General features: G+C 50.7%; 98 protein-coding genes, 1 rRNA gene and 1 pseudogene (1 of these 100 only partly in view). 64 read left to right on the top strand and 36 right to left on the bottom strand.

The features are described 5' to 3' along the window. The 20 genes from cra to mutT form a co-directional block, all read left to right on the top strand. A protein-coding gene (gene cra, locus JK198_RS10250) for a catabolite repressor/activator (protein ID WP_212709367.1) crosses the window boundary here: on the top strand, positions 1–586 show its 3' portion. Its footprint begins 425 nt before the window's first position; only the last 586 of its 1,011 coding nucleotides appear in the window; its start codon lies off the left edge, out of view; its stop codon occupies positions 584–586. Between the two features lie 397 nt (positions 587–983). Next, positions 984–1,439: a division/cell wall cluster transcriptional repressor MraZ gene (gene mraZ / locus JK198_RS10245; RefSeq protein WP_212709366.1), complete on the top strand. Its 456-nt coding sequence runs from the start codon at positions 984–986 to the stop codon at positions 1,437–1,439. A gap of 3 nt (positions 1,440–1,442) precedes the next feature. Continuing rightward, a complete protein-coding gene (gene rsmH / locus JK198_RS10240; RefSeq protein WP_212709365.1) occupies positions 1,443–2,384 on the top strand; it encodes a 16S rRNA (cytosine(1402)-N(4))-methyltransferase RsmH in 942 nt (313 codons plus the stop codon). Beyond that, the gene (gene ftsL / locus JK198_RS10235; RefSeq protein ID WP_212709364.1) at positions 2,381–2,701 is read left to right on the top strand and encodes a cell division protein FtsL; all 321 of its coding nucleotides are present in this window, start codon (positions 2,381–2,383) and stop codon (positions 2,699–2,701) included. Before rsmH ends, ftsL begins: the two co-directional genes overlap by 4 nt. A gap of 15 nt (positions 2,702–2,716) precedes the next feature. Beyond that, complete coding sequence (locus tag JK198_RS10230) at positions 2,717–4,483, top strand: peptidoglycan glycosyltransferase FtsI (RefSeq protein WP_212709363.1); 1,767 nt, start codon at positions 2,717–2,719, stop codon at positions 4,481–4,483. Continuing rightward, entirely contained in the window at positions 4,470–5,957 is a 1,488-nt protein-coding gene (murE, locus tag JK198_RS10225) for a UDP-N-acetylmuramoyl-L-alanyl-D-glutamate--2,6-diaminopimelate ligase (protein WP_212709362.1), read from the top strand. Before JK198_RS10230 ends, murE begins: the two co-directional genes overlap by 14 nt. Continuing rightward, positions 5,954–7,318, top strand: coding sequence for a UDP-N-acetylmuramoyl-tripeptide--D-alanyl-D-alanine ligase (gene murF / locus JK198_RS10220; protein ID WP_212709361.1), 1,365 nt, complete (start codon positions 5,954–5,956; stop codon positions 7,316–7,318). The genes murE and murF overlap by 4 nt, the downstream gene beginning before the upstream one ends. Continuing rightward, entirely contained in the window at positions 7,312–8,394 is a 1,083-nt protein-coding gene (mraY, locus tag JK198_RS10215; RefSeq protein ID WP_212709360.1) for a phospho-N-acetylmuramoyl-pentapeptide-transferase, read from the top strand. Before murF ends, mraY begins: the two co-directional genes overlap by 7 nt. A 2-nt stretch (positions 8,395–8,396) precedes the next feature. Then, positions 8,397–9,713 carry a UDP-N-acetylmuramoyl-L-alanine--D-glutamate ligase gene (gene murD / locus JK198_RS10210; protein WP_212709359.1) on the top strand — a complete coding sequence of 439 codons (1,317 nt, stop codon included), beginning with the start codon at positions 8,397–8,399 and terminating at the stop codon, positions 9,711–9,713. Beyond that, positions 9,713–10,939, top strand: coding sequence for a cell division protein FtsW (ftsW, locus tag JK198_RS10205; protein ID WP_212709358.1), 1,227 nt, complete (start codon positions 9,713–9,715; stop codon positions 10,937–10,939). The genes murD and ftsW overlap by 1 nt, the downstream gene beginning before the upstream one ends. Beyond that, positions 10,936–11,994, top strand: coding sequence for an undecaprenyldiphospho-muramoylpentapeptide beta-N-acetylglucosaminyltransferase (gene murG, locus JK198_RS10200; RefSeq protein ID WP_212709357.1), 1,059 nt, complete (start codon positions 10,936–10,938; stop codon positions 11,992–11,994). The genes ftsW and murG overlap by 4 nt, the downstream gene beginning before the upstream one ends. A 65-nt stretch (positions 11,995–12,059) precedes the next feature. Then, the gene (gene murC / locus JK198_RS10195) at positions 12,060–13,535 is read left to right on the top strand and encodes a UDP-N-acetylmuramate--L-alanine ligase (RefSeq protein ID WP_212709356.1); all 1,476 of its coding nucleotides are present in this window, start codon (positions 12,060–12,062) and stop codon (positions 13,533–13,535) included. Then, complete coding sequence (locus JK198_RS10190) at positions 13,528–14,448, top strand: D-alanine--D-alanine ligase (RefSeq protein WP_212709355.1); 921 nt, start codon at positions 13,528–13,530, stop codon at positions 14,446–14,448. Before murC ends, JK198_RS10190 begins: the two co-directional genes overlap by 8 nt. A gap of 1 nt (position 14,449) precedes the next feature. Next, positions 14,450–15,289 carry a cell division protein FtsQ gene (gene ftsQ / locus JK198_RS10185; protein WP_212709354.1) on the top strand — a complete coding sequence of 280 codons (840 nt, stop codon included), beginning with the start codon at positions 14,450–14,452 and terminating at the stop codon, positions 15,287–15,289. Then, a complete protein-coding gene (gene ftsA, locus JK198_RS10180; protein ID WP_212709353.1) occupies positions 15,286–16,542 on the top strand; it encodes a cell division protein FtsA in 1,257 nt (418 codons plus the stop codon). Before ftsQ ends, ftsA begins: the two co-directional genes overlap by 4 nt. A 71-nt stretch (positions 16,543–16,613) precedes the next feature. Continuing rightward, positions 16,614–17,768: a cell division protein FtsZ gene (gene ftsZ / locus JK198_RS10175; protein WP_212709352.1), complete on the top strand. Its 1,155-nt coding sequence runs from the start codon at positions 16,614–16,616 to the stop codon at positions 17,766–17,768. 100 nt (positions 17,769–17,868) lie between these two features. After that, positions 17,869–18,786 (top strand): UDP-3-O-acyl-N-acetylglucosamine deacetylase, encoded by a 918-nt coding sequence (gene lpxC, locus JK198_RS10170; RefSeq protein ID WP_212709351.1) that lies wholly within the window; start codon positions 17,869–17,871, stop codon positions 18,784–18,786. Between the two features lie 253 nt (positions 18,787–19,039). Next, positions 19,040–19,546 carry a secA translation cis-regulator SecM gene (secM, locus tag JK198_RS10165; protein WP_212709350.1) on the top strand — a complete coding sequence of 169 codons (507 nt, stop codon included), beginning with the start codon at positions 19,040–19,042 and terminating at the stop codon, positions 19,544–19,546. Between the two features lie 63 nt (positions 19,547–19,609). After that, positions 19,610–22,315 (top strand): preprotein translocase subunit SecA, encoded by a 2,706-nt coding sequence (gene secA, locus JK198_RS10160; RefSeq protein WP_212709349.1) that lies wholly within the window; start codon positions 19,610–19,612, stop codon positions 22,313–22,315. A gap of 149 nt (positions 22,316–22,464) precedes the next feature. After that, on the top strand, positions 22,465–22,860 hold the full coding sequence (gene mutT, locus JK198_RS10155) for an 8-oxo-dGTP diphosphatase MutT (RefSeq protein WP_212709348.1): 396 nt from the start codon (positions 22,465–22,467) through the stop codon (positions 22,858–22,860). Positions 22,861–22,916: 56 nt separating this feature from the next. Here the strand turns inward: mutT and yacG are convergent, their stop codons facing one another. The 8 genes from yacG to nadC form a co-directional block, all read right to left on the bottom strand. Then, entirely contained in the window at positions 22,917–23,108 is a 192-nt protein-coding gene (yacG, locus tag JK198_RS10150) for a DNA gyrase inhibitor YacG (protein WP_212709347.1), read from the bottom strand. Positions 23,109–23,117: 9 nt separating this feature from the next. After that, complete coding sequence (gene zapD, locus JK198_RS10145) at positions 23,118–23,861, bottom strand: cell division protein ZapD (RefSeq protein WP_212709346.1); 744 nt, start codon at positions 23,859–23,861, stop codon at positions 23,118–23,120. Further along, a complete protein-coding gene (coaE, locus tag JK198_RS10140) occupies positions 23,858–24,475 on the bottom strand; it encodes a dephospho-CoA kinase (RefSeq protein ID WP_212709345.1) in 618 nt (205 codons plus the stop codon). Before coaE ends, zapD begins: the two co-directional genes overlap by 4 nt. A 365-nt stretch (positions 24,476–24,840) precedes the next feature. Continuing rightward, positions 24,841–25,500 (bottom strand): type II secretion system F family protein, encoded by a 660-nt coding sequence (locus JK198_RS10135; RefSeq protein WP_212709344.1) that lies wholly within the window; start codon positions 25,498–25,500, stop codon positions 24,841–24,843. A gap of 59 nt (positions 25,501–25,559) precedes the next feature. Then, the gene (locus JK198_RS10130; protein ID WP_212709343.1) at positions 25,560–26,039 is read right to left on the bottom strand and encodes a type II secretion system F family protein; all 480 of its coding nucleotides are present in this window, start codon (positions 26,037–26,039) and stop codon (positions 25,560–25,562) included. Continuing rightward, positions 26,032–27,414, bottom strand: a complete 1,383-nt coding sequence (gene gspE, locus JK198_RS10125) for a type II secretion system protein GspE (protein WP_212709342.1) — start codon at positions 27,412–27,414, stop codon at positions 26,032–26,034. The genes JK198_RS10130 and gspE overlap by 8 nt, the downstream gene beginning before the upstream one ends. After that, positions 27,411–27,857: a prepilin peptidase-dependent pilin gene (gene ppdD / locus JK198_RS10120; protein WP_212710487.1), complete on the bottom strand. Its 447-nt coding sequence runs from the start codon at positions 27,855–27,857 to the stop codon at positions 27,411–27,413. The genes gspE and ppdD overlap by 4 nt, the downstream gene beginning before the upstream one ends. Before the next feature lie 166 nt (positions 27,858–28,023). Continuing rightward, positions 28,024–28,902: a carboxylating nicotinate-nucleotide diphosphorylase gene (gene nadC / locus JK198_RS10115; RefSeq protein WP_212708370.1), complete on the bottom strand. Its 879-nt coding sequence runs from the start codon at positions 28,900–28,902 to the stop codon at positions 28,024–28,026. Between the two features lie 204 nt (positions 28,903–29,106). Between nadC and ampD the strand changes: the two genes are divergently transcribed. Both ampD and ampE read left to right on the top strand, forming a co-directional pair. Then, a complete protein-coding gene (gene ampD / locus JK198_RS10110; protein WP_212708369.1) occupies positions 29,107–29,661 on the top strand; it encodes a 1,6-anhydro-N-acetylmuramyl-L-alanine amidase AmpD in 555 nt (184 codons plus the stop codon). Positions 29,662–29,693: 32 nt separating this feature from the next. After that, positions 29,694–30,548 (top strand): beta-lactamase regulator AmpE, encoded by an 855-nt coding sequence (gene ampE, locus JK198_RS10105; protein WP_212708368.1) that lies wholly within the window; start codon positions 29,694–29,696, stop codon positions 30,546–30,548. A gap of 121 nt (positions 30,549–30,669) precedes the next feature. On the opposite strand, the gene aroP is transcribed toward ampE, so the two are convergent. Beyond that, positions 30,670–32,025 (bottom strand): aromatic amino acid transporter AroP, encoded by a 1,356-nt coding sequence (gene aroP / locus JK198_RS10100; RefSeq protein WP_212708367.1) that lies wholly within the window; start codon positions 32,023–32,025, stop codon positions 30,670–30,672. 462 nt (positions 32,026–32,487) lie between these two features. Between aroP and pdhR the strand changes: the two genes are divergently transcribed. The 4 genes from pdhR to lpdA all read left to right on the top strand — a co-directional run bounded on the left by pdhR (position 32,488) and on the right by lpdA (position 39,309). Further along, the gene (gene pdhR, locus JK198_RS10095; RefSeq protein WP_212708376.1) at positions 32,488–33,252 is read left to right on the top strand and encodes a pyruvate dehydrogenase complex transcriptional repressor PdhR; all 765 of its coding nucleotides are present in this window, start codon (positions 32,488–32,490) and stop codon (positions 33,250–33,252) included. A gap of 116 nt (positions 33,253–33,368) precedes the next feature. After that, positions 33,369–36,032: a pyruvate dehydrogenase (acetyl-transferring), homodimeric type gene (aceE, locus tag JK198_RS10090; RefSeq protein ID WP_212708366.1), complete on the top strand. Its 2,664-nt coding sequence runs from the start codon at positions 33,369–33,371 to the stop codon at positions 36,030–36,032. Between the two features lie 13 nt (positions 36,033–36,045). Beyond that, positions 36,046–37,626 (top strand): pyruvate dehydrogenase complex dihydrolipoyllysine-residue acetyltransferase, encoded by a 1,581-nt coding sequence (gene aceF / locus JK198_RS10085; RefSeq protein ID WP_212710486.1) that lies wholly within the window; start codon positions 36,046–36,048, stop codon positions 37,624–37,626. Between the two features lie 258 nt (positions 37,627–37,884). Next, positions 37,885–39,309, top strand: coding sequence for a dihydrolipoyl dehydrogenase (gene lpdA, locus JK198_RS10080; protein ID WP_212708375.1), 1,425 nt, complete (start codon positions 37,885–37,887; stop codon positions 39,307–39,309). 72 nt (positions 39,310–39,381) lie between these two features. Here lpdA and mgtA read toward each other — a convergent pair whose 3' ends face one another. After that, entirely contained in the window at positions 39,382–42,081 is a 2,700-nt protein-coding gene (mgtA, locus tag JK198_RS10075) for a magnesium-translocating P-type ATPase (RefSeq protein WP_212710485.1), read from the bottom strand. A gap of 763 nt (positions 42,082–42,844) precedes the next feature. On the opposite strand from mgtA, the gene acnB reads away from it, so the two are divergent. Both acnB and JK198_RS10065 read left to right on the top strand, forming a co-directional pair. Then, complete coding sequence (gene acnB / locus JK198_RS10070) at positions 42,845–45,442, top strand: bifunctional aconitate hydratase 2/2-methylisocitrate dehydratase (protein WP_212708363.1); 2,598 nt, start codon at positions 42,845–42,847, stop codon at positions 45,440–45,442. A gap of 202 nt (positions 45,443–45,644) precedes the next feature. Then, on the top strand, positions 45,645–46,007 hold the full coding sequence (locus JK198_RS10065; protein ID WP_212710484.1) for a YacL family protein: 363 nt from the start codon (positions 45,645–45,647) through the stop codon (positions 46,005–46,007). 55 nt (positions 46,008–46,062) lie between these two features. Here JK198_RS10065 and speD read toward each other — a convergent pair whose 3' ends face one another. From speD to JK198_RS10050, 3 genes are all read right to left on the bottom strand, one after another. After that, positions 46,063–46,866: an adenosylmethionine decarboxylase gene (speD, locus tag JK198_RS10060; protein ID WP_212708361.1), complete on the bottom strand. Its 804-nt coding sequence runs from the start codon at positions 46,864–46,866 to the stop codon at positions 46,063–46,065. 30 nt (positions 46,867–46,896) lie between these two features. After that, positions 46,897–47,757, bottom strand: a complete 861-nt coding sequence (speE, locus tag JK198_RS10055; RefSeq protein WP_212708360.1) for a polyamine aminopropyltransferase — start codon at positions 47,755–47,757, stop codon at positions 46,897–46,899. Between the two features lie 93 nt (positions 47,758–47,850). Beyond that, the gene (locus tag JK198_RS10050; protein WP_212708359.1) at positions 47,851–48,201 is read right to left on the bottom strand and encodes a YacC family pilotin-like protein; all 351 of its coding nucleotides are present in this window, start codon (positions 48,199–48,201) and stop codon (positions 47,851–47,853) included. Positions 48,202–48,357: 156 nt separating this feature from the next. On the opposite strand from JK198_RS10050, the gene cueO reads away from it, so the two are divergent. Both cueO and hpt read left to right on the top strand, forming a co-directional pair. Then, positions 48,358–49,995 (top strand): multicopper oxidase CueO, encoded by a 1,638-nt coding sequence (gene cueO / locus JK198_RS10045; protein ID WP_212708358.1) that lies wholly within the window; start codon positions 48,358–48,360, stop codon positions 49,993–49,995. A 177-nt stretch (positions 49,996–50,172) separates the two neighbouring features. Continuing rightward, positions 50,173–50,709, top strand: a complete 537-nt coding sequence (hpt, locus tag JK198_RS10040; RefSeq protein WP_212708357.1) for a hypoxanthine phosphoribosyltransferase — start codon at positions 50,173–50,175, stop codon at positions 50,707–50,709. Between the two features lie 218 nt (positions 50,710–50,927). On the opposite strand, the gene JK198_RS10035 is transcribed toward hpt, so the two are convergent. Continuing rightward, positions 50,928–51,104 carry a hypothetical protein gene (locus JK198_RS10035; RefSeq protein ID WP_212708356.1) on the bottom strand — a complete coding sequence of 59 codons (177 nt, stop codon included), beginning with the start codon at positions 51,102–51,104 and terminating at the stop codon, positions 50,928–50,930. Here JK198_RS10035 and JK198_RS10030 point away from each other — a divergent pair. Together JK198_RS10030 and JK198_RS10025 are read left to right on the top strand one after the other, a co-directional pair. Then, positions 51,092–52,015 (top strand): ABC transporter ATP-binding protein, encoded by a 924-nt coding sequence (locus JK198_RS10030; protein WP_212708355.1) that lies wholly within the window; start codon positions 51,092–51,094, stop codon positions 52,013–52,015. The genes JK198_RS10035 and JK198_RS10030 overlap by 13 nt on opposite strands. Continuing rightward, the gene (locus JK198_RS10025) at positions 52,015–52,785 is read left to right on the top strand and encodes an ABC transporter permease (protein ID WP_212708354.1); all 771 of its coding nucleotides are present in this window, start codon (positions 52,015–52,017) and stop codon (positions 52,783–52,785) included. Before JK198_RS10030 ends, JK198_RS10025 begins: the two co-directional genes overlap by 1 nt. Positions 52,786–52,827: 42 nt before the next feature. Here the strand turns inward: JK198_RS10025 and panD are convergent, their stop codons facing one another. The 9 genes from panD to thpR all read right to left on the bottom strand — a co-directional run bounded on the left by panD (position 52,828) and on the right by thpR (position 59,837). Then, positions 52,828–53,208, bottom strand: coding sequence for an aspartate 1-decarboxylase (gene panD / locus JK198_RS10020; protein WP_212708353.1), 381 nt, complete (start codon positions 53,206–53,208; stop codon positions 52,828–52,830). Positions 53,209–53,222: 14 nt separating this feature from the next. After that, a complete protein-coding gene (gene panC, locus JK198_RS10015) occupies positions 53,223–54,095 on the bottom strand; it encodes a pantoate--beta-alanine ligase (RefSeq protein ID WP_212708352.1) in 873 nt (290 codons plus the stop codon). Positions 54,096–54,110: 15 nt separating this feature from the next. Continuing rightward, positions 54,111–54,905 carry a 3-methyl-2-oxobutanoate hydroxymethyltransferase gene (gene panB, locus JK198_RS10010; protein ID WP_212708351.1) on the bottom strand — a complete coding sequence of 265 codons (795 nt, stop codon included), beginning with the start codon at positions 54,903–54,905 and terminating at the stop codon, positions 54,111–54,113. A 103-nt stretch (positions 54,906–55,008) separates the two neighbouring features. Then, the gene (gene folK, locus JK198_RS10005) at positions 55,009–55,488 is read right to left on the bottom strand and encodes a 2-amino-4-hydroxy-6-hydroxymethyldihydropteridine diphosphokinase (protein WP_212708350.1); all 480 of its coding nucleotides are present in this window, start codon (positions 55,486–55,488) and stop codon (positions 55,009–55,011) included. A 2-nt stretch (positions 55,489–55,490) separates the two neighbouring features. Beyond that, positions 55,491–56,900, bottom strand: coding sequence for a polynucleotide adenylyltransferase PcnB (pcnB, locus tag JK198_RS10000; RefSeq protein ID WP_212708374.1), 1,410 nt, complete (start codon positions 56,898–56,900; stop codon positions 55,491–55,493). A 40-nt stretch (positions 56,901–56,940) separates the two neighbouring features. Further along, the gene (gene gluQRS, locus JK198_RS09995) at positions 56,941–57,873 is read right to left on the bottom strand and encodes a tRNA glutamyl-Q(34) synthetase GluQRS (protein WP_212708349.1); all 933 of its coding nucleotides are present in this window, start codon (positions 57,871–57,873) and stop codon (positions 56,941–56,943) included. A gap of 69 nt (positions 57,874–57,942) precedes the next feature. Then, positions 57,943–58,398: an RNA polymerase-binding protein DksA gene (gene dksA, locus JK198_RS09990; protein ID WP_038022990.1), complete on the bottom strand. Its 456-nt coding sequence runs from the start codon at positions 58,396–58,398 to the stop codon at positions 57,943–57,945. 179 nt (positions 58,399–58,577) lie between these two features. Then, entirely contained in the window at positions 58,578–59,282 is a 705-nt protein-coding gene (gene sfsA / locus JK198_RS09985) for a DNA/RNA nuclease SfsA (protein ID WP_212710483.1), read from the bottom strand. A 12-nt stretch (positions 59,283–59,294) separates the two neighbouring features. Continuing rightward, positions 59,295–59,837 carry an RNA 2',3'-cyclic phosphodiesterase gene (gene thpR, locus JK198_RS09980; RefSeq protein ID WP_212710482.1) on the bottom strand — a complete coding sequence of 181 codons (543 nt, stop codon included), beginning with the start codon at positions 59,835–59,837 and terminating at the stop codon, positions 59,295–59,297. A gap of 131 nt (positions 59,838–59,968) precedes the next feature. Here thpR and hrpB point away from each other — a divergent pair, with 131 nt between their 5' ends. Further along, positions 59,969–62,416: an ATP-dependent helicase HrpB gene (gene hrpB, locus JK198_RS09975; RefSeq protein WP_212710481.1), complete on the top strand. Its 2,448-nt coding sequence runs from the start codon at positions 59,969–59,971 to the stop codon at positions 62,414–62,416. 95 nt (positions 62,417–62,511) lie between these two features. Further along, positions 62,512–65,010 carry a bifunctional glycosyl transferase/transpeptidase gene (gene mrcB / locus JK198_RS09970; protein ID WP_212708345.1) on the top strand — a complete coding sequence of 833 codons (2,499 nt, stop codon included), beginning with the start codon at positions 62,512–62,514 and terminating at the stop codon, positions 65,008–65,010. 67 nt (positions 65,011–65,077) lie between these two features. Here mrcB and hemL read toward each other — a convergent pair whose 3' ends face one another. Further along, positions 65,078–66,358: a glutamate-1-semialdehyde 2,1-aminomutase gene (gene hemL / locus JK198_RS09965; RefSeq protein WP_212708344.1), complete on the bottom strand. Its 1,281-nt coding sequence runs from the start codon at positions 66,356–66,358 to the stop codon at positions 65,078–65,080. 155 nt (positions 66,359–66,513) lie between these two features. Here hemL and clcA point away from each other — a divergent pair, with 155 nt between their 5' ends. Together clcA and erpA are read left to right on the top strand one after the other, a co-directional pair. Beyond that, positions 66,514–67,926, top strand: a complete 1,413-nt coding sequence (gene clcA, locus JK198_RS09960; RefSeq protein ID WP_212708373.1) for a H(+)/Cl(-) exchange transporter ClcA — start codon at positions 66,514–66,516, stop codon at positions 67,924–67,926. Positions 67,927–67,998: 72 nt separating this feature from the next. Next, positions 67,999–68,346 (top strand): iron-sulfur cluster insertion protein ErpA, encoded by a 348-nt coding sequence (gene erpA, locus JK198_RS09955; protein WP_087489465.1) that lies wholly within the window; start codon positions 67,999–68,001, stop codon positions 68,344–68,346. A 300-nt stretch (positions 68,347–68,646) separates the two neighbouring features. On the opposite strand, the gene mtnN is transcribed toward erpA, so the two are convergent. Beyond that, positions 68,647–69,348, bottom strand: coding sequence for a 5'-methylthioadenosine/S-adenosylhomocysteine nucleosidase (gene mtnN / locus JK198_RS09950; protein WP_212708343.1), 702 nt, complete (start codon positions 69,346–69,348; stop codon positions 68,647–68,649). A 96-nt stretch (positions 69,349–69,444) separates the two neighbouring features. Between mtnN and dgt the strand changes: the two genes are divergently transcribed. Both dgt and degP read left to right on the top strand, forming a co-directional pair. Further along, positions 69,445–70,932 (top strand): dGTPase, encoded by a 1,488-nt coding sequence (gene dgt / locus JK198_RS09945; protein WP_212710480.1) that lies wholly within the window; start codon positions 69,445–69,447, stop codon positions 70,930–70,932. Positions 70,933–71,070: 138 nt separating this feature from the next. Continuing rightward, positions 71,071–72,501 (top strand): serine endoprotease DegP, encoded by a 1,431-nt coding sequence (gene degP / locus JK198_RS09940; RefSeq protein ID WP_212708341.1) that lies wholly within the window; start codon positions 71,071–71,073, stop codon positions 72,499–72,501. A 66-nt stretch (positions 72,502–72,567) separates the two neighbouring features. On the opposite strand, the gene JK198_RS09935 is transcribed toward degP, so the two are convergent. The 4 genes from JK198_RS09935 to map all read right to left on the bottom strand — a co-directional run bounded on the left by JK198_RS09935 (position 72,568) and on the right by map (position 77,609). Further along, positions 72,568–72,954, bottom strand: coding sequence for a DUF3461 family protein (locus JK198_RS09935; RefSeq protein ID WP_212708340.1), 387 nt, complete (start codon positions 72,952–72,954; stop codon positions 72,568–72,570). A gap of 197 nt (positions 72,955–73,151) precedes the next feature. Then, the gene (gene dapD / locus JK198_RS09930) at positions 73,152–73,976 is read right to left on the bottom strand and encodes a 2,3,4,5-tetrahydropyridine-2,6-dicarboxylate N-succinyltransferase (RefSeq protein ID WP_212708339.1); all 825 of its coding nucleotides are present in this window, start codon (positions 73,974–73,976) and stop codon (positions 73,152–73,154) included. 112 nt (positions 73,977–74,088) lie between these two features. Continuing rightward, positions 74,089–76,752 (bottom strand): bifunctional uridylyltransferase/uridylyl-removing protein GlnD, encoded by a 2,664-nt coding sequence (glnD, locus tag JK198_RS09925; protein ID WP_212710479.1) that lies wholly within the window; start codon positions 76,750–76,752, stop codon positions 74,089–74,091. A 62-nt stretch (positions 76,753–76,814) separates the two neighbouring features. Then, positions 76,815–77,609: a type I methionyl aminopeptidase gene (map, locus tag JK198_RS09920; RefSeq protein WP_212708337.1), complete on the bottom strand. Its 795-nt coding sequence runs from the start codon at positions 77,607–77,609 to the stop codon at positions 76,815–76,817. Between the two features lie 392 nt (positions 77,610–78,001). Here map and rpsB point away from each other — a divergent pair, with 392 nt between their 5' ends. The 22 genes and pseudogenes from rpsB (at position 78,002) to tilS (ending at position 104,968) form a co-directional block, all read left to right on the top strand. Continuing rightward, positions 78,002–78,727 (top strand): 30S ribosomal protein S2, encoded by a 726-nt coding sequence (rpsB, locus tag JK198_RS09915; RefSeq protein WP_212708336.1) that lies wholly within the window; start codon positions 78,002–78,004, stop codon positions 78,725–78,727. Between the two features lie 195 nt (positions 78,728–78,922). Then, positions 78,923–79,774: a translation elongation factor Ts gene (tsf, locus tag JK198_RS09910; RefSeq protein WP_212708335.1), complete on the top strand. Its 852-nt coding sequence runs from the start codon at positions 78,923–78,925 to the stop codon at positions 79,772–79,774. Between the two features lie 160 nt (positions 79,775–79,934). Then, positions 79,935–80,660, top strand: coding sequence for a UMP kinase (pyrH, locus tag JK198_RS09905; RefSeq protein WP_212708334.1), 726 nt, complete (start codon positions 79,935–79,937; stop codon positions 80,658–80,660). 150 nt (positions 80,661–80,810) lie between these two features. Next, the gene (frr, locus tag JK198_RS09900; RefSeq protein ID WP_212708333.1) at positions 80,811–81,368 is read left to right on the top strand and encodes a ribosome recycling factor; all 558 of its coding nucleotides are present in this window, start codon (positions 80,811–80,813) and stop codon (positions 81,366–81,368) included. Between the two features lie 131 nt (positions 81,369–81,499). Then, entirely contained in the window at positions 81,500–82,693 is a 1,194-nt protein-coding gene (gene ispC / locus JK198_RS09895) for a 1-deoxy-D-xylulose-5-phosphate reductoisomerase (protein ID WP_212708332.1), read from the top strand. Between the two features lie 173 nt (positions 82,694–82,866). Then, a complete protein-coding gene (gene ispU, locus JK198_RS09890; protein ID WP_212710478.1) occupies positions 82,867–83,619 on the top strand; it encodes a (2E,6E)-farnesyl-diphosphate-specific ditrans,polycis-undecaprenyl-diphosphate synthase in 753 nt (250 codons plus the stop codon). An 18-nt stretch (positions 83,620–83,637) separates the two neighbouring features. Further along, complete coding sequence (gene cdsA, locus JK198_RS09885) at positions 83,638–84,495, top strand: phosphatidate cytidylyltransferase (RefSeq protein ID WP_212708330.1); 858 nt, start codon at positions 83,638–83,640, stop codon at positions 84,493–84,495. A gap of 12 nt (positions 84,496–84,507) precedes the next feature. Then, entirely contained in the window at positions 84,508–85,860 is a 1,353-nt protein-coding gene (rseP, locus tag JK198_RS09880; protein ID WP_212708329.1) for a sigma E protease regulator RseP, read from the top strand. Positions 85,861–85,909: 49 nt separating this feature from the next. Continuing rightward, positions 85,910–88,324 carry an outer membrane protein assembly factor BamA gene (bamA, locus tag JK198_RS09875; RefSeq protein WP_212710477.1) on the top strand — a complete coding sequence of 805 codons (2,415 nt, stop codon included), beginning with the start codon at positions 85,910–85,912 and terminating at the stop codon, positions 88,322–88,324. A gap of 109 nt (positions 88,325–88,433) precedes the next feature. Beyond that, positions 88,434–88,934: a molecular chaperone Skp gene (skp, locus tag JK198_RS09870; protein WP_212708327.1), complete on the top strand. Its 501-nt coding sequence runs from the start codon at positions 88,434–88,436 to the stop codon at positions 88,932–88,934. Between the two features lie 4 nt (positions 88,935–88,938). After that, entirely contained in the window at positions 88,939–89,964 is a 1,026-nt protein-coding gene (gene lpxD / locus JK198_RS09865) for a UDP-3-O-(3-hydroxymyristoyl)glucosamine N-acyltransferase (protein ID WP_212710476.1), read from the top strand. Positions 89,965–90,130: 166 nt separating this feature from the next. Beyond that, on the top strand, positions 90,131–90,586 hold the full coding sequence (gene fabZ, locus JK198_RS09860; protein WP_212708325.1) for a 3-hydroxyacyl-ACP dehydratase FabZ: 456 nt from the start codon (positions 90,131–90,133) through the stop codon (positions 90,584–90,586). Positions 90,587–90,588: 2 nt separating this feature from the next. Beyond that, positions 90,589–91,377, top strand: a complete 789-nt coding sequence (gene lpxA / locus JK198_RS09855; RefSeq protein WP_212708324.1) for an acyl-ACP--UDP-N-acetylglucosamine O-acyltransferase — start codon at positions 90,589–90,591, stop codon at positions 91,375–91,377. Positions 91,378–91,380: 3 nt separating this feature from the next. Then, positions 91,381–92,526 carry a lipid-A-disaccharide synthase gene (lpxB, locus tag JK198_RS09850; protein WP_212708323.1) on the top strand — a complete coding sequence of 382 codons (1,146 nt, stop codon included), beginning with the start codon at positions 91,381–91,383 and terminating at the stop codon, positions 92,524–92,526. Next, positions 92,523–93,122, top strand: coding sequence for a ribonuclease HII (rnhB, locus tag JK198_RS09845; protein WP_212710475.1), 600 nt, complete (start codon positions 92,523–92,525; stop codon positions 93,120–93,122). Before lpxB ends, rnhB begins: the two co-directional genes overlap by 4 nt. Positions 93,123–93,159: 37 nt before the next feature. Further along, positions 93,160–96,642 carry a DNA polymerase III subunit alpha gene (gene dnaE, locus JK198_RS09840; RefSeq protein WP_212708321.1) on the top strand — a complete coding sequence of 1,161 codons (3,483 nt, stop codon included), beginning with the start codon at positions 93,160–93,162 and terminating at the stop codon, positions 96,640–96,642. Between the two features lie 12 nt (positions 96,643–96,654). Continuing rightward, entirely contained in the window at positions 96,655–97,614 is a 960-nt protein-coding gene (accA, locus tag JK198_RS09835) for an acetyl-CoA carboxylase carboxyl transferase subunit alpha (RefSeq protein ID WP_212708320.1), read from the top strand. A gap of 134 nt (positions 97,615–97,748) precedes the next feature. After that, complete coding sequence (locus JK198_RS09830) at positions 97,749–98,138, top strand: VOC family protein (RefSeq protein WP_212708319.1); 390 nt, start codon at positions 97,749–97,751, stop codon at positions 98,136–98,138. A gap of 72 nt (positions 98,139–98,210) precedes the next feature. Further along, entirely contained in the window at positions 98,211–99,704 is a 1,494-nt protein-coding gene (gene cadC / locus JK198_RS09825; protein WP_212710474.1) for a lysine decarboxylation/transport transcriptional activator CadC, read from the top strand. A 262-nt stretch (positions 99,705–99,966) separates the two neighbouring features. After that, complete coding sequence (cadB, locus tag JK198_RS09820) at positions 99,967–101,286, top strand: cadaverine/lysine antiporter (protein WP_212710473.1); 1,320 nt, start codon at positions 99,967–99,969, stop codon at positions 101,284–101,286. Between the two features lie 71 nt (positions 101,287–101,357). Next, positions 101,358–103,498, top strand: a pseudogene (cadA, locus tag JK198_RS09815) (lysine decarboxylase). A gap of 141 nt (positions 103,499–103,639) precedes the next feature. Then, positions 103,640–104,968: a tRNA lysidine(34) synthetase TilS gene (gene tilS, locus JK198_RS09810; protein ID WP_212708315.1), complete on the top strand. Its 1,329-nt coding sequence runs from the start codon at positions 103,640–103,642 to the stop codon at positions 104,966–104,968. Positions 104,969–105,009: 41 nt separating this feature from the next. Here tilS and rof read toward each other — a convergent pair whose 3' ends face one another. After that, positions 105,010–105,270, bottom strand: a complete 261-nt coding sequence (gene rof, locus JK198_RS09805) for a Rho-binding antiterminator (RefSeq protein ID WP_212708314.1) — start codon at positions 105,268–105,270, stop codon at positions 105,010–105,012. A 346-nt stretch (positions 105,271–105,616) separates the two neighbouring features. Here rof and JK198_RS09800 point away from each other — a divergent pair, with 346 nt between their 5' ends. Beyond that, on the top strand, positions 105,617–106,162 hold the full coding sequence (locus JK198_RS09800; protein WP_212708313.1) for a YaeQ family protein: 546 nt from the start codon (positions 105,617–105,619) through the stop codon (positions 106,160–106,162). Next, on the top strand, positions 106,159–106,578 hold the full coding sequence (gene arfB, locus JK198_RS09795) for an alternative ribosome rescue aminoacyl-tRNA hydrolase ArfB (RefSeq protein WP_212708312.1): 420 nt from the start codon (positions 106,159–106,161) through the stop codon (positions 106,576–106,578). The genes JK198_RS09800 and arfB overlap by 4 nt, the downstream gene beginning before the upstream one ends. A 107-nt stretch (positions 106,579–106,685) precedes the next feature. Here the strand turns inward: arfB and proS are convergent, their stop codons facing one another. The 6 genes from proS to metN form a co-directional block, all read right to left on the bottom strand. After that, positions 106,686–108,404 carry a proline--tRNA ligase gene (proS, locus tag JK198_RS09790; protein WP_212708311.1) on the bottom strand — a complete coding sequence of 573 codons (1,719 nt, stop codon included), beginning with the start codon at positions 108,402–108,404 and terminating at the stop codon, positions 106,686–106,688. A 93-nt stretch (positions 108,405–108,497) separates the two neighbouring features. Next, the gene (gene tsaA, locus JK198_RS09785; RefSeq protein ID WP_212708310.1) at positions 108,498–109,205 is read right to left on the bottom strand and encodes a tRNA (N6-threonylcarbamoyladenosine(37)-N6)-methyltransferase TrmO; all 708 of its coding nucleotides are present in this window, start codon (positions 109,203–109,205) and stop codon (positions 108,498–108,500) included. Further along, a complete protein-coding gene (rcsF, locus tag JK198_RS09780; protein WP_212708372.1) occupies positions 109,202–109,606 on the bottom strand; it encodes an Rcs stress response system protein RcsF in 405 nt (134 codons plus the stop codon). The genes tsaA and rcsF overlap by 4 nt, the downstream gene beginning before the upstream one ends. 126 nt (positions 109,607–109,732) lie before the next feature. Beyond that, the gene (locus tag JK198_RS09775) at positions 109,733–110,551 is read right to left on the bottom strand and encodes a MetQ/NlpA family lipoprotein (protein ID WP_212708309.1); all 819 of its coding nucleotides are present in this window, start codon (positions 110,549–110,551) and stop codon (positions 109,733–109,735) included. A gap of 33 nt (positions 110,552–110,584) precedes the next feature. Next, entirely contained in the window at positions 110,585–111,238 is a 654-nt protein-coding gene (locus tag JK198_RS09770; protein WP_212708308.1) for a methionine ABC transporter permease MetI, read from the bottom strand. Then, the gene (gene metN / locus JK198_RS09765) at positions 111,231–112,262 is read right to left on the bottom strand and encodes a methionine ABC transporter ATP-binding protein MetN (protein ID WP_212710472.1); all 1,032 of its coding nucleotides are present in this window, start codon (positions 112,260–112,262) and stop codon (positions 111,231–111,233) included. Before metN ends, JK198_RS09770 begins: the two co-directional genes overlap by 8 nt. Positions 112,263–112,791: 529 nt before the next feature. Between metN and gmhB the strand changes: the two genes are divergently transcribed. Next, a complete protein-coding gene (gene gmhB / locus JK198_RS09760; protein WP_212708306.1) occupies positions 112,792–113,358 on the top strand; it encodes a D-glycero-beta-D-manno-heptose 1,7-bisphosphate 7-phosphatase in 567 nt (188 codons plus the stop codon). A gap of 416 nt (positions 113,359–113,774) precedes the next feature. Further along, positions 113,775–115,316: ribosomal RNA gene (locus tag JK198_RS09755) — 16S ribosomal RNA — on the top strand. Positions 115,317–115,343: the final 27 nt, after the last annotated feature.

The raw sequence follows: 115,343 nt of genomic DNA, 5'->3' as shown, positions 1-115,343 counted from the left end.
GCCAATAATTGCCCTCGACCGTGCGCTGGATCGTGAGCATTTCACCAGTGTGGTCGGTGCCGATCAGGAAGATGCCTTCGCGCTTTCCAGTGAGTTACGTAAGCAGCCGGTAGATAATGTCCTGTTTCTTGGCGCACTGCCTGAACTGTCCGTGAGTTTTCTGCGTGAACAGGGCTTCCGGGATGCCTGGCAGGGCGATGAACGTAGCGTAAGATTTATTTATAGCAACAGTTTTGAACGCAGTGCAGCCGCTGAAACCTTTGTCCGCTACCTGGAAAATAATCCGATGCCGTCAGCCTTGTTTACTACCTCTTTCGGGCTACTGCAGGGAATGATGGATGCCTGTTTACGGGTGAATGGTCATTTACCCGGCCATGTCTCAATTGCTACCTTCGGGGATAATGAATTGCTGGATTTCCTGGAATGTCCGGTATTGTCTGCCGGGCAGCGGCATCGGGATGTTGCTGAGAGAGTGCTGGAACTGGTGCTGGCCAGCCTGGATGAGCCCAAACGGCCTAAACCCGGATTGACCCGTATCCGTCGTAATCTTTATCAGCGGGGTAAACTGGGGCGTCGTCCCCGCTGACGCCGTCGTATTGCAGGTGTACCCTCCGGTCTGCAGTAGGTTCTGGCCGGGGTTGTTTACTTTTCTCCGGCGAAAGGTGCTTTGATCCCGTTAAGAAATTCCTTAAAATGCCGCGGGTGAATACATTGCCCGAAGTTAACAATTCCGTCGTTCTCGCCGATATTTTTTAACCTTTCCCCGCCGTGTTTTCAATTTATTGTAGTTATTCATTGGGTTAATTCTTCTGTCTCTGCATTTTGTCAGTAATGCCTCTGGAATTACGTGAATTTACCGCAGGAAATAATGTTATTAAGCGACCGTTGTCGCTTGACAAGGATTTCATCCGCTCCGTACACTCAATTAGTGGTAAAATGTGGGGTAAAGTGGTGAAACAGGTTTACTGAGGGGTACAACAGTCATGTTTCGCGGGGCAACGCTGGTTAATCTCGATAGTAAAGGCCGGATAGCAGTGCCTACACGCTACCGGGAAATACTGATCGGAGAGTCTCAGGGGCAAATGGTCTGTACTATTGACCTCCATCAGCCCTGCCTGCTGCTTTATACCCTGCCTGAGTGGGAAGTGATTGAACGAAAGTTGTCACGTCTGTCGACCATGAACCCGGCAGAACGTCGCGTACAACGCTTGTTGCTGGGGCATGCCAGCGAATGTCAGATGGACAGTGCCGGACGGTTATTACTGGCCGGGACACTCAGGCAACATGCCGGTTTACAAAAAGAAATCATGCTGGTCGGCCAGTTTAATAAATTTGAACTGTGGGATGAACAGACTTGGTATCAACAAATCAAGGAAGATATCGAAGCAGAAACTGCTCAGGACGTGTTATCTGAGCGTTTGCAGGATTTATCGCTATAGCTTATGTCGGAAAATTTTAAACATACCACAGTGCTGTTAGACGAAGCGGTCAACGGACTTAACCTTCAGAATGATGGCATCTATATCGATGGCACCTTTGGCCGTGGTGGCCATTCACGTCTGATCCTTTCACAGCTCGGGGAACAGGGGCGTTTAATCGCGATCGACCGGGATCCGCAGGCGATTGCCGCTGCTGCTGAGATAGACGATCCGCGATTTTCTATTATTCACGGGCCTTTTTCAGGGCTGGCGGAGTATGCAGAGTCGCTGGGACTGAACGGAAAGATTAACGGCATATTACTGGACTTAGGGGTTTCATCGCCGCAACTGGATGATGCAGAACGCGGATTCTCTTTTATGCGTGACGGGCCGTTAGATATGCGAATGGATCCTACCCGTGGCCAGTCCGCCGCGGAGTGGCTGTTACAGGCAGAAGAACAGGATATCGCTTTTGTGCTGAAAGCTTATGGTGAAGAACGTTTTGCTAAACGTATCGCCAGAGCAATTGTTGAGCGTAATCGTGAACAGCCGATGACCCGCACCAAAGAGCTGGCGGAGGTTATTTATAACGCGACTCCGGTTAAAGACAAATTTAAGCATCCGGCGACCCGCAGTTTTCAGGCTATCCGTATCTGGGTAAACAGCGAACTGGACGAAATCTCGCAGGCATTGAAAGGTGCACTGACGGTGCTTGCCCCGGGCGGACGTCTTTCGGTGATCAGTTTCCATTCACTGGAAGACCGGCTGGTAAAACGCTTTATGCGCGATCAAAGTCGGGGAGCGCGGGTGCCTGCCGGGTTACCGCTGACCGAAGATCAATTGAAAGCGCTGGGCGGCCGTGAATTAAAAACCCTCGGTAAACTGGTGCCCGGCGAGCAGGAAGTTTCAGATAACCCGCGTGCCCGCAGTTCGGTGTTACGTATCGCCCAGAGGACTGCCGAATGACAGGCAATGAACGTCACAGTCTTCCTGCGATTATCGGTGGTGATCTGTTACGTCATGGCAAATTACCGTTGCTGTTACTTATTGCGGTGCTGGCCTCGGCAATTATGGTGGTGATTACTACCCATAAAACCCGGTTACTTACTGCTCAGCGCGAGCAGTTGGTGCTGGAAAAAGATTCGCTGGATATTGAATGGCGAAATTTGATCCTCGAAGAGAATGCTCTGGGGGATCATAGCCGGGTCGAACGGCTGGCTATCGAAAAGCTTCATATGCAGCATGTTGATCCTTCTCAGGAAAATATTGTGGTTCAACCATAGGAAATCGGTAACGGCATGAGCAGCGCGAAAAAAACGCTGAATTCCAGAAAGTCAGAAAATAAGGCCAGCTTTATAAGCTGGCGTTTTGCGTTACTTTGTGTCGGTATTCTGGTTGCCTTGCTGGGGCTGGTATCACGGGTCGGATATTTACAGGTCGTCAACCCGGATCGTTTAGTTAAAGAGGGGGATCTGCGGTCATTACGGGTGCAGGCTGTCCCGGCTTCCCGTGGCATGATAAGTGATCGCGGTGGCCGGCCTTTAGCGGTAAGTGTGCCGGTGAATGCCGTATGGATAGACCCGAAAGAGCTGAATGAAAAAGGGGGGATCACGCTCGACAGTCGCTGGAAAGCACTGGCTGATGCACTTTCAATGACTCAGGACCAGCTCTACGCGAGGGTCAAAACCAATCCTAACGGCCGTTTTATCTATCTTGCAAGACAGATTAACCCGTCGATTGGCGAATATATTCAGAAACTCAAACTGCCGGGGGTTTACCTGCGGCAGGAATCCCGTCGTTATTATCCGGCAGGCCAGGTAACGGCCCATTTAATAGGTTTTACCAATATCGATGGTATCGGTATTGAAGGTGTCGAAAAAAGTTTTGACCAGTGGCTGACCGGAACGCCGGGTGCACGCACGGTGCGTAAGGATCGCCAGGGGCGGGTAATTGAAGATATTTCTTCCGTCGACAGCCAGGCCGCCCATAACCTTACCCTGAGTATTGATGAACGTCTGCAGGCGCTGGTGTACCGGGAGCTTAACAATGCTGTTGCATTTAACAAGGCCGAGTCAGGCTCTGCCGTACTGGTGGATGTTAATACCGGTGAAGTGCTGGCAATGGCTAACAGCCCCGCATACAACCCGAATAATCTCGGAACAACCACCAAAGATGCGATGCGTAACCGGGCGATCACCGATATTTTTGAGCCGGGATCGACCGTGAAACCAATGGTGGTTATGACCGCGCTGGATCGGGGAGTTGTCCGTGAAGGCAGTGTAATCAATACGGTGCCGTACCGGATTAATGGTCATGAAATTAAAGATGTCGCCCGCTATAACGAGCTGACCCTGACCGGAGTATTACAGAAGTCGAGCAATGTCGGGGTTTCCAGGCTGGCATTAGCCATGCCTTCTTCTGCTCTGGCTGAGACTTATGCTCGTTTTGGTCTCGGCAAGCCGACCAACCTCGGTCTGGTGGGTGAAAGTACGGGGATTTACCCTAAAAAACAACGCTGGTCTGATATCGAAAGGGCTACTTTCTCGTTTGGTTATGGCCTGATGGTGACACCATTACAGTTAGCCCGTGTCTACGCGACTATCGGCAGCTACGGCATTGCCAGACCGTTATCGATTACCAAAGTCGATCCTCCGGTCGCCGGTGAACGGGTATTCCCTGAAGCGACCGTGAAAACCGTACTACATATGATGGAAAGTGTCGCACTACCAGGCGGCGGTGGCGTGAAGGCGGCAATTAAAGGGTACCGGATAGCGATCAAAACGGGGACGGCCAAAAAAGTCGGCCCTGATGGTCGTTATATTAATAAATATATCGCCTATACGGCAGGGGTAGCTCCCGCCAGTCATCCGCGTTTTGCTCTGGTGGTCGTGATTAACGATCCACAGGCCGGTAAGTATTACGGCGGGGCAGTTTCAGCTCCGGTATTCGGCGCGATTATGGGAGGGGTGTTACGCACCATGAACATCGAGCCTGATGCCTTACCGGCCAATGAAAATAATGATTTAGTGATTAACCGAAATGAGGTTTCAAGTGACAGATCGTAACTTGCGTGACCTGCTGGCGCCCTGGGTGCCTGGTGCGCCGGAACGTCAGCTGAAAGAAATGACACTGGACAGCCGTACGGCGGCTTCCGGCGATCTGTTTGTGGCAGTGACGGGGCATAGTGTCGACGGGCGCCATTATATTCCCCAGGCCATTGCCCAGGGGGTAGCGGCAGTGATTGCCGAGGCTGACGGTGAGGCCACCGACGGTGATATCCGTGAACTGCATGGCGTGCCGGTGATTTACCTGAAACAGTTGTCTCAGCGTTTATCGGCACTGGCCGGGCGATTTTATGGACAGCCAGCAGAAAAACAGACGCTGATCGGTATTACCGGTACTAACGGAAAAACAACGACCAGCCAGTTACTTGCCCAGTGGGCTCAGCTGTTGGGAGAAACATCCGCAGTTATGGGTACGGTGGGTAATGGTCTATATGGTCATCTTATCCCGAGCGACAATACCACTGGTTCAGCGGTAGATATTCAGCAGCAACTGGCTGGATTAGCCGCACAGGGTGCAACCCTGACGGCCATGGAAGTGTCTTCTCACGGGCTGGTGCAGCACAGGGTTGCAGCATTGCCATTTGCTGCGGCGGTATTTACTAATCTCAGCCGTGATCACCTGGATTACCATGGTGATATGCAAAGCTATGAAGCTGCCAAGTGGTCACTGTTCTCTGAGCATCAGGCCGGGCAGGCCATTATTAATGCCGATGACGACACCGGCCGGCGCTGGCTGAGGAAACTGACAGATGCCGTGGCTGTGACTATGCAGGGGCAGATTCCGACAGATCACCATGGCCGCCGTCTGGAAGCGACTCGTATTGAGTATCTGGATAAAGGGGCGAAGGTCTCTTTCCGCTCTGACTGGGGAAGTGGCGAACTTACAAGCCCGCTGATGGGAGCTTTCAATGTCAGCAATATGCTGATGGCGATGTCAACATTACTGGCTCTGGGCTACCCGTTAGCTGCCCTGTGTGAAACGGCGGGGCAGTTACAGCCGGTCTGTGGCCGTATGGAGGTGTTCCATGCACAAGGACGTCCGACGGCGGTGGTTGATTATGCTCATACGCCGGATGCTCTGGAGAAAGCGCTGACGGCGGCCCGTTTACACTGTCGGGGCAAACTGTGGTGTGTGTTTGGCTGTGGCGGTGATCGGGATAAAGGCAAACGCCCGCTGATGGGGGCCATTGCCGAGCAGCTGGCTGATCATGTCGTGATTACGGATGATAATCCTCGCAGTGAGGAACCGCAGGCTATTGTCAGGGATATCCTCAATGGCCTGTTGGATGCAGGCAAGGCTCAGGTCGTACCGGGCCGGGCACGCGCGGTAACCCATACCCTGATGCAGGCTGGTCCGCAGGATATTGTACTGGTGGCGGGAAAAGGCCATGAAGACTATCAGATCATTGGTCAGCGGCGGATGGATTACTCTGACAGAACGACCGTTGCCGCATTGCTGGGGGTATTGGCATGATCAGTGTAACACTGCAACAACTGGCAACATTAGCCCGCGGACAACTGTCCGGAGACCCGCAACTGAGTTTTTCTGCGGTAACGACCGATACCCGTAAAGTCACAGCAGGCTGCCTGTTTGTTGCTTTAATCGGGGAACGCTTCGACGCACATGATTTTATTGCTGACGCCATTAAGGCCGGAGCCTCAGCTCTGCTGGTCAGTAAACCTCTGCCTGTGGATATTCCGCAGGTAGTGGTCAGAGATACACGTATTGCGTTTGGCGAACTGGCGGCTTTTGTTCGCCAGCAGGTACCGGCCCGGGTTGTAGCCCTGACCGGTTCTTCGGGAAAAACCTCCGTTAAGGAGATGACGGCTTCGATCCTCAGACAATGCGGTAATACCCTGTATACCGCCGGTAACCTGAATAATGATATCGGGGTGCCGATGACCCTGTTACGGCTGACCGGAGAACATCAGTTTGCCGTTATTGAACTGGGGGCTAACCACCAGGGAGAAATCGCCTATACCACGGCAATGGTTCGTCCGGAGGCAGCGCTGGTGAATAACCTGGCTGCGGCACATCTGGAAGGGTTTGGTTCTCTGGCCGGGGTGGCAAAAGCCAAAGGTGAAATTTTTGGCGGATTAACAGAACACGGGATCGCGATACTGAATGATGACAGCAACGACTGGCCGCACTGGCAGGCTCAGCTGTCTGATAAAACGGTCTGGCGTTTTTCTCCGCTGGCAGGCTCCGTCGCCGACTTTCATGCCAGTGATATTGTTGTCAGCGGTGCAGGGACCTCATTTACTTTACATTCTCCTCAGGGAACAGTTGCGATACAACTGCCTCTGCCGGGACGACACAATATTGCGAATGCACTGGCCGCCGCGGCACTGGCGCTGGCTGTCGGTGCGCCGCTTCCGGCGATTGCTGCCGGACTGAGTGAGCTGACACCGGTTGCAGGACGTTTATTCCCGATCAGGCTGTCAGAACATCAGCGTCTGCTTGATGACAGCTATAACGCTAATGTCGGTTCAATGACCGCAGCGGCGCAGGTACTGGGCGAAATGCCGGGCTACCGGATTATGGTGGTCGGGGATATGGCGGAGCTGGGAGACGAAGCCGAACAGTGCCATCGTGCTGTTGGCCTGGCTGCCTGTGAAGCCGGTATCGATAAAGTTCTGAGTGTCGGATTCCTGAGTCAGTACATTTCTCAGGAAAGCCGCCACGGTGAGCATTTTTCCGATAAACCGGCACTGGTTGCCCGGTTACGGACATTATTATCTGAACATCAGGAAGTTACCATTTTGATTAAAGGTTCGAGAAGTGCTGCTATGGAAGATGTGGTTCAGCAATTACAGGAGAAAGTTACATGTTAGTCTGGCTGGCTGAACACCTGGTGCCGTTTTATTCAGGATTCAATATCTTTTCGTACCTGACGTTCCGGGCGATTGTCAGTTTACTGACATCGCTGTTTATCAGTCTGTGGATGGGGCCACGCTTAATCGCCTGGCTGCAAAAATTACAGATTGGCCAGGTTGTCCGTAACGATGGCCCTGAGTCACATTTCAGTAAACGTGGCACGCCGACGATGGGCGGCCTGATGATTCTGACGTCGATTACTATTTCTGTATTAATGTGGGCTTACCCGTCTAACCCTTATGTCTGGTGTGTGCTGGTGGTACTGATTGGTTACGGTATCGTCGGTTTTGTCGATGACTACCGCAAAGTGGTACGTAAAGATACCAAGGGACTGATCGCTCGCTGGAAATATTTCTGGCAGTCAGTGATCGCCCTTGGGGTTGCTTTTGCCCTGTATGCCATAGGTAAAGACACCCCGGCCACTCAGCTGGTTGTCCCTTTCTTTAAAGATGTGATGCCTCAGTTAGGGATCAGCTATCTGCTGCTGACCTACTTTGTGATTGTCGGTACCAGCAATGCGGTTAACCTGACCGATGGGCTGGACGGTCTGGCGATTATGCCAACCGTATTTGTCGCGGCTGGCTTTGGTCTGGTCGCCTGGGCAACCGGTAACGTAAATTTTGCAGAGTATCTGCATATCCCCTATCTGCGTCATGCGGGTGAGCTGGTGATTGTCTGTACGGCGATTGTCGGGGCAGGGCTGGGCTTTCTTTGGTTTAACACTTATCCGGCACAGGTGTTTATGGGTGATGTCGGCTCACTGGCCCTGGGCGGTGCATTAGGGACGATTGCCGTATTATTACGTGAAGAGTTTTTGCTGGTGATTATGGGAGGGGTCTTTGTCGTAGAGACACTTTCGGTCATCTTGCAGGTCGGGTCATTTAAGCTTCGCGGGCAGCGTATCTTCCGGATGGCACCTATTCATCACCATTATGAATTGAAGGGCTGGCCTGAGCCGCGCGTGATTGTACGCTTCTGGATTATTTCATTAATGCTGGTTCTGATTGGGCTGGCGACCCTTAAGGTACGTTAATTATGACTGACTATCGGGGCAGGAAAGTTGTCATTATCGGACTCGGGCTTACCGGCCTGTCCTGTGTTGATTTCTTTTTAGCGCGCGGGGTTATACCCCGCGTGATTGATACCCGAGTCTCTCCGCCGGGGCTGGATAAATTACCGGAAGCCCCGCAGCGTCATCTCGGGGGGATCAACGAGGACTGGCTGCTGGAGGCAGATTTGATTGTCGCTAGCCCGGGAATGGCGTTGTCACACCCGGCACTGGCGTCGGCCGCTGACGCCGGTGTGGAAATTGTGGGCGATGTCGAGTTGTTCTGTCGGGAAGTTCGTGCCCCGGTAGTGGCTATTACCGGTTCTAATGGTAAAAGCACGGTGACCACCCTGGTCGGTGAAATGGCCAAAGCGGCGGGCTGGCAGGTGGGGGTCGGCGGTAATATTGGTTTACCGGTACTGTCCCTGCTGGATACTCCAGCTCAGCTTTATGTGCTGGAACTGTCCAGCTTTCAGCTGGAAACCACCCATAGCCTGGCGGCAGCGGCGGCAACCATTCTGAATGTGACCGAAGACCATATGGACCGTTATCCGCTGGGAATGCAGCAATACCGCGCAGCAAAATTACGTATTTATGAAAATGCCCGCGTCTGTGTGGTAAATGCCGACGATGGCCTGACGATGCCGGTGCGCGGTGTGGATGAGCGTTGTATCAGTTTCGGGGTGAATATCGGTGATTATCATCTGAATACCCAGCAGGGAAGTACCTGGTTACGGGTAAACGGCGAAAAGGTACTGGATACCCGCGAAATGCAGCTGACCGGACAGCATAATTATACCAATGCATTAGCCGCGCTGGCGCTGGCGGATGCCGTCGGTTTACCCCGCGCCACCAGCCTGAAAGCGCTGACCACCTTTCCGGGGCTGAGCCACCGTTTCTGTCTGGCGTACCGCAACAACGGGGTGGACTGGATTAATGATTCAAAGGCGACCAATGTCGGCAGTACCGAAGCCGCGCTGAAAGGGTTAAAAGTTCAGGGTACATTATGGCTGCTGCTGGGCGGTGACGGTAAATCTGCGGATTTTTCACCGTTACAGGCTTATCTGCAGGCGGACAACCTGAAAATTTATTGCTTTGGCCGGGATGCTGCGGCATTAGCGGCATTGCGTCCTGATGCCTCGGTATGTACCGACACGCTGCAGCAGGCGATGGTCAGGATTGCTTCCCTGACCCGTCCGGGAGATATGGTGTTGCTGTCTCCGGCCTGCGCCAGCCTCGATCAGTTTAAAAATTTTGAGCAGCGTGGTGATCTGTTTACCCGTTTAGCGAAGGAGTTAGGCTAATGCGTATTCCTGGCCTGGCACTGCCGGGCGCATTGTTGATGTCGATTGGCAGCCGGTTAAGAGACTGGGTAATGGGTGCCAGAGAAAGTGATGATACTGCCATTATTCTCTATGACCGAACCCTGTTATGGCTGACCTTTGGCCTGGCGATTATTGGTTTTGTAATGGTGACTTCGGCTTCTGTGCCGGTGGGCCAGAGAATGAACGATGATCCCTTCTATTTTGCCAAACGTGATGCCTTTTATCTCGGGCTGGGATTTGCCATCTCTTTGGTGACCTTACGGTTACCGATGTCGTTCTGGCAGCGTTACAGCAACGTGATGTTACTGGCGTCGGTGGTGATGTTACTGGTGGTACTGGTGGTCGGCAGCTCGGTTAACGGGGCATCGCGCTGGATTGCCCTGGGGCCATTACGTATTCAGCCGGCAGAGTTTTCCAAACTGTCACTGTTCTGTTATCTCGCCAGTTACCTGGTCCGTAAGGTCGATGAAGTCCGGAGTAATATCTGGGGCTTTTTAAAACCGATGGGCGTCATGGTAGTACTGGCAGTGTTATTGCTGGCTCAGCCTGACCTCGGGACAGTGATTGTTCTGTTTGTAACTACCCTGGCCATGTTGTTTCTGGCCGGGGCCAAGCTATGGCAGTTCCTGGCGATTATCGGCTCCGGAATCTTTGCCGTAATACTGCTGATTATTGCGGAACCCTACCGTATGCGGCGTGTCACGTCGTTCTGGAATCCGTGGGCGGATCCTTTTGGCAGTGGTTATCAGCTGACCCAGTCATTGATGGCTTTTGGCCGCGGTGAATTCTGGGGGCAGGGGCTGGGGAACTCGGTACAGAAACTGGAGTATTTACCCGAAGCGCATACGGATTTTATCTTCTCGATTATTGGTGAAGAACTCGGCTTTTTCGGTGTAGTACTGGCACTTTTGATGGTATTCTTCGTCGCTTTTCGTGCTATGTCCATTGGCCGCAGGGCCCTGGAGATGGAACAACGTTTTTCGGGATTCCTGGCATGTGCCATTGGTGTCTGGTTTAGCTTTCAGGCTCTGGTCAATGTCGGGGCGGCAGCCGGTATGTTACCGACCAAAGGTCTGACGTTACCGTTGATCAGTTATGGTGGTTCCAGCCTGATCATTATGTCGACAGCAATAGTGTTGTTATTACGAATAGATTATGAAACACGTCTGACCAAAGCTCAGGCGTTTACCCGGAGTGCTCGATGAGTGGCAAACGACTGATGGTCATGGCCGGAGGCACTGGCGGACATGTGTTCCCCGGCCTGGCGGTGGCCCATTATCTGATGGAGCAAGGCTGGCAGGTACGCTGGCTGGGAACCGCAGATCGCATGGAAGCCGATTTGGTACCAAAACATGGTATTGATATCGACTTCATCCGTATCAGCGGGTTACGTGGTAAGGGCGTTAAAGCACAGTTGCTGGCACCCTGGCGGATTTTTACCGCATGGCGTCAGGCCCGGGCAATCATGAAAGCCTGGAAACCGGATGTTGTGCTGGGGATGGGGGGATATGTCTCCGGTCCCGGCGGTCTGGCAGCCTGGAGTTGCGGTATTCCGGTGGTACTGCATGAACAAAATGGTATCGCGGGCCTGACAAATAAAGGGTTATCGAAGATAGCCAGCAAAGTGATGCAGGCTTTCCCCGGTGCGTTTGCGGATGCGGAAGTCGTGGGTAATCCGGTGCGTACTGATGTACTGGCCCTGCCCGGCCCCGCGCGGCGTTTTGCCGACAGAGAAGGCCCGATCAGGGTACTGGTGATTGGCGGTAGCCAGGGGGCGAGGATCCTTAATCAGACAATGCCGCAGGTTGCCGAAAAAGCCGGTGACAGTATTACCCTCTGGCACCAGACCGGGAAAGGTGCCCTTGAGGCGGTGAATGCTCTCTATGCCAGTGCCGGACAAACAGGGCATCGGGTGGCGGAATTTATCGATGATATGGCCGAAGCCTATGCCTGGGCGGATGTGGTGGTTTGTCGTTCCGGGGCTCTGACGGTCAGCGAGATAGCCGCCGCAGGCCTGCCAGCGATTTTTGTGCCTTTTCAGCATAAAGACCGGCAGCAGTACTGGAATGCCTTGCCTCTGGAAAAAGCCGGTGCGGCAAAAATTTTTGAACAGCCGGATTTTACTGCGCAGGTTGTGGCAGAGACTCTGGCTGGATGGGATCGTCAGCAATTACTGGCGATGGCCTTAAAAGCCCGCGCAATAGCGATCCCTGATGCAACAGAACGTGTAGCAAATGAAGTGGCGAAAGCCGCCGGATGAATAATGCTCTTAATGAGCGGCTGCCCTGCGAGGCGGGGAACAGTGATAACAGGTAGTGTGAATAAATGAATACTCAGCAATTAGCAAAACTTCGCTCTGTTGTGCCTGAAATGCGTCGGGTCAGGCATATCCATTTTGTCGGTATCGGTGGTGCCGGCATGGGCGGTATTGCTGAAGTGTTAGCCAATGAAGGTTATCAGATCAGTGGTTCTGATCTGGCGCCAAATCCGGTCACTCAGCATCTGAGCGCTTTGGGTGCAACCCTCTATTTTAATCATCGTCCGGAAAATGTGATCGATGCCAGTGTAGTGGTGGTATCCAGTGCCATTTCGCAGGATAACCCGGAACTGGTGGCGGCCCGTGAAGCCCGGATTCCGGTGATCCGCCGCGCAGAGATGCTGGCCGAACTGATGCGCTTCCGTCACGGTATTGCGGTTGCCGGTACCCACGGCAAAACTACCACGACGGCCATGGTTTCCAGTATCTATGCCGAAGGTGGTCTTGATCCGACTTTCGTGAATGGCGGACTGGTAAAAGCAGCCGGTACTCATGCACGTTTAGGCAGCAGCCGTTACCTGATTGCAGAAGCCGATGAAAGTGATGCCTCATTTTTACATTTGCAGCCGATGGTTGCGATTGTGACCAATATTGAAGCAGACCATATGGACACTTATCAGGGGGATTTTGAGAACCTGAAACAGACGTTCGTTAATTTTCTGCATAACCTGCCGTTCTATGGTCGGGCGGTGCTCTGTGTGGACGATCCGGTGATCCGCGAACTGATACCACGTATCGGGCGGCAGATTACGACTTACGGATTCAGTGAAGATGCTGATGTCAGGATCGAAGATTATCAGCAGCACGGAGCGCAGGGGCATTTCCGCGTCATCCGCCAGGATAAACCGGTGCTGAATGTCACCCTGAATGCACCCGGCCGGCATAATGCGCTGAATGCAGCTGCAGCAGTCAGTGTTGCCAGCGAAGAAGGTATTGATGATGCTGATATTCTGGCGGCATTAGAAAGTTTTCAGGGCACCGGACGGCGTTTTGATCTGCTGGGGGAATACCCGACAGAGCCGGTAAATGGTCTGCCGGGGAGCGCTATGCTGGTCGATGATTATGGTCACCATCCGACAGAAGTGGATGCCACCATCAAGGCGGCACGTGCCGGATGGCCGGATAAAAAGCTGGTGATGATCTTCCAGCCTCACCGCTATACCCGTACCCGCGATCTGTTTGATGATTTCGCCAATGTTCTGTGTCAGGCCGATGCACTGCTGATGCTGGATGTTTACCCGGCCGGTGAAACACCGATTGCCGGTGCCGACAGCCGGGCGCTGTGCCGCTCTATCCGTAACCGTGGCAAGGTCGACCCTATCCTGGTGGCCGATAACGAAATGCTGTCCGAGATGCTGGCTCCGGTACTGAGCGGAAATGATCTTATTCTGGCCCAGGGGGCCGGGACAGTCGGACGTATTGCCCGTACCCTTGCCGATCATAAATTGCAACACACTGACCGGGCGGAGCAGCAGCATGACTGAGAAAATTGCTGTTCTGATGGGCGGTACTTCCGCCGAACGTGAAGTGTCACTGGATTCCGGACGTGCGGTGCTGGCCGGATTACGGGCTGCCGGACTGGATGCCGCCGGCATTGATACCCGTGATCATTCGGTACTTGAACTCAGGCAGCAGGGGTTCACCAGAGCATTTATTGCGTTGCATGGCCGTGGCGGTGAAGATGGTACCCTGCAGGCAATACTGGACTTTACAGGGCTGCCTTATACCGGGAGCGGGGTGATGGCTTCGGCCATCACTATGGATAAAGTGCGTTGTAAGCTGTTATGGCAGGGGGCCGGATTACCGACCAGCCGTTTCGTATGGCTGACCCGTCAGCAGCTGACCGCAGGTCTGGATAACGCCGTCAGTGAACAGATCGCTGCACTCGGGCTGCCGTTATTTGTAAAACCTGGTAACGAAGGCTCCAGCGTCGGTATTAGCCGGGTGAATCATCCGGATGAGCTGATGGATGCATTAGCACTGGCGTTTCAATACGATAACGATGTTCTGGTGGAAGCTTTTCTCAGCGGTGCTGAGTATACGGTTGCAATTGTTGGCGATAAAGTTCTGCCTTCGATACGAATTCAGGCTAAAACAGAATTTTACGACTACAATGCAAAGTATCTTGCTGATGACACAGAATATTTTTGCCCGTCAGGATTAGATGAGCAACAACAGAATTTACTGAATGAATTAGTGATGGCGGCATGGCACTCTTTAGGCTGTCGTGGATGGGGCCGTGTCGATGTAATGATGGATGCTGAAGGTCATTTTCAGCTGTTAGAGGTTAACACATCGCCTGGTATGACCAGCCATAGTCTGGTGCCGATGGCGGCTAAGCAGGCAGGTATCGATTTTTCGCAGTTGGTGACCACTATTCTGGAGTTAACAGACTGATATGTCTCAGGCGGCTTTAAATACACGGAACCGGGAACCACAGGATCGTATGGGATCCGGACGTAGTAATGGATCGCGCCTGTTCGGAATGATCTTCTTATTACTGGTTGTCGGTACCATGGTACTGGGCGGAGTGATGGTACTGAAATGGATGGATGATGCGTCCCGCTTACCACTATCAAAACTGGTAGTGACCGGCGAAACCCGTTACACCACCCATGATGATATTCGCCAGGCCATTTTGTCCCTCGGGCCGCCCGGCACTTTTATGTCGCAAAATGTTGATGTGATACAGCAACAGATAGAGCGGCTTCCCTGGATAAAACAGGTAAGTGTACGTAAACAGTGGCCTGATGAATTAAAGATTCATCTGGTTGAATATGTTCCCGTAGCCCGCTGGAATGATCAGAATGTTGTTGATGCGGACGGTGTTTCTTTCAGTTTACCGGTGAACCAGGCCGGGCAGCAGTCCATGCCGATGTTGTATGGGCCTGAAGGCAGTGAGAAAGAAGTGATGGCCGGATTCTATCAGATGAGTGATATGTTAAAGCCATCAAAAATTACCCTGAAAGCCGCATCCATGACAGCAAGGCGTTCATGGCAACTGGTGACCAGCGACGATATGAAAATCGAACTGGGACGTGATGAAACAATGAAGCGCCTTCAGCGCTTTATTGACCTCGACCCGGTACTGCTCCGGCAGGCACAGGCAGAGAACAAACGGATAGGTTATGTGGACTTGCGCTATGAGTCCGGTGCGGCTGTTGGTTGGGTGGCCGCCCCGGTCGATCCACAAAACAGTAATCAGCAACACAAGCAGGCACAGGCTGAACAACAATGATCAAGGCAACGGACAGAAAACTTGTAGTAGGACTTGAAATCGGCACCGCTAAGGTTGCTGCCCTTGTTGGGGAGATTCTGCCCGATGGTATGGTAAACATTATCGGGGTAGGCAGCTGCCCGTCCCGCGGGATGGATAAAGGCGGAGTGAACGACCTTGAGTCGGTAGTGAAGTGTGTTCAGCGGGCCATTGACCAGGCTGAACTGATGGCGGACTGTCAGATATCGTCAGTTTACCTGGCACTTTCCGGTAAACATATTAGCTGTCAGAACGAAATCGGGATGGTTCCGATTTCAGAAGAGGAAGTAACCCAGGATGATGTTGAGAATGTGGTGCATACGGCGAAATCCGTGCGTGTCCGTGATGAACATCGTATTCTGCATGTTATTCCTCAGGAATACGCCATCGATTATCAGGAAGGGATTAAAAACCCGGTAGGATTATCGGGGGTCAGAATGCAGGCGAAAGTGCACCTGATCACTTGTCATAACGATATGGCGAAAAACATTGTCAAAGCCGTGGAACGCTGCGGACTGAAAGTTGACCAGCTGATTTTTGCCGGACTGGCATCCAGCTATGCGGTATTAACCGAAGATGAGCGCGAGCTGGGTGTCTGTGTGGTTGATATTGGTGGTGGTACAATGGATATGGCGGTATACACCGGTGGCGCTTTGCGTCATACCAAAGTTATCCCTTATGCGGGGAACGTGGTCACCAGTGATATTGCCTATGCTTTCGGTACACCGCCGACAGATGCTGAAGCGATTAAAGTCCGTCATGGCTGCGCGTTAGGTTCGATGGTTGGCAAAGACGAAAATGTCGAAGTGCCGAGCGTTGGCGGACGTCCGCCACGCAGTCTGCAACGTCAGACTCTGGCAGAAGTTATCGAACCACGTTACACGGAATTGTTAAACCTGGTGAACGACGAAATCCTTGAATTACAGGAACAGTTACGTCAGCAGGGAGTGAAGCATCATCTGGCGGCCGGTATTGTGTTAACCGGCGGGGCAGGGCAGATAGAAGGTCTTGCCGCCTGTGCACAACGGGTATTCCATACCCAGGTGCGTATTGGCCAGCCATTGAATATTACCGGTCTGACTGACTATGCGCAGGAACCTTACTATTCAACAGCCGTGGGCTTGTTGCATTACGGTAAGGAATCGCACATGGGGGGTGAGGGCGATAACGAAAAAAGAGCATCGGTCGGCGGCTGGTTTAAACGAATCAACAGCTGGCTGAAAAAAGAGTTTTAATTTTTACTAAAGGAGATCATGCTAACAGCATTTATGGTCTCCAGGCGACAGGCACATAACGGAGAGAAATCATGTTTGAACCTATGGAATTAACCAACGATGCGGTGATAAAAGTCATCGGCGTTGGCGGTGGCGGCGGTAATGCCGTAGAACACATGGTACGTGAGCGTATCGAAGGTGTTGAATTCTTTGCGGTAAATACCGATGCTCAGGCGTTGCGTAAAACGGCTGTTGGCCAGACTATCCAGATTGGTAATAACATTACCAAAGGTCTGGGGGCCGGTGCTAACCCTGAAGTCGGCCGTAATTCAGCCGAAGAAGACAGGGAAGCACTGCGTGCGGCCCTGGATGGCGCTGATATGGTATTTATCGCCGCCGGTATGGGTGGTGGTACTGGTACCGGTGCCGCCCCGGTTGTGGCTGAAGTGGCTAAAGACCTGGGTATTCTGACGGTAGCGGTGGTCACTAAACCGTTTAACTTTGAAGGCAAAAAGCGTATGGCTTTTGCCGAGCAGGGAATTGCTGAACTTTCCAAGCATGTGGATTCATTAATTACTATCCCGAATGATAAGCTGCTGAAAGTGCTGGGGCGTGGTATTTCATTACTGGATGCTTTTGGCGCGGCGAATGATGTATTAAAAGGTGCGGTTCAGGGTATTGCTGAACTGATTACCCGTCCGGGTCTGATGAACGTCGACTTTGCAGACGTACGTACCGTGATGTCAGAGATGGGGTACGCCATGATGGGCTCAGGTGTTGCCTGTGGTGAAGACCGTGCGGAAGAAGCCGCTGAAATGGCAATTTCCAGCCCGCTGCTGGAAGATATCGATCTGTCCGGTGCCCGCGGAGTACTGGTTAACATCACTGCCGGCTTTGACCTGCGTCTGGATGAGTTTGAGACGGTGGGTAATACTATCCGTGCTTTCGCTTCAGACAATGCGACCGTGGTTATCGGTACGTCTCTGGACCCGGAAATGAACGACGAACTGCGCGTGACTGTGGTAGCAACCGGTATTGGTATGGACAAACGTCCTGAAATCACTCTGGTGACCAATAAAACGGCCAGCCAGCCAGTGATGGATCATCGTTATCAGCAGCACGGTATGACTCCGTTACCTCAGGAGCAGAAACCGGCGGCGAAAGTGGTTAATGACCCGGCAGGCCAGGCGAATAAAGAACCTGACTATCTGGATATTCCGGCATTTTTACGCAAGCAGGCTGACTAAGAATATACCGATATTTGGCCTTGCTCGCTCTTTGTGCTAAAATGGCGGCCATTAAGTAGTGTATAGTCACGAACAAAAGTAATATTGCGAGATTAATACGATGATCAAACAAAGGACATTAAAACGTATTGTTCAGGCGACAGGTATCGGTTTACATACCGGTAAGAAAGTCAGCCTGACACTGCGCCCTGCGCCGGCCAACACCGGGGTCATCTATCGTCGCACTGACTTGAATCCACCGGTAGATTTCCCGGCTGATGCAAAATACGTGCGCGATACCATGCTGAGCACCTGCCTGGTTAACGATGAAGGGGTGCGTATTTCAACCGTTGAGCATTTAAACTCAGCGCTGGCCGGACTGGGTATCGATAACATTATTGTTGAAGTCGATGCGCCGGAAATCCCGATTATGGATGGCAGTGCTGCGCCGTTTGTTTACCTTCTGCTGGATGCAGGGGTAGAGGAACTGAACAGTGCTAAGAAATTTGTTCGTATTAAACAAGCGGTTCGTGTTGAAGACGGTGATAAATGGGCAGAGCTGACTCCTTATAATGGTTTCTCTCTCGACTTTACTATCGATTTTAAACACCCGGCGATTGATTCAAGTTCACAACGTTATCAGCTGAACTTTTCCGCCGATGCGTTTGTTCGCCAGATTAGCCGTGCCCGTACCTTCGGTTTTATGCATGAAATTGAGTATCTGCAGTCTCGTGGCCTGTGCCTGGGCGGAAGTCTTGACTGTGCGATTGGCCTTGATGAATTTCGTGTCCTGAACGAAGAAGGTCTGCGTTTTGAAGACGAGTTTGTACGTCACAAAATGCTGGATGCTATCGGTGACTTATTTATGTGTGGCCATAATGTGATTGGCGCTTTCAGCGCTTATAAATCCGGCCATGCTCTGAATAATAAGTTACTGCAGGCAGTACTGGCAAAACAGGAAGCCTGGGAATGGGCGACCTTCGAAGATGACAAAGAATTGCCACAGGCCTTCCAGGCACCGAATCTGGTTCTGGCCTGATAGCCTCTGATAACAGCAGGTATTACTGATACTCTCTCCGGTCAGTAAGCCTGCTGTTTTTTTTACCTCTCTGTTTCGCTGAAAAAAACATCATAAACACCTGATTTCTGCCCCCGTTTCTTATTCTCTGATGTTGAAAACCACCATTAGTGTTACTATCTCTTCTCTATCAGATGACATATCCGGCCGGCTTTCGCAGGGATAGCTGAATGTACCCCCGGAAATGCAGGTATCAGTTTTCAATGGACAGACAGTGATCGGAATTTTTGCACGTTGGCGACAACTTGGCATGCGTTATTTCTGGCCGCATCTCCTTCTGGGGATGGTCGCGGCGAGTCTTGGCTTGCCGGTAGCAAATGCTCAGGTGGTTGAGTCTGGTAACGGTACCGATGTCCCTGCCAATACATTATTCATTGGTCATGCCGCCCGGTTTGAGAACCTGCTTCGTATTCGCGATACGGTGCGCCGTCCGGGGCTGAGTGTTGACTACTGGCATCAGCATGCCATCAGAGTGGTGATACGCCACCTGTCTTTTTCTTTACCGCAGCTTCAGCCCGAAGCTCAGCAGCAATTACTGCCGCTGACAGTTCAAAAAATCGCGGTATTACAATCGCTGCATGCATTACTGACTAACGGGCGACCAGCCGTCAGTCCTTCCCCCGGGCGGACGTTGATCTATACCGGTAAGCTTGCTGTTTTTAATAGCGGCCTTTGGCTGGCGGGCGTTCAGGGTATCCGGGCCGGGCCTGTTAGCGTCTGAACCCTGATATTCGTTGATTCCCTGATTTTTTGCAGCCCAAATTGCTGAATTGAGATTATAAAAATGGTCATGAAATTATTAACAAAAATTTTCGGTAGCAGTAATGATCGTACTTTACGCCGCATGCGTAAGACGGTTGATATTATTAATAAAATGGAACCTGAGTTCACCGCTCTCTCGGATGAACAATTAAAAGCAAAAACAGTTGAGTTCCGTGAACGACTGGAAAAAGGTGAAGCTTTAGAAAGCCTGATTCCGGAGGCTTTTGCCACCGTACGTGAAGCCAGCCGCCGGATTTTTAACATGCGTCACTTCGATGTGCAGTTAATGGGCGGTATGGTCCTTAATGAGCGTTGTATTGCAGAGATGCGTACCGGTGAGGGTAAAACCCTGACGGCAACCCTGCCCGCTTATCTGAATGCCCTGTCAGGGAAAGGTGTACACGTTGTTACGGTCAATGACTATCTGGCCCAGCGTGATGCGGAAAATAACCGTCCGCTATTCGAATATCTCGGACTGACTGTGGGTATCAACCTGCCGGGTATGCCTGCCCCGGCGAAACGTGAAGCTTATGGTGCCGACATTACTTACGGTACTAACAATGAATATGGCTTCGACTATCTGCGTGACAATATGGCATTCAGCCCTGAAGAGCGTGTGCAGCGTAAGCTGCATTATGCGCTGGTGGATGAAGTTGACTCCATTCTGATCGATGAAGCCCGTACGCCGCTGATTATTTCCGGTCCTGCCGAAGACAGCTCAGAGCTGTATATCAAGGTCAATAAAGTGATCCCGCATCTGGTACGTCAGGAGAAAGAAGACTCCGATACGTTCCAGGGAGAAGGTGATTTCTCGGTAGACGAAAAATCGCGGCAGGTTCATCTGACGGAACGCGGACTGGTAAAAATTGAACAACTGCTGGTCAGTCAGGGAATTATGGAAGAAGGTGAGTCTGTATATTCACCGACTAACATTATGCTGATGCACCACGTGACCGCAGCACTGCGTGCCCACGCTCTGTTTACCCGTGACGTTGATTATATTGTGAAAGACGGTGAAGTTGTTATCGTCGATGAGCACACGGGACGCACTATGCAGGGCCGTCGCTGGTCTGATGGTCTGCATCAGGCAGTAGAAGCCAAAGAAGGGGTTGACATCCAGAACGAAAACCAGACTCTGGCTTCAATTACTTTCCAGAACTATTTCCGCTTGTACGAGAAACTGGCCGGTATGACCGGGACTGCGGATACTGAAGCCTTTGAATTCAGTTCAATCTACAAACTGGATACGATCGTTCTGCCGACTAATCGTCCGATGGTGCGTAAAGATCTCCCTGACCTGGTCTATATGACCGAGAAAGAAAAAATCGATGCTATTATCGAAGATATCCGCGAGCGTACGGCGAACGGTCAGCCGGTACTGGTGGGGACAATCTCCATCGAAAAATCTGAAGTGGTCTCCAGTGAACTGGCGAAAGCAGGTATCAGGCATAATGTACTGAATGCGAAGTTCCATGCCAGTGAAGCGGATATTATTGCCCAGGCCGGTCAGCCTGGTGCGGTGACGATTGCTACCAACATGGCCGGTCGTGGTACCGATATTATGCTGGGTGGCAGCTGGCATGCGGAAGTTGAAGCCCGTCAGAATCCGGATGAAGAAGAAATCAGTGCTATTAAAGCTGAGTGGCAAAAACGTCACGATGCAGTACTGGAATCCGGTGGTTTACATATTATCGGTACTGAACGTCATGAATCACGCCGTATTGATAACCAGTTGCGTGGACGTGCCGGTCGTCAGGGGGATAAAGGGTCTTCTCGTTTCTACCTGTCGATGGAAGATGCCCTGATGCGTATTTTTGCATCAGACCGTGTGTCGGGCATGATGCGTAAACTGGGAATGAAACCAGGCGAAGCGATTGAGCATCCGTGGGTAACCAAGGCAATAGCAAACGCACAGCGTAAAGTTGAAAGCCGTAACTTTGATATCCGTAAACAGTTGCTGGAGTACGATGACGTTGCAAGTGATCAGCGCCGTGCTATCTATACACAGCGTAACGAACTGCTGGACGTCTCTGATGTGAGCGAAACTATCAGTGGGATACGTGATGATGTCATGGCCGCGACCATTGACAGTTATATCCCGCCACAGTCTCTGGAAGAAATGTGGGATGTACCGGGGCTGGAAGAACGGTTACGTAATGATTTCGATCTGGATTTACCGATTGCAGAATGGCTGGATAAAGAGCCTGAACTGCATGAAGAAACCTTACGTGAGCGGATCATGCAGCGTGCTCTGGAAAACTACAATGAAAAAGAAACTGTCGTTGGCACCGAGATGATGCGTAACTTCGAAAAAGGCGTCATGCTTCAGACTCTGGACTCATTGTGGAAAGAACATCTGGCGGCCATGGACTATCTGCGTCAGGGGATCCATTTACGTGGTTATGCACAGAAAGATCCTAAGCAGGAGTATAAACGCGAATCTTTCGCTATGTTTGCCAATATGCTGGAATCACTGAAGTATGAAGTGATTAGTACTCTGAGCAAAGTTCAGGTACGTATGCCGGAAGAAATTGAAGCCCTGGAGCAGCAACGTCGCGAAGAAGCGGAACGCTTAGCCAGTCAGCAACAGCTAAGCCATGTGGATTCTGAAACCGAAGCCGCTGAAGAGTTAGCAGCGCAGGGCGGTGAACGTAAAGTCGGGCGTAATGATCCCTGCCCGTGCGGGTCCGGCAAAAAGTATAAGCAATGTCACGGCCGTATTGCCTGAGTGTCAGCGACCCGGCCTTGTGGCCGGGTTCTCAGGAAATAAACACAAGGTCCATGGCAACATGGACCTTTTTAGTGGCTGTCAGAAGGGGCTGTTGCAGTTAAACCTTGTAATAGCAACACTGCAGAGTGAATCAAAAAGGGTAATTAATGAAACATCTTCAGGTAGCGGTGGGGATTATCCGTGATCCGGTGCGTGGTATTTTTCTGGCACAACGCTCATCAACTTCTCATATGGCGAACAAATGGGAATTTCCCGGTGGAAAGCTTGAGCAGGGAGAAACGGCTGAGCAGGCACTGAGGCGCGAGCTGATGGAAGAAACCGGCATTGAGGTCGTTTCAGCTCAGCCGGCAGGCAGTGCCGATCACACTTACGATGATGTGCGGGTCACACTCTATTTCTTTATTGTTGATCAGTGGCAGGGCGAGCCGTGGGGTAAAGAAGGTCAGCCGCAGCGCTGGGTACAGCCACAGGATTTATGTGCCGAAGAATTTCCGCCGGCAAACCATCGGCTGGTCGAAAAACTGGTAACAGGGCAGCTGTAAAACAGGGACCGGCAATAGGTCATTCTATTGCCGCTGAGCATTCAGTCTGTTGCGGATTATTCGCCGCTCCACTCTTCATCTTCAGAAAGTTTATCGTCTGCCGGGATCCGTTTTTCTTCGGCAGCCCATTCTCCCAAATCGATCATCTGGCAGCGCTTTGAGCAAAACGGCCGCCACGGACTGAGTTGATCCCAGATGACGTCTTTACGGCATTGTGGGCACTGAACCGTGGTAATCTCTTCCTGCATACATTCCTCTTAACAACATGCGAGTTCAAACGATAATCGCGAGGGGATCTCGCTCTCCCCGGTATCCATCGGCAAAAAACGGATGGCATAGCGATTTTTATGGCCGGAGATTTGCGGATACAATGTGACAGCGCTATCCAGCGTTAGCCGTAACAGGTCGGCATCTTCGGCCGTATCCTGAAAGAAACCATTCAGGCTTATTTGTGGCTGAAAACTACCAGACTGACGGATCAATTCCAACACTGAGGTTAAACTTTCCTGTAATGGCCGCAGAGTGTCGTACCATTCTTCGGTCTGCTCCTGACGTTCATTGTCCGGCAGGTTTAACCATATATGAAGGGCCGGCAGGTCAAAGCTGCAACATCCGCCGGGGATACTCAGACGCTGGCGAACCTGGCTGATAAAACGATCTTCTCTGAGTTGCTGACCCATACGCGGTGCAGTCAGTAGCTGCACTGACTGACTTTTCAGTTTCTGCTGTAATTCTGTGACTCTGGCCGTATCCACTCCGCTGACATTCAGCCAGCTCTGTAGCTTGTGCTGTTGCCTGTCCAGTTCTTTCACCAAATCTGCCCGCATATCTCCGCGGTCGAAGATATCCAGTAAGTCAGCGATGCCCCGAAAAAAACTCAATGCAGAGACCGGACTGCTGACCGGCATACTGCCGGTTAACTGTTGTAACAGGTATTCAATTCTCAGCCAGGTGCGCATTTTTTCGTTTAACGGATATTCAAACAAAACAACACTGCTCATGGTACAGATCCTTTTTTTGCGGATGCCAGTGACTGATAGCGCTGATACAACATGGCCACCTTTTGCTGTTGTTCGGCAGGAGAGCCTGAATTATCAATCACATCATCGGCAATCTCTAACCGGGATTGCCGGCTGGCCTGGGCCGCCAGAATATCAGCTGCCTGCTGACGGGTAATATTATCTCTGGCCATTGTACGCCGGACCTGAGTTTCTTCATCAACATCAACCACCAGAACCCGATCGGCGCGGTTATGCAGCCGGTTTTCGGCCAGTAATGGCACGACCCACAGGCACCAGTCATCGGCAATTTGGTCAATTAATTGTTGTGTCCGTTGCTGGATCAGCGGATGCAGCAGATTGTTCAGCCAGTTTTTACTTTCGGCGTCAGCAAATATCTGCTGTCTCAGCCAGCTGCGGTTCAGCCCGCCATCGGCTAATAAGACCCTGTCGCCAAAGTACTGATGAATTTTTTTGAGGGCCGGAGTACCGGCTTGTACAACCTGACGGGAGACTATATCGGCATCAATAACTTTTACCCCGCAACGGGCAAACATCTCTGCAATTGTGGTCTTACCGCTACCGATCCCCCCGGTGAGCGCAACAACATAGGGCATATCACATATATCCTGACAGTAAGCGGAGTGACGGTAATCAGCAGAGATTATTGACTGGCTGACTGGGCGTAATTATCTCTGTCTGACGGGCAAATTGTAGCGCAATAAAAACTAAAAACGCAGTCTTGTTGTTGCTTTATTGCGGGCTGCGGCCTGACCAGCGAATACAAGGTGTCTGATCATAGCAGCAGACCCGAACCTGTGTATTGACGGAGATATTACGCCGGGACTGACCGGTGTTCTTATCTGGCCGACGTGTTCGACACGACAGAACTGCTCTCAGTCAGAACCTGTGCTGGCTTTTATCTCCGGGCCCCCGGACTGCATGGCTGCCGTACCCGCTGGCCTTCAGGGCGGGGAGCGTATCAAAATAGCGCATCACCGAGGCTGAACATTGGCAGATACATAGCAATCACAATGCTCCCGGTAATGATTGCGGTAATAATCAACATGACTGGCTCTACTGAGGCTGCCAGGCTGCCCGCTTTTTGTCGGACAATATTTTCGAACCAGTCCGCCAGCCGGACAAACAGTATATCTGATGCACCGGTCTGTTCTCCGAGCCGTGTCAGTAAGTAACATAACTGTGGAAATTCGTTCCGCAGCCGAAGGCCGGATGACAGAGGTTGTCCTTGCTCAATATGTTGCTGCAGTGCACAGAGAGCCTGCTGCCATAAACCCCGGCCGTGAAGATTTTGCGTAATTGTCAGGCCTTCACGTAACGGGAGTCCTGCCCGCTGGGTCAGAGCCAGTACGCTGAATATCCGGGCCAGTACCGCAGCCTGCCACAGGCAACCCGCGAGAGGGACTTTCAGCAGCAGGCGCTGTTCAGTGACTATCCAGTCAGGAAAGTGTTTTCTCGCGGTTCGCCAGAACGCTGTCAGTATCACAGTGAGCACCAGCACTGCCGGAGCTACCGATAACAGGAAATCTGACAGATTAATCAGCTGACGGGTAAATGCGGGCAGGGGAGTATCTGATGAGCGATAAATGGCTGCAAACTCCGGCAGAACCCATAGCAGCATCGCGGTACTGATCAGGCATGTCAGCAGCAGAATAAATAGTGGATAGCGCAGGGCTTTGGTCAGTTTTTTTTTAACTTCATTTCACGTTGTTGCTGTTCTGCCAGCTGTCTACAACATTGTTCCAGGTGACCTGTTTGTTCACCGGCATACACCAGCGAGATACATAACAGGGGAAATATTTCCGGCCAGCAGCGCAAAGCGGCCGAAAAGGTAACGCCGGACAGTATCTGCTGCTGTAACTGTATCAGTAACGCCTGCCAGGCTTTTTGCGGGTGGCCTTCTGCCAGCAGTCCCAGCCCGTCGGCCAGCGGCAGGCCGGCCTGTAGCAGGATACTGATTTGGCTGAAAATCAGTATTCTTTGCTCGCATCGCCAGTAACCGGGCGGACAGAACTTTTTTTTTGTGATTCTGACGGGGACCAGGCCATCATCGTTCAGTATACGGGATAACTGATGACGGTGTCTCACCAGCCTGTACCCCTCACAAGGCTGCCCTTTACTGTTTACGGCTTGCCAGTAAAACAAAGCATAGTTACTCACGATTGCCCCCGATCACCCGTAATATTTCGGACCATGAAGTGATCCCTTTTTCGACCGCATTGATACCGGTGCTGAATAATGATCGGCCTCCCTGACGGCAGGCGATTTCACGCAATGTCTCCGGAGAGGCATCACTGGCTATCGCCTGGTGTAATGCACCACAGACCGGCAGTATTTCAAACAGTGCGATACGCCCGTAATAGCCGGAAAAGCAGTGGTCGCATCCGTCGGCCAGCCAGTGCCCTAAAGGGGATTTCCGGACAGAAGCGGGGAGCCTGATCTCCGTTCCGGCCGGATGACGGCAGTGAGTACAGAGTTTTCGTACCAGCCGCTGTGCAATGACCAGCCGGAGTGATGCGGCCAGCAGGTAACCGGCGATACCCATCTGCCGGAGGCGTATCAGCGTCTCTCCGGTAGAATTGGTGTGCAGGGTTGAAAGGACCAGATGTCCGGTCTGGGCGGCCTTTACCGCAATATCTGCCGTGTCGTTATCCCGTATTTCTCCGATCATAATCACATCCGGATCCTGGCGGAGTAAAGCCCGCAGGATAAGGGAAAAATCGAGTCCGGCTTTACTGTTGAGCTGTGTCTGGTTCACGCCTTCCAGCGGTATCTCGATGGGATCTTCAACCGTAGAGAGGTTTTTATCCGGGGTATTCAGCTGGCTCAGCAGACTATATAGCGTGAAGGTTTTACCGCTGCCGGTCGGGCCGGTCACCAGAATCATTCCCTGAGGCTGGCGGAGAATAGTAAGCACCTGTTGTAAGTCATCTTTATCAAAACCAAGCTGTGCCGGGGCCAGAGCTTGTTTGACTGAGCGCAGACGTCTGATAACCAGTTTTTCACCACAGCGGGTCGCCAGTGTCGAAAGGCGGAAACTGTGGTTTTCACCGTCCAGAGTCAGGCTCAGCTGACCATCCTGCGGGAGCCTGGTTTCGGCAATATCCAGCCCGGCCAGTACTTTAAACCGTGCAACCAGCGCCTCTGCCGTGCAACTGGCCGTCAGCGGAGTAGGATGCAGTAAACCGTCTATCCGTAACCTTATTACCGGCCCCAGCGGGGTCGATTCCAGATGTATATCTGATGCCCGTTGCTGAATTGCGCGGGATAATAACTGTTCAGCGATCAGCGGTACTGTCTGCGGTTCAGGTTCAGCTAACGACAATGAATGTGACGATTGTTGCCTGCGCTGACTTTCGATACGGGCCTGCGGCCAGTATTCGAATTCGATCTGGCGCTGGCTGGCAAAGCGTAAGGCATCAGTAATATCGGGCGGCGGAGGGGTAACGACCGCGAGCCTCAGATATTTTGTGTCATAAGAGATAATGCAGGCAGGCAGCTGGCGGCAGAGAACTTCCAGTGGCAGGGAGATCATAGTCCCTCCTGCTGATCATCAAACCGGAACTGTGACTTACAGTTATTAAGTAGCAGGCTGTTTTCGCTCTGGCATTTTTTTTGCCACCGGAAATCGCCTGACTGAGGATCCCATTGGGGGAAAAGTCTGACGGTTAACCCGCTAAGGGTTTCCAGCCCCCGCAGTGTCATTTGCCCATCGCTGATTTGTACTTTTTCAGCATAACGGGACCCCTTAACGCCCGGAATGCCGTAGCTTTCGGCATTGCACCCCTGCACAGTCCCTTTTTCCATACTGCATAATTCAATGGCCGTTTTGTAGGGCATCATCAGTTGCAACATATCGGTGATTGCTGCTTTCTGCAGGTAATTCTGGTAAGCGGGCAGACCGATAGCACTGAGGATGGCGATAATCGCAATAACAATCATCAGCTCGATCAGGGTAAATCCTTGCTGGTTATACATGCGGCTCTCCTTATGGACGGGAAAAGGAGAGTAACTCAGAGATACTCAGTGCCGGGCAGCGAAAATAACAGTACCGGGGATGGCTCAGGGTTAACCGGCTTGTGTTGCATTGAGTTTAAAATCTATAGGGGACAGCTTCAGAAAAAGTCCCCGTTATTCGCGCCGTTTAGCCGGCAGTGGCGATAAATTGCAGGGAGATATCCAGCGGGCGATAATGGCGGATCAGTGAATCTGCAGAAATGTAATCGATACCCGTCAGGCTTAGTTCCTGCAGCTGATCCGGTGAAATATTCCCCCCGGCTTCGAGGAGTATTTGTACGGCACTCTGCCGGACGGCCGTAATAGCATCAAGGGTGTCGCCCCGGGTGAAATTGCGCAGCAGGATAATGTTTGCCCCGGCGCGGATAGCCTCTGCCAGTTGCTCACCGGAAGTGACTTCAATCTCAACTGGCCGATCGGGGTCTATCCAGCGGGCATTTTCTATCGCCTCAGAGACTGATCCACAGGCAATGATATGGTTCTCTTTCAGTGGGATCGTATCGCAAAAATCCAGCCGTTTCGATTGTCCGGCGCCGGTCAGCAACGCATATTTCAGGCTATCGGTCCCGCTGATATTGCTGAGAGTATCGATAAAGCGTGTCACGTCGCCCGATAACAGGCTGATACAGTGCGCTATATGGGTTGCCGCGCCGGATAAGGTCTTTAAAAAACGTAACAGGGTACTTTCTGCACTCAGCAGTACAGCCGCAGGGCCACTGACTGTAGCCAGTGTCTGACCGGTGCGGATATTGTCCGCATCATTTACCTGCCACTGTACGTTAATGCCGGGATCCAGCTGACTAAAAAGTTCATCGACCCATGCTTTGCCACAGAAAATACCGTCTTCCCCGCAACTGATTATCGCCTGACCCTGCCTGTGTTTTGGGATCAGACGGCTGGGGCGGGTATCTTTCAGTGCCTGTTTTACGTATTCGGGAATTTCGGTTTTGATTCGTTCGAGTAACAGCTGATGGCTGTGCTCTGCAGCGTAATGGCTTATCGGCATAAGGAAGTTTGCTCCTTTAGTCACAGGAATAAATACTGTAGCCCGGTGTCTGCCGCGCTGCCAGTTGAATAGCGTAACCAGTTAAGTATTTGGTAACCATATGAATCGTCACAATAAGCATCCATGACTGGCCTCCAATGACGTGAAACAATATCATGGCAGTATTTATGATATTCTCGAACCCTGGCGGAGAACAGCGCGAAGATGAAAATAGAATCAGGCTGGCTGGCAGAGGCCAGAAAGGTACCTTCAGAACATTTTAACCTGCGTCCGGAAGATACCAGCCCCTGGCTGTTGGTGGTACATAATATCAGTCTTCCGCCAGGGGAATTCGGCGGGCCGTGGATTGATCAGTTGTTTACGGGGTGCCTTGATCCTCAGGCTGATCCTTATTTCAGTGAAATTGCCGCCCTGAAGGTGGCCGCCCATTGTCTGATCCGCCGTGACGGGGAAATCGTCCAGTATGTTGCTTTTGATAAACGCGCCTGGCATGCCGGACAATCGTCTTATCAGGGGCAGGACAATTGTAACGATTTCTCCATTGGTATTGAGCTGGAAGGGACGGATGTTCTGCCTTATACAGAACAGCAGTATCATGCCCTTTGTCTGCTGACACGGACACTGATGAAGTACTATCCGATTAAAAGTGAACATATCACCGGACACAGTGATATTGCACCGGGCCGTAAGACAGACCCGGGAGAGGCTTTTGACTGGCAATATTACCGGCAACAACTGCTTGCTATGACGAATAAGTAAACCGGAACCCAATGAGATAAAGGCTGGAAAGCATGACGTTATTTACTTTGTTACTGGTACTTGGCTGGGAGCGTTTATTTAAGCTCGGCGAACACTGGCAGCTCGAACACCGCCTTAAACCTGTATTTCGTGGCCAGACCCATTTTTCGCTGGTGCGTACCGGCGGCATGGTGATTCTGGCGATGCTGATTACACTGGTTGTGGTACACAGCTTGCAGGGGCTGTTGTTTGGTGTTGCTTCGTTAGTACTGTGGGTGCTGGTTGGCGTATTGTGTATTGGCGCCGGTATTACCCGCCAGCACTATCATGCTTACCTGAAATCCGCCAGTACGGATGATAATGCCGCACATCAGGCGATGGCAGAAGAGTTAAGTGTGATACATGGTCTGCCGGAAACCGTGAACCAGCGGGTGTATTTGCGCGAGTTACAGAATGCATTACTGTGGATTAACTACCGTTTTTACCTGGCTCCTTTGTTCTGGTTTGTCGCCGGCGGTCCCTGGGGACCGGTGACTCTGGCAGGTTACGCTTTTTTACGTGCCTGGCAGGGATGGCTGGCGGCCCATCATACGGCGGCTGAACGTGAACAGTCGGGAGTCGACCGTCTGCTGTTTATCGCAGACTGGATTCCGGTTCGCCTGGCGGGGCTGGCCTATGCTTTGCTGGGCCACGGGGAAAAAGCGTTACCGGCATGGCTGAAGTTTCTGACTGATTTTCGTCGTAAACCTTATCAGGTACTGACACAGCTTGCTCAGTTTTCGCTGGAGCGTGATCCCTGCAACGATAAAGTCGAAAAGCCGCGTATGGCGGTGGCGCTGGCGAAACGTATTACACTGGTACTGGTGGTGGTGGTGGCACTGCTGACTATTAGCGGTGCATTGTTATAAGTGTGTTGTCCCCGTCAGCCAGTAAAAAAAACGGGCCCGCTAAGTATTACCGGGCCCGTTTTTTATGGTGTCCTGCCGGTCCCCCGCAGACGGGAGAGCGCGTCTTTTTCTGCAGTAATGGTCAGAGAGTGCGACGCTTAACGGTGAACAGATAGCCGATGGCCAGAATTATCAGCCAGACCGGGATGAGCCAGACCGAAATAGCCATACCGGGAGTGATTGCCATAACCACCAGGATTGCAGCGAGGAACAGCAGGCAGATCCAGTTACCAACCGGGTAGAACAGTGCCCTGAAACGGGTGATAACACCCTGCTTATCTTTCGCTTTACGGAACTTCAGGTGTGCCAGACTGATCATTGCCCAGTTGATTACCAGTGCGGATACCACCAGTGACATCAGTAAACCAAAGGCTTTCGCTGGCATCAGGTAATTAATCAGGACACCGATAGCAGTGGCAAACGCCGACAGCCCTAAAGCTATATAGGGGACGCCACGACGGTCAACTTTCAGTAACGCGCGCGGACCATTGCCCTGTTTTGCCAGACCGTACAGCATACGGCTGTTACTGTATACACAGCTGTTATATACAGATAAAGCGGCTGTCAGGATCACCACGTTCAGGGCGTTAGCCACCAGGCTGTCGCCCAGTTCATGGAAGATCAGTACAAACGGACTGCCGCCTTCAACAACTTTGGTCCACGGATATAAGGATAACAGTATTGTCAGAGAGCCAATATAAAAAATCAGGATCCGGTACAGGACCTGGTTGGTGGCTTTCGGAATACTTTTTTCAGGGTTGTCTGCTTCAGCAGCCGTAATCCCTACCAGTTCAAGCCCGCCAAACGAGAACATTATGACTGCCATCGACATCACCAGTCCGGTGATACCGTGCGGGAAAAATCCGCCTGCCTGCCATATATTGGTTACTGAAGCATCGGGTCCGCCAGTACCGCTAAACAGCAGCCAGCCACCGAATATAATCATACTGACCACTGCCACCACTTTGATAATGGAAAACCAGAACTCCATTTCACCATAGACTTTAACGTTGGTCAGATTGATGGCATTAATCAGCACAAAGAAGATAGCTGCAGAAACCCAGGTAGGGATTTCCGGCCACCAGTACTGGATGTAAACACCGACAGCCGTAAGTTCTGCCATGGCGACCAGCACGTACAGTACCCAGTAATTCCAGCCGGAAGCAAAGCCGGCAAAACTGCCCCAGTATTTATAAGCAAAGTGGCTGAATGACCCGGCAACCGGTTCTTCAACTACCATTTCGCCCAGCTGGCGCATAATCAAAAAGGCGATAAATCCGCCAATGGCATAACCCAGCAGAACAGAAGGCCCGGCCATTTTAATTGTTTGTGCAATCCCCAGAAACAGGCCGGTACCAATAGCGCCACCCAGAGCGATCAACTGAATATGGCGGTTTTTCAACCCCCTGTTCAGTGTGTCCTCTTGCTGTTTTTCCATAAAAACCTCGTAATAATGAATAACACTGCGATCCGCAGTAACAGATGCAGCTATTTATTGACTATGATTATTATTTTACCCTGTGACCCCCGGTAGCAGTACCTGTCGGTCCGCGCATCAGAATAGTGATAAGTCAGGTGCTTTGCACCTTGCTTTTGTTGTTTCGTGCGCAAAAGGAGAGAATTGTCATCAGCTTGCAGAGTGGAGAATATAACACAGGGTGGCAGAGCATTTGTTTTCAAACATATTTATCCGGAAAATAAATGCAGATTATCTGCACAACCGCCGAATACTCCTCTGAATGCTGACCTGAAATCTGACAATAACCAGATTTGATCCTTCCGGAAACGTGATTGCAGAATATAGACACCTGGTAAATAGTTTGTTACTTTACCGCCATATTCTGTCAATTGGTAATACCAATTATCCGGAACCCGGTCAGGAAGATAAAAATCATCTGTGATGGCATATAACAAAATCCGACAACCTAAGCTGTCTGATGTGATTGAACAGCAGCTGGAATCGCTTATTATGGAAGGTTCCCTGTGTCCGGGAGAGCAACTCCCCCCGGAGCGTGAACTGGCCCGCCAATTTGAAGTGTCGCGTCCCTCGGTACGTGAGGCTATTCTGCGTCTTGAGGCCAGAGGCCTGTTGCTACGTCGTCAGGGCGGAGGAACCTTTGTGCAAAGTGACCTCTGGCACAGTGTAAGCGATCCGCTGGTCGGTTTACTGGCAAACTCTTCTGAATCCCGCTTTGATCTGCTGGAAACGCGCCATGCGCTGGAAGGGATCGCTGCGTATTATGCAGCATTACGCGGGACCGAAGAAGACTTACTGCGCATTCGTGAATACTATCTCCGTATCCGTCAGGCACAGGATAGCGGGAATCTGGATGCTGAAGCCGATGCTGTCATTAAATATCAAATAACGGTCACTGAAGCCGCCCATAATGCGGTATTACTCCATCTGGTACGTGCGATGGGGCCGTTACTTGAGCAAAATGTCCGGCAAAATTTTGAAATCCTCTACTTACGCCGCGATATGCTGGCGAAAGTGAGCGGGCACCGCGCCAGAATATTTGAGGCGATTATTGCACGAGAGCCGGAAAAAGCCCGTGAAGAATCACACTCACACCTGGCGTTTATTGAGGAAATATTGCTGGACAGAAGCCGGGAGCAAAGCCGGCGGGAACGTTCATTAAGGCGTCTCCAGCAACGCAAGGATTAGGCACATTGAGGTGTGCAATAAAGATAGGGTTATCGCGGTTCTGTACCCTGAAAGACGGCCGTTACAGATAACCTTATTAAAAATCAACGTAATAGACACAGATAAGGAATAACCCCATGTCAGAACGTTTACCTAATGACGTGGATCCGATTGAAACCCGCGACTGGCTACAGGCGCTCGAATCGGTCATCCGTGAAGAAGGTGTTGAACGCGCTCAGTACTTAATTGATCAGGTACTGGATGCTGCACGCAAAGGTGGTGTGAATGTTGCAGCCGGAGTAACGGCACACAACTATGTCAATACTATTGCTGTTGAAGATGAACCGGAATACCCGGGGAATCAGTCACTGGAGCGACGCATTCGTTCAGCCATTCGCTGGAATGCTATTATGGCCGTATTACGTGCTTCCAAAAAAGATTTGGAACTGGGCGGACATATGTCGTCTTTCCAGTCTTCGGCAACTATCTACGAAGTGTGTTTTAACCACTTTTTCCGTGCCCGTACGGCACAGGATGGTGGCGACCTGGTGTATTTCCAGGGACATATTTCTCCGGGAATTTACTCCCGTGCGTTCCTGGAAGGTCGTCTGACCGAAGAGCAGATGAATAACTTCCGTCAGGAAGTACATGGCAAGGGATTATCTTCCTATCCACACCCGAAACTGATGCCGGATTTCTGGCAGTTCCCGACCGTCTCTATGGGGCTGGGGCCACTGGCTGCGATCTATCAGGCTAAATTCCTGAAATATCTGGAACATCGCGGGCTGAAAAAGACATCAGCGCAGACGGTGTATGCCTTCCTTGGTGATGGTGAAATGGATGAGCCGGAATCCAAAGGGGCCATTACCATTGCGACCCGTGAAAAACTGGATAATCTGGTCTTTATCATTAACTGTAACCTGCAGCGACTGGATGGTCCGGTGACAGGTAACGGTAAAATCATTAATGAGCTGGACGGTATTTTTGCCGGAGCCGGCTGGGAAGTGATTAAAGTCATCTGGGGCGATCGCTGGGATGAACTGCTGCGTAAAGATACCAGTGGTAAGCTGATCCAGCTAATGAACGAAACCGTGGATGGCGATTATCAGACCTTTAAATCGAAGAACGGCGCGTATGTCCGTGAACATTTCTTTGGTAAATATCCGGAAACGGCTGAGTTAGTCAAAGATATGACCGATGATGAGATCTGGTCTCTGAACCGTGGTGGTCATGACCCGAAAAAAGTCTATGCGGCACTGAAAAAAGCACAGGACACTCAGGGCAAACCGGTGGTTATTCTGGCGCATACTGTGAAAGGCTACGGTATGGGTGAAACGGCGGAAGGTAAGAATATTGCTCACCAGGTGAAAAAGATGAATATGGATGGCGTACGCTATATCCGTGATCGTTTTAATGTCCCTGTCAGTGATGAGAATATCGAAAGCCTGCCGTACATTACCTTCGAGGAAGGTTCTGAAGAATATAACTATCTGCATGGTCAGCGCGAAAAACTGGGCGGATATCTGCCGAGTCGTCAGGAGAAATTCTCTGAGAAGCTGGCTATTCCTGCTCTGGACGAATTTAAATCCTTGCTGGAAGAACAGAATAAAGAAATCTCTACCACCATCGCTTTCGTGCGTGCACTGAATGTGATGCTGAAAAATCCTTCGATCAAAGATCGTCTGGTACCTATTCTTGCCGATGAAGCCCGTACCTTTGGTATGGAAGGACTGTTCCGGCAGATCGGTATCTATAGCCCGAACGGTCAGCAATATACCCCTCAGGATCGTGAGCAGGTCGCGTACTATAAAGAAGACGAGAAAGGTCAGATCCTGCAGGAAGGGATTAACGAACTGGGTGCCGGGGCGTCCTGGCTGGCGGCTGCAACATCGTACAGCACCAACAACCTGCCAATGATCCCGTTCTACATCTACTACTCAATGTTTGGTTTCCAGCGTATCGGCGATTTATGCTGGGCTGCCGGCGATCAGCAGGCCCGCGGGTTCCTGGTGGGCGGAACATCAGGCCGTACAACACTGAACGGTGAAGGTCTGCAGCATGAAGATGGCCACAGTCATATTCAGTCTCTGACTATCCCTAACTGTATTTCGTATGACCCGGCATATGCTTATGAAGTGGCCGTGATTATGCATGACGGTCTGGAGCGGATGTACGGTGACGCTCAGGAAAATGTCTACTACTACATCACGACCCTGAACGAAAACTACCATATGCCAGCGATGCCGGCAGGTGCCGAAGAGGGTATCCGTAAAGGTATTTATAAGCTGGATACAGTTGCAGGCAGTAAAGGTAAAGTTCAGTTGCTGGGATCAGGTTCCATCCTGCGTCATGTTCGTGAAGCAGCAGAAATTCTGGCCAAAGACTACGGTGTAGGCTCTGATATCTACAGTGTGACTTCCTTCACCGAACTGGCCCGTGACGGACAGGATTGTGAACGCTGGAATATGCTGCATCCGACCGAAACACCGCGTGTGCCTTATATTGCACAGGTAATGGATGATGCGCCGGCGGTGGCGTCCACCGATTATATGAAACTGTTTGCAGAGCAGGTACGTAACTATATCCCTGCCAGTGATTATCGAGTGCTGGGGACCGACGGATTTGGCCGCTCCGACAGCCGCGAAAATCTGCGTCATCATTTTGAAGTGGATGCTTCTTATGTGGTGGTGGCTGCTCTGGGTGAACTGGCTAAACGTGGTGAAATTGATAAAAATGTGGTGGCTGAAGCTATCCGCAAATTCGATATCCATGCAGATAAAGTCAACCCGCGTCTGGCATAAGAGGTAATTATTGATGTCTATCGAAATCAACGTACCGGATATCGGTTCCGATGAAGTTGAAGTCACCGAGATTCTGGTGAAAGTGGGTGATAAGGTTGAGACAGAACAGTCCCTTATCACGGTAGAAGGGGACAAGGCATCGATGGAGGTGCCGTCACCACAGGCGGGTGTGATTAAAGAAATCAGAGTGAATATCGGTGACAAAGTTGCCACCGGATCACTGATCATGATCTTTGACACGGCAGATTCACAACAGTCACCTGCACCCGCAGATGCTCTGGCACCACAGGCTGAAAGCGCTCCGGCTTCTGCCGCAATGCAGGCGAAAGAAGTGAATGTCCCTGATATTGGTGGCGACGAAGTTGAAGTCACTGAAATTATGGTCAAAGTCGGTGACAAGGTTGAAACTGAGCAATCACTGATAACCGTTGAAGGCGACAAAGCGTCAATGGAAGTCCCTGCGCCTTTTGCCGGAACAGTTAAAGAAATCCGGATTGCCACCGGTGATAAAGTCAGTACCGGGTCATTAATCATGGTATTTGACGTTGCCGGTACTAACAATGCGCCGCAGCCAGCCGCGGCAGCGGCCGAAGCTTCGCCTGCTGCACCGGCAACCGCGCCAGCACCGGCACCGGTGAAAACGGCACCGCCGGCAGCAGCGGGCGACTTCGCAGAAAATGATGCCTATGTGCATGCGACTCCGGTGATCCGTCGTCTTGCGCGGGAATTCGGGGTTAACCTGGCGAAAGTCAAAGGGACCGGCCGTAAGCAACGTATTCTGCGTGAAGACGTTCAGGCCTATGTAAAAGAAGCGGTGAAGCGTGCCGAGTCACCTGCCGCTGGCGGGATCAGCGGTATGCTGCCATGGCCAAAAGTCGATTTCAGCAAATTTGGTGATATCGAAGAAGTTGAACTGGGACGCATCCAGAAGCTTTCGGGGGCTAACCTGAGCCGTAACTGGATGATGATCCCGCATGTGACACACTTCGACGAAGCAGATATCACAGAACTGGAAGCGTTCCGCAAGCAGCAGAATGCGGACGCCGGGAAACAAAAACTGGAGGTCAAAATCACTCCGGTTGTGTTTATTATGAAAGCGGTTGCTAAAGCGCTGGAAGCTTTCCCGCGGTTTAACAGTTCAATTTCTGAAGATGCGCAACGTTTAACCCTGAAGAAATATATTAATATCGGGGTAGCCGTTGATACACCTAACGGACTGGTGGTCCCGGTATTCCGTGATGTGAACAAAAAAGGCATTCTTGAGTTATCCCGTGAACTTATGGAGATATCCCAAAAGGCCCGTGGCGGAAAACTGACCTCCGGTGATATGCAGGGCGGATGCTTTACCATCTCCAGCCTTGGCGGACTGGGTACTACCTCGTTCACTCCGATAGTTAACGCGCCTGAAGTGGCTATCCTTGGTGTTTCTAAGTCCGCGATGAAACCTGTATGGAATGGTAAAGAGTTTACTCCGCGTCTGATGCTGCCACTGTCGTTATCTTTTGACCACCGGGTCATTGATGGTGCAGACGGTGCACGCTTCATTACTTATATTAATCAGGTACTGTCAGATATTCGTCGCCTGGTAATGTAATGCAGGGCAGATAAGGCCGGTGAACACCGGCCTTATTGGTATATAAAGACAGTGACAGGTCCCTTTTCGGCGTTGGCAGCCCTGTCCGGCAGCGGTTTCCCGGCGCAGGAAAAGGCGCCGGTCAGTTCAGACAAAGCTGTTTGCAGTTTGTTAACAATTCTGTAAACTCTTGCGCTAAATGCGTCCCGGTGGCTAGCTGGACGTTATCACTGATAACAACTGACGTCGGACCGCCGGATAGTCAAATAAGAGGTCATGATGAGTACAGAGATTAAAACCCAGGTCGTGGTACTTGGCGCAGGCCCTGCAGGGTACTCTGCGGCTTTCCGCTGCGCCGATTTAGGATTAGAAACCGTTCTGGTTGAACGCTACAGCACCCTGGGCGGTGTATGTCTTAATGTCGGTTGTATCCCTTCCAAAGCATTGTTGCATGTTGCTAAAGTCATCGAAGAAGCGAAGGCACTGGAAGCTCACGGGATTGTCTTCGGACAGCCAAAAACCGATATTGATAAAGTCCGTACCTGGAAAGAGAAAGTGATTAATCAGCTGACCGGCGGATTAGCTGGTATGGCAAAAGGCCGTAAAGTGACTGTGGTCAATGGTATCGGTAAATTCACCGGTGCGAATACCCTGCTGGTCGAAGGTGAAAACGGCGCGACCACGGTTAATTTTGATAATGCGATTATTGCTGCGGGTTCACGTCCGGTAAAACTGCCATTTATTCCTCATGATGATCCAAGAGTCTGGGACTCTACGGATGCACTGGAACTGAAAACCGTCCCTGAACGCCTGCTGGTGATGGGCGGAGGAATTATCGGTCTGGAAATGGGAACCGTGTATCATGCCCTGGGTTCTCAGATTGATGTTGTCGAAATGTTTGATCAGGTTATCCCGGCAGCAGATAAAGATGTGGTCAGAGTCTTCACGAAACGCATCAGTAAGCAGTTCAGACTGATGCTGGAAACCAAAGTAACTCAGGTTGAAGCCAAAGAGGACGGGATCTACGTCTCAATGGAAGGCAAAAATGCCCCGGCAGAGCCGCAGCGTTATGATGCTGTACTGGTAGCGATCGGCCGAGTGCCTAACGGTAAAAACCTTGATGCCGGTCAGGCGGGCGTTGAAGTCGATGAGCGCGGCTTTATTCAGGTGGATAAGCAAATGCGCACCAATGTGCCGCATATCTTTGCTATCGGTGATATTGTCGGACAGCCAATGCTGGCCCATAAAGGGGTACACGAAGGGCATGTGGCCGCAGAAGTTATTTCCGGTAAAAAACACTATTTTGATCCGAAAGTGATTCCGTCAATTGCCTATACGGAGCCGGAAGTTGCCTGGGTGGGGCTGACTGAAAAAGAAGCCAAAGAGAAAGGCATCAGCTATGAAGTTTCTGTCTTCCCATGGGCAGCGTCGGGACGTGCAATTGCTTCCGACTGTGCCGACGGCATGACTAAACTGATTTTCGATAAAGAATCTCATAGGGTTATCGGCGGAGCGATTGTCGGGACAAATGGCGGTGAATTGTTAGGCGAAATCGGACTGGCGATCGAAATGGGTTGTGATGCTGAAGATATTGCGTTAACTATCCATGCACACCCTACATTGCACGAGTCTGTAGGCCTGGCGGCAGAGGTTTATGAAGGCAGTATCACTGACCTGCCTAATCCGAAAGCCGGCAAAAAGTAACTGTATAACATATGTCAGAAACGGCTCCGGTGGAGCCGTTTTTTTTGTTTCCGGAGCCCGGTTCTGCCGGGGCTAAAACCATTGACCGAAACGACGGCAATACAGCTGTTTCATCACCTGGCTCAGTAAACAGTAACCGGCAAGGATCAGGATCAGCCACGGGAAATAGGCCAGTGGTAATGCCTGTAAGTGGAAGTTTGCGGCCAGCGGCGAATAAGGTAATGCAATCCCGATAATCACCACGACCAGAGTACTGAGCAATACCGGCCAGCGGGCACAACTCTGAATAAACGGAATTTTTCGTGTCCGGAGCATATGAACCACCAGTGTTTGTGATAATAAGCCTTCGACAAACCAGCCAGACTGGAACAATGATTGTGTTTCGCTGCTGTGGGCAGCAAATATATGCCACATCACAGCGAAGGTTGCGACATCGAACACGGAGGAGACGGGTCCCATAAACAGCATAAACCGGCCGATGTTCCCGGCATCCCATTGGCGTGGTTTAGCAACGAACTCTTCATCCATCCGGTCCCACGGTAGCAGCATTTGTGAGATATCATAAATCAGGTTTTGCAGCAGTAACTGTATTGCCAGCATCGGCATAAAGGGGATAAAAGCACTGGCGATTAATACCGAAAATACGTTGCCGAAATTAGAACTGGCAGTGATATTCAGGTATTTGATGATATTGCCGAAGGTCTGGCGGCCAATTCTGACCCCTTGCTCCAGTACCTGAAGATCCTTCTCCAGCAAAATGATGTCCGCTGCACTCTGGGCTATTTGTGTTGCATTCTCTACCGAAATACCGACATCAGCCGCATGCAAGGCAGCAGCATCATTGATGCCATCACCAAGAAAACCGACAGTATGCCCTGATTGCTGTAACAGGGTGACGATACGGGTTTTATCGGTTGGTGTCAGCCGGGCAAAAATCGTATGGCTGGCCAGTTTCTGTTGCAGACTGTGGTCATCCATGGCGGCAATCTCCGGGCCCTGTAACGGGGTTCCGGCTGACAGGCCTAAATCACGGCAGATTTTTTCGGTCACCTCAGCGTTATCCCCGGTCAGTACTTTCACGTCAACGCCATGGTCTTTCAGTGACCGTAAAGCCAGGTCGGCCCCTTGTTTTACCGGATCAAGGAATAACAGTACACCACACAGGGTTAAATCCTGTTCGTCTTTATCATTCAGGCGGCGTAATGAATGTTCGGCATCCAGGGTTTTACTTCCGAGGAGTAATACCCGATATCCCTGACGGTTATAGGCGGCAATCCGGTCCCGGAACTGCTGGCGCAGTGCCGGGGTCAGCAGTTGCTCTTTCCCACCGGTCTGAACGTTCAGACAACGGGCCAGCATTTCTTCACTGGCCCCTTTGCTGATCAACTGCTGACGACCATGGTCATCATAAACAGAGACTGACAGGCAGCGGCGGGTGAAGTCGAAAGGCAGCTCATCTGCTTTTCTGATATGCATCAACCGGCGGGATATTCCCTGCTGCCCGGCAAACTGACAGACAGCCCGGTCCATCGGGTTGTCAATTCCTTGCTGAAAATGACTATTCAGCCAGGCCATTTCCGCGACCTGTAAATTTTCTTCACCGTCAGGAGTCAGAGCTTGCTCCAGCACGATATTATCGTCAGTAAGGGTACCGGTTTTATCCGTACACAGAATATTCATCGCCCCGAGGTTCTGAATAGCATTGATGCGTTTAACCACCACTTTTCTGGCAGCCAGCGCCATGGCACCTTTTGCCAGGTTGGTGCTGACTATCATCGGTAACATTTCAGGAGTCAGCCCGACGGCCACCGCCAGTGAGAAGAACAGGGCTTCGGTCCATTCGCCCTTGGTAAAACCATTGATCAGGAAAACGATCGGCACCATCAGTACCATAAAGCGGATCAGTAACCAGCTGACACTGTTCACTCCTTTATCAAAAGAAGTTTTGGGAGCTGCACCGGCAACTTTACCCGCCAGCGAACCAAACCAGGTCTGTTCACCGATAGCGACAACCACGGCCGTCGCTGAACCACTCAGTACACTGGTACTCATTAGTGCGATAGCGGGCTGATGCAGCACGATATTTTCGCTGATAACTTCCGGCATCTCTGCGGCTTCTGGCCGGGCATGTTTTTCTACCGGTAAGGTTTCTCCGGTCAGCGATGACTGATTCAGTTGCAGAGAGTTGGTTTCCAGTAAGCGCAAGTCAGCAGGAATAATGTCACCGGCACTGAGCAAGACAATATCGCCGGGTACCAGCAGATGACGCGGTATTTTGAGGAGTACCGGCTGATGATGTTGATCCTGACGGCGTACGGTCACGGTGACTTCGACAAGAGAGTTCAGTGCTTCAGCGGCTTTGTTGGTACGGAATTCCTGGATAAAGCGCAGCAGAGTACTGAACAGGATCATACATCCCATGATAGTTACACTGGTAAGATCGGTTTCTTCTCCTGCACGACGCGGGATCCAGTAGTCAGTGATAAAGCTGACAGCGGTTAACGCCAGCAACACATAGATAAACGGGTTATTAAACGCCAGCAGCCATTGCAGTAACGCCGGAGGTGCTTTTTTTACCGCAATTTCGTTCGGGCCAAACTGCGACTGACGGACCGCGGCCTGCTGTTCATCTAATCCTTCTGTAGTGGCAGCCAGGGATTGCAGGGTTGCTTCGGTACTGGTGGCAATATGGCGGGCAATCAGCCAGTCATTTTGTATTGCCGGTTGTTTTTTCCCCTGCACTGGCAGAGCGGAATTTATAATCTGAGTCATCTCTTTATGTCCGTTTGGTTGCTGCCAGGGCACGCTTCACAGCGGCAGAGGGCAGTCAGTCGTTGAGATGCGTTGCAGATTTTTCGGGGATCAGGCGGGAATACCCCTGCAACGCGTATAACGTTGCCTCGTCGGGTCATCATCCATTGTTGGCTCCTTGATGGGTGGTACTAAAGGGCAGTGCTGTGGTACAAAAAATTATGCTGGCTGGTGTATACGGAATATACCCGGGGGAAAAAGGGTGTGGGTAATCATTGGGGATAACCTCGTCTGAGAAAAAGTGGGACAGGCGGGGCGTATTGCTCGCTGTCTGCCAGGGAGGCAGACAAACAACTATCTGCCCTTGTTTATTCGGTAACTGTTCAAGGGATATTCCTGTAAATAAAGACGGGCAAAATATAAGGTTTTTATTATTACCGGTAAACCTGTAACTTAAACCACGGGTCAACCAGCGTAAATTTTATCCGCTGTGCGGGCCGCAGGGCCTTATACGGAGAGTGACCCGTGTGGTTATATTTTGTGATTATGTTTCAGTAGTGGTGCAGGGCTTTGTTTTAATGTATTTATTTATCAGACAATTATATAAAAAAATAGCAATATCACTGCGGCAGATAGATGTTGATTTTTTGTAAACAGATTAACAACTGTCCGCGATACTGATATGCTGCCGAAGCGGAACCGGACACCGTTACCCTGCACAGATAAAATTTTAAGTGGTGATCCCGGCGCCCGGAAGTCAAACAATGTGAGTGAGGAGAACGTCGTGCTAGAAGAATACCGTAAGCACGTTGCCGAACGTGCTGCCCAGGGAATTGTTCCAAAACCCTTAGACGCAACCCAAATGGCGGCACTGGTTGAACTGCTTAAAATTCCGCCAAAGGGCGAGGAAGAATTTCTTACAGACTTATTAATAAATCGGGTGCCGCCAGGGGTTGATGAAGCCGCTTACGTAAAAGCCGGTTTTCTGGCCGCAATTACCAAAGGTGAAGCGGTTTCTCCGCTGATCACCCCGCAAAAAGCGGTCGAATTGCTCGGGACGATGCAGGGCGGATATAACATTCACCCGCTGATTGATGCGCTGGATGACGACAAGCTGGCCGCCGGTGCCGCAAAAGCCCTCTCTCATACCCTGCTGATGTTTGACAGTTTCTATGATGTGGAAGAAAAAGCCAAAGCGGGTAACCGTTATGCACAACAGGTCATGAAATCCTGGGCCGATGCTGAATGGTATCTTTCCCGCCCGCAGCTGGCAGAAAAAATTACCCTGACCGTGTTTAAAGTTACCGGTGAAACGAATACGGATGATCTGTCCCCGGCCCCGGATGCCTGGTCACGACCGGATATTCCGCTGCATGCGCTGGCGATGCTGAAGATCCCCCGTGAAGGTATTGAACCCGATGATGCCGGCACTCTCGGACCGATTAAACAAATCGAAGCGTTGCAAAACAAAGGCTTTCCGCTGGTATATACGGGGGATGTTGTCGGTACCGGTTCTTCGCGTAAATCGGCCACCAACTCGGTATTGTGGTTTATGGGGGAAGATATTCCCTATGTGCCGAATAAAAAAGGCGGGGGTCTGGTATTGGGCGGTAAAATTGCGCCGATCTTCTTTAATACGATGGAAGATGCGGGGGCATTACCGATCGAACTGGATGTCAGTAAGCTGAATATGGGCGATGTCATTGATGTTTATCCGTATAAGGGTGAAGTCCGTCGTCATGACAACGATCAATTACTGGATACCTTTTCACTGAAAACAGAAGTATTGCTGGATGAAGTCCGTGCCGGCGGCCGGATCCCGCTGATTATCGGGCGTGGTCTGACTGCGCGTGCCCGTGAATCTCTTGGGCTGCCACACAGTGATGTATTCCGCAAGGCGAAGGATGTTGAGAAAAGCAGCCGGGGTTTCTCGCTGGCCCAGAAAATGGTTGGTCGTGCCTGTGGCGTTACCGGGATCCGTCCGGGTGAATATTGCGAGCCTAAAATGACCTCGGTCGGGTCCCAGGATACTACTGGCCCGATGACCCGTGATGAGCTGAAAGATCTTGCCTGTCTGGGCTTCTCCGCCGACCTGGTGATGCAGTCATTTTGCCATACGGCAGCGTACCCGAAACCGGTTGACGTTGCGATGCAGCATTCATTGCCGGACTTTATTATGAACCGCGGCGGGGTTTCACTGCGTCCGGGGGACGGGATTATACATAGCTGGCTAAACCGGATGTTATTGCCGGATACTGTCGGGACTGGCGGTGATTCTCATACCCGATTCCCGATTGGTATTTCTTTCCCTGCCGGTTCCGGGCTGGTCGCTTTTGCGGCTGCAACAGGGGTTATGCCACTGGATATGCCTGAGTCGGTATTAGTCCGTTTTAGCGGAAAAATGCAGCCGGGCATCACTCTGCGTGATCTGGTCCATGCTATCCCGTTATATGCCATCAGACAGGGACTGCTGACTGTTGAGAAAAAAGGGAAGAAAAATATTTTCTCCGGCCGGATACTGGAGATAGAAGGTCTGCCGGATCTGAAAGCCGAGCAGGCATTTGAGTTGTCAGATGCATCAGCAGAACGTTCAGCTGCGGGATGCACCATTAAACTGGATAAAGCGCCGATTATTGAGTACCTGAATTCAAATATTGTGCTGCTGAAATGGATGATTGCTGAAGGTTACGGTGACCGCCGTACTATCGAACGCCGTATTCAGGGAATGGAAAAATGGCTGGCGGACCCGCAGTTACTGGAAGCTGATACAGACGCAGAATATGCTGCCGTTATTGATATCGATCTGAATGAGATCACCCAGCCGATCCTCTGCGCACCGAACGATCCTGATGATGCCCGCTTATTATCAGACGTGCAGGGCACAAAAATTGATGAAGTCTTTATTGGTTCCTGCATGACAAATATTGGTCACTTCAGGGCTGCAGGTAAATTGCTGGACAGTCAGAAAGGCCAGATGCCCACCCGGCTGTGGGTGGCTCCGCCGACCAAAATGGATGCTGCGCAACTGACCGAAGAAGGGTACTACAGTATCTTTGGGAAAAGTGGTGCCCGTGTGGAAATCCCGGGATGTTCACTATGTATGGGAAACCAGGCGAGGGTGGCTGATGGGGCGACAGTGGTCTCTACCTCAACCCGTAACTTCCCTAACCGGCTGGGGAATGGTGCAAATGTTTACCTGGCCTCAGCAGAACTGGCAGCCATCTCATCGTTACTGGGCAAACTGCCTTCCCCGGAAGAGTACCAGCACTATATGGCGCAGGTGGATCAAACGGCCAGTGATACCTACCGTTATCTGAACTTTGACCGTCTGAGTCAGTATACGGAAAAAGCCGACGGCGTTATTTTCCAGAGCGCAGTCTGATGTGACGAAAAACGGCCACTGACATACGAAAAAGCACCGCTTGCGCGGTGCTTTTTTTTATCCTTACCGGGGGCAGGATACTGTCATATCTTTCCATCTCCCCGACAGGTCAGGCCGGAGTGTCCGCCGGACGGTAATTTCGCTACACTACGGGGGAATATGCACCGCAGAATATTGTGACTGGTGCAGTAAGGAGTCAGATGTGGAATACCAGTTTGTGAATGATGTCACCGGCGGCGTCATCGTCCGGATGTCGATGGACCATGAAGCCGTAGGCCATTGGTTTAATGAAGAGGTTCAGGGGAATCTCGCGTTACTGGATGAAGTGCGCGCAGCGGTATTGTCTCTTAAAGGTACTGAGAACCAATGGCATAAAACAGGTAAAGAATACAGCCTGTGGGTGGATGCTGAAGAAGTGATGATCGGGGCAAACATCCTGTCATTTGACACGGATGAATTAGAAGAAGGCATGGCGTATTACGATCAGGAATCACTGGCGTTCTGCGGACTGGAAGATTTTTTTCAATTGATGGATGCCTACCAGAAGTTTGCCATCACCTCCTGAAAAGGTCTGCCGTGTAAAGATACCGGACCGGCCTTGTTCACCGGTCCGCGTGCACTTATTTTTGGCTAACAGCAGGAATATTACGGCCGTAGTAAATTTCGCGCATTTCTTTCCACAGTAAGTCAGTGATCCGCTGATGTTCCTGAGCGGTCAGATCATCCGGTCTGGTATTAAACAAATAGTGCTTCAGATCGAATTCTTTCAGCATCATTTTAGTGTGAAAAATATTCTCCTGATAAACATTTACATCCACCATGTCGTACATTGATTTCATATCATCTGACATAAAATTCTGAATAGAATTGATCTCATGGTCGATAAAATGTTTGAGTCCCTTAACATCGCGGGTAAACCCTCTGACACGATAATCAATAGTGACAATGTCAGATTCCAGTTGGTGGATCAGATAATTAAGTGCTTTCAGGGGGGAGATAACCCCGCAGGTCGAGACTTCAATATCGGCACGGAAAGTACAGAGCCCGCCTTCAGGATGGCTTTCCGGATAGGTATGAACGCAAATATGGCTTTTATCCAGGTGCGCAACAATGGCATCGGGCAGCGGTCCCGGATGTTCTGATGTATCAATATCTTCGGGGTTAACCGGTTCTTCACTGACCAGAATGGTGACGCTGGCACCCTGAGGTTCATAATCCTGACGGGCAATATTCAGAATATTGGCACCGATAATTGAACAGGTTTCGCTCAGTATTTCAGTCAGGCGATTGGCATTATATTGTTCATCAATATAAGCAATATAGCCGTCACGTTCTTCTTTTGAATTCGCATAGCAAATATCGTAGATACAAAAACTCAGGCTTTTCGTCAGGTTGTTGAAGCCATGTAGTTTCAGCTTTTGCAATTTAGTTCACCTCCTTCAGGGAATGCAGGGTTATTTAGTTACCAGCGCATTCAGTAAATATTGGGGTAGTGCGAAACTCGCTAAATGAATTTCCGGATTATAATAACGGCAGACGAGTTCGGTATGAGAGACCCGGGATGTCAGAGTGTCGATATCTGTTTTACGCAGAGAGGCATTGTTACTGGCCCACGCGAAAGTCATTATTCCGCCATAATAGGTCGGTACTGCTGCCTGATAAAAGGTCACATCGGAAAAGTAGGGGCTCAGGCGCTGATAGCTGTTAATTGCTTCATCCTGTTGCAGGAAGCAGACACCATTCTGAGCGACAAAGACACCGTCATCATTCAGGCAGCGTTTACAACCGGCATAGAAGTCTGAAGTAAACAGGCTTTCGCCGGGACCGATAGGATCGGTACAATCAGAAATAATGACATCAAATTTCTGGTCGGTCTGGCTGACGAAATTGACACCATCGTCTATGACCAGAGTAAAACGCGGATCATCATAAGCCCCGGCACTGTGTTCCGGCAGGTACTGGCGACAGAAAGTAACTACGCCGGCATCAATTTCCACCATCGTAATTTTTTCCACACCGGGATGACGTGCCACCTCACGCAGCATACCACCGTCACCGCCACCGATGATTAATACACTCCGGGCATCACCATGGGCAAAAAGCGGAACATGGGTGAGCATTTCATGGTAGATGAACTCATCCCGTTCTGTGGTCTGTACCACTCCATCCAGAGCCATTACACGGCCAAAAGCACTGTTTTCAAAAATTACCAGGTCCTGGTGTTCGGTTTTTTCCCGGTATAATTCTTTATCAATGGTGAAGTATTGCCCGAAACCATCATGCAGTGTTTCATGCCACTTCTCATGCTGAGACATGCTATTACCCTCAGTGCTGCGTTACGAAGAAAATAAGCAGGCTATCATAGCGAAGTCAGGGGGGGGATGCACGGCAGAAACCGTAAACTGAAATTATCTGTTTACATACGCCAGTAAACTTAAGGATTTATCGGCCAGCGAGCGACACTTTTTGGCGGTAGGGACGGCGATGCCACTCAGATCCTGATAGCTGGACTCTCCCCGTTGTTGCATATTCATCAGATCATAATTGCTTAAGTCCCAGTGATTCTGGCGGGCGAAAAAAATAAGGGCGTTGCGGATCTGTGTATCGGGGATATCCTGATAACCACAATCATTTTTCAGGTAGATAAATACCGCCGTTAAATCGGCCATATCTTCTGCCTGTGATTCATCAAGTGCGAAACTTGTACCGGATGCTCCCAGCAAAGCGGAAAGCAGCAGGAACCTGATAATTTTACTCATGGGGGTTCTCTGATCTCTGTGATGTGATGAACGTTAGCATAGTTGTCCTCAGGATGACGACAGTTTTGACTTTTTCGCAAGGATCGGGCCCTTGACCTTCCGTCTGGGGTAGGGTTTAAGCTTAGCAAATCACATTTCTGTCTAAGGGCCATTCGTATGCAGCGTCGCGACTTTCTGAAACTTACTACCGCGTTGACGGCCGCCGGATTACTGCCGATCTGGAACCGTTCTCTGATGGCCGCTCCCCGGCCATTGCTTCCTGTCCCGCCGGTGTTAACACCGGATATTCGTCAGCGGATAAGGCTGACGGCAATGGCCGGTACCAGCCAATGGCAGGGAAAAACAGTTCCAACCTGGGGATATAATGGCAGTTTACTGGGGCCGGCCCTGCGCCTGCAACGTCGTCAGGAGGTTACCGTTGATATTAATAATACCTTACCCATGGCAACCACTCTGCACTGGCATGGGCTGAAAGTGGAAGGCGATGTAGACGGTGGACCCCATGGGGTGATCACCGCCGGCGGACGGCGACAGGTGACCTTTACTCCGGATCAGAATGCTGCAACCTGCTGGTTTCATCCGCATCTTCATGGTCAGACCGGATATCAGGTGGCGAAAGGGCTGGCAGGGCTGGTGATTATCGATGATAACGAGATTGATAAACTCCGATTACCGATAGAGTGGGGCGTCGATGATATTCCGCTGGTGTTCCAGGACAAGCGGCTGACGGCTGATGGTTCAGAGATAGATTATCAGCTGGATATTATGCGGGCTGCGGTTGGCTGGTTTGGCGATATTATGCTGACCAATGGTGTCAGTTACCCGCAGCATGCCGTACCGAATGGCTGGCTGCGTTTCAGGATGCTTAACGGCTGTAATGCCCGCAGCCTGATGATCACCAGCAGTGACAAACGACCGCTGTATATTATTGCCAGTGATGGCGGTTTATTAACGGAACCGGTGAAAGTCGAGTCTCTGGAGATGATTCCGGGAGAACGTTTTGAAGTGATGGTTGATACCAGTGATGGTAAGCCGTTTGACTTTGTTACGTTACCGGTTGAACAGATGGCTATGACGCTGTCACCTTTTGATCAGCCGTTACCGCTGGTCAATATTCTGCCATTACGTGTTGCTGGCAGCAGCACGCTCCCTGACCAGCTGGCCACCCTGCCGGCCCTGCCTGCACAGTCTCAGCTTGATACACTGAATAAAAGAACGCTGAAGTTATCAATGGATAAACAACTGGACGAACTGGGAATGGCGGCACTGATGAAACGCTACGGCCAAAAATCAATGCCCGGAATGCATGATTCAGCCATGTCCGGTATGGCCATGAATAATTCCCCGATGCCCGCAGAAGGGATGTCGGTAACCCAGATGCCAGCAGGCCACAGTATGCATATGACGGGCATGGCGGCAGAGCCGCATACTTCGGACTATGATTTCCGTCAGGGGAATAAAATCAACGGTAAAGCTTTTGATATGCATGAGATCTCCTTTGATGTGCCGTTACAAACCAGTGAAATATGGCGGATCAGTGGTGAAGATGACACCATGTTGCATCCGTTCCATGTACACGGAACCCAGTTCCGTATTTTATCGGAGAACGGCAAGCCGGTAGCTGCCCACCGGCGTGGCTGGAAAGATATCGTTAAAGTGGAAAACGGCGTTAGCGAAATACTGGTGAATTTCCCGCGAACGGCGAGCAAAGAACAGCCTTATATGGCGCACTGTCATTTGCTGGAACATGAAGATACCGGCATGATGCTGAGTTTTACCGTCAGCGGCAGTTAATCCGTCAGTAAACAGGCCCGCACTACGGGCTGACAGCCGAATTCCGGGGTTAATCGGCTGTCGGTCTATCGTGCGGGCCTTTTTCTGTGCGATAATCCACAGCCTAACGCAGGAGTATTACTGTATTAATTCCGGCCATTAATGAGGTTTAGCTGAGTAAAATCAGTGAGATATATTATGAAACACACTGTAGAAGTGATGATTTCCGAACAGGAAATTAAACAGCGCATTGCCGCGCTGGGGCAGCAAATTACCGCAGATTACCGTGACCGCGGCAATGATATTGTGCTGGTAGGGCTGTTACGTGGATCATTTATGTTTATGGCTGATCTGTGCAGGGCTATCGAGGTATCTCACGAAGTCGATTTTATTACCGCGTCAAGTTATGGCAGCGGTATGTCGAGTAGCCGCGACGTTAAAATTATCAAAGATCTGGATGAAGATATCCGCGGTAAAGATGTCCTGATCGTTGAAGATATTATCGATTCAGGTAACACACTGAGTAAAGTGCGTGAAATTTTACGGCTGCGTGAGCCGAAATCACTGGCAATTTGTACTCTGCTGGATAAACCAGAACGCCGTGAAGTGCAGGTAGACGTCGAGTATGTCGGTTTTACTATTCCGGATGAATTTGTGGTCGGTTACGGTATTGACTATGCGCAACGTTACCGCCATCTGCCTTATGTCGGTAAAGTTGTTATTCTTGAGCCATAAACCCGGCTAACTAAATAGCACAATCTTTCAGGCCGCATGATACGGCCTGAATTATACTAACGACGAATTTCACCGAAACGCCGGATTTTTCGGCCTGACCGGCAGCTATTTCCATAGGCCGGAAGAACGCGCTGCTGTGAGCGACCGGAGGCACTGGCGGATGCTTGTCACTCTGACGTGGTTCTGAGCATTATTTCCCCGTGATATTGAATTCAGCCTTACCCGGCCAGCGTACCCGCTTTCAGCCATACAGGTAACTTTATGGCCCGGCCACTGATAACGATATCTCCGGTATCGGGCATTTGATTGCCGGACGGCTCCGGTATATTCACCACACAATTATTCTCGTTAAACACGTCCTCACGACGGGTATGGAGCAGGTATGACTTATGCACTGGAAATTTCCGGACTGACCAAGACCTATGGTGACAATGTCAGGGCCCTGAAAGGGCTTGATTTAAAAGTTAAAGCAGGGGATTTTTATGCCCTGCTGGGGCCTAACGGTGCCGGAAAATCCACCACCATTGGTATTATCAGTTCACTGGTGAATAAAACGTCCGGACAGGTCAGCGTCTTCGGACATGACCTGGACAGTGACAAGGTTAACGCGAAACGCCAGCTGGGGCTGGTACCGCAGGAATTTAATTTTAACCCCTTTGAAACGGTGCTGCAGATTGTGGTCAGCCAGGCAGGCTATTATGGGGTGGAACGTAAAGACGCACTGGTGCGGGCCGAAAAGTACCTCCGCCAGCTGGATTTATGGGAAAAGCGGGACCAGCGGGCAAGAATGCTGTCCGGCGGGATGAAACGCCGTTTAATGATTGCCAGAGCATTAATGCATGAACCTAAACTGCTCATTCTTGATGAACCTACTGCCGGGGTCGATATTGAATTACGGCGTTCAATGTGGGTCTTTCTTAAAGAGCTGAATATTCACGGCACCACCATTATTCTGACCACCCACTACCTGGAAGAAGCTGAAATGCTGTGCCGAAATATCGGTATTATTCAGCGTGGTGAGCTGGTGGAAAATACGTCAATGAAAGACTTGCTCGGCAAACTAAAATCGGAAACCTTTATTCTGGATCTTGCACCACACAGCCCGCTGCCGGTACTGGAGGGGTTTACCTATACCCTGACTGACACCTCCACCCTGGAAGTTGAAGTGATGCGTGAGCAGGGGCTGAATTCGGTTTTCAGCCAGCTGACAGCACAGGGGATTTCGGTACTGAGTATGCGCAATAAAGCGAACCGTCTGGAAGAATTGTTCGTGAGTCTGGTGAATGGCACAACGGAGGACAACTAATGGCACATTTATATTGGGTGGCGCTTAAAAGCATCTGGGCGAAAGAGGTCCACCGTTTTATGCGTATCTGGGTGCAGACCCTGGTGCCACCAGTCATCACCATGACGTTGTATTTTATTATTTTTGGTAATCTGATTGGGTCGCGGATCGGTGATATGCATGGCTTTAGCTATATGCAATTTATTGTGCCGGGGCTGATTATGATGTCGGTAATCACCAATTCTTACGCAAACGTGGCATCTTCTTTCTTCAGTGCCAAATTTCAGCGGAATATTGAAGAGCTGCTGGTCGCTCCGGTACCGACCCATATTATTATTGCCGGTTATGTTGGCGGCGGTGTGGCGCGCGGAATATGTGTTGGTATTTTGGTGACTGCCATTTCATTATTTTTTGTGCCGTTCCATGTTTACTTCTGGCCGATGGTCGCGTTAACTATTGTACTGACCTCAGTACTGTTTTCGCTGGCAGGGTTACTGAATGCTGTGTTTGCGCGGAGTTTTGATGATATCAGCCTGATCCCGACCTTTGTGCTGACACCACTGACTTACCTTGGCGGAGTATTTTATTCACTGTCATTATTACCGCCGGTATGGCAGGTTATCTCTAAGCTGAACCCGATTGTCTATATGATCAGTGGATTCCGTTATGGTTTTCTGGGCATTCATGACGTCCCGGTGGGGCTGACGATTGCTATTTTACTGGTATTTATCGCGGTATTTTATGCGGTAGTCTGGACGCTGATCCAACGTGGCAGAGGGCTGCGCAGTTAATCACAGGCCCCGGGAGCAACCAATAGCCCCCGGGGTCTCCGCTTATGCCATCTGTACCGGAACGGCTTTAGCCTTGCGTTGCAGTTGGTTACCTTCTCCGAAATAAGCCATTTTAGGCTGCCACTGACGGGCCTGCTCATCAGTGGCCTGCACATAACTACAGATAATCAGCAAGTCGCCGACGCAGGCACAGCGTGCAGCTGCACCATTTACCGAAATAATACGTGAGCCGCGCTCTGCGGCGATGGCATAGGTAGAAAATCTCTGGCCATTATTGACGTTATAAATATCAATAGCCTCGTACTCAAGTATGCCAGCTGCTTCCATAAAGTCCTGATCAATGGCGCAGGAGCCTTCATAGTGTAAATCTGCCTGAGTGACAGTGACGCGATGCAGTTTACCCTGCAACATGGTACGCAACATAGACGGGGCTTCCTTTAGTGAGATACGACATCATTGCCGTAAAACTGAACCTGCTGATTGTCGATCAGTCGTGCTTTACCCAGCCATGCAGCCATCAGTATCACGGCACTGTGACTGTCGGCATTAAGAGGAAGCAGTGTTTCACTGTCACAGACAGCAATACCGTCAGGAATAAAGCCGCTGTCACGTAATTGCTGTTCTGCACTGGCAATCAGGCTGGTGGTATCTGCTTGCGGACTGGTCAGCCCTTGCGCCATTGCATGCATTATCTGGCTTAAGCGTGGTGCAGCCTGGCGCTGTTCGCTGCTCAGATAGCCGTTACGGGAGCTGAGAGCCAGATTATCTGCTGCACGGACAGTCGGAACGCCAATGATCCGGATATTGTAGCCCATATCAGCCACCATTTTGCGGATCAGCAACAGTTGCTGGAAATCCTTCTCACCAAAACAGGCAATATCCGGCTGTACCATATTAAATAATTTACTGACAATGGTCGTTACACCGCGAAAATGTCCCGGCCGGCTGGCACCTTCCAGCAGGTATGACAGTCCGGGAACCTCGACAAATGTCTGAGCATCAGTACCTGCAGGAAAAATGGTACTGGCGGCAGGTGCGAACAGAATATCGACCTTATGCTGTGTTAGTTTTTCACAATCGTCGCTAAACGTACGCGGATAACGGGCCAGGTCATCAGCCCGGTCAAACTGCATCGGATTCACAAACACAGAGGCAACCACAATATCGGCATGCTGATGTGCTGTATCCACTAATTTCATATGCCCGTCGTGAAGGTTACCCATGGTCGGGACCAGGGCGATGCGCTGATTTTTCTGACGCAGGCGACGAATTTCGTCATGTAATTCGGCCGGTGTTTCGATAATTTTCACAATGAATCTCCTGACTTACTGAAAGCTGTGTTCCGGAGCAGGATAGCTGCCTTCTGCGACCTGACGAATATACAGTTGTACTGCTTCACGGATATCTCCGGTTTCCGCCAGAAAGTTCTTACTGAATTTGGGGATATGTCCGGCGGTAATTCCTAATGCGTCATGCATAACCAGAATTTGACCGTCGGTCTGGTGACCGGCACCAATGCCGATTACCGGAATAGTGAGTGCATCCGTCACCCGTTTTGCCAGAGCCTGAGGCACACACTCCAGAACCATCAACTGGGCACCGGCTTTTTCCAGTGCCAGAGCATCATTTAACAGGGTCTCTGCTGCCTGAGCATCACGGCCCTGAACTTTATAGCCCCCGAACACATTTACCGATTGTGGTGTCAGTCCGAGATGACCGCAAACGGGGACCGCGCGTTCAGTCAGACGACTGACGGTCTCACACAGCCATGCTCCGCCTTCCAGTTTCACCATATTAGCACCGGCACGCATCAGTCGGGCCGCGTTTTCACAGGCTTGTACCGGAGTCGCGTAACTCATAAACGGAAGATCAGCCAGCAACAGTGCTGCACCGGCACCTTTACGCACCATGGATGTATGGTAAGCGATTTCATCTGTGGTCACGGGCAGGGTGGAATCATGTCCCTGGACCGTCATCCCCAGAGAATCGCCGACCAGTAATACCGGAATCCCCTGGCTGGCAAACAGATGAGCAAAGCTATATTCATAAGCGGTCAGGGCTGCAAATTTTTCCCCTGATAATTTCCATTTACGAAGATCATGAATTGTAACTGGTTTCATTATAACCTCTTGTCATTATAATTTTAGGTGGCGAGTTTACAGGACAAATGAATCACAGGGAAATACCTGCGGTGCGGTGACCGCAGGCCGGAAAAGGGGGAGGTTACCAGGCGGTAATCGGGGAAGTATCCAGCGCGGACAGCAGAGCAGCGATACTGCGCCCATCGGGATAATGGCAGTCCGGCGCTATTTCACAGAGCGGCACTAACATAAATGCCCGGTTATGCATATCATAGTGCGGGATGGTCAGATGCGGCGTCTGAATCCTTTGTTCACCAAACAGCATGATATCCAAATCAAGAGTACGCGGCCCCCAGCGCTCATCTTTACGTTCGCGTCCCTGTTCCAGTTCGATGCGCTGGGTATGTTCCAGCAGCCTTTCTGCACTGAGTGACGTTTCCAGAGCAATTACCGCATTCAGATAATCCGGCTGATCCTGTGGCCCGTAAGGCGGGGTGCGATAAAATGACGAGGTAGCAACCCGCCGGCTATCCGGAACAGCATCCAGTGCATTCAGGGCCGCCTGTACCTGGCGTAGCGGGTTAGTCAGATTACTGCCCAGGGCAATATAGGCCAGAGTCATCGTCAGTTATTCCTGGCGGATGGCTGACGACGACGGGAACGGTTATGCCGGCGACGCTGATGAGGGTCACTCCCGAGGCTGTTAATCATGGCAGACTGGCGAACCGGTGGAGCCGACTGGAACTCGCCCCACCATTGTCCGAGCCGTTCCAGTTCGCTGCTATTTTCTGTTTCAGCACGCAGTAGCAGCAAGTCATACGCCGCACGGAATTTAGGGTGTTCCATCAGTTTCCATGCACGTTTACCGTGACGACGTGGCAGACGTAATTGCAGTGACCAGATATCACGAATCAGACTGGTGATCCGTTTAGGGATCGCAATAGCACGACAGGCCTCATCGAGGGTGTCATTCATTGCCAGAGCAAAAGCTTCATACCAGGGCAGACCGCTCTCCTGAGCAATCTGCTGTGCCCGTTCAGACTGCGGATACCATAGCATCGCGGCAAACAGGAACGCCGGGTTGACCCGCATATCATTATGGATCCGCCGGTCAGTATTTTTCAGCACCTGAATAATCATGCGTTCCATCGGGCTGTCACCCTGTGCCGTAAGATACTGGGTGATGGTCGGGAATAATGGCTGGAATAACTGATATTGCATCAGCAAACCGTAAGTCTGTTCGCCGTAGCCTGTCTGTAGTAATTTTAATGATTCTTCGAACAGGCGCGCTGAAGGGATATCCGTTAGCAGGCTGGATAACCGGGTCACAGGCTCTGCCGTTTCTGCAGCGATGGTCATATTCAGTTTTGCGGCAAAACGAACAACCCGCAGCATCCGCACCGGGTCTTCACGGTAACGGGTTTCAGGATCACCAATCAGGCGGATAACACCTTGCTGAAGATCCTGTAAACCGCCGACGTAATCACGGACGGTAAAATCGGCCACACTGTAATAGAGGCTGTTAATGGTCAGGTCACGGCGCTGGGCATCATCCTCGATAGAACCGAAAATATTATCCCGCAGTAACATACCGTTCTGGCCACGTTGTGACTGGTTACGGTCATGTTCGTTATCTGCAGCGGCTTCGCTGGCATGATGGCCACGGAAGGTCGCGACTTCGATTACCTCAGGCCCGAACATCACGTGGGCCAGACGGAAACGCCGGCCAACCAGGCGACAGTTACGGAACAGCTTACGCATTTGTTCCGGCGTGGCATTGGTCGTAATATCAAAATCTTTTGGTTTTTTACCCAGCAGAAGATCACGGACACCGCCGCCAACCAGATAAGCTTCAAAGCCTGCTTTATTCAGCCGATACAACACCTTTAATGCATTTTCGCTAATGTCTTTTCGGGAAATATTATGCTTATCACGGGGAATGATAGTCATCAGATTTTGGTCTTTTGTCTCAGCGGGCACGTCCTCTTCACGAAGAAGAACTTTCCGACAAAAATTTGCTACTCGGGTAAAAATAGTACACCTCGACAGTGACATAAATTAAGTGATGCTCAAATCAGCGGCTAATCATAGCCTGTTGTGAGCAATTTGAGAATGCTGTAAGTGGCTGCTCCGGGATTAAAGCGTCATTTATTGGGATATTATCTGTTGTCCAGTGGCATATTGCCTGACTCAGCAACTGATCACGCGACAGATCCTGCCAGCGGGGACTGACCGTCTGGCCGAGGAAACGCAGTGCCTGTACCAGCACCGGCCGCGGGTCCCCCTCCGGCAGGGGCGGCGCATGATTTTGTTTGGACAGTTTGTGGCCATCTCTGTTTAAGGCTAAAGGCAAATGCAGATAGTCGGGGACTGGCCAGCCTAATTGCTGATACAGCGATATTTGCCGGACCGTCGGAACAATTAAGTCAGCCCCGCGGACAATTTCGCTGACGCCCTGAGAGTGATCATCCACCACTACGGCCAGGTTATAGGCAAATAAGCCATCACGGCGGTGAATAATAAAGTCTTCGGCAGCGAGGGCCGGATCGGCAACAATCTCACCGCGTAACCGGTCATGGAAAGAAAACACTGGTTGCAGCTGGCGAATTCTGAGTGCTGCGTCGCCGGCGGGCAGTGAGCGCTGGCGGCAGTGACCATCATAATAGCCACCACATTCACGGATGCGGCTGCGTGTGCAATCGCAAAAATAGCTCTGATGCTGGGAGATCAATTGCTGAATAATATCCCGGTAGGCATGGCTGCGCTGCGATTGCCAGAGCACATCACCGTCCCAGTGCAGGCCGTAGTGTTCAAGCTGATGGAGAATAGTACTGGCGGCGCCGGGAATTTCTCTTGGGGGATCGATGTCTTCAATACGCACCCACCAGCGACCTTGCCGGGCGCGGGCATTAAGGTAGCTCCCCAGTGCGGCGATAAGTGAGCCGAAATGCAGTGCTCCGGAGGGGGACGGCGCAAAACGGCCGGTACAGCAATGTTCTGACGTCATAGGCAGCAGTGAGACGTACAACAGAGTCTGAAGGACTCTGCTGTACGGTAGCCTTGCGGCTGGCTGATATCAGCCAGCCATTTGCTTTTCACGGATCTCAGCCAGCGTCTTACAGTCGATACATAAATCAGCTGTCGGACGCGCTTCCAGACGGCGAATACCAATCTCGACACCGCAGGATTCGCAGTAGCCGAAGTCATCATCTTCGACTTTTTTCAGCGTCTTCTCGATTTTCTTGATCAGCTTACGTTCGCGGTCACGGTTACGCAGTTCCAGACTGAACTCTTCTTCCTGAGCAGCACGGTCAACCGGATCCGGGAAGTTTGCCGCTTCGTCCTGCATATGTGAGACAGTACGGTCGACTTCATCCCTGAGTTGATTACGCCAGGCTTCAAGTATCTTCCTGAAGTGTGTCAGCTGGGCTTCGTTCATATACTCTTCGCCCGGTTTCCCTTGATATGGCTCCACCCCAGCGATGGCGAGGATACTCAGGGACGATGTTTTACGGTTTTGCCCTTCTTGCATGCTGTTTCTCCTGGATAACACGCACTATCGATTCCCAGTGAGGGAAAAAAACAGGCCGCTATAAATAGCAGAAGCTATCTCTGTTGGCAATTACTGATATCATCTGTTGTTGACCACTTGTCAATAAATTTGACGGTAAAACGCCGGATTATCTTTTTAATACACGCCGTTGCAGCTTTTTATTGGATGAAATCAATAGAAAATTCTATCTTAGCATCGGCAGGAGTCAGGGAAGCTTTATAGACCAGAATTTCCACCCCGGCGAGTATTGCCTGGTCGAGAAGTGCGGCATAACGGGGATCCAGGTGCCGGGCGACGCTGATACACTCTATTCCGCTGTGTAATACGGCAAAAAATAATACCGCCCGCTGTCCGGCAGCGGCGATAGCCATCAGTTCCCGCAGGTGTTTTTGCCCGCGCAGTGTTACCGTATCAGGAAAATATCCCTGACCGTTCTCCAGTAACGTGACGGATTTTACTTCCACATAGCAGTCGGGTAGCTGTGGTTGTTGTAATAAAAAGTCTATTCTGCTGCCCTCTGAACCGTATTTCACCTCACTTCGCCAGTGGCTGTAGTCAGAAAGCTCAGTGATCACCCGGGCCCCGAGGGCTTCGCGAAATAACTGATTTGCCCGCTGGGTATTTACGCAAATTAAATCACCGTCTTCCGTGCCGGTCAGCTCCCAGCTATGGGGATATTTGCGCTGTTTATTGTCAGACTCGGAATACCACACGGTATCCCCGGGAGTGGCACAACCGGTCATCGCGCCGGTATTGGCACAATGAAGGGTAAAAACTTCGCCCTGCGGAGTAACAACATCGGCAAGGAAACGTTTATAGCGCTTAAGTAAAGTGGCAGATTTGAGCGGCGGAGTGAACTGCATAGACGGATCTCGTTAAAGGGGTGAGGACGGTTGCAGCGGGAATGTTGCCAGGCAACGGTTTTTTGCTCTCCCGCGTCCCGGACCGCAGGCCATTAAGGAAAACCCGGTCACAGGAAACTGCCAGTGAAATCCGGTCGGCGGAAGGCTGACCGGCGAAAAAACATGGTGCAATAAACGGACATGGGGGCGGAAAGGCTGTGATGGCTGAGGACAACCCTGACGAGCCGCCTGTGAACGTAACAGCGCCCCCAGAGCTAATAAGCCGGCAGGCGCTGGCCGGCAGCCCAGCCAGACCAGTCCGGAACCGGGCCAGTATCCGGCATCGTTCAGGGTCAGCATAAATCCGCGTTGCTGAATACGGGCGGCCTGTTGTTGTAATCGCTGAAGGGTGATTTCCCTGAGAGGGCCCAGCCAGGCCAGTGTCATCAGCATGTCTGCGGCAGGCAGCGGGCGGCCATTATCTGCGGGGAAATGATCAGCCCGCCAGCGGACCAGTGACTTTTGCAGCGGCGAGGGGAGCTGAATCGCAAAAAAATATTGCTGCCCTGTCGTCATTAATATCTCCGGGTGACGGTTACAGTGCCTGACCTGCCCTGATAGCTTTGCTCAGACGGGGCAGGCGTGAGGATTGATCGGTTGGGTGTTATTATGGCGGATATATTAACACAGCTTGCGCGGAGTTTTATTTGCCACCGTTACCTGTCAGTGAAGTACTGGATAACTTATTGACTGCGCTGGAGACCCGCAGCGGAGCGTTGCTGGTCGCACCGCCCGGGGCAGGAAAATCCACCTGGTTACCCTTACAGTTGTTATCCCGCGTGCCGGATAACGGCAAGATCCTGCTGCTGGAGCCACGACGGCTGGCTGCCAGAAATGTTGCCAGGCGACTGGCAGAAAATCTCGGTGAATCTACCGGACAGACCATCGGTTACCGGATGCGCGGTGAGAGTAGTTGCGGGCCCGATACCCGGCTGGAAGTGGTGACTGAGGGGATTCTGACCCGCATGTTACAGCAGGATCCGGAACTGAACGGTGTTTCGCTGGTTATTCTTGATGAATTTCACGAACGCAGTCTGCAGGCGGATACGGCGCTGGCTCTGTTGCTTGATGTACAGCAGGGGCTGCGTGACGACCTGAAGCTTTTGTTAATGTCAGCAACCCCGGACTATCAGCGCCTGTCAGTATTGCTCCCGGAAGTCCCGGTGATTATTTCACAGGGACGCAGTTTTCCGGTCGAACGGCATTTTATTCCCCTGAGCACCCGACTGCCCTTTGCAGCCGCAGTAGCACGTGAAGCCGCCTGTCTGCTGAATGAACACCAGGGGTCGATGCTGATTTTTTTACCCGGGGAACGGGAAATTATGGCCGTGAAACAGGAATTACTCAGCCGGCTGCATGACGCGACAGATATCTTCCCGCTATACGGAGCGATGAGTCTGACCGCTCAGCAACAGGCGATTGCCCCCTCGCCTGAGGGCAGACGGAAAGTGGTACTGGCAACCAATATTGCAGAAACCAGCCTGACGATAGATGGGATACGGCTGGTGGTCGACAGCGGGCTGGAGCGTGCGGTGCGCTATGATACAAAAAGCGGTGTCAGTGTATTACAGACGCAGCGGATTAGTCAGGCATCGATGGTACAGCGCGCCGGGCGTGCCGGACGCCTGACGGCGGGGTTTTGCTGGCATTTACTGAGTCAGGAACAGGCAGAGAGAGCGGCTGCGGTAAGTGAACCGGAAATTATTAACAGTGAGTTAAGTGCAGTGATGCTGGATATCCTTGCCTGGGGCTGCCGGGAGATGAGTCAGCTGCAATGGCTGGATCTCCCGCCACAAAAGCGCCAGCAAGCGGCACTGCAACTATTGCAGCAACTTGGCGCCACTGACGCGGGTCATCAGCTGACCGCGACCGGACGCAAAATGGCGGCGCTGGGGACTGAACCCCGGCTGGCGGCGATACTCTGTGCTGCCGGAGAAAATCCGGCGGCGATGGCAACGGCGAGTTTACTGGTTGCTATTCTGGAAGACCCACCGCGTAATGGCACTAATGATTTACTGTCTCTGTTTTTACACCCCCAGCCGGGATGGCTGAAACGAGCCAAAGCCTTACAGCAACGCACTGGCGTTCGTGGTAGTCAGGCCGATGACCGATTGTTAGCCGTGTTGTTAATGGCGGGGTTCAGTGACCAGCTGGCCCGCCAGCGTGGCGGAGGCGGGCGTTACCTGCTGGCAAAAGGCGTCGGCGCCGGAACAGCCGCTGATGATCCTCTGAGCCGTTATGAATGGTTACTGGTCCTCCGGCTGTCATTCAGTTCTCAGCAGCCAGAGGCCCGGATCCGTCTGGCCCTGCCGGTCGATATTGCTGAACTTGCCCGGCAGTGTCCGGATAAAGTTGAAGAACGGGATGATGTTGAGTGGGATGAAGAAAAAGGCATCCTGCGGGTACGCCGTCAGCAGGTGATTGGTTCGCTGATATTAACTTCACGTCCCGGCGAACGGCCGGCAGCGGCGCAGTTGCACCAGGCGATGTTGCGCTGGGTCAGGGCCAAAGGGTTGTCGGTGTTGCCCTGGACCCCGGCAGCTGAACAAATCCGTGCCAGGCTGGCTTGTGCCGGAGAATGGCTGAATGATGCGGACTGGCCGCCGGTGACGGACGACGCATTGCTGGACAGCCTGGAGCAGTGGCTGCTGCCGGAAATGGCGACGGTGACCGATGCCCGGTCGTTTAATACTATTAATATTTCGACAGCTTTATTACATTTGATCACATGGTCACAACGCCAGCGACTGGATAGTGCGCTGCCAACTCATTACACTGTGCCGACGGGCAGTCGTGTGCTGATCCGTTATAACACCGAACAGCCACCGGTGCTTGCTGTTCGTATGCAGGAGATGTTCGGTGAAGCTGATACGCCAGTGATTGCGGGGGGAAGAATCCCGCTGGTGCTGGAATTATTGTCGCCGGCTATGCGTCCGTTACAGATAACCCGTGATTTAGCGGGATTCTGGCAGGGGGCTTATCGTGAAGTGCAGAAAGAAATGAAAGGTCGTTATCCTAAGCACCCGTGGCCGGACTCACCTGCGACTGCGATGCCTACTCGCCGGAGTAAAAAATTTTCCCCCGGGCATTTGTGAACCGTCCGCTCTTTCAGAGGGTTCCGGCATGTAATTCTGCCGGAAGGAGACTAAAGTAACGCGCATGCTGAGGCTATGCCTGGAGAATAAAATTCATGTCTGGGAATGATCGCGAACCGATCGGGCGGAAAGGGAAGTCACCCCGTCAACCGGAAAAAGTTCGCCCCCGTGCGAAGAATAAAAAAAGTAACCGCTATGATGACCAGGACATCAATGCGAATGAGGAGGGGCAGTCATTGCCACGTAAAGGAAAAAAGAAACCCCCGGCAATGAAACGTCGCTGGCTGGGTATATTTATCAAACTCTTCCTGGTCGCTGCTGTTGTGATTGCGGCATGGGGCGTCTATCTTGACTCTGAAATCCGGCAACGTGTTGACGGCAGGGTCTGGCAACTGCCGGCGGCGGTCTATGGCCGGGTCGTCAGTCTTGAACCGGGTATGGCCTTTGATCGTAAGGGGATGGTCGATTTACTGGAAGGTACTCAGTATCGGCTGGTAACCAAAATCACCCGTCCGGGTGAATTTACGGTAAAAGGAAATACCATTGATCTGCTGCGCAGACCTTTTGATTTTCCGGACGGTAAAGAAGGGCAGATTCATGCGCAGATGACCTTCAGCAACGGTGAACTTACGGAAATCAAGAACCTGGACACGGGCCGTGATTTTGGTTACTTCCGTCTGGATCCGCGTCTTATCACTATGCTGCAGTCGCCTAATGGTGAACAGCGCTTATTTGTGCCGCGTTCCGGTTTTCCGAATACGCTGGTAGATACCCTGGTTGCAACCGAAGACCGTCATTTTTATGAGCATGACGGCATCAGTTTATATTCGATTGGTCGTGCATTTATTGCCAATGTGACGGCTGGCCGCGCAGTGCAGGGGGGCAGTACCCTGACTCAGCAGTTGGTGAAAAACCTGTTTCTGACCAACAAACGTACCCTGTGGCGTAAAATCCGTGAAGCCTACATGGCCATCATTATGGATTCCCGTTATAGCAAAGATCGTATTCTGGAACTGTACCTGAATGAAGTGTATCTGGGGCAGGCCGGTAATGACCAGATCCGGGGTTTCCCGCTGGCCAGCTTATATTACTTTGGCCGGCCGGTGGATGAACTGAGTGTTGATCAGCAAGCCTTACTGGTCGGGATGGTGAAAGGTGCCTCGTTATATAATCCATGGCGTAATCCGAAGTTAGCTCTGGAACGTCGTAATGTGGTACTGCGTCTGCTGCAACAACAAAAGTATATCGACGAAGACTTGTACAATATGTTGTCTGCACGGCCTCTGGGTGTTCAGCCAAGAGGAGGGGTTATTACTCCGCAGCCAGCCTTTATGCAGATGGTACGCAATGAGTTGCAGGATAAACTGGGCGATAAAGTGAAGGATCTCTCCGGAGTAAAAATCTTCACTACTCTTGATCCTCTCTCCCAGGATGCGGCAGAAAAAGCGGTAACCGAAGGTATTCCGCAGCTGAAGAAGCAACACGGATTAAAAGATCTTGAAACCGCGATGGTGGTGGTGGATCGCTTTAGCGGTGAAGTCAGAGCAATGGTCGGTGGTTCTGATCCGCAATTTGCCGGGTACAACCGGGCGATGCAGGCCCGCCGTTCGATTGGTTCCCTGGCAAAACCTGCGACCTATCTGACGGCGCTGGCACAGCCGCAAACCTACCGTCTGAATAGCTGGATTGCGGATCAACCGCTGGCACTGAAACAACCGAATGGCCAGGTCTGGAGTCCGGAAAATGATGACCATAAATTCAGCGGAAAAGTGTTGTTAGTTGATGCACTGACACATTCGATGAACGTGCCTACCGTCAATCTGGGCATGTCCCTGGGGCTGCAAAGTGTGGTGGATACTTGGACCAGATTAGGCGTTGGTAAGGATCAGCTGACGGCAGTACCGGCGATGTTACTCGGGGCGCTGAACCTGACACCATTGCAGGTGGCTCAGGCTTTCCAGACCATCGCCAGTGGCGGTAACCGTGCTACCTTATCGGCGGTACGCTCAGTGATTTCTGAAGACGGCAAGGTGCTGTACCAGAGTTACCCTCAGGCACAACAGGCTGAACCTCCGGAAGCCGCCTACCTGACGTTATATGCCATGCAACAGGTAGTTAACCGCGGTACAGGCCATGCGCTGGGCGCTCAGTATCCGACCATGCATCTGGCCGGTAAAACCGGGACCACCAATAATCTGGTGGATAGCTGGTTTACGGGGATTGATGGGAAAGAAGTTACAGTCACCTGGGTTGGACGGGATAATAACCAGACCACCAAATTGTGGGGGTCCAGCGGTGCGCTGCAACTGTATCGCCGGTATCTGGCCTCTCAGCCCCCCACGCCGTTAGACCTGACACCGCCAGAAGATGTATCGATGATGAACATTGATGCGCAGGGTAATTTTATCTGTGGTCCCGGAGACAGTACCTGGCGATCGTTGCCGGTATGGACAACAGACCCTGCGACTCTCTGCCAGCAGCAACAGCAACAGGTGCAGGTGCAGCAGCAACAACAGCAACAGCAGCAGCAGGTAGATCAGGATAGCAGCAGTAAAGGTGTGGCTGGCTGGATTAAAGATATGTTCGGCCAGTGATCCTGTGGGAAGATAACGAATAAAAAAGGCGCGGAGGCGCCTTTTTTTTTACAACAAAACCAGGATGTTACAGACGGGCGAAACAGCGGCGGGCTGCATCTATAGTATGCTGGATATCGTCGGGACTGTGGGCCAGTGACATGAAGCCAGCTTCAAAAGCTGACGGTGCAAAATAGATCCCTTCCTCCAGCATCAGATGGAAGAAAGTTTTAAACCGCGCCACATCACATTTGCTGACATCCTGATAGCAGGTCACTGAAGGCGCATCAGTAAAGAAAAGACCAAACATACCACCGACATGGTTAATGACCAGCGGGATATTTTCCTGCTGTGCGGCGTGTAATAATCCTTCGGCCAGCCGTGTGGTGAGGTCAGTCAGGGTGGTATGGGTGCCGGGCCGGGCAACCTGTGTCAGACAGGCGAAACCTGCTGCCATCGCCAGCGGGTTTCCGGACAGTGTTCCGGCCTGATACACCGGGCCGGTCGGGGCCAGAACTTCCATAATGTCACGACGTCCGCCAAAAGCACCTACCGGCATACCGCCACCGATAATTTTCCCCAGACAGGTCAGGTCCGGTACTACGTTGTAATACTCCTGAGCACCGCCCAGTGCAACACGGAAGCCGGTCATTACTTCATCAATGATCAGCAGTGCACCATTTTCATCACAGATTTCACGTAAGCCTTGCAGGAAACCCTCTGAAGGAGGAATACAGTTCATATTCCCGGCGACAGGTTCCACGATAATACAGGCGACCTGTTGCGGATGCTGACGGAAGGCTTCGCGGACGGATGATAAATCGTTATAGGTACAAGTCAGCGTATGACGGGCAAAGTCAGCCGGCACTCCCGGTGAGTTTGGCTGGCCCAGGGTCAGAGCACCGGATCCGGCTTTTACCAGCAGGCAGTCGGCATGTCCGTGATAGCAACCCTCAAACTTAATAATTTTATCACGGCCGGTATAGCCTCTGGCCAGCCGGATAGCGCTCATGGTCGCTTCCGTTCCCGAGTTGACCATCCGCACCATCTCCATGGAAGGCACCAGTTCACAGACCAGCTCTGCCATTTTGACTTCCATTTCGGTAGGTGCACCGAAACTCAGCCCGCGCATTGCTGCTTCTGTCACTGCATTACGGATAGCCGGGTTGTTATGTCCGAGGACCATAGGCCCCCATGAACCGACGTAATCGATATAGGCTTTTCCGTCAGCATCGTATAAATAAGCACCTTCAGCGCGCTCAATAAAAAGCGGGACACCGCCAACACCGGTAAAAGCCCTGACCGGAGAGTTTACCCCTCCCGGGATCAGACGCTGCGCTTCATTGTAGAGATTTTCAGACTTACTCATCGCATCGGTTCCTGTTGATGACTTAATATAAACACTAGTGTACGAGAACTTAGTTACAGGGTGAAAGACCCGGTTATTGGTTTGCTACATTTAAGCGACAAAAATAGCGGATTCATGCGTATACTGATGTTATGGCCCTTTTTTCTGTCCCCGATATGCATAATACACCCGTTAGTGATGAGTCTTTACCGGCAGAGCCGCGCCGCAGGTATGATTATTTGCAGCAGATATTACGCAAAGATAAAACGCCGCTGGCGATTTTATTGCTGGCCGGTCTGGTGGGGGTGCTGGCGGGATTAGCCGGCGTGGCGTTTGATAAAGCCGTCAGTCTGGTACAGCACTATCGTCTGCACTATTCCGGTGGTTTACTGACTGCGTCCGGACTGCTGTCTGCGGTGATCATTTCAGCGCTACTGGCAGTTTGCGGATTCTGGCTGGTGCGGCGTTTTGCGCCGGAAGCCGGCGGCTCGGGAATTCCGGAAATCGAGGGGGCATTAGATGAACTGCGACCTGTCCGCTGGTGGCGGGTTATTCCGGTTAAGTTTTTTGGCGGGGTCGGTACCCTTGGTGCAGGGATGGTGTTAGGCCGCGAAGGTCCCACTGTCCAGATGGGCGGTAACCTGGGACGTATGGTGGTCGATATGTTCCGGATAAAAAACAGTGAAGACCGGCATACGTTACTGGCGACTGGTGCGGGGGCTGGCCTGGCGGCTGCGTTTAACGCTCCGCTGGCAGGGATCCTGTTTATCATTGAAGAAATGAGACAGCAGTTCCATTACAACCTGATTTCTGTCAAGGCTGTGTTTATTGGCGTGATTATGTCCTGCATCGTTTATCGTCTGTTCGATGGTAACAGTGCCATGCTGAATATTGGTCAGTTGATTGATGCCCCGCTGAATACTCTCTGGTTATATCTGATTGCGGGTATGGTATTCGGGATTGTCGGGGTGGTGTTTAACCGACTGGTGTTTCGGGTACAGGATGCATTTCAGCGACTGCATGGCGGAAAAATGGGAATTATTCTGCTGATTGCGGCGGTTATTGGCGGCAGCTTCGGGGCGCTGAGCCTGATTTTTCCTGAAATCACCGGCGGCGGGTCTTCCTTAATCCCGCAATCTGTTGCCGGACAATTCAGTTGCGGGATGCTATTGAGCCTGTTCATTTTACGTATGGTTATGACGCTGATCTGTTTTTGTTCCGGGGCCCCTGGCGGCATTTTCGCGCCAATGCTTTCGCTGGGGACTTTGCTGGGTACAGCCCTCGGGGTGACTGCTGCGGCAGTCTTTCCGGAATATCACCTGCAGGCCGGGACTTTTGCCGTGGCGGGGATGGGGGCATTATTTGCCGCTTCCGTCAGAGCCCCTCTGACCGGCATTATTCTGGTCCTCGAAATGACTGAAAATTATCAGTTGATCCTGCCGATGATCATTACCTGTCTCGGTGCGACCCTGCTGGCTCAATTTCTCGGAGGTACGCCGCTTTATTCAACCTTACTGGCGCGCACCCTGGCCCGGCAAACGCCGGCCGCAGAGCGTGCTGCGGCACAGAGTGTACAGCGCGGTGCTTGATCGCAGCCCGTGGCTGACAGATAATGCCATCATTGAGGCCGTTAACGGCCCTGGAGTTTACCGGAGTAATTTATGAGCGATGATATTGCAGCACTGCCGTTACAGTTTACCGAAGCTGCGGCCAACAAAGTAAAATTCCTGATCGCTGACGAAGATAACCCTGAACTGAAACTGCGTGTTTATATCACCGGCGGTGGGTGCAGCGGATTCCAGTATGGTTTTACCTTTGATGATAAAGTTAATGATGGCGATATGACTATCGAAAAGCAGGGTGTGTCTCTGGTGGTAGATCCTATGAGTCTGCAGTACCTGGTCGGCGGTTCTGTCGACTACACCGAAGGGCTTGAAGGTTCACGGTTTATTGTGACTAATCCGAATGCTAAAACCACCTGTGGTTGTGGTTCTTCTTTCAGTATCTGATTACCCTGTCAGCACCTTTCTGAAGGGAGGGTGCTCTCCTGCTGTAACCTCTGTAATATTCCCTGTCTGCTGTTGACCTGTGTCACTGCTCCTGCCGGCGTACGCCGATACTCTGAAAATATTCACAAGCTGTTGTCAGGCTGATTAAGTCGTGCGTTTATTTTTGTAAAGTTACAAAAAATACCGGGCTGCCGGCCGGTGATAAGAGGGATTTTTGTTACATATACCGCCACAGGATGAGTTTTCCTGCGTCTGACAGCGGCAGCATCTTAGGCCGCCGCCGGGCAAGGCAGTGGCTTGTCAGACGTCTGCTGACAAGCGGCTCAGCAGGTCTTCCACCATCAGTGATGACTGCTTTGCGGCAACACCGAGGAATTCGTCGAAACTGAGGTGTGATTCCTGATCCGCAACGTCAGAAATAGCACGAACCACCACAAAAGGAACCTTAAAGCTATGGCAGACATGGCCAATGGCGGTGGCTTCCATTTCTACCGCAACAGCCTTCGGAAAGGTATCACGGATACGGGCCAGAGGCTCAGCACCATTGATAAATGCATCACCGCTGACAATTAATCCGCGTACAGCATGCAGATTTAATGCTCTGATACTTTGTTCTGCGGCACCGATCAGTTTTTCATCAGCCACAAAACTTTCCGGGCATCCGGCCATCTGGCCTGGCGCATAACCGAAAGCGGTAACGTCTGCATCATGATAGCGGACTTCGTCAGAAACAACGATATCGCCGACCTTCAGTGACGGTGCCAGTCCGCCGGCAGAACCGGTGTTAATGACCACATCTGGCTGACATAGTTGCAGTAACAGCGTGGTACCCAGCGCGGCGGAGGTTTTGCCGATGCCGGATTTCAGTAAGGCGACTTCAGTGCCATTCAGAGTACCGGTATAAATTTCACAGCCAGCGATGTTCAGAGTTTTCCGGTCTTTAATTTTGTCACGCAACAGGGTTACTTCCTGCTCCATTGCGCCAATAATTCCTGCTTTCATAGCGTATCTCACCAATGTTATAGAATTAATCTTCAGGCGTGGAATAGTCTATCATGGCAGGGCAGGGTTTTATTATTGAATCGTACCGGAGTGGAAATGGAGATTAACTTTAAGCACAGAATCAGTGTCAGCCGGCCTTATGCATCAGGCCGGCCGCCGCAGGGAGAAGAACAGATTTCCCGTTATTTTGAAAGTGATCGCGGCAGGATCATCCATTCGGCGGCTATCCGGCGTTTGCAGCAAAAGACACAGGTATTCCCGCTGGAAAGAAATTCAGCAGTACGCTCACGGTTAACCCACTCCCTGGAAGTACAGCAAACCGGGCGCTATATTGCGCGGGAAGTACTGCAACGACTGAAAAAACAGCCCGGTGGTCTGGCTGCTTACGGGCTGGAAGACTTTGAACGCGGGTTTGAAAGTCTGGCCGAAATGGCCTGCCTGTTACATGATGTCGGGAATCCGCCATTTGGTCATTTTGGCGAAGCAGCAATCAATGACTGGTTCAGGGAGCATCTGGCTGACATTCTGCCACTTACCTCCCCTGATGCGGCGCAGCTCCCTGAAGAAGTGATTCAGTTACAACAATGTATTTATCAGGATCTTTCGCATTTTGAAGGCAATGCCCAGGCTATCCGGCTGGTACATACTATTCTGCAACTGAATCTGAGTTATTCTCAGGTGGCCTGCATCCTTAAGTACACTGCACCTGCCTGGTGGCAGGGCGATAAGCCTGCAAATTTCTCGGTGCTGATGAAAAAGCCGGGGTTTTATTTATCAGAAAAAGAATACGTTGCAGACTTGCGGGCAGCAACCGGTATGCAGGAGTTTCATCGTTTCCCTCTGACTTATATTATGGAAGCGGCTGATGATATTTCCTACTGTATTGCCGATTTAGATGATGCTGTCGAAAAAGCTATCTTTGATGTCGACAGCCTGTATCGTTATTTATGTGATGCCTGGGGGGAGGCTCAGCCGGATGATCTTTTCCAGCGTACGGTAACTCATGCCTGGCAGGAAGCGGGCTCAGGAAAACGGCGCAGTCAGAGTGACCAGTTTTTTATGTCGTTACGGGTCAATGTACAGCGGGCGCTGGTCGCGTTTGCTGTACGGCGCTTTCTGGATAATTTGCCGGCGATTTTTACGGGGAATTTTAACCATGCGCTGCTGGAAAACGGTGGGGATGAAGAGCGGCTACTGGCAACCTTTAAGCAGGTGGCCCGAAAACATGTTTTTAACCACTCTGAGGTGGAACAACTCGAATTACAGGGATACCGCGTGATCCGAGGTCTGCTTGATACCTATAAACCCATGATGCAACTGAGCGCCGATGATTTTACCTGCCTGATGGAGACCGATGAGTTAGCAGGCCATCCTATTGAAACCCGGTTGTTTCATCGTCTGTCGGATAAACACCGTAAAGCTTATCAGAATCACCTTCGCCAGTTACCAGCGACCCGTGATCAGAGATGGCAATTATGGGAAAGTTATTACCGTTTACGTCTGGTGCAGGACTATATCAGCGGAATGACCGATGTATATGCATGGGAAGAGTATCGTCGTTTAATGGCGGTTGAGTTCGTGTGAGTTTTGTAAAGATCAGGAATATTTTTTTACCTTTCACAAAAGTTTTGCGGTGAACTAACAGGTAAATAATAACTCTCATCAACTGACCACAGCACACAGCAACCGGTCCAAATAGAAAATATTACAGAGAGCCAGCACATGAAAAAAACCACTTTAGCATTGAGTGCACTCGCATTAAGCCTGGGAATGGCATTTGCGCCTTTGACTGCTTCTGCGGCGGAATCTGCATCTTCATCAAGTCAGCAATTACCGAGTCTGGCTCCTATGTTACAAAAAGTGATGCCCTCAGTCGTCAGTATCAGTGTGGAAGGAACGGCACCGGTAAAAACAGCCGGGGGTAATCAGCAGTTCCAGCAATTTTTTGGTGATATGTCGCCTTTCTGTCAGGACGGTTCTCCGTTCCAGTCTTCACCTCTTTGCCAGGCCCCTGGTGGTGGCGGTAATAGCGGAACCCAGCAGGAGAAGTTCCGTGCTTTAGGTTCCGGGGTAGTGATTAATGCCGAAAAAGGTTATGTGGTAACCAATAACCATGTGGTTGAAAATGCCTCAACCATTCAGGTCCAGCTCAGTGATGGCCGTCGTTTCGATGCCAGAGTGATAGGTAAAGATCCCCGTTCTGATATTGCGCTGATTCAGCTGAAAGATGCGAAGAATCTGACGGCAATAAAAATTGCAGATTCTGACAACCTGCAGGTGGGGGACTATACGGTAGCGATCGGTAACCCTTATGGATTAGGGGAAACGGTAACTTCCGGTATTGTTTCGGCACTGGGCCGCAGCGGGCTGAATGTTGAAAACTATGAAAACTTTATTCAGACGGATGCCGCAATTAACCGTGGTAACTCCGGTGGTGCACTGGTGAATCTGAATGGTGAACTGATTGGTATTAATACGGCGATTCTGGCGCCGGATGGCGGCAATATCGGTATTGGTTTTGCTATCCCGAGTAATATGGTGAAAAATCTGACCGCACAGATGATTGAATATGGTCAGGTTAAACGCGGTGAACTGGGGATCATGGGTACTGAGCTGAACTCAGAGCTCGCCCAGGCGATGAAAGTGAATGCCCAGCGTGGTGCTTTTGTCAGTCAGGTTCTGCCAAAAAGTTCGGCCGAGAAAGCAGGTATTAAAGCCGGTGATGTGATTGTCTCTCTGAATAACAAGCAGCTGAGCAGCTTTGCCGCATTACGTGCTGATGTCGGTTCATTGCCGGTGGGCACAAAACTGGAACTTGGCTTATTACGTGACGGTAAACCACTGACAGTGACCGTGGAACTGCAACAAAGTACTCAGGCGAAAGTGCAGTCAGCGACTATTTATACCGGTATCGAAGGGGCTGAGCTGAGTAATTATGATGTCAAAGGTGACAAAGGTGTTAAAGTTGACAGCATTAAGCCCGGCAGCCGTGCCGATGCCATTGGTCTGAAAAAAGGGGATGTTATTCTCGGGGTGAACCAGCAGAATGTAGCGAATCTGGGTGAGTTACGTAAAGTGCTCGACAGCAAACCTTCAGTACTGGCCCTGAACATTAAACGTGGTGACAGTAACCTGTACCTGCTGGCACAGTAACCGTCGTCAGTAAAAAAGCCGGTCAGTATCATGCACTGACCGGCTTTTTGTCTGTAAAAACGTCGCTTATTTGCGGGTGAGTTTTTCCAGATCTGCCTCAATTTCCGAAATCTTATTCGAAACGACCAGTTCAAGGTGACGAAGGTCATCAAGGATCTTAACTTTCAGGTCAACTTCAGCTTGTTCCTGCTGACACAGCTGATCCAGTTCATCGATCAGGTATCTGAGGTTGGGGCTTATTTCCTGAATCTCTTTAAAACCCTGCCCGGATTGATCAGAAACCACGGTCTTACGCTGGCGAGGGTATTTAAACTTCACGCTTTTCGCGAAAAACTCCCCTTTATCCTTACGGAAATAGATCTTCAGAATATCGTTATTGGCTTCCTGACGCAGGCTGTAACGGTCAACTTCTTCAGGGTGGGTAATACCTAAACTTTTTAAGTTATCGTACATGAACAATCACCTTTTCAGAGAACAATATTCAGAATGAGTGATGCAATCAGTGCTCACCGGTTGATACACCAGAGCCGTAAAGTCATCACCGCAGGTTGCGGGGTGGCCGGAGCCAGAGCAGAATAAATCCGCCTGCTACCCTGTATATGTCAGGCAGTTACCCGGACAGGGAACGCAGGCGGTTAACCGCGGATCAGTTAGTCGATTGAACGCAGCAGTTCATTGATACCGACTTTACCCAGGGTTTTCGCATCCACTTTTTTAACGATAACGGCGCAGTACAGGCTGTAGCTGCCGTCTTTAGATGGCAGATTCCCGGAAACCACGACTGAACCCGCCGGGACACGGCCGTAATGGACTTCACCCGTTTCACGATCATAAATCTTAGTGCTCTGGCCGATATAGACACCCATCGAAATAACAGAACCTTCTTCAACAATAACACCTTCTACGATTTCAGAACGTGCACCGATAAAACAGTTGTCTTCAATGATGGTCGGGTTGGCCTGTAGTGGCTCAAGTACACCACCGATACCTACGCCGCCTGACAGGTGTACATTCTTACCAATCTGTGCACAGGAACCTACAGTAGCCCAGGTATCGACCATGGTCCCTTCATCGACATAAGCACCAATGTTGACATAGGAAGGCATCAGAACGGTATTACGGGCAATAAAAGCCCCCTGGCGTACTGCTGCCGGAGGAACCACGCGGAAGCCTTCTTTTTTAAAGCGGGCTTCATCATAGTCAGCAAACTTCATCGGTACTTTGTCGTAGAAACGGGTTTCAGAGCCTTCTATCACCTGGTTGTCATGAATACGGAAAGATAATAATACTGCTTTCTTCAGCCATTGATGGGTGATCCATTCACCGTTAATTTTTTCCGCAACACGCAGTTCACCACGGTCAATTAACAGGACGACTTTAGTAATTGCCTCGCGGGTTTCAGTATCAACATTGTCTGGTGTAATGTCGGCACGGCGTTCGAATGCGGCTTCGATGATGTTTTGTAACTGTTGCATTGTTTATTTCCTGCATCAATGGTTTGGTAAAAAACTGACAACCGGGGAGCTGAGACTCAGCCCCCCAAAGTAAGTTTGCAGTCCCGGAAACTTGTTTTGATTTCCAGCCGGATTACACTTTATCGTTTGGATTCAGTGCCTCTGTCAACCGTTGTTGTAAACTATCACGTTTTTTATCGCTCAGGGCTCGGCGGTCACTGTCCGCCAGAATAAACAAGTCTTCGACCCTTTCGCCGATGGTACTGATCCTTGCGCCATGCAGTGATATTCCTGATTCAGCAAAAACGGTACCGATACGTGCTAATAATCCCGGCTGATCAAGGGCGACCATTTCCAGATAGGTACGCTGATTGGTGTGGGCAGGCAGAAAACGTATTTCCGTATCAACGTTAAAATGGCGCAGCCGTGGTGACTGTCGGCGGGGCCGTGGCGGAACCCACTCCGGTTGTGATAAGGCTTGTGTCAGCCCGTGGATAATCGCCTCGTGCCGGTCAGGGGCTAACGGGCTGCCGTCCGGTTCAAGCACAATGAAGGTATCCATTGCCATACCATCACGGTTAGTGAATATCTGTGCATCGTGAACACTGAGGTTGCGGCGGTCCAGTTCGCCTGCAACCGTGGCAAACAGGTATGGGCGGTCAGGGCTCCAGATAAAAATCTCGGTACCGCCGCGCGACGCCTGCGGGCTGATTAATACCAGCGGCTTACTGAGCGGATGCTGCAACAGATGACGGGCATGCCATGCCAGCTGGCTGGCTGTATGACGCAGGAAATAATCTGCCCGACAGCGGTTCCAGATTTTATGTAGCTTTGTCTCATCAATATTATCCATTCGCAGCAACGCCAGTGCCTGAAGCCGGTTGTGGCGCACTCTTTCCCGCAGGTCGGGGCTGCTGTCCATACCGCGTCGCAGCTGTTTTTCGGTGGCGAAGTAAAGTTCGCGCAATAAGCTTTGCTTCCAGCTATTCCACAAACTTTCGTTGGTAGCACTGATATCAGCGACAGTCAGACAAATCAGCAGCCGCAACTGCCGTTCATTTTGCATAATTTCGGCGAATTGCTGGATAACATTTGGATCCTGAATATCGCGGCGTTGTGCGGTGACCGACATCAGCAGATGGTGTCTTACCAGCCAGGCGATCAGTTGTGCATCGCGGGAGGAGAGTGCATGTAACCGGGCGAATTCAATAACGTCTTCAGCCCCCAGTATTGAGTGATCGCCGCCGCGGCCTTTGGCGATATCGTGGAACAGTGCGGCAATCAGCAATATTTCCGGCTGAATCAGGCGTTGCCAGATATCCACACACAGCGGATGCTGTGCCCGCGAGTCTTCACTGCCGAAACTCTCCAGTTTTTGCAGGACACGAATGGTGTGTTCATCAACCGTGTAGGCGTGGAACAGGTCGAACTGCATCTGGCCGACAATTTTGTTCCACTGGGGCAGGTAGGCCGCCAGTACACTGTGGTGGTGCATCGGGACCAGAGCACGGCTGACAGCCCCCGGGTGACGCAGAATATCCATAAATAATACCCGCGCGCGGGGAATTTCGCACAGGGAGTAATCGAGAGTACGTATCGCGTAGCGTAGTAACCGCAGGGTAGTAGAGTATATGCCGGAAATATTCTTATTTCGGACGATAACATTAAACATGCGGATAATTGATTCCGGCTGACGGATAAACAATTGTTCATCCCGCAGATCGATCAGCGTACCGCGCAGCTGAAAGTCATCATCCAGAGGCTGTGGTTTGTCTGAGGCTGGCAGGGCCAGAATCGCCTCGTCAAATAACTGTAACAGCATTTCATTTAATTCGCCGACATCACGGGTCACGCGATAAAAATCTTTCATCATACGTTCTACCGGCTCGTTACCTTCGCCCTGATAATTCAGCCGTTGTGCGACGGACAGCTGTCTGTCAAACAGCAACCGGTTATCGTAGCGGGTCAGGGTAAGGTGTAAGGCAAAACGGATCCGCCATAAAAAACTCTGGCACTGATGGAGCTCATCCCGTTCATCGCGGGTCAGAAAGCCGAAACCGGCCATTTCCGGCAATGAGGTTGCGCCGAAATGGCGACGGGCAACCCACTGCAGCATATGGATATCCCGCAGGCCGCCCGGGCTGCTTTTAATATCCGGCTCCAGATTGTAACTGGTACCGTGATAGCGTTTGTGACGTTCTTTCTGCTCCTCGATTTTTGCTGCAAAAAACTCAGCAGAGGGCCAGAAACCGTCACTGAAAATATTTTTCTGCAGTTCGAGAAACAGGGTGACATCCCCGGTCAGCATCCGTGATTCGATAAGATTAGTCGCCACTGTCAGATCCGATAAACCTTCCAGCAGGCACTCTTCGAGAGTACGTACGCTGTGACCCACCTCCAGCTTTAAATCCCATAACAGTGTCAGGAGTTCACTGGCACGGTGAGCATTTTGTTCATCCAGACTCTGCCGGCTGAGGATCAGTACATCAATATCTGATAACGGGTGCAATTCCTGACGACCGTAGCCACCGACGGCAACCAGTGCCAGGTGGTTTACACCATCAAAATGAAAAAAACGCCACAGCCGGCACAGAAGATTGTCGATAAACCGGGTTCTGGCATCAATTAAGCGGTGAACCGGTTGTCCGGCATCAAAGGCCTCTCCCAGCCAGCGCTGAAAGTTATCCAGCCGGGGTTTAAGCCTGTCCCGATTCAGCATGTCATCAGACCAGTGAAGCGGGGCATTAATAATATTTTTATCAATTACTTCTGGGACGTCTGGCAGGCGGCTAGGCATTGTCGCTTCTCATCAGATGAAAAAGCCGGCAATCGCCGGCTTTCAGAAATTCATTGTCAGGTTTAACCTTCGTTCACCAGGATGGCAGGAAGCGTTTCTTCCTTACGGAGGGTTAAAATCTCACAGCCATTTTCAGTAACCACAATAGTATGTTCATATTGTGCAGACAAGCTGCGATCTTTGGTTTTCACTGTCCAGCCGTCTTTCATACTTCTGATGCGGAAATCACCGGCATTCACCATCGGTTCGATGGTGAAGGTCATCCCCTGTTGCAGGACCACACCGCCATCATCAGCATCATAGTGCAGTACCTGCGGTTCTTCATGGAACCCTTTACCAATACCATGACCGCAGTATTCACGTACTACAGAAAAATCCTGAGCTTCGACAAATTTCTGAATTTCACGGCCGAGGGTACGTAAGCGGATGCCGGGTTTTACCATTTTGAGGGCCAGATAGAGGCTTTCCTGAGTCACGCGGCACAGACGCTCACCGAGAATCGTCGGATTTCCGACAATAAACATTTTTGAGGTGTCGCCATGATACTCGTCTTTGATGACGGTCACGTCGATATTGACAATATCGCCGTCTTTCAGCAGCCGCTCATCACTGGGGATACCGTGACATACCACTTCATTAATCGAGATACAGACTGATTTCGGAAAACCATGATAGCCGAGGCAGGCTGAGATGGCTTTCTGGTGCTGAGTAATATAATCGTCGCAAATACGATCCAGCTCTCCGGTCGAGATGCCCGGCTTAACATGATCAGCAATCATTTCCAGAACTTCAGCAGCCAGACGGCCGGCAACACGCATTTTTTCGATTTCTTCAGGGGTCTTAATTGAAATAGCCATGGAATATAGTCCGATTGCAGCCAGCCCGCGGCCGGCAAAAGAGGGAGTTTATTACCCTGTATGTTAACAGCCAGCAAAACCGCTGCCAATGTTAATCACTGTCTCAGGTCTTTCAGTCTGAAGATAATTTGACCAGAAACGGCAACAATGATTGCCGTCAACCGGCGGTTTGTGGTATAAAACGCGCCGACGAATCTGTGGTCAGGCTTCTGCCCGCCCGGAACGTTTAATTCTCATTATGTGAAAAGGCAGGGTATCTCAGGGCGTTATATCCCGGTGATGCAGACTGACCAAAACACACATGTATCGACACATACTCCGGGGTGCCTTCACAGGTCGGTGGTATGGGATACATGGAGGCTCAACCCCAATATCTATTTTTAGAGGTAATCATGGCTACTGTTTCCATGCGCGATATGCTTAAGGCCGGTGTACACTTTGGTCACCAGACCCGTTACTGGAACCCGAAAATGAAACCTTTCATCTTCGGCGCTCGTAACAAAGTTCACATCATTAACCTTGAGCAGACTGTACCAATGTTCAACGACGCTCTGGCTGAGTTGACCAAAATTTCTGCCCGTAAAGGTAAAATTCTGTTTGTTGGTACTAAGCGTGCTGCAAGCGAAGCGGTTAAAGAGTCTGCGCGTAACTGCGATCAGTACTTCGTTAACCACCGCTGGTTAGGTGGTATGCTGACTAACTGGAAAACCGTTCGTCAGTCAATCAAGCGTCTGAAAGATCTGGAAGCACAGTCTCAGGACGGTACTTTCGAGAAACTGACCAAGAAAGAAGCGCTGATGCGTGGTCGTGAACTGGCTAAGCTGGAAAACAGCCTTGGCGGTATCAAAGACATGGGCGGCCTGCCGGATGCTCTGTTCGTTATCGATGCTGACCACGAGCACATCGCAATCAAAGAAGCAAACAACCTGGGTATCCCGGTATTTGCTATCGTTGATACTAACTCTGATCCGGATGGCGTCGATTACGTTATCCCTGGTAACGATGATGCGATCCGTGCTGTAAACCTGTACCTGACTGCTGTTGCTACTGCTGTTCGTGAAGGTCGTTCTCAGGACCTGGTTGAGCAAGCTGAAGAAACAACTTTAGAAAACGTCTAATAAGGTTCGCTCTGCATAAGAGCCCTTAACGTCAGATGTGATCTGCAAGGGGCCGCTTCAGGCCCCTTTCATTATTTAAAATTCGTTGAGCGTGAATCTGTTCCGCTGGACGAAGTAAATCTCCTGCGAAATGATGCTGTTTGTTATTATTCATGGGTAGTACAAACAGACCACAGTTAACCGAGGACTTGAAGAATGGCTGACATTACCGCTGCTCTGGTAAAAGAACTGCGCGAGCGTACTGGCGCTGGCATGATGGAATGTAAAAAAGCGCTGGTTGAAGCTAACGGCGATATCGAACTGGCTATCGACAACATGCGTAAGTCTGGCCAGGCAAAAGCTGCGAAGAAATCTGGTCGCGTTGCTGCTGAAGGTGTGATCCTGACTAGCGTTGAAGGTAACGCTGGTGTAATCATCGAGCTGAACTGTGAAACTGACTTCGTTGCTAAAGATGCAGGCTTCCTGGCATTTGGTAAAGAAGTTCTGGCTGCTGCGGTTGCAGACAAAATCACTGATATCGAAGCTCTGAAAGCGAAATTCGAAGAACAGCGTACTGCGCTGGTAGCTAAAATCGGTGAAAACATCAACATCCGTCGTATCGCACGTCTGGAAGGTGATGTTGTCGGTTCTTACCTGCACGGTGCACGTATCGGTGTTCTGGTTGCTGCGACCGGTGCTGACGAAGAACTGGTTAAGCACGTTGCAATGCACATTGCTGCCAGCAAGCCTGAGTACGTGAAACCTGAAGATGTTCCTGCGGATGTTGTTGCCCGTGAGCATCAGATCCAGCTGGATATCGCGATGCAGTCTGGTAAGCCACGCGAAATCGCAGAAAAAATGGTTTCCGGCCGTATGAACAAATTCACCGGTGAAGTTTCACTGACCGGTCAGCATTTTGTTATGGATCCGTCTAAAACTGTTGGTCAGCTGCTGAAAGAAAAAGGTGCTGACGTTGTTAACTTTATCCGTTTCGAAGTGGGTGAAGGTATCGAGAAAGTTGAGTCTGATTTTGCTGCTGAAGTTGCAGCGATGTCCAAGCAGTCTTAATGCTCTGAAAGAACCGCCAGAAGGGCGGTTCTTTTTTGTCTGTGGTGTTATCGCCACAGACTGTTTTCAGTTTCATCCCTGCAGTCTTTTGATAAAAACGAGCGGATGACAGACCAGATTTACTCTTCTTTATTCACTCATGTTCCAGGAATTAATGATCATGGCGACCAACGCAAAACCGGTATATCAACGTATCCTTCTGAAGCTGAGCGGTGAGGCCCTGCAGGGCGCCGAAGGTTTTGGTATTGATGCCAGCATTCTTGACCGTATGGCTCAGGAAATTAAAGAGCTGGTTGAATTAGGCATACAGGTCGGAGTGGTGATTGGCGGGGGCAACCTGTTCCGCGGCGCCGGACTGGCAAAAGCGGGAATGAACCGCGTAGTCGGTGATCATATGGGGATGCTGGCGACCGTCATGAATGGCCTGGCAATGCGTGATGCGTTACACCGTGCTTATGTTAATGCCCGCCTGATGTCGGCAATTCCGTTGAATGGTGTGTGTGATAACTACAGCTGGGCAGAAGCTATCAGCCAGCTGAGAAATAACCGGGTAGTGATTTTTGCTGCAGGAACCGGAAATCCGTTCTTTACGACGGATTCTGCTGCCTGTCTGCGCGGTATTGAAATTGAAGCCGACGTGGTACTGAAAGCCACTAAAGTCGACGGTGTTTATTCCGCGGATCCTATGACGACCCCGGATGCTGAACTGCATGATAAATTAAGCTATCAGGATGTTCTTGAGCGTGAACTGAAGGTGATGGACCTGGCGGCATTTACCTTAGCACGTGACCATAATCTGCCTATCCGGGTATTCAATATGAATAAGCCCGGTGCATTACGCAGGGTGGTTATGGGCGAAAAAGAAGGCACCCTGATTGGGCAGTAACCCCTGTCGGCATAAATTAAAATAAGGTATATTCCGGACAACACTGGTTATTTATCATCGGTGCTGTGCAGAATAACTGATGATGACAGACCCCGTTCTGCTTACACCTGAGGCAGAAACATCAGGTCAAACGAATCCAAGGGTTTTAATGTGATTAACGATATTAAAAAAGATGCTGAAGTACGCATGGAAAAATGCGTAGAAGCGTTTAAAAATAGCATTTCTAAAGTGCGTACCGGGCGTGCCTCTCCTTCTCTGCTGGATGGCATTGTTGTCGAGTACTACGGTGCGCCAACGCCCCTGCGTCAGCTGGCGAGTGTGACTGTAGAAGACTCCCGTACACTGAAGATCAATGTGTTTGATCGTTCGTTAAGCCCGGCAATTGAAAAAGCGATCATGTCTTCTGATCTGGGCCTGAACCCGAGCTCTGCCGGTTCAGACATTCGTGTCCCGCTACCAGCGCTGACCGAAGAACGCCGTAAAGACCTGATCAAAATTGTCCGTGGTGAAGCAGAGCAGGGACGTGTTTCTGTGCGTAACGTACGTCGTGACAGCAATGATAAAGTTAAAGCTTTGCTGAAAGATAAAGAAATCAGTGAAGATGACGAGCGTCGTGCTCAGGATGATATCCAGAAAATGACTGATCTCGCGATCAAAAAAGTTGATGCAAACCTGGCAGAGAAAGAAGCGGAGTTAATGGAGTTTTAATCCCGCGTTGCCAGACCGAAAACGCCGCGCAGAAAGTCATATTGATGGCTGTCTGCCGCGGCGTTTTACATTGCAGATAACCACGGCCTGCAGGCGGGTCATCTGCCGATTGATGATGAGTGGAAATATTGATGAAGCGTCTGACATTGCTGGGTTCTACCGGATCGATTGGTACCAGCACTCTTGCGGTAGTTCGTGAAAATCCTGATAAATATCAGATAACTGCGTTAGTGGCAGGTAAAAATACACAGCTGATGACTGACCAGTGCTGTGAATTCCGTCCTGCGTATGCGGCGATGGCTGATGAGGCTGCGGCGAATGATTTGCGTGAGCGACTGAAAGCATTGAAGGTGAATACTGAAGTGCTCTCCGGCGTTCAGGCGATGTGTGAATTAGCGGCATTACCGGAAGTCGACCAGGTCATGGCTGCTATTGTGGGTGCTTCCGGATTGTTGCCTACCCTGGCTGCAATCCGCGCAGGGAAAAGGGTACTGCTGGCCAACAAAGAAGCGCTGGTGACCTGTGGGCGATTGTTTATGGACGCGGTACATCATTCCGGCGCCTGTCTGATGCCGGTAGATAGCGAACATAATGCCATTTTTCAGAGTTTACCTGCGGCGATACAGCAGCAGTTAGGGTATGCTCAGCTCGGTGATAGTGGCGTTGACTCGGTTATTCTGACCGGTTCAGGCGGACCTTTCCGTGAGATTCCGCTGACGGAACTGCCCCTGATGACGCCTGCGCAGGCTTGTGCCCATCCCAACTGGACGATGGGTAAAAAGATCTCTGTAGACTCTGCCACTATGATGAATAAAGGTCTTGAATACATAGAAGCTCGCTGGCTATTCAATGCCACGGATGCACAGATGGAAGTGGTAATCCACCCGCAGTCGGTGATCCATTCGATGGTGCGTTACTGTGATGGCAGTGTGATAGCCCAGTTAGGATCACCTGATATGTGTACCCCGATTGCCCATTCGATGGCGTGGCCGGAGAGGATCCCGGCAGGGGTGAAGCCTCTGGACTTCACCCGGGTGGGAGCATTAACGTTTACTGAACCTGATTATCATCGTTATCCTTGTCTGAAGCTGGCAATAGATGCCTGTGCTGCCGGCCAGGCAGCGACTACCGTACTGAATGCAGCAAATGAAATGGTTGTTGATGCCTTTCTTAACCACCGTATCCGGTTTACCGATATTGCGGCAATTAACCAGCAGATGCTGGACAGCGCAGTATTACAGGAACCAGAGAGTGTGGAGGCGGTAATGGATATTGACCAGCAGACACGTCTTCGTACCGCAGAAGTACTGGCTAAACTGACATAACAGGTTTGATTAGCGTCCATTTGTCCGAATCAGGCGGAAATGGTATAGTCCCGTGCTGGTATTTCAGATATACGCGGGGGGCTTTTTTCCGGGATTAACGGTGGAAAAGCGTTTGCGAGCAGAAAGTATTCAGAGATATCTGGCTCTCTGATGAAAGGAATTTAATACGCATTATGTCGTCCCTATACCAAGAACACCTCCCTGACACATACAGGGCTCTGCCGAGGCATGTTGCTATCATTATGGATGGTAATGGACGCTGGGCGAAAAACCAGGGAAAGTTACGTATATCGGGGCACCGTGCCGGCGCAAAAGCGGTCAGACGTGCTGTCAGATTTGCGGTTTCGCAGGAAATGGAAGCGCTGACACTGTATGCGTTTAGCAGTGAAAACTGGAATCGTCCTGAGCAGGAAGTCTCTGCATTGATGGAGCTTTTCATCTGGGCGCTGGACAGTGAAGTCAAAAGTTTACATAAGCATAATGTTCGTCTGAAAGTTATTGGCGATGTTACGCGCTTCAGTCCGCGAATTCAGCAACGTATCCGTCAGGCCGAATCGCTGACGGCGGAGAACAGCGGGCTGACACTGAATATTGCCGCGAACTATGGCGGACGCTGGGATATCATTGACGGGGTGCGCAGACTTGCACATCAGGTACAGGCTGGCAGCCTGCAGCCTGATGATATCTCGGAACAAATGCTGGAAGAACAGCTGTGCCTGTGCACGCTGTCACCGGTTGATTTAGTGATAAGGACAGGGGGAGAGCATCGAATCAGTAATTTTCTGTTATGGCAGGTTGCCTATGCAGAGTTTTATTTCAGCGATGTTCTCTGGCCCGATTTCGATGAACATGTTTTTCAGGGTGCACTGGATGCTTTCTCTTTACGGGAACGTCGTTTTGGCGGTGCTGCACCGGATGGCGCATAAATGGACCGGGGGTAACCTTTGTTAAAGTCTCGTTTGATTACCGCGATGATCCTGATTCCGTTGGTAATCATTGCATTATTTTGGTTACCGCCGATCGGATTTAATATTATTGTCCTGATAATTTGTATGCTTGCAGCATGGGAATGGGGGCAGTTTGCCGGACTGATGCGTACTCAGCAACGCATCTGGCTGGCTGTATTGTTTGGATTGTTACTGGCACTAATGATGTTGCCATTACCTCCTTACCAGCATGATATTCATCAGCCGCCGGTATCATTATCATTATTCACTTCCCTTAGCTGGTGGTGTGTAGCACTGGTGCTGGTATTGTCTTATCCGAAGTCTGCCACTCTGTGGCGACATTCCCGCTTTTTACGGCTGGCCTTTGGTGGCCTGACACTGATTCCTTTCTTCTGGGGAATGATAGCCTTACGCCAGTACCACTATGAAAGTGATCATTTTGCCGGTGCATGGTGGTTACTGTTTGTAATGTTGCTGGTCTGGGGGGCGGACTCCGGTGCCTATATGTTTGGTAAACTGTTTGGCAAACATAAACTTGCGCCTAAAGTTTCCCCCGGAAAAACCCTGGAAGGCTTTCTTGGTGGCCTGTTTACCTCGGCGGTGATTGCCTGGGCTTTTTCACAGCTGGCGCCGTTATCGGTCGACAGCGGAACACTGATCATCTGCGCAATCATTGCGACCCTTGCCTCAGTATTAGGTGATCTCACCGAAAGTATGTTTAAGCGTGAAGCAGGGATTAAAGACAGCGGTAATCTGATCCCCGGCCATGGCGGGATATTGGATCGTATTGATAGCCTGACGGCTGCGGTGCCGGTGTTTGCCTGTCTGTTACTTTTGGTATTCCATATAGCTTAAAGGTGTGTCGTGATGGGAAGCATACTGTGGAATATTGGTGCCTTTATTGTTGGCTTAGGTATCCTGATTACTGTCCATGAATTCGGCCATTTCTGGGTTGCCCGGCGCTGTGGCGTCTGGGTCGAACGCTTCTCTATCGGTTTCGGGCCCGCTCTCTGGCGCAGAACAGACAAACAAGGCACCGAATATGTGATAGCCGCCATCCCGCTGGGCGGTTATGTCAAAATGCTGGATGAACGTGCCGGCGAAGTCCCTGAAGAGCGTCTGCATCAGGCTTATACCCGTAAAACGGTCGGGCAGCGCGCCGCTATTATTGCGGCCGGCCCGCTGGCTAACTTTATCTTCGCTGTATTTGCCTACTGGCTGGTTTTTATGCATGGTGTTCCGGGAATAAGACCGGTTACCGGCGAAATAACCAGCAACTCTATTGCTCAGCAAGCCCAAATTCAGCCGGGAATGGAACTTAAAGCGATAGATGGTATCGAAACGCCTGACTGGGATGCTGTAAGAATGGCGCTGATCGGCAAAATTGGTGACAGCCAGGCCGTTATCACCTTAGCGCCTTTCGGCCAGTCTGGAGTGGTGACAAAACACCTGGACCTCCGGCAGTGGGCATTTGATCCCGAAAAACAGGATCCTGTGACTTCGCTGGGCATTATTCCGAAGGGGCCGGTGATTGAAACGACCCTCGATCAGGTGCAAAAAAATTCACCTGCGGCAATCGCGGGTTTGCAAGCCGGAGACAGGATCGTTAAAGTCGAAGGTAAAGTAATAGAAAACTGGCAATCTTTTGCTACTGAGGTCAGAGATAATCCGGGAGTCCCGTTGCAGCTACAGGCTGAACGTAATGGTGAAATCCGTGACTTAACGATGACACCTGCAGTGAAGTCTGCAGGCAGGGGTAACCAGGGGTTCGCGGGAGTTATCCCGCGGGTTCAGCCGTTACCTGAACAGTACAAAATATTGCGGCAGTATGGGCCTGTCGAGGCAATAGGTGAGGCCGGGGTAAAAACCTGGCAACTTGTGAAGCTGACAGCGTCGATGCTGGAAAAATTAGTGACCGGTGATGTTAAGCTGAATAACCTGAGCGGGCCGATATCTATCGCCCAGGGAGCAGGGGCTTCAGCTGAATACGGAATGATATACTACTTGATGTTTCTGGCGTTGATTAGTGTCAATCTGGGGATTTTTAACCTTGTCCCGTTACCGGTGTTAGATGGTGGGCATCTGCTTTTCCTGCTGGTCGAAAAGATCAAAGGCGGGCCGGTGTCTGAGCGAGTTCAGGACTTTAGTTATCGCATTGGCTCTGTTGCGCTGGTGTTGTTAATGGGGCTTGCACTTTTCAATGATTTCTCACGTTTGTAGAGATCGGAATTCTGCAAACGGGGATGTGTTAGGAACACGCATAATAACGATGGCGATGAAAAAGTTGCTCATAGCGTCGCTGCTGTTCAGCAGCGCCACCGTGTACGGTGCAGACGATTTCGTAGTGAAAGATATTCATTTCGAAGGGTTGCAGCGAGTCGCCGTCGGGGCGGCATTGCTCAGCATGCCTGTTCGTGTTGGTGATTCAGTTAATGATGATGACATCAGAAACACTATTCGTTCACTTTTCGCAACCGGTAATTTCGAAGATGTTCAGGTTCTGCGTGACGGTAATAACCTGATCGTTCAGGTCAAAGAACGTCCGACGATTGCCAGTATCACCTTTTCCGGAAACAAAGCGGTAAAAGATGATCAACTGAAGCAGAATCTCGAAGCTTCGGGTGTGCGGGTCGGTGAAGCTCTGGACCGTACGACCATTTCTTCGATCGAAAAAGGACTGGAAGATTTCTATTACAGCGTGGGTAAATACTCAGCCAATGTAAAAGCAATCGTCACTCCGTTGCCACGTAACCGTGTCGATCTGAAACTGGTCTTTACCGAAGGTGTTTCTGCTAAAATTCAGCAGATTAATATTGTCGGTAACAAAGCGTTCAGTTCTGATGAATTGATTTCCCGTTTCCAGCTGCGTGACGATGTTCCGTGGTGGAACCTGGTGGCTGACCGTAAGTATCAGAAGCAGAAACTGGCGGGCGATTTGGAAAACCTGCGCAGTTTCTATCTGGAGCGTGGTTATGCAAGATTCAATATTGATTCGACTCAGGTCAGTCTGACGCCGGACAAAAAAGGAATCTATATCACCGTTAATATTACCGAAGGTGCTCAGTATAAGATTGCCGGTGTTGAAGTTAATGGCGATATGGCAGGGCATTCTGCCGAAATAGAACAACTGGCAAAGATTCCGCCAGGAGAGTTGTATAACGGAACGAAAGTTACCCGGATTGAAGACAGCATCAAGAAGTTATTGGGTAACTACGGATATGCCTATCCGCAGGTCATGACTCAGCCGGAAATTAATGACAAAGACAAAACCGTAAAATTACACATCAGTGTCAATGCGGGTAACCGTTATTATGTGCGTAAGGTTATCTTTGAAGGTAACGATACCTCCAAAGATTCTGTATTACGCCGTGAAATGCGTCAGATGGAAGGTGCATGGCTGGGCAGCAACCTGGTCGAGCAGGGCAAAGAGCGTCTGAACCGTACCGGTTACTTCGAAACTGTTGACGTCGATACCCAGCGGGTTCCCGGGTCTCCGGATCAGGTTGATGTCATCTACAAAGTGAAAGAGCGTAATACCGGCACCTTTAATATTGGTGTCGGTTACGGTACTGAAAGTGGTGTCAGCTTCCAGGTCGGGGTTACCCAGGAAAACTGGATGGGTACCGGTAATACGGTAGGTATCAGTGGTACCAAAAATGATTACCAGACCTACGCCGAACTGTCGATGACAGACCCGTATTTCACTGTGGATGGTGTAAGCCTCGGCGGACGTCTGTTCTATAATGACTTTAAAGCCGATGATGCTGATCTGTCTGACTATACCAACCGCAGTTATGGTCTGGACGGGACACTGGGCTTCCCGGTGAACGAGAATAACTCGTTACGGGTTGGCTTAGGCTATGTGCATAATGATCTGTCGAATATGCAACCACAGATCGCCATGTGGCGTTACTTTAAGTCTCTGGATAAAAATTTGTCTACGGATAATGACGACAGCTCTTATTCCAGTGATGATTTCACCTTTAACTATGGCTGGACCTACAATACGCTGGACCGTGGTTTCTTCCCGACCTCCGGTAACCGTACTAATCTGAACGGTAAGGTCACTATCCCGGGCTCAGACAACAGTTACTATAAAGTCTCTCTGGATTCTCAGCAGTATGTACCGCTGAATCAGGACCGGACCTGGGTATTATTAAGCCGCAGCCGTCTGGGATACGGTGACGGTCTGGGCGGTAAAGAGATGCCGTTCTATGAAAACTTCTACGCCGGTGGTTCCAGCACGGTACGTGGTTTCCAGTCGAATACGGTAGGGCCGAAAGCGGTCTATTATAAGTACGGAACGGATTCGAACTGTGGTACTAACAGTGGCAGCATCTGTAAGTCGGATGATGCGGTCGGTGGTAATGCTATGGCAGTGACCAGCCTTGAGTTGATCACCCCGACGCCGTTTGTCAGTGAAAAATACAGTAGCTCACTGCGTACGTCGGTATTTGTTGATGCCGGTACGGTATGGGATACTAACTGGCAGAACACTGCAGAAACCGAAGCGTTAGGTATTCCGGATTACAGTAAACCCGGTAATGTTCGGGTATCCAGTGGTATTGCATTACAATGGATGTCGCCGTTAGGTCCGCTGGTGTTCTCTTACGCGCAGCCCATCAAGAAATATGATGGCGATAAAGCGGAGCAGTTCCAGTTTAATATCGGTAACACCTGGTAATTACCGGGCTGCGACTTCCTGAAGAGCATTGCAACAAAACAGCATTCATGCTGTTTTGTTTTGCAAAAATAGTGTCTCTGACACAAACGGTGATGGTAAGGAGTTTATAGTGAAAAAGTTGTTATGTGCCGCAGGTCTTGGTCTCGCTCTGGCTGCTTCTTCGGTAGCAGCACAGGCCGCTGACAAAATTGCAGTAGTCAACGTGTCCAGTATTTTCCAGCAGTTACCACAGCGTGCTGCGGTTGCCCGTCAGCTGGAGAACGAGTTCAAGGGTCGTGCAACTGATCTCCAGACTCAGGAGCGTGCACTTCAGGCTCAGATGCAGAACTTCCAGCGTAATGCTTCAACGATGAAAGCAAGTGATCGTACTCGCACAGAAAAAGATATCATGGCGAAACGTGAAAGCTTCTCAGAAAAAGCACAGGCGTTTGAAGATGATAACCGTCGTCGTCAGACCGAAGAACGTAACAAACTGCTGAGCCGTATCCAGGACGCAGTGAAGAAAGTTGCGGACAGCGAAGGCTATGATGTTGTTATTGATTCCAATGCTGTTGCTTATGCAACCAGCGCGAAAGATATCACTGCTGACGTACTGAAACAGGTTAAATAATTTGATGTCATCTATTCGACTGGCTGATTTAGCTCAGCAGTTAGATGCAGAATTGCACGGAGATGGCGATATCGCCATCTCCGGCATTGCTTCTATGCAATCCGCAACAGGCGGGAAAATCACGTTCCTGGCAAACAGTCGCTACCGCGAGCAACTTGCGCACTGCAAAGCAGATGCTGTGGTGCTGACGGAAGCAGATCTGGCATGGTGCCATAGCGCAGCATTGGTCGTGAAAGATCCTTATCTGACTTACGCCAGAATGGCACAAATCCTCGACAGTACCCCTGCACCGGCAGAAAATATTGCGCCGGGTGCGGTGATCTCCCCGCAAGCAACGCTGGGTGCTAACGTGGCTATCGGGGCGAATGCGGTTATCGAGTCCGGGGTTGAACTGGGCGATAATGTGGTTATCGGTGCCGGATGCTTTATCGGTAAAAATACCCGTATTGGTGCCGGTACACGCTTGTGGGCGAATGTCTCTGTTTACCATGAGATTGAAATTGGTGAACAGTGCCTGATCCAGTCAGGGACAGTTATCGGTGCTGATGGCTTTGGTTACGCAAATGATCGCGGTAACTGGGTCAAAATACCGCAACTCGGGTCGGTGATTATCGGGGACCGTGTCGAAATCGGAGCCTGTACAACGATTGACCGTGGTGCTTTGGATAACACCCGGATTGGTAATGGTGTTATCATAGATAACCAGTGTCAGATTGCACACAATGTTATAATTGGTGACAATACTGCCGTAGCCGGTGGTGTTATTATGGCCGGAAGTCTGAAAATCGGTCGTTACTGTATGATTGGCGGTGCCAGTGTGATCAACGGTCATATTGAAATCTGCGATAAAGTGACGGTAACTGGTATGGGTATGGTGATGCGGCCTATCACCGAACCGGGGGTTTATTCTTCCGGTATACCTCTTCAGGCGAATAAAGCCTGGCGTAAAACAGCTGCGCTGGTGATGAATATCGATGAGATGAGTAAACGACTCAAAGCTATTGAGCGTAAAGTCGGTAAAGAGAACTAACCATAATTTACAGGCCCGCTCCGCGGATATGACCGGGATTTCTCAGTAAATCTGCGCGGTTAAGCGGGCTGATTCGATATTTTTATATTTGCGACCTGCGGTGCATCATCCGGGCATGCGGGTCGTGTTACTATTGCTAACAGATTTTTAGGACAGGAAGAGTATTTTGACTACTGAAATACATACTCTGAAAATTGAAGAGATTCTGGAACTGCTGCCTCACCGCTACCCGTTTTTGCTGGTTGACCGTGTTGTGGAGTTCGAACCCCATAAGTACCTGCGTGCCGTTAAAAACGTAACTGTCAATGAGCCATTTTTCCAGGGGCATTTCCCGGGCAAACCTATTCTGCCTGGTGTGTTAATTCTGGAAGCAATGGCTCAGGCAACCGGTATTCTGGCATTTAAAAGCGTAGGTAAACTGGAACCAGGCGAGCTTTACTACTTTGCCGGTATTGATAACGCACGTTTCAAGCGTCCGGTAGTGCCGGGAGATCAAATGGTGATGGAAGTCACTTTTGAGAAAACCCGTCGCGGTCTGACGCGTTTCAGTGGCGTTGCTACTGTTGATGGCAAAGTTGTCTGTGAAGCAACAATGATGTGTGCACGTAGCCGGGAGGCATAAACGTGATTGATAAAACCGCCAGCATTCATCCCAGCTCTGTTATCGAAGACGGTGCCATTATCGGACCTGGCGTTCAGATTGGCCCGTTTTGTGTTATCGGACCACATGTTGAGATCGGCGAAGGGACGGTAGTAAAGTCTCATGTCGTTATCAATGGCCATACACGAATTGGTAAAGAGAACGAAATCTATCAGTTTGCTTCGATTGGTGAAGTAAACCAGGATCTCAAATACGCCAGAGAAGAAACCCGTGTAGAGATCGGTGATCGTAACCGTATTCGCGAAAGTGTCTCGATTCATCGCGGAACAACGCAGGGCGGTGGAGTCACCGTCGTTGGCAGTGATAATCTGTTAATGATCAATACCCATATTGCTCATGACTGCCAGGTGGGTAATCACTGTATTTTTGCCAATAATGCGACACTTGCCGGCCATGTGACGGTAGATGATTATGCGATTATCGGTGGTATGACTGCCGTGCATCAGTGGTGCACTATCGGTGCTCATGTCATGGTTGGCGGTTGTTCCGGAGTGGCGCAGGATGTTCCGCCGTATGTTATTGCGCAAGGTAACCACGCCACACCGTATGGTATTAATATTGAAGGTCTGAAACGCCGGGGCTTCAGTAAAGAGGCATTACACGCTATTCGTAATGCTTATAAACTCCTGTACCGCAGCGGGAAAACTCTGGACGAAGTAAAACCGGAAATAGAAGCGCTGGCTAAACAGCACAGTGAAGTTCAGCCATTCTATGACTTTTTTGACCGTTCAACCCGCGGCATCATTCGGTAACGAATGGCGATGCGTCCTCTGACAGTAGCACTGATCGCCGGAGAAACCTCCGGCGATATTCTTGGTGCAGGCCTGATCCGGGCCTTAAAAGCAAAACATCCTGATATTCGTTTCGTTGGTGTTGCCGGCCCGCTGATGCAGGCGGAAGGCTGTGAAGCATGGTACGACATGGAAGAGCTGGCCGTTATGGGCATTGTGGAAGTGCTTGAACGACTTCCCCGGTTATTACATATCCGTCGTGACCTGACTAAACGCCTGACGGCCCTGAAACCGGATGTCTTTGTCGGTATTGATGCGCCAGATTTTAATATTCCTCTGGAAGGCAGGCTGAAACGAGCCGGCATCCGCACCATTCATTATGTCAGCCCTTCGGTCTGGGCATGGCGACAGAAGCGGGTTTTCAGAATAGGCCGCAATACTGACCTGGTACTGGCGTTTCTGCCGTTTGAAAAAGCGTTCTATGATAAATATGATGTCCCCTGCCGGTTTATTGGTCACACCATGGCCGACAGTCTGCCCCTGCAGCCGGACAAATCTGCTGCCCGCGCCAGATTATCGATAGAACCTGATGCATTATGCCTTGCATTACTACCAGGCAGCCGCAGTGCTGAAGTCGAAATGCTGAGCGCCGACTTTCTGAAGGCGGCACAACTGCTGCGTCAGCGCTATCCGGCACTGGAAATTGTGGTGCCAATGGTGAATGCAAAACGCCGCGAACAGTTTGAAGAAATAAAAGCCAGGGTTGCACCGGAACTGGTTCTGCATCTGACGGATGGCCAGGCCCGCGATGTGATGATTGCCAGTGATGCTGCTATTCTGGCGTCAGGTACCGCCGCTCTGGAATGCATGCTGGCAAAATGTCCGATGGTTGTCGGTTATCGTATGAAACCCTTCACTTTCTGGCTGGCTAAAAAGCTGGTAAAAACCGAATGGGTCTCGTTACCGAACTTACTCGCCGGACGGGAAGTGGTCAAAGAACTTCTCCAGGAAGCGTGCCGGCCGGAGCTCTTAGCGACGGCTCTCGAACCTTTACTGCATCAGGGGCCAGAAAGAACTGCTCTGTTGCAGGTATTTAGCGAGTTGCATCAACAAATCCGCTGGAATGCGGATCAACAGGCAGCACAGGCTGTGCTGGAGTTAATCTCATGAGTCGTTTTATTTATCCGCAGGCAACCTGTATTGCCGGCGTCGATGAAGTCGGGCGAGGCCCGTTAGTCGGTGCGGTGGTGACCGCGGCAGTGATCCTCGACCCGGAAAACCCGATCGACGGTCTGGCTGATTCAAAAAAATTGACAGAAAAACGCCGGCTGGCGTTATTTGACGAAATCAAACAGAAAGCATTGTGCTGGAGCCTCGGTCGTGCAGAGCCGGAAGAAATTGATCAGCTGAATATCCTGCATGCCACTATGCTGGCAATGCAGCGGGCTGTTGCCGGGCTGACAGTGGTACCGGATTTTGTTCTGATTGATGGTAATCGCTGTCCGGCATTGCCTATGAAGTCACAGGCGGTGGTGAAAGGTGATAGCCTGGTAGCGGAAATCAGCGCAGCCTCTATTATTGCTAAGGTGACGCGGGATCTTGAAATGGCGGCACTGGATGCGGCCTATCCGGGGTATGGCTTTGCCAGACATAAAGGGTATCCGACCCCTTATCACCTGGAAAAACTGAGCTTACTCGGCGCAACACCGCAGCATCGACGCAGCTTTGCTCCGGTACGAAATGTACTGGCTGCCGCCGGCAAATAACGCTTTATCTACCCTGAACCGCATACCGGATACTCTGATGGCTGAACCCCGTTTTATACACCTGCATGTACACAGCGACTATTCCATGATCGATGGACTGGCAAAAACGGGTGCTCTGGTAAAAGCCGCCGCCTCCCTGAATATGCCGGCCATTGCGATCACCGATTTTACTAATCTGTGCGGGCTGGTGAAATTCTATGGTGCAGCCCACGGGGCCGGGATTAAACCGATTATCGGTGCCGACTTCCTGGTAGCCAGTGAGCTGACGGGGGATGAATTAAGTGCACTGACGGTACTGGCGGCAAATAATACCGGTTACCAGAACCTGACATTACTGATATCGAAAGCTTACCAACGGGGCTATGGCCCTCAGGGCCCGGTGATTGATCGTGACTGGCTGGCAGAACTGAGTGAAGGACTTATCCTGCTATCCGGCGGCCGGAAAGGGGATATCGGCCGGAGTTTATTACGCGGTAATGACAACCTGACAGAACAGTGTCTGTCTTTTTATCAGCAACATTTTGCTGATCGTTTCTATCTGGAATTGCATCGTACCGGGCGTCCTGATGAGGAAGAATACCTGCATCAGGCCGTTGAACTGGCAATCAGACATCACCTGCCGGTGGTAGCTACTAATGACGTCTGTTTTCTGCAGAGCACCGATTTTGATGCTCATGAAATCCGTGTCGCGATACATGATGGCTATACCCTCGACGATCCTAAACGTCCGCGGTTGTACAGCCCTCAGCAATATCTGCGCACTGAAGAAGAAATGTGCGAATTGTTTGCAGATATTCCTGAGGCGCTGGAGAACAGTGTCGAAATAGCCCGCCGCTGTAATGTGACTGTCCGGCTGGGCGAATATTTTCTGCCACAATTTCCGACCGGGGAGATGAGTACCGAGGACTTCCTGGTGGCCAGTTCCCGGAAAGGGCTGGAAGAACGTCTTGAGTTTCTGTTTCCTGATCCTGCGGTCCGTGCTGAAAAACGACCAGCCTATGATGAGCGTCTGGATATTGAACTGGGTGTGATTAACCAGATGGGCTTCCCCGGCTACTTTCTGATCGTCATGGAATTTATCCAGTGGTCGAAAGACAATGGCGTACCTGTCGGGCCGGGCAGGGGATCCGGTGCCGGTTCTCTGGTGGCTTATGCCCTGAAAATTACCGATCTGGACCCGCTGGAATTCGACCTGCTGTTCGAACGCTTTCTTAACCCCGAACGTGTCTCTATGCCAGACTTCGACGTCGATTTCTGTATGGAGAAACGCGACCAGGTGATCGATCATGTGGCCGAAATGTACGGGCGTGATGCGGTTTCACAGATTATTACGTTCGGTACCATGGCCGCGAAAGCGGTTATCCGTGATGTCGGCAGGGTACTGGGCCACCCGTATGGTTTTGTCGACCGGATTTCCAAGCTGGTGCCGCCTGACCCCGGTATGACCCTGGCGAAAGCCTTTGAGGCAGAGCCACAGCTGCCTGAAATCTACGATGCTGACGAAGAGGTCAGGGCGCTGATCGATATGGCGCGTAAACTGGAAGGAGTAACCCGTAATGCCGGTAAGCACGCCGGCGGTGTGGTGATTGCACCAACCAGAATTACAGACTTTGCCCCCCTGTATTGTGATGAACATGGTGAGCATCCGGTCACCCAGTTTGATAAAAACGATGTGGAATATGCAGGGCTGGTCAAATTTGACTTCCTGGGGCTGCGTACGCTGACCATCATCGACTGGGCGCTGAAGATGATCAACCCGCGTCGTGAAAAGCAGGGTCTGGAGCCGATTGATATTGCCGCCATCCCGCTGGATGATAAAAAAAGCTTCGATATGCTGCAGCGTTCGGAAACTACTGCGGTTTTCCAGCTTGAATCCCGGGGGATGAAAGACCTGATTAAACGTCTGAAACCTGACTGTTTCGAAGATATGATCGCGCTGGTGGCACTGTTCCGCCCCGGTCCCTTACAGTCGGGGATGGTTGATAACTTTATTGACCGTAAGCATGGCCGTGAAGAGCTCTCTTATCCGGATATTCAGTGGCAGCATGAATCACTGCAACCGGTGCTGGAACCGACCTATGGCATTATCCTGTATCAGGAACAGGTAATGCAGATAGCCCAGGTTTTGGCAGGCTATACCCTGGGCGGGGCAGATATGTTGCGCCGTGCCATGGGTAAAAAGAAACCGGAAGAAATGGCTAAGCAGCGCTCAGTCTTCCGTGACGGTGCCGAGTCGATGGGTATCGACGGCGAACTGTCGATGAAAATTTTTGACCTGGTGGAAAAATTTGCCGGCTATGGATTTAACAAATCACACTCAGCAGCTTATGCCTTAGTCTCCTACCAGACACTGTGGTTAAAAGCCCACTATCCGGCAGAATTTATGGCCGCAGTTATGACTGCGGATATGGATAACACTGAAAAAGTGGTCGGTCTGGTTGATGAATGCTGGCGTATGGGTCTGAAGGTACTGCCACCGGATATTAACTCCGGACTCTACCCCTTTCATGTCAATGATGACGGTGAAATTGTCTACGGTATAGGTGCGATCAAGGGCGTGGGTGAAGGCCCGATTGAAGCGATTCTCGACGCTCGTCATCAAGGCGGATACTTTAAAGAGCTGTTTGATCTGTGCGCCAGAACAGATATTAAAAAAATTAATCGCCGGGTGATGGAAAAACTGATAATGTCCGGAGCCTTTGACAGGTTAGGGCCTCATCGTGCAGCATTAATGAGCTCTCTGAATGCGGCGCTGAAAGCTGCAGATCAGCATGCAAAAGCGGAAGCAATCGGTCAGGCAGATATGTTTGGCGTACTGGCCGAAAAGCCGGAGCAGGTTGAACAGTCGTATGCCAGTGTTATGCCGTGGCCGGAACAGGTTCAGCTGGACGGTGAAAGGGAGACCCTCGGGTTGTATCTGACCGGGCACCCTATCACCCAGTACCTGAAAGAAATTGAGCGGTATGTCGGCGGAGCGCGTCTGAAAGATATGCACCCGACAGAACGTGGTAAGATAACAGTTGCTGCCGGTTTAGTCTTGGCAGCGCGTGTTATGGTGACCAAACGAGGAAATCGTATTGGCATCTGTACTCTGGATGATCGTTCAGGTCGTCTGGAGATAATGCTTTTCACTGATGCGCTTGATAAATACCAGCATCTGCTGGAAAAAGATCGTATTCTGATCGTTAGCGGACAAGTCAGCTTTGATGACTTCAGTGGCGGACTGAAAATGACCGCCAGAGAAGTGATGGATATTGACGAAGCCCGGGAAAAATATGCCCGTGGTCTTGCTATCTCGCTGACGGACAGGCAAATTGATGACCAGCTTTTAAACCGTCTCCGTCAGTCCCTGGAGCCGTATCGTTCGGGGACCATTCCGGTACATCTCTACTATCAGAGAGAGGATGCTCGGGCAAGGTTACGCTTTGGTGCATCGTGGCGAATCTCGCCCAGTGATCGTCTGCTTAACGATTTACGTTCTTTGATAGGATCGGAGCAGGTGGAACTGGAGTTTGACTAAAACAGGAACATTATGAGTCTTAATTACCTGGATTTTGAACAACCAATTGCAGAACTTGAAGCGAAAATTGATTCGCTGACGTCAATTGGTCGTCAGGATGAAAAACACGATATTAATCTGGATGAGGAAGTGCAGCGTCTGCGTGAAAAAAGCGTAGAACTGACACGTAAAATATTCTCAGATCTTGGAGCATGGCAGGTAGCGCAGCTTGCGCGTCATCCTATGCGTCCTTATACCCTGGATTATATTCGTCACGCATTCGATGATTTTGATGAACTGGCAGGCGACCGTGCTTATGCCGATGATAAAGCTATCGTTGGTGGTATTGCGCGGTTAGAAGGCCGTCCGGTGATGATTATTGGTCATCAGAAAGGTCGTGAAACCAAAGAAAAGATTCGTCGTAACTTTGGTATGCCAGCGCCTGAAGGGTACCGTAAAGCACTGCGCCTGATGGAAATGGCTGAACGTTTTAACATGCCGGTGATTACCTTTATTGATACTCCGGGGGCTTACCCTGGGGTTGGTGCGGAAGAGCGCGGTCAGTCTGAAGCCATTGCACGTAATTTACGTGAAATGTCCGGCCTGAAAGTGCCGGTCATTTGTACTGTGATTGGTGAAGGCGGTTCCGGTGGTGCATTGGCTATCGGTGTGGGTGATAAAGTGAATATGCTGCAATACAGTACCTATTCTGTCATCTCCCCGGAAGGCTGTGCGTCTATATTGTGGAAAAGTGCAGATAAAGCACCACTGGCGGCTGAGGCGATGGGGATTACTGCCAACCGCCTGCAGGAACTGGATCTGATTGATACGGTGATTCCGGAACCATTAGGTGGCGCCCATCGTCATCCGGAAGTGATTGCCGAATCTCTGAGAAAGCAATTACTGGCTGATTTAGCTGAACTTGATGTACTGAGTAAAGATGAGTTACTGGATCGCCGTTATCAGCGTCTGATGAATTACGGCTACGCCTGATTATTCTGATGTTCTGAGGCCGCGTAATGCGGCCTTTTTTATGGGCGTAATACAGCATGTTATCGGCTAATCACTCTCTGCTGGCAGAGGATTTTAGCGTATGCTGAGGGTCAGAACTCACAGGAGCCCCGTGTATGCCCGGACTAAAAAGTATTAATCATATTGCCATTATTGCGTCTGACTATCAGCAAAGCCGTGCCTTTTATTGTGATACTCTCGGTTTTACCTTGTTGCAGGAAACCTACCGTGAAGCCAGGGACTCCTGGAAAGGTGATCTGGCGCTGAACGGTAGTTATCTTATTGAACTCTTTTCCTTTCCTGATGCACCACCGCGACTGAGCTTTCCTGAGGCGACGGGCTTACGCCATTTGGCATTCAGTGTTGATGATATCGGTGAGTCGGTTGCCGTATTACGGCAGCGCGGGGTGGAGTGTGAGCCAGTACGTATTGATTCTCTGACCGGTAAGCCTTTTACCTTTTTTTGCGATCCTGATGGTTTACCGCTGGAGATCTGCCAGAGATAAGGGCCTGCGCAAAGAAGAGGGAATAATTTTGGTTAGAATCTCGCTTACCTTGTGCGGTCAGATGAGTTTTCTATGGAACACGCCGAAATTCGTATCGGTGAATGGTTAGTTTCTCCTGCCTTGAATCAGATTTCCCGCCCCGGACGGGTGGTGAATCTGGAACCAAGACTGATTGATCTGTTAGTCTTTTTTTCCCGTCATCCGGAGGTCGTGCTCAGTCGTGATGAACTGATAGCACAGATATGGACACGCACCTTTGTCACACCACATGTTGTCACCCAGTCCATTTCTGAGTTACGTAAGTCTTTGAAAGATAATCAGGCCGGCAGCCCGGAGTATATTATTACGGTCCCGAAACGAGGATACAAACTGGTTGCCGCTGTCAGTGGTGAAGTATGTCAGCCTGACGCAAGTTCATTATGCCATGAAAATCCTCAGAGACAGGCCAGTCTCCGCCACCACAGGGTACTGCTGCCGTCTGCGGCCTTTAGGTCACGGGGGACTTTGCTGTGCTTCCTGCTTACGCTGGCCGTATGCATTGCCCTGATCGTGCTGGCGTACAACTCTGCCCGTACTTTTTCCCGCCCGGCCAATATGCCACCGGAAATGATTAATCCCCGTGATATTGATATCCGGCTGATGCCGGGCAATTCCTGTAATCAGTGGCAGTCCCAGTATGTATACGTTTCAGGGCTGAGTGATGTCATTAGCAGGCTGTTTAATACTTACTCAGGATGGCGTATCAGAGACAAAAGTAGCGGAGAAAATACTCTGGCCGGTTATCCGGGGAAAACGCTGTCGATTGCGTTTATAAATCAGCGTCATTACCGGGCACAACAATGTTTTATGTCGGTACAACTGACGGATCATGCCTCGCGAACCGTGATGCTGGAGCAGCGTTATTTTATCACCAGAGATAATGCGCTGGCGATCCAGAATGATCTTATCCGTAATCTATCGCTGGTACTGAAACAGCAATGGCCTGTACCACTGGCGACATTGTTACGCCAGTATACTCCGGGTAACAGCAGTGTGATGCAACAATATTATCGTGCCCGGCAGTTACTGATGAAAGGCGATATAGATTCACTGAATCAGGCCAGTGCATTACTGAGTGATGTTATCCGGCAGCAGCCCGATTTTAAGGTTGCTGTAGTTGAAAAAATACTGGCAGATACCTTACATAATTCTGAACAGCCTTTTAGCGGATCCCGGCAGCTGGCCTTTATTCAGGAAGTGAACAGTCTGGAAAATATCAATGATAAGGAAACCCGTGGTATTTATTATCAGATAATGACGATAAATGCGTTAGGTGAGGGTGATGTACAGAAGGCGGATACCATGATTCATAATGGCATCATAAATGAATATTCATGGCTGAATTTTATTTTGCAGGGAAAAGTTTATGAACTGAAAGGCGATAATCAGCTGGCGGCTGACAGTTATATAACCTCTTTTAATCTTCAGCCAACAAAACAAACCCTTTACTGGATTGAAAATGGTGTTTTCCAGACCCCGCTGGGGAAAGTGGTTCCGTATCTGGAAAAGTTTTCTGACCTCAGATAACAGGGGAATTATAAGATCCGTGGGAGGGGCAGAGTAACTCTCAGAAAAAACGTTATATCTCATGGTGTTGATAAAATCCTGAGCTATTTATTGAGTACCGGCGTTCTCCGGAATAACTCAGAAGTCAGTTTTTTATAATTCATAATTAATAAATAGTAACCGTATGTATTTATCTTAGGGTTTGCATAGTCTCTCTGGCATACGACAGGAACCGGCAGTATTCAGCGGCTGATTTCTGTAATAAAAACCAGGAGAAACTATTATGTCTCAAACCCGTAAAATAGGTCTTATTGCCTGTACCGGCGTGGTGGCCGGAAATATGATGGGCAGTGGTATTGCATTACTCCCTGCCAATCTGGCGGCCATCGGCGGAATATCCCTCTGGGGCTGGGTAATATCACTGATTGGCGCCATGTCTCTGGCTTATGTCTATGCCCGGCTGGCGACGAAAAATCCGCAGCAAGGAGGGCCGATTGCTTATGCAGGTGAACTCTCTCCGGCATTTGGTTTTCAGACCGGAGTGCTGTATTACCATGCAAACTGGATTGGTAACCTTGCCATCGGTATTACGGCGATATCCTACCTGTCAACTTTTTTTCCCATCTTGTCTCAGCCGATCCCGGCCGGTATTGCCTGTATTGTTGCAGTATGGATTTTCACGTTTATTAATATGCTGGGCGGAACCTGGGTCAGCCGTCTGACCACCCTCGGATTAATTCTGGTGCTGATTCCGGTGATTATCACCGCTGTTGCCGGCTGGCACTGGTTCTCGATAGCAACTTATCATGCCAACTGGAATACTTCATCTGTCAGTGACTCTCATGCTGTAATTAACAGTATTTTGCTCTGTCTGTGGGCTTTTGTCGGGGTTGAATCTGCGGCTGTCAGTAGCGGAATGGTCAGTAATCCGAAACGGACGGTCCCTTTAGCCACCATGCTGGGTACGGCCATTGCCGGTTTTATCTATATTGCCGCGACTCAGGTGATCTCCGGTATGTTCCCGGCCGCGCAGATGGCAGCCTCAGGAGCACCTTTTGCCGTAAGTACTTCAGCGATTGTTGGTCGCTGGGCCGCACCGCTGGTATCAGCCTTTACAGCATTTGCCTGCCTGACATCACTGGGATCCTGGATGATGCTGGTGGGACAGGCCGGCGTCAGGGCAGCAAATGATGGTAATTTTCCGAAGATCTACGGAGAAATGAATGCTGACGGGGTACCTAAAAAAGGGTTATTGCTGGCTTCCTGTAAAATGACGGCATTAATGATATTAATCACCCTGATGAATTCTCAGGGAGGGAAGGCCTCAGATTTATTTGGTGAGCTTACAGGAATCGCTGTTTTACTGACAATGTTGCCCTATTTCTATTCCTGTATCGATTTAATCAGGTTTGAAGGGATTAATATTAAAAATATTATCAGTCTTATCTGCGCTGTACTGGGATGTATTTTCTGCTTTATTGCTATTTCAGGTGCCAGCTCATTTGAAATCTCCGGGACATTTATTGTCAGCCTGATAATCCTGATGTTCTACGCGAAAAAAATACATCCCGCCGACCCGACGGTAACGCCATTAAATAAATAACACTCTTCACCGGTATGGGGAGTGTCACGCTTTTTCTGAACTGTTAACCAGAATATAAAAAGGACTGAGTTATGAATATCATTGCTGTTATGAATCATCTTGGTGTGTATTTTAAAGAGGAACCTGTCCGGCAGTTGCATAATGCTCTGGAGGAGAAAGGTTTTTCTGTGGTTTATCCAAATAACCGTGACGACTTATTACGCCTGCTGGAAAATAATGCCAGGATTTGCGGTGTTATCTTTGACTGGGACTCTTATAATCTTAGCCTGTGTGAGGATATCAGTAAAATTAATGATTATCTTCCCCTGTATGCTTTTGCCAATAACTATTCGTCACTCGATGTCAGCCTGAATGAACTGCGAATGCAAATCCGTTTTTTGAGTATGCACTGGGTGCGGCAGATGATATTGCTCTTAAAATCGAGCAAAATACCCGCGATTATGTGAATAAGATATTACCCCCGTTAACCCGCGAGTTATTTAAATATGCACGTGAGGGTAAGTATACTTTTTGTACTCCCGGACATATGGGCGGAACTGCATTTTTAAAAAGTCCGGCGGGGGCATTATTCTATGATTTCTTTGGTGGTAACACCATGAAGTCGGATATCTCGATCTCTGTTTCTGAACTGGGATCTTTACTGGATCACAGCGGTCCCCATAAAGAGGCAGAAGATTATATTGCACGTATATTTAATGCTGACCGCAGTTATATCGTGACCAATGGTACTTCGACCGCGAATAAAATTGTGGGGATGTACGCGGCCCCGGCAGGCAGTACTCTGCTTATTGACCGGAACTGCCATAAATCACTGACCCATTTAATGATGATGAGTGATGTTATTCCGGTTTATTTCCGCCCAACCCGTAACGCTTATGGCATTTTAGGCGGAATCCCCTGCGCTGAGTTTAGTCATGAAACGATCAGCCATCGGGTCGACAGTACTCCCGGAGCCAGCTGGCCGGTACATGCGGTGATCACTAACTCTACTTATGACGGTCTGCTGTATAATACTGATTTTATTAAAGATACCCTTGATGTCAGCTCGATTCATTTTGATTCAGCCTGGGTTCCCTATACTAATTTTCATCCGATTTATCAGGGAAAATGCGGAATGAGTGGTGAAAGGACAGCCGGAAAAACCATCTATGAAACCCAGTCGACCCATAAACTGCTGGCTGCGTTTTCTCAGGCATCGATGATCCATGTGAAAGGGGACATTGATGAGCATACTTTCAATGAATCTTACATGATGCATACCACCACCTCTCCGCACTATGGGATAGTCGCCTCTGCTGAAACGGCGGCCGCGATGATGAAAGGTAATTCAGGGAAACACCTGATAGAGAGTTCGATCCTGAGAGCCATTAAGTTCCGTAAAGAGATTAAGCGGCTCTATAAAGAATCTGACAGCTGGTTTTTTGACGTCTGGCAGCCGGAAGATATTTCCCGGACTGAATGCTGGGAATTAACCCCCGGCAGTACCTGGCATGGCTTTAAGGATATTGATCACCGGCATATGTACCTTGATCCGGTAAAAATCACCTTACTTACCCCCGGAATGGACCATCAGGGGGCAATGACGCCTTTTGGTATTCCGGCCAGCATTGTTGCAAGATACCTGGATGAACACGATATTATTGTCGAAAAAACAGGTCCCTATAATCTGTTATTCCTGTTCAGTATCGGTATAGATAAAACCCGGGCGCTGAGTTTATTACGGGCGCTGACGGAGTTTAAACGCGCCTTTGACCTGAACCTGAAAGTTAAAAATATGCTGCCTTCGCTGTACAGTGAAGCGCCTGAGTTCTATAAAGAGATGAGAATTCAGACGCTGGCTGAAAATATTCACCAATGTGTAATGCATCATAACTTGCCTGATTTAATGTACCGCGCCTTCGATGTTCTGCCGGAAATGGTAATCACTCCTTATCAGGCTTTTCATCAGGCACTGAAAGGGGAGACGGAAGAAGTCTATCTCGAAGAGGTCGCCGGCAGGATAAATGCCAATATGATCCTGCCATATCCGCCCGGAGTACCGCTGGTGATGCCCGGAGAAATGATCACACAACAGAGTCTGCCGGTACTGGAATTCCTGCAGATGCTATGTGAAATAGGTGCCCGTTTCCCGGGGTTTGAAACAGATATTCACGGGGCTTACCGGCAGGAGGACGGGCGTTACACGGTTAAGGTCCTGAAAAAAACGCACTGATAACCTCAGCAGATCACCGGATGCCGCTTTGCTGCGGCATCATTGTTTTGGGGACAGGGCGGCATTGCCAGAAGTCTGGCTTGAATGACGAAAGCTTTCCCGGTAACGTGCCCTGTAGTCTTATCCATCACTGGCAGAACAATGAATCAGAGCACTGTGTTTTCCGGAGATATTCCGCTTTTCGGCTTTAAAGATTTACTGGTCGCATTTAGCGGCGGGCTGGATTCTGCGGTACTGCTCCATGCGGTCGCCGGGCTGCGGCATCAGCAGAATATCAGGGTACGGGCTGTCCATATTCATCATGGGTTAAGCCATTACGCCGATGACTGGGTGACCCATTGCCGGCAGTTTTGCCGGTCACTGGATATTCCCCTGAGAGTGGAATATGTGCAGCTGGATACCAGAGCGCTGGGGACGGAAGCCAGTGCCAGACAGGCACGCTATGGTGTTTTCTCTCGTTTGCTGAATCCGGGAGAAGCCCTGCTGACGGCGCATCACCAGGATGACCAGTGTGAAACGTTGCTGCTGGCCTTGAAAAGGGGCAGCGGTCCGGCAGGACTGGCCGCTATGCCGGCAGTAATGCCATTTTCCTGCGGGTCGATACTGCGGCCGTTACTCTCCTGCAGCCGCCGACAACTTGCCGGTTATGCAGAGCAGCACGATCTGCGGTGGATTGAGGATGACAGTAATGACGACCCGGCTTATGACCGTAACTTCCTGCGGCTGGAAATTTTACCGTTACTGACCCGGCGCTGGCCGCACTTCCCGTCAGCAGTATCCCGCAGTGCCGGGTTATGTGGTGAGCAGGAAGCCTTACTGGATGAACTGTTACAGGATGAACTGGCCGGGCTGATTACCCCGCAACAGGCGATACCGGTAGCTCCGCTGACGGATATCAGCCCATTGAAACGGGCAGCCATACTGCGGCGCTGGCTTGCCTGTTGCGGAGCATTAATGCCATCACGCAGCCAGTTAGCCCGTATATGGCAGGAAGTTGCCTGCAGTCGTGAGGATGCCAATCCCAGACTGGTTATTTCCGGCGGTGAAATCCGGCGTTATGCCGGTCATCTCTGGTGGGTCAGGTGTTTTCAGGGACAGCGCGATACCCGGCTGGACTGGCCTGATCTGCAGGTTCCCCTGATATTACCGGATAATCTGGGGCAACTGATCTCTGCCCCGCAGGGCATTCGTTTAAGGTTACCGGACAGAGCAACACAGGTATCCGTAAGGTTCAGTGCCGCCGGCCGTTTATATATTGTCGGACGAGACCGCGGACGATCACTGAAGAAAATATGGCAGGAGTGCGGGGTACCTCCCTGGCTCAGGGAAAATACCCCTGTTTTGTTTTATGACGATGAGCCGGTATGTGCACCGGGGGTCTTCGTCTGTCAGCATGCTCAGCCTGCTGAGTCAGCTGACAGCCAGTGCTGGTTCCTGCAATGGCAGCAGGAAGAACAAAGTAAAGATTAAGTCGTGTGTTCAGGGCCGTGTCTGCAGCCCTGAACACAGGGTCAGCTTTCGCTGATCACCACAGTCCCGATTTCCGGATGACTGAAGCTGTTTATGCTGTCCAGCCGCAATTCACGTTGCGATCCCGCCTGATCAACTATCAGATACTCAACTTTCTTTCGTAGCAGTAAATCGCGGGCTGTTGCCTCAAACGTTTCACCATTTTTCAGTGCAATCATCAGCATCAGTTGATGCTGGCAGGCGAGTTCAAGATAGTCATAATCATCACAATTAATGGGTTGATAAGTATCATTCATTGACATAGTCGCTCACCGTGAGTTCTTAGCGGTCATTGCCGCATAATCCCTGAAAAATCCGCTATATCCTCGCTCGTACCGTTTCTGAGCCAGGCGCCTGACGCTTCCGGACCGGCCGAAGGTCCCTGATAATGTCAGCATAGCGCGCTTGTACTGATTCACAATATTTATCGACAAAATCTGACATCAGTCAGTTATCATCGATCCGGCCTTGTCTTTAACAGCCTATGCCGTTGGTCCGGCGATAGCAAGATGCTGGCAGTCGGACTGTTCCGTAACGGAAAAGATAATCGTTTTTTCTGTCTTTAGCCGCTTTCCGTTACAATAACCGGATTCAGTTATCGGAGGGGCCATGGCCTTAAAAGCAACTATTTACAAAGCGGCAGTTAATATTGCCGATCTCGACCGGCAATATTTTTCGGATACACAGCTGACACTGGCCAGGCATCCTTCAGAAACTCAGGAAAGAATGATGCTGCGTTTACTGGCATGGATCCTGAATGCAGATGATAAATTACAGTTTACTAAAGGGCTGTCCGCAGATGACCAGCCGGAACTCTGGTTACATCATGATTATGGTACGGTAAAACTATGGATCGAACTGGGTCTGCCGGAAGAGCGCAGGCTGAAGAAAGCGTCCGGACTGGCAGAGCAGGTCGTGCTGTTTGCTTATAGTGAGCGGGCCGCGCAGGTATGGTGGCAGCAAAACCGCGAGAAACTGAGCACCCTAAAAAATCTCAGCATCTGGTACATGGATGATCAACAGCTCGGGCTGCTGAGCGACCTTGCCAGTCGCAATATGAATCTCCAGGTGACCCTGCAGGAAGGGATGATTTGGCTGTCTGACGGTGAACGGCATGTTGAATTGCAATTAACACCCTGGCAGGCGAGCACATGATTGACGTCACCCGTCAGATAACTCTCGACCCGGAGGATATCCAGTTCACGGCGATCCGTGCTCAGGGGGCGGGCGGGCAACATGTGAATAAAGCGTCAACGGCGGTGCATCTGCGTTTCGATATCCGTGCTTCCCGGCTGCCTGCTGAAATTCAGCAAAAACTCCTGAATGTGAACCATCACCTGATAACCGCAGACGGGGTTGTAGTGATAAAATCGCAGTCTTTCCGTAGTCAGGATAAAAACAGGGCTGCTGCGGTTCAGCGGCTGGTGGATGTGATCCGTGAACTGACTTATGAAGATGCCCCCCGCAAAGCAACCCGCCCGACGCGTGCTTCAAAAGTCAGACGGTTACAGTCAAAGGCTCGTCAATCGGCAACCAAAAGTCTGCGTGGTAAAGTCCGCGATCAGGGGTAACTGCCGTACTGCCTCCGCGGCTACAGCATGACTGAAGAGTAAAAAAAAACACATAACCCGCGTTATGTGTTTTTTGTTTCTGCCGGGCCAAAAGCCCCGCAGGCCGGTTACCCGCGAATACGCGATGTCAGATAATTAACAATATCGCTGGTCTTAATCATCTGCTTCTCAGCCTGACGACGGTTTTTGTACTCAATTTCTTCGTTATCCAGATTACGATCACCGATAACAACAGTATGAGGAACACCGATCAGTTCCATATCCGCAAACATCACACCCGGACGTTCTTTACGATCATCGAGAATGACATCAATGCCAAGGGCCTGGAACTGCTGATACAGCTCTTCGGCCAGCTGCCGGACGCGGAAAGATTTATGCATATTCATCGGCAGGATGGCAACCTGGAAAGGGGCCAGCGCATCAGGCCAGAGAATACCGCGCTCGTCATGGTTTTGCTCAATGGCGGCGGCAACAATTCGGGTGATCCCGATACCGTAGCAACCCATGGCCAGTGTCTGGTTACGGCCATCTTCACCCTGAACTGTGGCTTTCATCGCTTCAGAGTATTTGGTACCCAGCTGGAATATATGGCCCACTTCGATACCACGTTTAATCTGCAGTACGCCTTTTCCATCCGGGCTGATATCACCTTCGATAACATTACGGATATCAGCAACCTGTGCTTCCGGTAAGTCACGCACCCAGTTAATACCAAACCAGTGTTTACCGTCGATATTGGCACCGGCACTGAAATCACTCATTTTAGCGACAGTACGATCAGCAATGACCGGAATTGTCAGACCGACAGGCCCCAGAGAACCAGCTCCGGCGCCCAGTTCACTGCGGAGTTCTTCTTCGGTAGCGAAGCTCAGAGGGACGGCAACCTGCGACAGTTTCTCCGCTTTGACTTCGTTCAGCTGATGATCACCACGAACCAGCAATGCCACCAGACGGTGACCGCTCTCTTCGGCGGCCTTGACCACTAGCGTCTTCACCGTTTTCTCTACCGGAACCTTAAACTGTTCAACCAGCTCAGCGATAGTTTTTGCATCGGGAGTATCAACCTGAACCATGGCCTCCGCCGGTGCCGGACGTTCACCGGCCGGAGCAACAGCTTCGGCCAGTTCGATATTCGCTGCGTAATCAGAGTCGCTGGAGAAGATCACATCGTCTTCACCATTTTTCGCCAGTACCTGGAATTCATGCGAAGCACTGCCACCGATTGAGCCGGTATCAGCCTGTACGGCACGGAAATCCAGCCCCATCCGGCTGAATGACTGACTGTACGCACGATACATAGTGTCGTACGTTTCCTGCAGCGATTCCTGTGATGTATGGAAAGAATAAGCATCTTTCATAATAAATTCACGGGAACGCATTACTCCGAAACGCGGGCGTACTTCATCGCGGAATTTGGTCTGGATTTGATACAGGTTGAGAGGCAGCTGTTTGTAAGAACTGAGTTCATTACGGATTAGATCGGTCACCACTTCTTCATGGGTCGGTCCCAGAACAAAAGGACGCTCATTACGATCATTAATACGTAACAGCTCCGGGCCATATTGTTCCCAGCGGCCACTTTCCTCCCACAGGTCAGCGGGCTGAACCACCGGCATACTGATTTCGATGGCCCCGGCACTGTTCATTTCCTCACGTACGATATTCTCGACTTTTCTGAGGACACGGATACCGGTCGGTAACCAGGTATATAAACCCGAGGCCAGTTTACGGATCATGCCGGCACGCAGCATTAACTGATGGCTGATAACCTCAGCATCAGACGGAGTCTCCTTAAGGGTGGAGAGTAAGTATTGAGAAGTACGCATTAATTAATATTCCAGTTAAACGGAAAATCGGAAAAAAACTGTTTTTAGTTACCTGATAGTGTATCAGTCAGTCGCGCTGCCAAAAAGTGCGATTTAGCCGGGCTCAATGGCAAAAACCTCGTTACGTCCGGCGATTATTCGCCAGCGCACATTAAAATTGAGTACCCGTACAGCATACTCCCGGTTGTCTTCGTTGTTTTTACGATATGCCGGGCGGGGATCCTGGGCCAGAACCTCTGACAGAAACTGTTGCAGGTGCGGATAATCACCGCCCAGCTGCTGTAATTGGTGGCAGACATCCGGTGTGAAAATCACCGGCATATTCCCTTCCGGTGCCTGTCCGGCATAGCCTGCACTAGCCTCAGGAACCGATTCAACAAACGGAAGATACGGTTTAATATCAATGACGGGTGTACCGTCGACTAAATCCAGACTGCCCAGTTCCAGAACCACCTGCTGCCGGCCGGTGCGGATCCCTTTAAGCTGAACCAGAGACATTCCCAGCGGGTTAGGACGAAAGGTCGATCGGGTCGCGAATACGCCTATCCTCTGATTCCCGCCCAGCCGGGGAGGACGGACGGTCGGATGCCACCCTTGTTCCATTGTCTGATGAAAAACGAAAGTTACCCACAGATGACTGAACGCTTCCAGTCCGCGCACGGTATCGCTCTGATTATAAGGAGGCAGCAGGTGTAACTCACCGCCGCCATGGGTGACCAGCCCCGGCTGACGGGGCACCGCAAACTTCTCTTTCCACGGGGAATGTATTACCCCGATTTGCTGAAAGGTAAAGCTGGTCATTGACGGGTGACTTTCAGGGCAGAACCCTGACAGACGGCCTGACGGTAGCATCCTGCCGCGGTAGTGACTACCGTACACTGGTGCAGTAGCACTGCATTTGCTTTGATCTCTGAAGCCTTGATCTGCATACGTTTCCGGGCGGTGTTGATATTCGCCGGAGAGCTTTGCGGGCCTGACTGGCAGTCTTCGCCTGAAACTTCGCCTAAGTCACGGAAAGGTTTACTCAGCAAATCTGTCGGAGAGGTATAAACGTCTACCGGAGCGGCCCGGCGAACCGGTTTGCTACGTTCAGGTTCAGCATGCCGGCCGGAATTTAGCGGCTGATGTTGCGCAGGTGCTTCATGATGAACAGAACAGCCTGTCAGCATTAACGCAAACACGCAAAGCGGGAACAGACGCATGGAATTACCCTCATAGAATAGAATTGCGGCTATTGAATCAAGAGCGGGAAAAAATAACAAGCCACTGGCGCGGATAAATAAAAAGGGCGACATCACTGTCGCCCCTGTTTTAGGTTACGGATTGGTTTACCAGCCTTTCACCGCACCGCCGTTGAAAATTTTCTGAGCCGCTGCAGCCACTTCATCAGACTGATAAGCCTTAACGAAATTTTTCACGTTTTCTGCGTCTTTATTATCTTCACGGGCAACGATCAGGTTAACGTAAGGTGAGTCTTTATCTTCGACAAAAATACCGTCTTTTTGCGGAGTAAAGCCAATCTGGCTGGCATAGGTCGTGTTAATAATTGCCAGAGTAATTTTATCGTCATCCAGGGAACGCGGTAATTGCGGCGCTTCCAGTTCAATAATTTTCAGGTGTTTTGGATTTTCGGTGATATCCAGTGTTGTAGGCAGCAGACCACTGTTGTCTTTCAGTTTAATCAGCCCCACTTTTTGCAGCAGCAGCAGTGAACGTCCGAGGTTCGTCGGATCATTGGGTATAGCAATCTGTGCGCCGTCCTGCAATTCGCTCAGGGATTTGATTTTTTTCGAGTAACCGGCAATCGGATACACAAAAGTATTACCAACCGGTACCAGCTTATAGCCACGATCTTTGATCTGCTGGTCAAGGTAAGGCTTATGCTGGAAGGCATTAACATCAATATCGCCTTTGCTCAGGGCTTCATTTGGCAGTACATAGTCATTAAACGTCACCAGCTCTACGTCCAGGCCATATTTTTCTTTAGCCACTTTTTGTGCGACCTCAGCAACCTGCTGTTCGGCACCGGCAATCACGCCGACTTTAATATGGTTGGGATCTTCTTTGCTTTTCTGGTCGCAGCCTGTCAGTGCCATCACACCGATCAGCGCACCCAGTGCGGCCATTTTCTTAAAGGTAAAAGTCATAGGTTGTCCTTAATTAACATTTTTCTGACTGACTTATTTATGAGTGACAGCACGAACGATGCGGTCACCACCAAACTGAATTAAATACACCAGAATAACTAATAATACTAATACCGTATTCATTACCAGAGCGTTGTAACCGATATAACCATATTGAATACCGATTTGTCCCAGCCCGCCAGCACCGACAGCTCCCCCCATGGCGGAGTAGCCGACCAGAGTGATCAGGGTAATGGTAGCCGCATTGATCAGGCCGGGTAAGGCTTCCGGCAGCAGCACTTTACGGATAATTTGCAGCGGAGTGGCTCCCATCGCCCGTGAGGCTTCGATCAGCCCGGCAGGCAATTCCAGTAATGTATTTTCGACCATACGCGCAATAAAAGGCGCTGCGCCTATTGTCAGAGGCACAATAGCAGCCTGCAATCCGATAGAAGTACCGACCAGTATCCGGGTGAACGGGATCATCCAGACCAGCAAAATAATAAACGGGATTGACCGGAAAATATTAACGATAGCTGAAATGGTCCGGTACAGGGTTTTATTCTCGATAATCTGACCGGGACGGGTAATGTACAGTAATACACCGACCGGCAGTCCAATCACGAAACCGAAGAATCCCGACACAAAGGTCATTATCAGCGTTTCCCAGACCCCGCCGGCCAGTAACCAAATCATGGCCTCAGACATAGCCTAATACCTCTGCTTTTACATGTTGCTCGCGCAGCCAGTCAATGGCTGCCTGACTGTTTTGCTGATCACCACTGACTTCTGTCAGCATGATGCCAAATTTAACCCCTCCGGCATAATCCATCTGGGCACTGATAATGTTGCAGTCAACCGCAAACCGTCTGGCAACCTCGGAAAGCAGCGGGGCATCGACTGACTCACCGGTAAATTCAAGACGCAGCAGCGGAATTTTACCTTCGGATGCGCGGTCACTCAGGCGTTGCTGATAATCATCCGGAATATCAAGATGCAGGGTGGACTGAATAAACTGCTGGGCAAGAGGCGTTTTAGGATGTGAAAACACTTCACTGACCTGATCTTTCTCTATCAGTTTTCCCTGACTGATAATCGCAACCTGATCACAGATACGTTTCACCACATCCATCTCATGAGTGATCAGCATAATGGTCAGCCCCAGACGGCGGTTAATATCTTTCAGGAGTTCAAGGATAGAGCGGGTGGTTGCAGGGTCCAGGGCACTGGTTGCTTCGTCACAGAGTAACACTTTCGGGTCACTGGCCAGTGCGCGGGCAATAGCGACGCGCTGTTTCTGGCCGCCAGACAGGTTACCCGGACGCGAATTATGTTTATCTCCCAGTCCGACCAGCTCCAGTAAATCTGTCACTTTCTGGTGAATTTCGGCGCGTGGGCGATTTTCAAGTTCCAGTGGCAGAGCAACATTGCCAAATACTGTACGGGAATTCAGCAAATTAAAATGCTGAAAAATCATGCCTATCTGGCGGCGGGCAAGGGTCAGTTGTTTCTCAGAAAAGGCGGTCAGCTCCTGGCCATCGACCACAACCCGGCCAGAGGTCGGGCGTTCCAGTAAGTTTACGCAGCGAATAAGGGTACTTTTTCCGGCACCTGAAGCACCGATCACGCCATAAATCTGGCCGGCAGGCACATGCAGACTGACATCGGACAATGCCGTGATGGTCTGTGTCCCCTGGCTGAAGACTTTGCTGATGTTTTCTAATTTAATCATCTAAGTAATCGTTATTTTGTAAGATTTTACCGTCGTTATCAGACATGAATACAGAGACAATGTCTGTGATTGAAAAGGATGTTAAGGCATCCAGACGTCTAAATCAATGAAAGTCTTAGTGCCATTTTGCATAACTGATAGCTATCCGGAAACAGCAGTAAGCTGACTGCTACCGTAATCACACTCTGTCAGGCTGTTCCATCCCATCCCATAGACCCGGCCGTATAAGCAAACCTGCTCCTGTTCTGTGTAGCAGTTTACTCCGTGCCGCTATTCACAGGGCTGGCGGATGGTGCGAAGTGACGGTGCCGGTGATGTACTGATGAAAAGAAATCATCAGGCGCAGAGAGGGGAGCAGTAAACCAGTACCGGCTTCCCCATATAGATGAAGAAAAACAGCATCAGGGATGGCCCGGTATTTATACAGAGGCAAAGGCCCCTGTTGTCGTCAGGGCATCTTTCCGGCTTTTAATACACTCCGGCAGATGAACATGCGATACTGAGTACAGTTAAACAGAGGAGTAAATGAGTGGCGAACAAAATACCGGCAATTTTTCTGGATCGTGATGGCACAATTAATATTGATCATGGATTTGTACATCAGGTCGATGATTTTCAGTTTATCGATGGTGTCATTGAAGCGATGCAGGAACTGAAAGCGATGGGTTATGCGCTGGTGGTGGTCACAAACCAGTCAGGTATTGCACGTGGTAAATATACAGAAAATCAGTTTATGCAGCTGACTGAATGGATGGACTGGTCACTGGCTGATCGCGGTGTGGACTTAGATGGTATCTATTATTGTCCTCATCATCCAGAAGGCGCTGTTGCTGAGTATAAGCAAGTGTGTGAGTGTCGTAAGCCCCTGCCAGGGATGTTGTTATCCGGTCAGCAGCAATTGAATATAGATATGGCAGCATCCTATATGGTGGGAGATAAGCGCGAAGATATGCTGGCGGGTCAGGCTGCAGGGGTGGGGCATAACATTCTGGTACGCAGTGGCCAGCCTTTAACCGCTGAGAGCGAATCTGCTGCTGACCGGGTGTTGAATAGCCTTGCAGAACTGCCGGAACTGATTAAAAAGTCTGCGGTGTAGCTGGTTAATAGTTCAATTTGTGTGAAGTTTCAGCGAACAGAAAATAAATGATTATTTGGGGTTGCGCTTCCGGAAACATTCCCTATAATGCGCAACCACTGACACGGCAAAGCGCGATGCGCAGCGGCGTGACAGGGACCGAAGCGATTCGGTCCGGAGAAAAAATCACGAAATAGTGGTTGACTCCTGAGGTGAAAAGCGTAATATACGCCACCTCGCAGTGACAACCTAAACGGTTGAACTGCAACGCTCTTTAACAATTTATCAGACAATCTGTGTGGGCACTCGCAGGATTGATATCAAACGTCTCCGGACGTAAAAAATATCAAGTCTTAAGAGTGAACACATAATGAAATTCATTATGAGTGTTTTACACTTGAGCATCGCTTAAACATGTTTTAAGCAAATCAAACTTTAAATTGAAGAGTTTGATCATGGCTCAGATTGAACGCTGGCGGCAGGCCTAACACATGCAAGTCGAACGGTAGCACAGGGGAGCTTGCTCCCCGGGTGACGAGTGGCGGACGGGTGAGTAATGTCTGGGAAACTGCCTGATGGAGGGGGATAACTACTGGAAACGGTAGCTAATACCGCATAATGTCGCAAGACCAAAGCGGGGGACCTTCGGGCCTCGCACCATCGGATGTGCCCAGATGGGATTAGCTAGTAGGTGGGGTAATGGCTCACCTAGGCGACGATCCCTAGCTGGTCTGAGAGGATGACCAGCCACACTGGAACTGAGACACGGTCCAGACTCCTACGGGAGGCAGCAGTGGGGAATATTGCACAATGGGCGCAAGCCTGATGCAGCCATGCCGCGTGTATGAAGAAGGCCTTCGGGTTGTAAAGTACTTTCAGCGGGGAGGAAGGCATTGCGGTTAATAACCGCAGTGATTGACGTTACCCGCAGAAGAAGCACCGGCTAACTCCGTGCCAGCAGCCGCGGTAATACGGAGGGTGCAAGCGTTAATCGGAATTACTGGGCGTAAAGCGCACGCAGGCGGTCTGTCAAGTCGGATGTGAAATCCCCGGGCTCAACCCGGGAACTGCATTCGAAACTGGCAGACTAGAGTCTTGTAGAGGGGGGTAGAATTCCAGGTGTAGCGGTGAAATGCGTAGAGATCTGGAGGAATACCGGTGGCGAAGGCGGCCCCCTGGACAAAGACTGACGCTCAGGTGCGAAAGCGTGGGGAGCAAACAGGATTAGATACCCTGGTAGTCCACGCCGTAAACGATGTCGACTTGGAGGCTGTGCCCTTGAGGCGTGGCTTCCGGAGCTAACGCGTTAAGTCGACCGCCTGGGGAGTACGGCCGCAAGGTTAAAACTCAAATGAATTGACGGGGGCCCGCACAAGCGGTGGAGCATGTGGTTTAATTCGATGCAACGCGAAGAACCTTACCTACTCTTGACATCCAGAGAACTTAGCAGAGATGCTTTGGTGCCTTCGGGAACTCTGAGACAGGTGCTGCATGGCTGTCGTCAGCTCGTGTTGTGAAATGTTGGGTTAAGTCCCGCAACGAGCGCAACCCCTATCCTTTGTTGCCAGCGATTCGGTCGGGAACTCAAAGGAGACTGCCGGTGATAAACCGGAGGAAGGTGGGGATGACGTCAAGTCATCATGGCCCTTACGAGTAGGGCTACACACGTGCTACAATGGCGCATACAAAGAGAAGCGACCTCGCGAGAGCAAGCGGACCTCATAAAGTGCGTCGTAGTCCGGATTGGAGTCTGCAACTCGACTCCATGAAGTCGGAATCGCTAGTAATCGTAGATCAGAATGCTACGGTGAATACGTTCCCGGGCCTTGTACACACCGCCCGTCACACCATGGGAGTGGGTTGCAAAAGAAGTAGATAGCTTAACCTTCGGGAGGGCGTTTACCACTTTGTGATTCATGACTGGGGTGAAGTCGTAACAAGGTAACCGTAGGGGAACCTGCGGTTGGATCACCTCCTTACCTGAAGATACACTTCTGCGCAGTGTT

The organism is Tatumella sp. JGM91 (genome assembly GCF_018257575.1).
Taxonomy (GTDB): Bacteria; Pseudomonadota; Gammaproteobacteria; order Enterobacterales; family Enterobacteriaceae; genus Tatumella; species Tatumella punctata.
The sequence above is the reverse complement of the archived record's forward strand: the minus strand, read 5'-3'. Positions and strand labels throughout refer to the sequence as shown.

Excerpts from the sequence above, each read along its gene's own strand:
- panD (WP_212708353.1), bottom strand. The coding sequence starts at position 53,208 with ATGTTGCGTACCATGTTGCAGGGTAAACTGCATCGCGTCACTGTCACT.
- pdhR (WP_212708376.1), top strand. The coding sequence starts at position 32,488 with ATGGCATATAACAAAATCCGACAACCTAAGCTGTCTGATGTGATTGAA.
- aceF (WP_212710486.1), top strand. The coding sequence starts at position 36,046 with ATGTCTATCGAAATCAACGTACCGGATATCGGTTCCGATGAAGTTGAA.
- zapD (WP_212709346.1), bottom strand. The coding sequence starts at position 23,861 with ATGAGCAGTGTTGTTTTGTTTGAATATCCGTTAAACGAAAAAATGCGC.
- coaE (WP_212709345.1), bottom strand. The coding sequence starts at position 24,475 with ATGCCCTATGTTGTTGCGCTCACCGGGGGGATCGGTAGCGGTAAGACC.
- mutT (WP_212709348.1), top strand. The coding sequence starts at position 22,465 with ATGAAACATCTTCAGGTAGCGGTGGGGATTATCCGTGATCCGGTGCGT.
- rseP (WP_212708329.1), top strand. The coding sequence starts at position 84,508 with ATGGGAAGCATACTGTGGAATATTGGTGCCTTTATTGTTGGCTTAGGT.
- dgt (WP_212710480.1), top strand. The coding sequence starts at position 69,445 with ATGGAGATTAACTTTAAGCACAGAATCAGTGTCAGCCGGCCTTATGCA.
- lpxB (WP_212708323.1), top strand. The coding sequence starts at position 91,381 with ATGGCGATGCGTCCTCTGACAGTAGCACTGATCGCCGGAGAAACCTCC.
- JK198_RS09770 (WP_212708308.1), bottom strand. The coding sequence starts at position 111,238 with ATGTCTGAGGCCATGATTTGGTTACTGGCCGGCGGGGTCTGGGAAACG.
- ampE (WP_212708368.1), top strand. The coding sequence starts at position 29,694 with ATGACGTTATTTACTTTGTTACTGGTACTTGGCTGGGAGCGTTTATTT.
- ampD (WP_212708369.1), top strand. The coding sequence starts at position 29,107 with ATGAAAATAGAATCAGGCTGGCTGGCAGAGGCCAGAAAGGTACCTTCA.
- dapD (WP_212708339.1), bottom strand. The coding sequence starts at position 73,976 with ATGCAACAGTTACAAAACATCATCGAAGCCGCATTCGAACGCCGTGCC.
- rnhB (WP_212710475.1), top strand. The coding sequence starts at position 92,523 with ATGAGTCGTTTTATTTATCCGCAGGCAACCTGTATTGCCGGCGTCGAT.
- ftsZ (WP_212709352.1), top strand. The coding sequence starts at position 16,614 with ATGTTTGAACCTATGGAATTAACCAACGATGCGGTGATAAAAGTCATC.
- thpR (WP_212710482.1), bottom strand. The coding sequence starts at position 59,837 with ATGACGACAGGGCAGCAATATTTTTTTGCGATTCAGCTCCCCTCGCCG.
- tsaA (WP_212708310.1), bottom strand. The coding sequence starts at position 109,205 with ATGACCAGCTTTACCTTTCAGCAAATCGGGGTAATACATTCCCCGTGG.
- ftsQ (WP_212709354.1), top strand. The coding sequence starts at position 14,450 with ATGTCTCAGGCGGCTTTAAATACACGGAACCGGGAACCACAGGATCGT.
- cadC (WP_212710474.1), top strand. The coding sequence starts at position 98,211 with ATGGAACACGCCGAAATTCGTATCGGTGAATGGTTAGTTTCTCCTGCC.
- JK198_RS10025 (WP_212708354.1), top strand. The coding sequence starts at position 52,015 with ATGGCACATTTATATTGGGTGGCGCTTAAAAGCATCTGGGCGAAAGAG.
- rcsF (WP_212708372.1), bottom strand. The coding sequence starts at position 109,606 with ATGCGTCTGTTCCCGCTTTGCGTGTTTGCGTTAATGCTGACAGGCTGT.
- JK198_RS10135 (WP_212709344.1), bottom strand. The coding sequence starts at position 25,500 with ATGCTGCTATGGGTTCTGCCGGAGTTTGCAGCCATTTATCGCTCATCA.
- ispU (WP_212710478.1), top strand. The coding sequence starts at position 82,867 with ATGTCGTCCCTATACCAAGAACACCTCCCTGACACATACAGGGCTCTG.
- glnD (WP_212710479.1), bottom strand. The coding sequence starts at position 76,752 with ATGCCTAGCCGCCTGCCAGACGTCCCAGAAGTAATTGATAAAAATATT.
- mtnN (WP_212708343.1), bottom strand. The coding sequence starts at position 69,348 with ATGAAAGCAGGAATTATTGGCGCAATGGAGCAGGAAGTAACCCTGTTG.
- JK198_RS09935 (WP_212708340.1), bottom strand. The coding sequence starts at position 72,954 with ATGTACGATAACTTAAAAAGTTTAGGTATTACCCACCCTGAAGAAGTT.
- gspE (WP_212709342.1), bottom strand. The coding sequence starts at position 27,414 with ATGATCTCCCTGCCACTGGAAGTTCTCTGCCGCCAGCTGCCTGCCTGC.
- mrcB (WP_212708345.1), top strand. The coding sequence starts at position 62,512 with ATGTCTGGGAATGATCGCGAACCGATCGGGCGGAAAGGGAAGTCACCC.
- clcA (WP_212708373.1), top strand. The coding sequence starts at position 66,514 with ATGCATAATACACCCGTTAGTGATGAGTCTTTACCGGCAGAGCCGCGC.
- tsf (WP_212708335.1), top strand. The coding sequence starts at position 78,923 with ATGGCTGACATTACCGCTGCTCTGGTAAAAGAACTGCGCGAGCGTACT.
- lpxD (WP_212710476.1), top strand. The coding sequence starts at position 88,939 with ATGTCATCTATTCGACTGGCTGATTTAGCTCAGCAGTTAGATGCAGAA.
- aceE (WP_212708366.1), top strand. The coding sequence starts at position 33,369 with ATGTCAGAACGTTTACCTAATGACGTGGATCCGATTGAAACCCGCGAC.
- JK198_RS10190 (WP_212709355.1), top strand. The coding sequence starts at position 13,528 with ATGACTGAGAAAATTGCTGTTCTGATGGGCGGTACTTCCGCCGAACGT.
- speE (WP_212708360.1), bottom strand. The coding sequence starts at position 47,757 with ATGTCTCAGCATGAGAAGTGGCATGAAACACTGCATGATGGTTTCGGG.
- JK198_RS10050 (WP_212708359.1), bottom strand. The coding sequence starts at position 48,201 with ATGAGTAAAATTATCAGGTTCCTGCTGCTTTCCGCTTTGCTGGGAGCA.
- cadB (WP_212710473.1), top strand. The coding sequence starts at position 99,967 with ATGTCTCAAACCCGTAAAATAGGTCTTATTGCCTGTACCGGCGTGGTG.
- metN (WP_212710472.1), bottom strand. The coding sequence starts at position 112,262 with ATGATTAAATTAGAAAACATCAGCAAAGTCTTCAGCCAGGGGACACAG.
- bamA (WP_212710477.1), top strand. The coding sequence starts at position 85,910 with ATGGCGATGAAAAAGTTGCTCATAGCGTCGCTGCTGTTCAGCAGCGCC.
- proS (WP_212708311.1), bottom strand. The coding sequence starts at position 108,404 with ATGCGTACTTCTCAATACTTACTCTCCACCCTTAAGGAGACTCCGTCT.
- secA (WP_212709349.1), top strand. The coding sequence starts at position 19,610 with ATGGTCATGAAATTATTAACAAAAATTTTCGGTAGCAGTAATGATCGT.
- accA (WP_212708320.1), top strand. The coding sequence starts at position 96,655 with ATGAGTCTTAATTACCTGGATTTTGAACAACCAATTGCAGAACTTGAA.
- ppdD (WP_212710487.1), bottom strand. The coding sequence starts at position 27,857 with ATGTATAACCAGCAAGGATTTACCCTGATCGAGCTGATGATTGTTATT.
- aroP (WP_212708367.1), bottom strand. The coding sequence starts at position 32,025 with ATGGAAAAACAGCAAGAGGACACACTGAACAGGGGGTTGAAAAACCGC.
- hemL (WP_212708344.1), bottom strand. The coding sequence starts at position 66,358 with ATGAGTAAGTCTGAAAATCTCTACAATGAAGCGCAGCGTCTGATCCCG.
- dksA (WP_038022990.1), bottom strand. The coding sequence starts at position 58,398 with ATGCAAGAAGGGCAAAACCGTAAAACATCGTCCCTGAGTATCCTCGCC.
- dnaE (WP_212708321.1), top strand. The coding sequence starts at position 93,160 with ATGGCTGAACCCCGTTTTATACACCTGCATGTACACAGCGACTATTCC.
- JK198_RS10030 (WP_212708355.1), top strand. The coding sequence starts at position 51,092 with ATGACTTATGCACTGGAAATTTCCGGACTGACCAAGACCTATGGTGAC.
- yacG (WP_212709347.1), bottom strand. The coding sequence starts at position 23,108 with ATGCAGGAAGAGATTACCACGGTTCAGTGCCCACAATGCCGTAAAGAC.
- degP (WP_212708341.1), top strand. The coding sequence starts at position 71,071 with ATGAAAAAAACCACTTTAGCATTGAGTGCACTCGCATTAAGCCTGGGA.
- panB (WP_212708351.1), bottom strand. The coding sequence starts at position 54,905 with ATGAAACCAGTTACAATTCATGATCTTCGTAAATGGAAATTATCAGGG.
- folK (WP_212708350.1), bottom strand. The coding sequence starts at position 55,488 with ATGACTCTGGCCTATATTGCCCTGGGCAGTAATCTGACTAACCCGCTA.
- murG (WP_212709357.1), top strand. The coding sequence starts at position 10,936 with ATGAGTGGCAAACGACTGATGGTCATGGCCGGAGGCACTGGCGGACAT.
- ftsL (WP_212709364.1), top strand. The coding sequence starts at position 2,381 with ATGACAGGCAATGAACGTCACAGTCTTCCTGCGATTATCGGTGGTGAT.
- lpdA (WP_212708375.1), top strand. The coding sequence starts at position 37,885 with ATGAGTACAGAGATTAAAACCCAGGTCGTGGTACTTGGCGCAGGCCCT.
- rof (WP_212708314.1), bottom strand. The coding sequence starts at position 105,270 with ATGTCAATGAATGATACTTATCAACCCATTAATTGTGATGATTATGAC.
- sfsA (WP_212710483.1), bottom strand. The coding sequence starts at position 59,282 with ATGCAGTTCACTCCGCCGCTCAAATCTGCCACTTTACTTAAGCGCTAT.
- arfB (WP_212708312.1), top strand. The coding sequence starts at position 106,159 with ATGATTGACGTCACCCGTCAGATAACTCTCGACCCGGAGGATATCCAG.
- pyrH (WP_212708334.1), top strand. The coding sequence starts at position 79,935 with ATGGCGACCAACGCAAAACCGGTATATCAACGTATCCTTCTGAAGCTG.
- ispC (WP_212708332.1), top strand. The coding sequence starts at position 81,500 with ATGAAGCGTCTGACATTGCTGGGTTCTACCGGATCGATTGGTACCAGC.
- mgtA (WP_212710485.1), bottom strand. The coding sequence starts at position 42,081 with ATGACTCAGATTATAAATTCCGCTCTGCCAGTGCAGGGGAAAAAACAA.
- lpxC (WP_212709351.1), top strand. The coding sequence starts at position 17,869 with ATGATCAAACAAAGGACATTAAAACGTATTGTTCAGGCGACAGGTATC.
- map (WP_212708337.1), bottom strand. The coding sequence starts at position 77,609 with ATGGCTATTTCAATTAAGACCCCTGAAGAAATCGAAAAAATGCGTGTT.
- hpt (WP_212708357.1), top strand. The coding sequence starts at position 50,173 with ATGAAACACACTGTAGAAGTGATGATTTCCGAACAGGAAATTAAACAG.
- murC (WP_212709356.1), top strand. The coding sequence starts at position 12,060 with ATGAATACTCAGCAATTAGCAAAACTTCGCTCTGTTGTGCCTGAAATG.
- JK198_RS09775 (WP_212708309.1), bottom strand. The coding sequence starts at position 110,551 with ATGACTTTTACCTTTAAGAAAATGGCCGCACTGGGTGCGCTGATCGGT.
- rsmH (WP_212709365.1), top strand. The coding sequence starts at position 1,443 with ATGTCGGAAAATTTTAAACATACCACAGTGCTGTTAGACGAAGCGGTC.
- gluQRS (WP_212708349.1), bottom strand. The coding sequence starts at position 57,873 with ATGACGTCAGAACATTGCTGTACCGGCCGTTTTGCGCCGTCCCCCTCC.
- nadC (WP_212708370.1), bottom strand. The coding sequence starts at position 28,902 with ATGCCGATAAGCCATTACGCTGCAGAGCACAGCCATCAGCTGTTACTC.
- mraY (WP_212709360.1), top strand. The coding sequence starts at position 7,312 with ATGTTAGTCTGGCTGGCTGAACACCTGGTGCCGTTTTATTCAGGATTC.
- JK198_RS10230 (WP_212709363.1), top strand. The coding sequence starts at position 2,717 with ATGAGCAGCGCGAAAAAAACGCTGAATTCCAGAAAGTCAGAAAATAAG.
- tilS (WP_212708315.1), top strand. The coding sequence starts at position 103,640 with ATGAATCAGAGCACTGTGTTTTCCGGAGATATTCCGCTTTTCGGCTTT.
- JK198_RS09800 (WP_212708313.1), top strand. The coding sequence starts at position 105,617 with ATGGCCTTAAAAGCAACTATTTACAAAGCGGCAGTTAATATTGCCGAT.
- erpA (WP_087489465.1), top strand. The coding sequence starts at position 67,999 with ATGAGCGATGATATTGCAGCACTGCCGTTACAGTTTACCGAAGCTGCG.
- ftsW (WP_212709358.1), top strand. The coding sequence starts at position 9,713 with ATGCGTATTCCTGGCCTGGCACTGCCGGGCGCATTGTTGATGTCGATT.
- cueO (WP_212708358.1), top strand. The coding sequence starts at position 48,358 with ATGCAGCGTCGCGACTTTCTGAAACTTACTACCGCGTTGACGGCCGCC.
- murD (WP_212709359.1), top strand. The coding sequence starts at position 8,397 with ATGACTGACTATCGGGGCAGGAAAGTTGTCATTATCGGACTCGGGCTT.
- JK198_RS09830 (WP_212708319.1), top strand. The coding sequence starts at position 97,749 with ATGCCCGGACTAAAAAGTATTAATCATATTGCCATTATTGCGTCTGAC.
- rpsB (WP_212708336.1), top strand. The coding sequence starts at position 78,002 with ATGGCTACTGTTTCCATGCGCGATATGCTTAAGGCCGGTGTACACTTT.
- murF (WP_212709361.1), top strand. The coding sequence starts at position 5,954 with ATGATCAGTGTAACACTGCAACAACTGGCAACATTAGCCCGCGGACAA.
- ftsA (WP_212709353.1), top strand. The coding sequence starts at position 15,286 with ATGATCAAGGCAACGGACAGAAAACTTGTAGTAGGACTTGAAATCGGC.
- mraZ (WP_212709366.1), top strand. The coding sequence starts at position 984 with ATGTTTCGCGGGGCAACGCTGGTTAATCTCGATAGTAAAGGCCGGATA.